This window comes from Nocardioides sp. S-1144 (assembly GCF_005954645.2).
Lineage (GTDB): Bacteria > Actinomycetota > Actinomycetes > Propionibacteriales > Nocardioidaceae > Nocardioides > Nocardioides dongxiaopingii.
In genome coordinates, this window is record NZ_CP040695.2 from 1,937,554 (window position 1) to 2,051,379 (window position 113,826).

Annotated in this window: 109 protein-coding genes and 1 tRNA gene (2 of these 110 cut by a window edge); 66 read left to right on the plus strand and 44 right to left on the minus strand. The window is 73.3% G+C overall.

The window, feature by feature from the left end; genetic code table 11:
• Positions 1 to 395, minus strand: partial view of an alpha-1,4-glucan--maltose-1-phosphate maltosyltransferase gene (locus tag FE634_RS09105; RefSeq protein WP_138875699.1) — the beginning only. The gene continues 1,594 nt to the left of window position 1, outside the view; only the first 395 of its 1,989 coding nucleotides appear in the window; its start codon is at positions 393 to 395; its stop codon lies off the left edge, out of view.
• A gap of 111 nt (positions 396 to 506) precedes the next feature.
• Here FE634_RS09105 and glgP point away from each other — a divergent pair, with 111 nt between their 5' ends.
• The gene (gene glgP / locus FE634_RS09110; protein WP_148240528.1) at positions 507 to 3,107 is read left to right on the plus strand and encodes an alpha-glucan family phosphorylase; all 2,601 of its coding nucleotides are present in this window, start codon (positions 507 to 509) and stop codon (positions 3,105 to 3,107) included.
• 37 nt (positions 3,108 to 3,144) lie between these two features.
• Here glgP and FE634_RS09115 read toward each other — a convergent pair whose 3' ends face one another.
• The 3 genes from FE634_RS09115 to glgX form a co-directional block, all read right to left on the minus strand.
• Positions 3,145 to 3,975 carry a peptidoglycan recognition protein family protein gene (locus FE634_RS09115; protein WP_212721371.1) on the minus strand — a complete coding sequence of 277 codons (831 nt, stop codon included), beginning with the start codon at positions 3,973 to 3,975 and terminating at the stop codon, positions 3,145 to 3,147.
• Positions 3,953 to 4,168 carry a hypothetical protein gene (locus FE634_RS09120; RefSeq protein WP_138875701.1) on the minus strand — a complete coding sequence of 72 codons (216 nt, stop codon included), beginning with the start codon at positions 4,166 to 4,168 and terminating at the stop codon, positions 3,953 to 3,955. The genes FE634_RS09115 and FE634_RS09120 overlap by 23 nt, the downstream gene beginning before the upstream one ends.
• A gap of 85 nt (positions 4,169 to 4,253) precedes the next feature.
• Positions 4,254 to 6,416: a glycogen debranching protein GlgX gene (gene glgX / locus FE634_RS09125; RefSeq protein WP_148240529.1), complete on the minus strand. Its 2,163-nt coding sequence runs from the start codon at positions 6,414 to 6,416 to the stop codon at positions 4,254 to 4,256.
• A 79-nt stretch (positions 6,417 to 6,495) separates the two neighbouring features.
• Between glgX and FE634_RS09130 the strand changes: the two genes are divergently transcribed.
• The 4 genes from FE634_RS09130 (at position 6,496) to FE634_RS09145 (ending at position 9,730) form a co-directional block, all read left to right on the plus strand.
• Positions 6,496 to 7,275 carry an enoyl-CoA hydratase/isomerase family protein gene (locus FE634_RS09130; RefSeq protein ID WP_138875702.1) on the plus strand — a complete coding sequence of 260 codons (780 nt, stop codon included), beginning with the start codon at positions 6,496 to 6,498 and terminating at the stop codon, positions 7,273 to 7,275.
• Between the two features lie 83 nt (positions 7,276 to 7,358).
• Entirely contained in the window at positions 7,359 to 7,778 is a 420-nt protein-coding gene (locus FE634_RS09135) for a hypothetical protein (RefSeq protein ID WP_246060490.1), read from the plus strand.
• 173 nt (positions 7,779 to 7,951) lie between these two features.
• Positions 7,952 to 8,743, plus strand: a complete 792-nt coding sequence (locus FE634_RS09140) for an electron transfer flavoprotein subunit beta/FixA family protein (RefSeq protein WP_246060489.1) — start codon at positions 7,952 to 7,954, stop codon at positions 8,741 to 8,743.
• A gap of 33 nt (positions 8,744 to 8,776) precedes the next feature.
• A complete protein-coding gene (locus FE634_RS09145; RefSeq protein ID WP_137292050.1) occupies positions 8,777 to 9,730 on the plus strand; it encodes an electron transfer flavoprotein subunit alpha/FixB family protein in 954 nt (317 codons plus the stop codon).
• Here FE634_RS09145 and FE634_RS09150 read toward each other — a convergent pair.
• A complete protein-coding gene (locus tag FE634_RS09150; protein ID WP_137292049.1) occupies positions 9,727 to 10,215 on the minus strand; it encodes a hypothetical protein in 489 nt (162 codons plus the stop codon). The genes FE634_RS09145 and FE634_RS09150 overlap by 4 nt on opposite strands.
• Before the next feature lie 108 nt (positions 10,216 to 10,323).
• On the opposite strand from FE634_RS09150, the gene FE634_RS09155 reads away from it, so the two are divergent.
• The 8 genes from FE634_RS09155 (at position 10,324) to FE634_RS09185 (ending at position 14,747) form a co-directional block, all read left to right on the plus strand.
• Positions 10,324 to 11,583, plus strand: a complete 1,260-nt coding sequence (locus tag FE634_RS09155; protein ID WP_138877114.1) for a glutamate-5-semialdehyde dehydrogenase — start codon at positions 10,324 to 10,326, stop codon at positions 11,581 to 11,583.
• Between the two features lie 30 nt (positions 11,584 to 11,613).
• Complete coding sequence (locus FE634_RS09160) at positions 11,614 to 12,234, plus strand: CDP-alcohol phosphatidyltransferase family protein (RefSeq protein ID WP_138875703.1); 621 nt, start codon at positions 11,614 to 11,616, stop codon at positions 12,232 to 12,234.
• A 6-nt stretch (positions 12,235 to 12,240) separates the two neighbouring features.
• Positions 12,241 to 12,705 (plus strand): VTT domain-containing protein, encoded by a 465-nt coding sequence (locus FE634_RS09165; RefSeq protein ID WP_138875704.1) that lies wholly within the window; start codon positions 12,241 to 12,243, stop codon positions 12,703 to 12,705.
• Positions 12,706 to 12,739: 34 nt separating this feature from the next.
• Positions 12,740 to 12,907: a hypothetical protein gene (locus FE634_RS21000; protein WP_167736510.1), complete on the plus strand. Its 168-nt coding sequence runs from the start codon at positions 12,740 to 12,742 to the stop codon at positions 12,905 to 12,907.
• A 41-nt stretch (positions 12,908 to 12,948) separates the two neighbouring features.
• Positions 12,949 to 13,539 (plus strand): nicotinate-nucleotide adenylyltransferase, encoded by a 591-nt coding sequence (gene nadD, locus FE634_RS09170; protein WP_246060511.1) that lies wholly within the window; start codon positions 12,949 to 12,951, stop codon positions 13,537 to 13,539.
• The gene (gene rsfS / locus FE634_RS09175) at positions 13,536 to 13,913 is read left to right on the plus strand and encodes a ribosome silencing factor (protein WP_137292044.1); all 378 of its coding nucleotides are present in this window, start codon (positions 13,536 to 13,538) and stop codon (positions 13,911 to 13,913) included. The genes nadD and rsfS overlap by 4 nt, the downstream gene beginning before the upstream one ends.
• Positions 13,910 to 14,584 (plus strand): histidine phosphatase family protein, encoded by a 675-nt coding sequence (locus FE634_RS09180; RefSeq protein ID WP_170981412.1) that lies wholly within the window; start codon positions 13,910 to 13,912, stop codon positions 14,582 to 14,584. The genes rsfS and FE634_RS09180 overlap by 4 nt, the downstream gene beginning before the upstream one ends.
• 90 nt (positions 14,585 to 14,674) lie before the next feature.
• Positions 14,675 to 14,747: transfer RNA gene (locus FE634_RS09185), tRNA-Ala, on the plus strand.
• A 57-nt stretch (positions 14,748 to 14,804) separates the two neighbouring features.
• On the opposite strand, the gene FE634_RS09190 is transcribed toward FE634_RS09185, so the two are convergent.
• Positions 14,805 to 16,310 (minus strand): flavin-containing monooxygenase, encoded by a 1,506-nt coding sequence (locus FE634_RS09190; protein ID WP_137292042.1) that lies wholly within the window; start codon positions 16,308 to 16,310, stop codon positions 14,805 to 14,807.
• A gap of 70 nt (positions 16,311 to 16,380) precedes the next feature.
• Here FE634_RS09190 and FE634_RS09195 point away from each other — a divergent pair, with 70 nt between their 5' ends.
• From FE634_RS09195 to FE634_RS09210, 4 genes are all read left to right on the plus strand, one after another.
• The gene (locus FE634_RS09195; protein ID WP_138875705.1) at positions 16,381 to 17,373 is read left to right on the plus strand and encodes an AraC family transcriptional regulator ligand-binding domain-containing protein; all 993 of its coding nucleotides are present in this window, start codon (positions 16,381 to 16,383) and stop codon (positions 17,371 to 17,373) included.
• The gene (locus FE634_RS09200) at positions 17,370 to 19,436 is read left to right on the plus strand and encodes a PhoX family protein (RefSeq protein WP_138875706.1); all 2,067 of its coding nucleotides are present in this window, start codon (positions 17,370 to 17,372) and stop codon (positions 19,434 to 19,436) included. The genes FE634_RS09195 and FE634_RS09200 overlap by 4 nt, the downstream gene beginning before the upstream one ends.
• A gap of 125 nt (positions 19,437 to 19,561) precedes the next feature.
• On the plus strand, positions 19,562 to 21,628 hold the full coding sequence (locus FE634_RS09205; RefSeq protein WP_138875707.1) for a PhoX family protein: 2,067 nt from the start codon (positions 19,562 to 19,564) through the stop codon (positions 21,626 to 21,628).
• A 162-nt stretch (positions 21,629 to 21,790) separates the two neighbouring features.
• Positions 21,791 to 23,239 (plus strand): short-chain fatty acid transporter, encoded by a 1,449-nt coding sequence (locus FE634_RS09210; protein WP_138875708.1) that lies wholly within the window; start codon positions 21,791 to 21,793, stop codon positions 23,237 to 23,239.
• A 36-nt stretch (positions 23,240 to 23,275) separates the two neighbouring features.
• On the opposite strand, the gene FE634_RS09215 is transcribed toward FE634_RS09210, so the two are convergent.
• The 4 genes from FE634_RS09215 to FE634_RS09230 are packed head-to-tail and all read right to left on the minus strand — an operon-like array spanning position 23,276 to position 27,548.
• Entirely contained in the window at positions 23,276 to 24,049 is a 774-nt protein-coding gene (locus FE634_RS09215; RefSeq protein WP_137292037.1) for an SDR family NAD(P)-dependent oxidoreductase, read from the minus strand.
• The gene (locus FE634_RS09220) at positions 24,042 to 25,604 is read right to left on the minus strand and encodes an acyl-CoA synthetase (protein WP_138875709.1); all 1,563 of its coding nucleotides are present in this window, start codon (positions 25,602 to 25,604) and stop codon (positions 24,042 to 24,044) included. Before FE634_RS09220 ends, FE634_RS09215 begins: the two co-directional genes overlap by 8 nt.
• A 4-nt stretch (positions 25,605 to 25,608) precedes the next feature.
• Entirely contained in the window at positions 25,609 to 26,751 is a 1,143-nt protein-coding gene (locus tag FE634_RS09225; RefSeq protein WP_262347633.1) for a DUF5938 domain-containing protein, read from the minus strand.
• A gap of 2 nt (positions 26,752 to 26,753) precedes the next feature.
• Positions 26,754 to 27,548: an SDR family NAD(P)-dependent oxidoreductase gene (locus tag FE634_RS09230; protein ID WP_138875711.1), complete on the minus strand. Its 795-nt coding sequence runs from the start codon at positions 27,546 to 27,548 to the stop codon at positions 26,754 to 26,756.
• Between the two features lie 117 nt (positions 27,549 to 27,665).
• Between FE634_RS09230 and FE634_RS09235 the strand changes: the two genes are divergently transcribed.
• Positions 27,666 to 28,289, plus strand: coding sequence for a TetR/AcrR family transcriptional regulator (locus FE634_RS09235; protein WP_137292033.1), 624 nt, complete (start codon positions 27,666 to 27,668; stop codon positions 28,287 to 28,289).
• Between the two features lie 3 nt (positions 28,290 to 28,292).
• Here FE634_RS09235 and FE634_RS09240 read toward each other — a convergent pair whose 3' ends face one another.
• Both FE634_RS09240 and FE634_RS09245 read right to left on the minus strand, forming a co-directional pair.
• Entirely contained in the window at positions 28,293 to 29,045 is a 753-nt protein-coding gene (locus FE634_RS09240; protein ID WP_137292032.1) for a response regulator transcription factor, read from the minus strand.
• Positions 29,042 to 30,334: a sensor histidine kinase gene (locus FE634_RS09245; protein WP_138875713.1), complete on the minus strand. Its 1,293-nt coding sequence runs from the start codon at positions 30,332 to 30,334 to the stop codon at positions 29,042 to 29,044. The genes FE634_RS09240 and FE634_RS09245 overlap by 4 nt, the downstream gene beginning before the upstream one ends.
• A 151-nt stretch (positions 30,335 to 30,485) precedes the next feature.
• On the opposite strand from FE634_RS09245, the gene FE634_RS09250 reads away from it, so the two are divergent.
• Together FE634_RS09250 and FE634_RS09255 are read left to right on the plus strand one after the other, a co-directional pair.
• A complete protein-coding gene (locus FE634_RS09250; RefSeq protein WP_137292030.1) occupies positions 30,486 to 31,139 on the plus strand; it encodes a hypothetical protein in 654 nt (217 codons plus the stop codon).
• Positions 31,140 to 31,172: 33 nt separating this feature from the next.
• A complete protein-coding gene (locus tag FE634_RS09255) occupies positions 31,173 to 31,631 on the plus strand; it encodes a hypothetical protein (RefSeq protein ID WP_148240530.1) in 459 nt (152 codons plus the stop codon).
• A gap of 72 nt (positions 31,632 to 31,703) precedes the next feature.
• Here FE634_RS09255 and FE634_RS09260 read toward each other — a convergent pair whose 3' ends face one another.
• Positions 31,704 to 32,171, minus strand: coding sequence for a VOC family protein (locus FE634_RS09260; protein ID WP_138875715.1), 468 nt, complete (start codon positions 32,169 to 32,171; stop codon positions 31,704 to 31,706).
• Positions 32,172 to 32,184: 13 nt separating this feature from the next.
• Positions 32,185 to 33,447 carry a serine--tRNA ligase gene (gene serS, locus FE634_RS09265; protein WP_148240531.1) on the minus strand — a complete coding sequence of 421 codons (1,263 nt, stop codon included), beginning with the start codon at positions 33,445 to 33,447 and terminating at the stop codon, positions 32,185 to 32,187.
• Positions 33,448 to 33,642: 195 nt separating this feature from the next.
• Between serS and leuS the strand changes: the two genes are divergently transcribed.
• The 5 genes from leuS (at position 33,643) to holA (ending at position 41,645) form a co-directional block, all read left to right on the plus strand.
• Positions 33,643 to 36,162, plus strand: coding sequence for a leucine--tRNA ligase (gene leuS / locus FE634_RS09270; RefSeq protein ID WP_148240532.1), 2,520 nt, complete (start codon positions 33,643 to 33,645; stop codon positions 36,160 to 36,162).
• Between the two features lie 43 nt (positions 36,163 to 36,205).
• Complete coding sequence (locus FE634_RS09275) at positions 36,206 to 37,111, plus strand: DegV family protein (RefSeq protein ID WP_138875716.1); 906 nt, start codon at positions 36,206 to 36,208, stop codon at positions 37,109 to 37,111.
• 109 nt (positions 37,112 to 37,220) lie between these two features.
• The gene (locus FE634_RS09280) at positions 37,221 to 38,273 is read left to right on the plus strand and encodes a ComEA family DNA-binding protein (protein WP_138875717.1); all 1,053 of its coding nucleotides are present in this window, start codon (positions 37,221 to 37,223) and stop codon (positions 38,271 to 38,273) included.
• Between the two features lie 4 nt (positions 38,274 to 38,277).
• Positions 38,278 to 40,626, plus strand: coding sequence for a ComEC/Rec2 family competence protein (locus FE634_RS09285; protein WP_262347634.1), 2,349 nt, complete (start codon positions 38,278 to 38,280; stop codon positions 40,624 to 40,626).
• A 29-nt stretch (positions 40,627 to 40,655) separates the two neighbouring features.
• On the plus strand, positions 40,656 to 41,645 hold the full coding sequence (gene holA / locus FE634_RS09290) for a DNA polymerase III subunit delta (RefSeq protein ID WP_138875718.1): 990 nt from the start codon (positions 40,656 to 40,658) through the stop codon (positions 41,643 to 41,645).
• Positions 41,646 to 41,724: 79 nt separating this feature from the next.
• Here holA and rpsT read toward each other — a convergent pair whose 3' ends face one another.
• The 3 genes from rpsT to FE634_RS09305 all read right to left on the minus strand — a co-directional run bounded on the left by rpsT (position 41,725) and on the right by FE634_RS09305 (position 44,065).
• Positions 41,725 to 41,985, minus strand: coding sequence for a 30S ribosomal protein S20 (gene rpsT / locus FE634_RS09295; protein ID WP_134766194.1), 261 nt, complete (start codon positions 41,983 to 41,985; stop codon positions 41,725 to 41,727).
• Between the two features lie 143 nt (positions 41,986 to 42,128).
• Positions 42,129 to 43,112, minus strand: coding sequence for a phosphotransferase (locus tag FE634_RS09300; protein WP_138875719.1), 984 nt, complete (start codon positions 43,110 to 43,112; stop codon positions 42,129 to 42,131).
• Positions 43,109 to 44,065 carry a phosphotransferase family protein gene (locus FE634_RS09305; protein ID WP_396954635.1) on the minus strand — a complete coding sequence of 319 codons (957 nt, stop codon included), beginning with the start codon at positions 44,063 to 44,065 and terminating at the stop codon, positions 43,109 to 43,111. The genes FE634_RS09300 and FE634_RS09305 overlap by 4 nt, the downstream gene beginning before the upstream one ends.
• 107 nt (positions 44,066 to 44,172) lie before the next feature.
• On the opposite strand from FE634_RS09305, the gene lepA reads away from it, so the two are divergent.
• The 6 genes from lepA to hemW all read left to right on the plus strand — a co-directional run bounded on the left by lepA (position 44,173) and on the right by hemW (position 51,805).
• Positions 44,173 to 46,053 (plus strand): translation elongation factor 4, encoded by a 1,881-nt coding sequence (gene lepA / locus FE634_RS09310; protein WP_137292002.1) that lies wholly within the window; start codon positions 44,173 to 44,175, stop codon positions 46,051 to 46,053.
• Positions 46,054 to 46,056: 3 nt separating this feature from the next.
• Positions 46,057 to 46,944, plus strand: a complete 888-nt coding sequence (locus FE634_RS09315; protein ID WP_138875721.1) for an aminoglycoside phosphotransferase family protein — start codon at positions 46,057 to 46,059, stop codon at positions 46,942 to 46,944.
• 48 nt (positions 46,945 to 46,992) lie between these two features.
• Positions 46,993 to 47,565, plus strand: coding sequence for an MOSC domain-containing protein (locus FE634_RS09320; protein WP_222847695.1), 573 nt, complete (start codon positions 46,993 to 46,995; stop codon positions 47,563 to 47,565).
• Positions 47,566 to 47,698: 133 nt separating this feature from the next.
• Entirely contained in the window at positions 47,699 to 49,519 is a 1,821-nt protein-coding gene (locus tag FE634_RS09325; protein ID WP_138875722.1) for an AMP-dependent synthetase/ligase, read from the plus strand.
• An 84-nt stretch (positions 49,520 to 49,603) separates the two neighbouring features.
• Entirely contained in the window at positions 49,604 to 50,545 is a 942-nt protein-coding gene (locus FE634_RS09330) for a dioxygenase family protein (RefSeq protein ID WP_138875723.1), read from the plus strand.
• Positions 50,546 to 50,578: 33 nt separating this feature from the next.
• Positions 50,579 to 51,805 (plus strand): radical SAM family heme chaperone HemW, encoded by a 1,227-nt coding sequence (hemW, locus tag FE634_RS09335; protein ID WP_148240533.1) that lies wholly within the window; start codon positions 50,579 to 50,581, stop codon positions 51,803 to 51,805.
• Positions 51,806 to 51,828: 23 nt separating this feature from the next.
• Here the strand turns inward: hemW and FE634_RS09340 are convergent, their stop codons facing one another.
• From FE634_RS09340 to FE634_RS09355, 4 genes are read right to left on the minus strand one after another with little or no spacing between them, the layout of a single operon-like run.
• Entirely contained in the window at positions 51,829 to 52,668 is an 840-nt protein-coding gene (locus FE634_RS09340; protein WP_138875725.1) for a DUF3097 domain-containing protein, read from the minus strand.
• A 35-nt stretch (positions 52,669 to 52,703) separates the two neighbouring features.
• Positions 52,704 to 52,928 (minus strand): hypothetical protein, encoded by a 225-nt coding sequence (locus FE634_RS09345; protein WP_138875726.1) that lies wholly within the window; start codon positions 52,926 to 52,928, stop codon positions 52,704 to 52,706.
• A gap of 52 nt (positions 52,929 to 52,980) precedes the next feature.
• Positions 52,981 to 53,859 carry an MBL fold metallo-hydrolase gene (locus FE634_RS09350; protein WP_137291995.1) on the minus strand — a complete coding sequence of 293 codons (879 nt, stop codon included), beginning with the start codon at positions 53,857 to 53,859 and terminating at the stop codon, positions 52,981 to 52,983.
• Positions 53,860 to 53,890: 31 nt separating this feature from the next.
• Positions 53,891 to 54,646 carry a hypothetical protein gene (locus FE634_RS09355; protein ID WP_138875727.1) on the minus strand — a complete coding sequence of 252 codons (756 nt, stop codon included), beginning with the start codon at positions 54,644 to 54,646 and terminating at the stop codon, positions 53,891 to 53,893.
• 148 nt (positions 54,647 to 54,794) lie between these two features.
• Between FE634_RS09355 and hrcA the strand changes: the two genes are divergently transcribed.
• The 3 genes from hrcA to FE634_RS09370 are packed head-to-tail and all read left to right on the plus strand — an operon-like array spanning position 54,795 to position 57,791.
• The gene (gene hrcA, locus FE634_RS09360; RefSeq protein ID WP_138875728.1) at positions 54,795 to 55,805 is read left to right on the plus strand and encodes a heat-inducible transcriptional repressor HrcA; all 1,011 of its coding nucleotides are present in this window, start codon (positions 54,795 to 54,797) and stop codon (positions 55,803 to 55,805) included.
• Positions 55,806 to 55,860: 55 nt separating this feature from the next.
• Positions 55,861 to 57,036 (plus strand): molecular chaperone DnaJ, encoded by a 1,176-nt coding sequence (gene dnaJ / locus FE634_RS09365; RefSeq protein ID WP_137291992.1) that lies wholly within the window; start codon positions 55,861 to 55,863, stop codon positions 57,034 to 57,036.
• An 8-nt stretch (positions 57,037 to 57,044) separates the two neighbouring features.
• The gene (locus tag FE634_RS09370) at positions 57,045 to 57,791 is read left to right on the plus strand and encodes a 16S rRNA (uracil(1498)-N(3))-methyltransferase (RefSeq protein WP_137291991.1); all 747 of its coding nucleotides are present in this window, start codon (positions 57,045 to 57,047) and stop codon (positions 57,789 to 57,791) included.
• A gap of 3 nt (positions 57,792 to 57,794) precedes the next feature.
• Here the strand turns inward: FE634_RS09370 and FE634_RS09375 are convergent, their stop codons facing one another.
• From FE634_RS09375 to FE634_RS09390, 4 genes are read right to left on the minus strand one after another with little or no spacing between them, the layout of a single operon-like run.
• Entirely contained in the window at positions 57,795 to 58,841 is a 1,047-nt protein-coding gene (locus FE634_RS09375) for a winged helix DNA-binding domain-containing protein (protein WP_170981407.1), read from the minus strand.
• A gap of 22 nt (positions 58,842 to 58,863) precedes the next feature.
• Positions 58,864 to 59,820, minus strand: a complete 957-nt coding sequence (locus FE634_RS09380) for a Gmad2 immunoglobulin-like domain-containing protein (RefSeq protein ID WP_187366868.1) — start codon at positions 59,818 to 59,820, stop codon at positions 58,864 to 58,866.
• 38 nt (positions 59,821 to 59,858) lie between these two features.
• On the minus strand, positions 59,859 to 61,532 hold the full coding sequence (locus FE634_RS09385; protein WP_138875732.1) for a Gmad2 immunoglobulin-like domain-containing protein: 1,674 nt from the start codon (positions 61,530 to 61,532) through the stop codon (positions 59,859 to 59,861).
• Entirely contained in the window at positions 61,529 to 62,047 is a 519-nt protein-coding gene (locus tag FE634_RS09390; protein WP_246060486.1) for a SigE family RNA polymerase sigma factor, read from the minus strand. Before FE634_RS09390 ends, FE634_RS09385 begins: the two co-directional genes overlap by 4 nt.
• Positions 62,048 to 62,129: 82 nt before the next feature.
• Between FE634_RS09390 and FE634_RS09395 the strand changes: the two genes are divergently transcribed.
• Positions 62,130 to 62,486, plus strand: a complete 357-nt coding sequence (locus FE634_RS09395; protein WP_137291986.1) for an HIT domain-containing protein — start codon at positions 62,130 to 62,132, stop codon at positions 62,484 to 62,486.
• 16 nt (positions 62,487 to 62,502) lie between these two features.
• Here the strand turns inward: FE634_RS09395 and FE634_RS09400 are convergent, their stop codons facing one another.
• Entirely contained in the window at positions 62,503 to 62,769 is a 267-nt protein-coding gene (locus tag FE634_RS09400; protein WP_137291985.1) for a hypothetical protein, read from the minus strand.
• Between the two features lie 115 nt (positions 62,770 to 62,884).
• Between FE634_RS09400 and FE634_RS09405 the strand changes: the two genes are divergently transcribed.
• Genes FE634_RS09405 through FE634_RS09425 form a run of 5 tightly spaced genes read left to right on the plus strand, consistent with a single transcriptional unit; the run spans position 62,885 to position 67,809 of the window.
• Complete coding sequence (locus FE634_RS09405; protein ID WP_137291984.1) at positions 62,885 to 63,898, plus strand: PhoH family protein; 1,014 nt, start codon at positions 62,885 to 62,887, stop codon at positions 63,896 to 63,898.
• 7 nt (positions 63,899 to 63,905) lie between these two features.
• Positions 63,906 to 64,355, plus strand: coding sequence for an rRNA maturation RNase YbeY (gene ybeY, locus FE634_RS09410; protein ID WP_137291983.1), 450 nt, complete (start codon positions 63,906 to 63,908; stop codon positions 64,353 to 64,355).
• 19 nt (positions 64,356 to 64,374) lie between these two features.
• Positions 64,375 to 65,682, plus strand: coding sequence for a hemolysin family protein (locus tag FE634_RS09415; protein ID WP_137291982.1), 1,308 nt, complete (start codon positions 64,375 to 64,377; stop codon positions 65,680 to 65,682).
• 52 nt (positions 65,683 to 65,734) lie between these two features.
• Positions 65,735 to 67,456: a signal peptide peptidase SppA gene (gene sppA, locus FE634_RS09420; protein ID WP_138875733.1), complete on the plus strand. Its 1,722-nt coding sequence runs from the start codon at positions 65,735 to 65,737 to the stop codon at positions 67,454 to 67,456.
• A gap of 5 nt (positions 67,457 to 67,461) precedes the next feature.
• Positions 67,462 to 67,809, plus strand: a complete 348-nt coding sequence (locus tag FE634_RS09425) for a cytidine/deoxycytidylate deaminase family protein (RefSeq protein WP_138875734.1) — start codon at positions 67,462 to 67,464, stop codon at positions 67,807 to 67,809.
• Positions 67,810 to 67,836: 27 nt separating this feature from the next.
• Here the strand turns inward: FE634_RS09425 and FE634_RS09430 are convergent, their stop codons facing one another.
• Positions 67,837 to 69,420, minus strand: coding sequence for a peroxidase family protein (locus tag FE634_RS09430; RefSeq protein ID WP_138875735.1), 1,584 nt, complete (start codon positions 69,418 to 69,420; stop codon positions 67,837 to 67,839).
• A gap of 130 nt (positions 69,421 to 69,550) precedes the next feature.
• Between FE634_RS09430 and FE634_RS09435 the strand changes: the two genes are divergently transcribed.
• From FE634_RS09435 to era, 4 genes are read left to right on the plus strand one after another with little or no spacing between them, the layout of a single operon-like run.
• Positions 69,551 to 70,918: an FAD-binding oxidoreductase gene (locus tag FE634_RS09435; RefSeq protein ID WP_262347635.1), complete on the plus strand. Its 1,368-nt coding sequence runs from the start codon at positions 69,551 to 69,553 to the stop codon at positions 70,916 to 70,918.
• 4 nt (positions 70,919 to 70,922) lie between these two features.
• Complete coding sequence (locus tag FE634_RS09440) at positions 70,923 to 72,224, plus strand: SAM-dependent methyltransferase (RefSeq protein WP_137291977.1); 1,302 nt, start codon at positions 70,923 to 70,925, stop codon at positions 72,222 to 72,224.
• A 22-nt stretch (positions 72,225 to 72,246) separates the two neighbouring features.
• Complete coding sequence (locus FE634_RS09445) at positions 72,247 to 73,023, plus strand: siderophore-interacting protein (RefSeq protein WP_138875737.1); 777 nt, start codon at positions 72,247 to 72,249, stop codon at positions 73,021 to 73,023.
• A gap of 1 nt (position 73,024) precedes the next feature.
• Complete coding sequence (era, locus tag FE634_RS09450) at positions 73,025 to 73,975, plus strand: GTPase Era (protein WP_148240537.1); 951 nt, start codon at positions 73,025 to 73,027, stop codon at positions 73,973 to 73,975.
• Positions 73,976 to 73,997: 22 nt separating this feature from the next.
• Here era and FE634_RS09455 read toward each other — a convergent pair whose 3' ends face one another.
• The 4 genes from FE634_RS09455 to FE634_RS09470 all read right to left on the minus strand — a co-directional run bounded on the left by FE634_RS09455 (position 73,998) and on the right by FE634_RS09470 (position 77,899).
• On the minus strand, positions 73,998 to 74,864 hold the full coding sequence (locus tag FE634_RS09455) for a septum formation family protein (RefSeq protein WP_262347636.1): 867 nt from the start codon (positions 74,862 to 74,864) through the stop codon (positions 73,998 to 74,000).
• Positions 74,857 to 75,681, minus strand: coding sequence for a septum formation family protein (locus FE634_RS09460; protein WP_137291974.1), 825 nt, complete (start codon positions 75,679 to 75,681; stop codon positions 74,857 to 74,859). Before FE634_RS09460 ends, FE634_RS09455 begins: the two co-directional genes overlap by 8 nt.
• A gap of 25 nt (positions 75,682 to 75,706) precedes the next feature.
• Positions 75,707 to 76,189, minus strand: coding sequence for a flavodoxin family protein (locus FE634_RS09465; RefSeq protein ID WP_138875739.1), 483 nt, complete (start codon positions 76,187 to 76,189; stop codon positions 75,707 to 75,709).
• A gap of 471 nt (positions 76,190 to 76,660) precedes the next feature.
• Positions 76,661 to 77,899 carry an HNH endonuclease signature motif containing protein gene (locus tag FE634_RS09470; RefSeq protein ID WP_148240538.1) on the minus strand — a complete coding sequence of 413 codons (1,239 nt, stop codon included), beginning with the start codon at positions 77,897 to 77,899 and terminating at the stop codon, positions 76,661 to 76,663.
• A gap of 115 nt (positions 77,900 to 78,014) precedes the next feature.
• On the opposite strand from FE634_RS09470, the gene FE634_RS09475 reads away from it, so the two are divergent.
• A complete protein-coding gene (locus FE634_RS09475; RefSeq protein ID WP_138875741.1) occupies positions 78,015 to 78,668 on the plus strand; it encodes an SDR family oxidoreductase in 654 nt (217 codons plus the stop codon).
• 3 nt (positions 78,669 to 78,671) lie between these two features.
• On the opposite strand, the gene FE634_RS09480 is transcribed toward FE634_RS09475, so the two are convergent.
• On the minus strand, positions 78,672 to 79,373 hold the full coding sequence (locus FE634_RS09480) for an MBL fold metallo-hydrolase (protein WP_396954636.1): 702 nt from the start codon (positions 79,371 to 79,373) through the stop codon (positions 78,672 to 78,674).
• Positions 79,367 to 80,044 (minus strand): maleylpyruvate isomerase family mycothiol-dependent enzyme, encoded by a 678-nt coding sequence (locus FE634_RS09485; RefSeq protein WP_187366869.1) that lies wholly within the window; start codon positions 80,042 to 80,044, stop codon positions 79,367 to 79,369. The genes FE634_RS09480 and FE634_RS09485 overlap by 7 nt, the downstream gene beginning before the upstream one ends.
• A 173-nt stretch (positions 80,045 to 80,217) precedes the next feature.
• On the opposite strand from FE634_RS09485, the gene uvrA reads away from it, so the two are divergent.
• From uvrA to FE634_RS09500, 3 genes are all read left to right on the plus strand, one after another.
• Entirely contained in the window at positions 80,218 to 83,229 is a 3,012-nt protein-coding gene (gene uvrA / locus FE634_RS09490) for an excinuclease ABC subunit UvrA (protein WP_138875743.1), read from the plus strand.
• 83 nt (positions 83,230 to 83,312) lie between these two features.
• Positions 83,313 to 83,819 carry a Rieske (2Fe-2S) protein gene (locus FE634_RS09495; protein ID WP_222847696.1) on the plus strand — a complete coding sequence of 169 codons (507 nt, stop codon included), beginning with the start codon at positions 83,313 to 83,315 and terminating at the stop codon, positions 83,817 to 83,819.
• Positions 83,816 to 84,238: a Rieske (2Fe-2S) protein gene (locus FE634_RS09500; RefSeq protein ID WP_137291967.1), complete on the plus strand. Its 423-nt coding sequence runs from the start codon at positions 83,816 to 83,818 to the stop codon at positions 84,236 to 84,238. The genes FE634_RS09495 and FE634_RS09500 overlap by 4 nt, the downstream gene beginning before the upstream one ends.
• Here the strand turns inward: FE634_RS09500 and FE634_RS09505 are convergent.
• Positions 84,158 to 85,534: a pyridine nucleotide-disulfide oxidoreductase gene (locus FE634_RS09505; RefSeq protein ID WP_187366870.1), complete on the minus strand. Its 1,377-nt coding sequence runs from the start codon at positions 85,532 to 85,534 to the stop codon at positions 84,158 to 84,160. The two genes, FE634_RS09500 and FE634_RS09505, sit on opposite strands and share 81 nt — an antisense overlap.
• Positions 85,535 to 85,610: 76 nt before the next feature.
• Between FE634_RS09505 and uvrC the strand changes: the two genes are divergently transcribed.
• The 9 genes from uvrC (at position 85,611) to FE634_RS09550 (ending at position 94,464) form a co-directional block, all read left to right on the plus strand.
• Positions 85,611 to 87,620 carry an excinuclease ABC subunit UvrC gene (gene uvrC, locus FE634_RS09510; RefSeq protein WP_137291966.1) on the plus strand — a complete coding sequence of 670 codons (2,010 nt, stop codon included), beginning with the start codon at positions 85,611 to 85,613 and terminating at the stop codon, positions 87,618 to 87,620.
• Entirely contained in the window at positions 87,617 to 88,516 is a 900-nt protein-coding gene (gene rapZ / locus FE634_RS09515; RefSeq protein WP_137291965.1) for an RNase adapter RapZ, read from the plus strand. The genes uvrC and rapZ overlap by 4 nt, the downstream gene beginning before the upstream one ends.
• Positions 88,513 to 89,523: a gluconeogenesis factor YvcK family protein gene (locus FE634_RS09520; RefSeq protein WP_246060483.1), complete on the plus strand. Its 1,011-nt coding sequence runs from the start codon at positions 88,513 to 88,515 to the stop codon at positions 89,521 to 89,523. The genes rapZ and FE634_RS09520 overlap by 4 nt, the downstream gene beginning before the upstream one ends.
• Positions 89,524 to 89,609: 86 nt before the next feature.
• Positions 89,610 to 90,596 carry a DNA-binding protein WhiA gene (gene whiA / locus FE634_RS09525; RefSeq protein ID WP_137291964.1) on the plus strand — a complete coding sequence of 329 codons (987 nt, stop codon included), beginning with the start codon at positions 89,610 to 89,612 and terminating at the stop codon, positions 90,594 to 90,596.
• A 146-nt stretch (positions 90,597 to 90,742) separates the two neighbouring features.
• Complete coding sequence (gene gap, locus FE634_RS09530; RefSeq protein ID WP_137291963.1) at positions 90,743 to 91,738, plus strand: type I glyceraldehyde-3-phosphate dehydrogenase; 996 nt, start codon at positions 90,743 to 90,745, stop codon at positions 91,736 to 91,738.
• Positions 91,739 to 91,740: 2 nt separating this feature from the next.
• Entirely contained in the window at positions 91,741 to 92,958 is a 1,218-nt protein-coding gene (locus tag FE634_RS09535) for a phosphoglycerate kinase (RefSeq protein WP_138875744.1), read from the plus strand.
• The gene (tpiA, locus tag FE634_RS09540) at positions 92,955 to 93,752 is read left to right on the plus strand and encodes a triose-phosphate isomerase (protein ID WP_148240539.1); all 798 of its coding nucleotides are present in this window, start codon (positions 92,955 to 92,957) and stop codon (positions 93,750 to 93,752) included. The genes FE634_RS09535 and tpiA overlap by 4 nt, the downstream gene beginning before the upstream one ends.
• Positions 93,753 to 93,869: 117 nt before the next feature.
• A complete protein-coding gene (gene secG, locus FE634_RS09545) occupies positions 93,870 to 94,055 on the plus strand; it encodes a preprotein translocase subunit SecG (protein ID WP_134766457.1) in 186 nt (61 codons plus the stop codon).
• Positions 94,056 to 94,104: 49 nt separating this feature from the next.
• Positions 94,105 to 94,464 carry an RNA polymerase-binding protein RbpA gene (locus FE634_RS09550; RefSeq protein WP_134766143.1) on the plus strand — a complete coding sequence of 120 codons (360 nt, stop codon included), beginning with the start codon at positions 94,105 to 94,107 and terminating at the stop codon, positions 94,462 to 94,464.
• 97 nt (positions 94,465 to 94,561) lie between these two features.
• Here FE634_RS09550 and FE634_RS09555 read toward each other — a convergent pair whose 3' ends face one another.
• From FE634_RS09555 to tkt, 7 genes are all read right to left on the minus strand, one after another.
• Positions 94,562 to 95,527 carry a hypothetical protein gene (locus FE634_RS09555; protein WP_138875745.1) on the minus strand — a complete coding sequence of 322 codons (966 nt, stop codon included), beginning with the start codon at positions 95,525 to 95,527 and terminating at the stop codon, positions 94,562 to 94,564.
• A gap of 150 nt (positions 95,528 to 95,677) precedes the next feature.
• Positions 95,678 to 96,433, minus strand: coding sequence for a 6-phosphogluconolactonase (pgl, locus tag FE634_RS09560; RefSeq protein ID WP_138875746.1), 756 nt, complete (start codon positions 96,431 to 96,433; stop codon positions 95,678 to 95,680).
• A complete protein-coding gene (locus FE634_RS09565; protein WP_138875747.1) occupies positions 96,430 to 97,335 on the minus strand; it encodes a glucose-6-phosphate dehydrogenase assembly protein OpcA in 906 nt (301 codons plus the stop codon). The genes pgl and FE634_RS09565 overlap by 4 nt, the downstream gene beginning before the upstream one ends.
• The gene (gene zwf / locus FE634_RS09570) at positions 97,335 to 98,888 is read right to left on the minus strand and encodes a glucose-6-phosphate dehydrogenase (RefSeq protein ID WP_137291957.1); all 1,554 of its coding nucleotides are present in this window, start codon (positions 98,886 to 98,888) and stop codon (positions 97,335 to 97,337) included. Before zwf ends, FE634_RS09565 begins: the two co-directional genes overlap by 1 nt.
• Complete coding sequence (gene pgi, locus FE634_RS09575) at positions 98,885 to 100,552, minus strand: glucose-6-phosphate isomerase (protein WP_148240540.1); 1,668 nt, start codon at positions 100,550 to 100,552, stop codon at positions 98,885 to 98,887. Before pgi ends, zwf begins: the two co-directional genes overlap by 4 nt.
• The gene (tal, locus tag FE634_RS09580) at positions 100,549 to 101,655 is read right to left on the minus strand and encodes a transaldolase (RefSeq protein WP_137291955.1); all 1,107 of its coding nucleotides are present in this window, start codon (positions 101,653 to 101,655) and stop codon (positions 100,549 to 100,551) included. Before tal ends, pgi begins: the two co-directional genes overlap by 4 nt.
• A 42-nt stretch (positions 101,656 to 101,697) precedes the next feature.
• Complete coding sequence (gene tkt / locus FE634_RS09585) at positions 101,698 to 103,728, minus strand: transketolase (protein ID WP_262347665.1); 2,031 nt, start codon at positions 103,726 to 103,728, stop codon at positions 101,698 to 101,700.
• Between the two features lie 196 nt (positions 103,729 to 103,924).
• On the opposite strand from tkt, the gene FE634_RS09590 reads away from it, so the two are divergent.
• A complete protein-coding gene (locus FE634_RS09590) occupies positions 103,925 to 104,875 on the plus strand; it encodes a heme o synthase (protein WP_137291953.1) in 951 nt (316 codons plus the stop codon).
• 94 nt (positions 104,876 to 104,969) lie between these two features.
• Here FE634_RS09590 and FE634_RS09595 read toward each other — a convergent pair whose 3' ends face one another.
• Genes FE634_RS09595 through FE634_RS09605 form a run of 3 tightly spaced genes read right to left on the minus strand, consistent with a single transcriptional unit; the run spans position 104,970 to position 107,655 of the window.
• Complete coding sequence (locus FE634_RS09595) at positions 104,970 to 105,881, minus strand: COX15/CtaA family protein (protein WP_246060482.1); 912 nt, start codon at positions 105,879 to 105,881, stop codon at positions 104,970 to 104,972.
• Entirely contained in the window at positions 105,872 to 106,690 is an 819-nt protein-coding gene (locus FE634_RS09600; RefSeq protein WP_148240541.1) for an ABC transporter permease, read from the minus strand. Before FE634_RS09600 ends, FE634_RS09595 begins: the two co-directional genes overlap by 10 nt.
• Entirely contained in the window at positions 106,687 to 107,655 is a 969-nt protein-coding gene (locus FE634_RS09605) for an ABC transporter ATP-binding protein (protein ID WP_246060481.1), read from the minus strand. Before FE634_RS09605 ends, FE634_RS09600 begins: the two co-directional genes overlap by 4 nt.
• A gap of 130 nt (positions 107,656 to 107,785) precedes the next feature.
• Between FE634_RS09605 and FE634_RS09610 the strand changes: the two genes are divergently transcribed.
• The 8 genes from FE634_RS09610 to FE634_RS09645 form a co-directional block, all read left to right on the plus strand.
• Positions 107,786 to 108,151, plus strand: a complete 366-nt coding sequence (locus FE634_RS09610; RefSeq protein WP_137291951.1) for a hypothetical protein — start codon at positions 107,786 to 107,788, stop codon at positions 108,149 to 108,151.
• On the plus strand, positions 108,144 to 108,542 hold the full coding sequence (locus FE634_RS09615) for a hypothetical protein (protein ID WP_137291950.1): 399 nt from the start codon (positions 108,144 to 108,146) through the stop codon (positions 108,540 to 108,542). Before FE634_RS09610 ends, FE634_RS09615 begins: the two co-directional genes overlap by 8 nt.
• A 99-nt stretch (positions 108,543 to 108,641) precedes the next feature.
• Positions 108,642 to 109,337: a helix-turn-helix transcriptional regulator gene (locus FE634_RS09620; protein ID WP_137291949.1), complete on the plus strand. Its 696-nt coding sequence runs from the start codon at positions 108,642 to 108,644 to the stop codon at positions 109,335 to 109,337.
• Complete coding sequence (gene sufB / locus FE634_RS09625) at positions 109,334 to 110,752, plus strand: Fe-S cluster assembly protein SufB (protein ID WP_137291948.1); 1,419 nt, start codon at positions 109,334 to 109,336, stop codon at positions 110,750 to 110,752. Before FE634_RS09620 ends, sufB begins: the two co-directional genes overlap by 4 nt.
• A 61-nt stretch (positions 110,753 to 110,813) precedes the next feature.
• Positions 110,814 to 112,007, plus strand: a complete 1,194-nt coding sequence (gene sufD, locus FE634_RS09630; RefSeq protein ID WP_246060480.1) for a Fe-S cluster assembly protein SufD — start codon at positions 110,814 to 110,816, stop codon at positions 112,005 to 112,007.
• A complete protein-coding gene (locus tag FE634_RS09635; RefSeq protein ID WP_316043827.1) occupies positions 112,004 to 112,369 on the plus strand; it encodes a non-heme iron oxygenase ferredoxin subunit in 366 nt (121 codons plus the stop codon). The genes sufD and FE634_RS09635 overlap by 4 nt, the downstream gene beginning before the upstream one ends.
• Positions 112,366 to 113,124 carry a Fe-S cluster assembly ATPase SufC gene (gene sufC, locus FE634_RS09640; protein WP_137291946.1) on the plus strand — a complete coding sequence of 253 codons (759 nt, stop codon included), beginning with the start codon at positions 112,366 to 112,368 and terminating at the stop codon, positions 113,122 to 113,124. The genes FE634_RS09635 and sufC overlap by 4 nt, the downstream gene beginning before the upstream one ends.
• A 41-nt stretch (positions 113,125 to 113,165) precedes the next feature.
• Positions 113,166 to 113,826, plus strand: partial view of a cysteine desulfurase gene (locus tag FE634_RS09645; RefSeq protein WP_148240542.1) — the 5' portion only. Its footprint extends 605 nt past the window's final position; the window shows 661 of its 1,266 coding nt (coding positions 1-661); its start codon is at positions 113,166 to 113,168; its stop codon lies beyond the right edge, outside the window.

The window sequence follows — 113,826 nt, forward strand, 5'->3', positions numbered from 1 at the left end:
TTCGGCAGGTCGGCGACGACCCGCTCGAGCAGCAGCCGTGCCTCGGTGAACATCAGCTCCACGTCGATGCCGGCCGGCACCTTGATGCCGGCGGCGTGCTGCCAGGTGGCGATCGGGTCGGCCCACGCCCGCACCTCGAAGGTCCAGGCCCCGGGCTTGTCGGGCGTCACCCAGGCGACGTACCGGTCGACGGGGTCGGGCTGGCGCACCATCGGGACCGGCGCCTGCCGCTTCCCCTTGGGCGAGATGAGCACGACGTCCGCGGCGAGCTTGTCGTGACCCTCGCGGAAGATCGTCGCGGAGACGGGGAACGGCTCGTCGACGGTCGCCTTGGCGGCGAGCCGCCCGAGGTCCACGACGGGGTGCACGTCCATGACTGGGATTCGACCGACCATGCACTCACCCTTGCTGGTCGTCGGTGGTGGTGCAACCTCGTCGTGCGGGTGAAGACACCGGCACGGCCCAGGTACTTGGATCGATCCAAGAATTGTCGGTACCTTTCGTGCGTGCGCGCCATCCGTCGATTCACCGTCCGTCCCGTCCTGCCTCCGGCTCTCGCCCCCCTGGGCGAGCTGGCCGGCAACCTGCGGTGGTCCTGGCACCCCGAGACCCAGGACGTGTTCGCCGAGGTCGACCCGGTCCTGTGGGAGTCCACGGGGCGCGACCCGGTGCGCCTCCTCGGGGCCGTGGGCCGGTCCCGGTTCGACGAGCTCGCCGCCGACGAGGGCTTCCTGGCCCGCCTCGGTGCCGCGCGGGCCGACCTCGAGACCTACCTGACCGCCGACCGCTGGTACCAGCGCCGGATGGCGGCGGGCAGCGAGTCCGCCGCCCCCGGGCCGCGCACGATCGCCTACTTCTCACCCGAGTTCGGCATCACCGCCGTCCTCCCGCAGTACTCCGGCGGCCTCGGCATCCTGGCCGGCGACCACCTCAAGGCCGCCAGCGACCTCGGCGTCCCGATCATCGGCGTCGGCCTGCTCTACCGGCACGGCTACTTCAAGCAGTCGCTCTCGCGCGAGGGCTGGCAGCAGGAGACCTACCCGGTGCTCGACCCCGACGAGCTGCCCATCTCGCTGCTGCGCGAGCCCGACGGCTCCGGCGCGACGATCGCCATCCAGATGCCCGACGGTCCCGACCTCATCGCCCGGATCTGGGTGGCCAGCGTCGGCCGCGTGCCGCTGCTGATGCTCGACACCGACGTCGAGGGCAACCCCGACCACTACGTCGACGTCACCGACCGGCTCTACGGCGGCAACTCCGAGCACCGGCTGCGCCAGGAGCTGCTGCTCGGCGTCGGCGGGGTCCGCGCGCTGCGCGCCCACGCCCGCATCACCGGCAGCCCCGAGCCCGAGGTGTTCCACACCAACGAGGGCCACGCCGGCTTCCTCGGCATCGAGCGGATCCGCGAGCTCACCGTCGCCGCCGACGGGCCCGGCCTCGACTTCGAGACCGCCCTCGAGGTCGGCCGCGCCTCGACGGTCTTCACCACCCACACCCCGGTGCCGGCCGGCATCGACCGCTTCCCGCGCTCGCTGGTCGAGCAGTACCTCAACGTCGACGCCGGCGCTACGCCCGGCGTCCCGACCGAGCGGATCCTCGCCCTCGGCACCGAGGACTACGCCGACGGCGACGCCTCGGTCTTCAACATGGCCGTCATGGGCTTCCGCCTGGCCCAGCGCGCCAACGGCGTCTCCCAGCTCCACGGCGAGGTCAGCCGCGGGATGTTCAACGGCCTGTGGCCGGCCTTCGACGAGGCCGAGGTCCCGATCGGCTCGATCACCAACGGCGTCCACGCGCCGAGCTGGGTGGCGCGTGAGGTCTTCGGCCTGGCGACCTCCCAGGGCGCCGACGGCGGTGCCGACGACGCCGAGAGCTTCTGGGACGCCGTCGACCGCGTCCCCGGCACCGACGTGTGGTCGGTCAAGCGGACCCTGCGCGAGCGGCTCGTCGTCGACGCCCGCAAGCGGCTCGCGAAGTCGTGGGAGAAGCGGGGGGCGGCCAAGGCCGAGCTCAAGTGGATCGAGGACGCGCTCGACCCCGACGTCCTCACGATCGGCTTCGCCCGTCGCGCGGCCTCCTACAAGCGGCTGACCCTGATGATGCGCGAGCCCGAGCGGCTCAAGGCGCTGCTCCTGCACCCCGAGCGGCCCATCCAGCTCGTCATCGCCGGCAAGGCGCACCCCGCCGACGACGGCGGCAAGAAGCTGATCCAGGACATCGTCCGGCTCTCCGACGACCCCGCGATCCGGCACCGCATCGTCTTCCTGCCCAACTACGACATCGCGATGGCGAAGCCGCTCTACCCCGGCTGCGACGTCTGGCTGAACAACCCGCTGCGCCCCTACGAGGCCTGCGGCACCTCCGGCATGAAGGCCGCCCTCAACGGCGGCCTCAACCTCTCGGTGCTCGACGGCTGGTGGGACGAGTGGTACGACGGCGAGAACGGCTGGGCCATCCCCACCGCCGACGGCGTCGAGGACATCGACAAGCGCGACGACCTCGAGGCCGCGGCGCTCTACGACCTGATCGAGAACGAGGTCGCCCCGCGCTTCTACGACCTCGACGCCGACGGCGTCCCGACCCGCTGGGTCGAGATGCTGCGGCACACGCTGAAGTCGCTCGGCCCGAAGGTGCTCGCGACCCGCATGGTGCGCGACTACACCCGCCAGCTCTACGCCCCGGCCGCCGTCAACGCCCGCGCGCTCAACTCCGACTACGCCGGGGCCCGTGAGCTCGCCGCGTGGAAGGCCCGCGTCAAGGGCACCTGGCCCGAGGTCAAGGTCGAGCACGTCGAGAGCAGCGGGGTCGGCGACGCCGCCGAGGTTGGCGGCCACCTGAGCGCCCGCGCCTTCGTCTCGCTCGGCGCCCTGTCGCCCGACGACGTCGAGGTCCAGCTGGTCCACGGCCGCGTGCAGTCCGACGACACCCTCGTCGACACCGCCTTCGTCGCCCTCGAGCTCGCCGAGACCTACGAGGGCGGCCGGCACCGCTTCGACGGCACCCTCGCCCTGGACCGCAGCGGTCCCTTCGGCTACACCGTCCGCGTGGTCCCGAGCAACGGGTTGCTGACGTCGTACGCCGAGCTGGGCGTCGTCGCGACCGCCTGAGGATCCCCGCCCCGCCCCGGCACCCCTCGCGCTCCCGTCAGACCGGGCAGGCCGCGACGGGCAGCTGGGCGGGGCCCTGGATGAAGATGTTGGAGATGTAGCCGGCGACCGGGCTCGAGATCCGCGCCCAGCGGTCGTTGGTGTAGCCCTCGGCGGTGACGGTCTCGCCGACCGCCTCGCAGACCACGTGGACGGTGGTCGGGGCGGCCAGCTGGCCGACCGGCGCGCCCGAGGTGTCGGGGGTCGGGCGCACGTTCACGTTCGAGACCCACGTCTGGAACGGCGTCCCCGCGGGCGGCTCCGGGGGAGTGCCGCCCATGGCGAGCGCCACGTCGGCCCGCATCGCGTCGAGGTCGATGAACGACGGGTCGATCTTGCCGCTGGTGCTGGTCTCGCGGTGGCCGCGGGCGTGCGAGGCGTCGCGACCGAGGTGGGCCAGCACCGCCGCCGTCGCGGCGACCGACGCGTCGTACTGGGCCTGGGTCATCTCCTGGACCTGGCCGCCGCCGCCGTCGCCGGCGTAGTCGATCTCCCACCCGATCATCAGCGTGTTGCCGTCGCCGGACGGGATCGGGCCCGAGCCGCGGCTGGCGCCGGCGTGGTTGGCTCGGTTGCCGCTGATGACGTGGAAGACGCCGTGGTGGTCCACGAGGGCCTGGCACAGGGGGCCGGGCAGGTCGGCGCGGCCGTTGATGCACACGTTCAGCGCGGGCGCGGGGTTGGTGGCGCTGCTCGGCGCCGCGGTGTGGTGCCACAGGACGCCGATCGGGGCGAACCCGGAGCCGGCGCTGCGAGCCATCCAGTCGCCCTCCTCGACGACCTGCACCCCCGCCCCGCGCAGGACGTCAGCGAGCCACGAGATCGCCACGGGTCACCGCCCCGCTCTCGATGAGGTCGGCCAGGCACTCGGCGAGCTCCCCGCCGTCCGCGCCGGCCGCGGGAGGCCGGGCGAGCAGCAGCGGCGCCGCCCCCACGGCGCCGAGGCCGAGCAGGACGTGGCGGCGGTGGGGCCGGGGCCGGACGGGTGGGCTGCCTGCTTCGTGGGACGCCATGCAGGTCATGTCAGCACGGATCGCCCGCGCCGTGACGGGGGGATTCCCTTGACCTCGCCCCGGACGGCGACCCGGCCCGGCCCCACGACCGGCCCTACGGCCCGGCCCGGCCGGTGACCTCGCCCAGGACGACCACGCAGGGACCCGACAGCGCCAGCGTCCCGCCGGCGTGCACCGTCGTGCCGACCGCGACGCCGGGGTCGGTCGAGAGCACGACCTCCCCGGTGTGGGTCCAGCGGTTGCGCGGGAGCTCGAGGTCGACCGGGTCGGCACCGCTGTGGAACCACAGCACGAACGACGAGTCCGACTGCTGCTCGCCGCGGGGGCCGGGGGAGCGCAGGGGGTCGCCGAGGACGAACATGCCGAGCGTCGTCAGGTCCTGGTCGTGCCAGTCGGCGGTGGTCATCTCGCGCCCCCCGGGGTGCAGCCAGACCAGGTCCTTGGGGCCGCCGGCGATCGTGGGACGGCCCTCGAACCAGTGCCGCTGGCGCAGCGCCGGGTGCGAGCGTCGCAGCCGCAGCGCCGCCTTGGTGGTCTCGTAGACGTCGAGCCACGCGTCGTCGGCGCTCCAGTCGATCCACGAGGTCTCGTCGTCCTGGCAGTAGGCGTTGTTGTTGCCGCCCTGGGTGCGACCGCGCTCGTCGCCCGCGGTGAGCATCGGGACGCCGTTGGACAGGCAGAGCGTCGCCATCAGGTTGGCCGCGGTGCGCCGGCGCCGCGCCACGACGTCGGCGTCGTCGGTCTCGCCCTCCACGCCGTGGTTGTGCGAGCGGTTGTTGTCGGTGCCGTCGCGGTTCCGCTCGCCGTTGGCCTCGTTGTGCTTGACGTCGTAGCTCACCAGGTCGCGCACGGTGAACCCGTCGTGGGCGGTGACGAAGTTGACCGAGGCGTACGGCGAGCGGCCGTCGTCGGCGTACAGGTCGGAGGAGCCGGCGAGCCGGGTGGCGACGTCGCGGGTGCCGGTGGACCGGCCGCGCCAGTAGTCGCGGATGGTGTCGCGGTACTGGTCGTTCCACTCCACCCACGGCGGCGGGCACTGGCCGACGACGTAGCCGTCCATCGTGGCGTCCCACGGCTCGGCGATGAGCTTCACCCCGCGCAGCACCGGGTCCTGCCCGACGGCGGTCATGAAGCGCGAGCGCATGTCGATCTGGCGCTCGGTGCGCGAGAGGGCCGAGAGCAGGTCGAAGCGGAAGCCGTCGACGTGCATCTCGTCGGCCCAGTAGCGCAACGAGTCGAGCACCAGCCGCAGCGCGAACGGGTCGTCGGTGTCGACGGTGTTGCCGCAGCCGGTGGCGTCCCAGTAGGCGTCACCGGCGCCCGCGGCCCGCGAGCGGGTGTAGAACGCGTCGTCGTCGAGCCCCCGGAAGGACAGCGTCGGCCCGTCGGAGCCGGCCTCGGCGGTGTGGTTGTAGACGACGTCGAGGTAGACCTCCAGGCCGGCGGCGTGGAAGGCCCGGACCATCTCCTTGAACTCGGTGACCTGCTCGCCACGCTCGCCCGAGGACGCGTAGGCGTTGTGGGGGGCGAGGAAGCCGATGGTGTTGTAGCCCCAGTAGTTGCCGAGCCCGCGCTCGGTCACGCTCGGCTCGGAGAGGAACTGCTGCACCGGCAGCAGCTCGACGGCGGTGACGCCGAGGTCGCGCAGGTAGTCGGTGACGGCGGGGCAGGCGAGACCGGCGTAGGTGCCGCGCAGGTGCTCGGGCACCCGGTCGTGCAGCGCGGTCATGCCCTTGACGTGCAGCTCGTAGATGACGGTGTCGCGCCAGCGCTGGCGCTTCGGGCGCTCGCCGCCCCACGCGAAGTCGTCGGGCGCGACGACCACCGAGCGCGGGACGTGGGGGGCGGAGTCGCGGTCGTCGCGGCGCTCGGGGGCGTCGGCGTCGAAGCCGTAGACCGCCGGGTGCGGGGTGAGCGTGCCGCTGACCGCGCGCGCGTAGGGGTCGAGGAGCAGCTTGGCGGGGTTGAACCGGAGACCGCGGGCGGGGTCCCAGGGCCCGTCGGCGCGGAAGCCGTACCGGGTGCCGGGCGCGACGTCGGGCAGCGCGCCGTGCCACGTGCCGAGGGTGCGCTCGGTGAGCGGGTGCCGGGTCTCGCGGCCGTCGTCGTCGAAGAGGCACACCCAGGCCCTCGTCGCCCGCGGCGCGTGCACCGCGAAGTTCGTCGCCTCGACGCCCCACGTGGCGCCGAGGGGCTCGTGCCGCCCGGGCCACACGTCCGCGCGCTCACCCATGCTGTTCCACACGCCCGGACTCATTCGGCCGATGATAGGGCGCGCAATGATAGGCAGGACGCAGCGGCTCACCGGCCGCGCGAGGGCAGGGGAGAGGAACGACATGGCGGAGTTCGTGCGGCTCGAGGTCAGCGACGGCGTCGGCACCATCCGGCTGGACCGGCCGAAGATGAACGCGATCAGCGTCCAGGTCCAGCACGAGCTGCGGGCCGCGGCCGCCGAGGCGACCGAGCGCGACGACGTCCGGGCCGTGGTCGTGTACGGCGGCGAGCGGGTCTTCGCCGCCGGCAACGACGTCAAGGAGATGGCCGGGCTCTCCCACGCCGAGATGGTCAAGCTCTCCGCGTCGGTCTCCTCGGCCGTGACGGCCGTGGCGCGGATCCCCAAGCCCGTGGTCGCGGCGATCACCGGCTACGCGCTCGGCGGGGGCTGCGAGCTCGCGCTGGCCGCCGACGTCCGGATCGCCGCCGACGACGCCACGCTCGGTCAGCCCGAGGTGCTGCTCGGCATCATCCCCGGCGCCGGCGGCACCCAGCGGCTCGCCCGGCTGGTCGGACCGAGCCGGGCCAAGGACATCATCTTCACCGGCCGGTTCGTCAAGGCCGAGGAGGCGCTCGCGATCGGCCTGGTCGACCGCCTGGTCCCGGCGGCCGAGGTCCACGACGCCGCCCTGGCCTGGGCCGCGCAGTTCTCCTCGGCCGCCGCGCTCGCGCTCCGCGCGGCCAAGGAGAGCATCGACCGGGGGCTGGAGACCGACCTGGAGACCGGCCTCGAGATCGAGCGCCAGCAGTTCGCCGCGCTCTTCGCGACCGAGGACCGCACCCGCGGGATGACCTCGTTCGTCGAGAGCGGGCCGGGCCGGGCCACCTTCGTCGGGCGCTGACGGCGGGTCGTCCGGGGGCGTATCTATCCGCGTCACCGTGTGACAGTCTTCACCCGCGACGAGGCCCGACCCGGAGGACCGACATGACTGACGAGAAGACCACGACCGACGCGCCGCGGCGGGAGTCGGCCGCGCCCGAGGCCGGCGACGACACGACGTCCACCGACCGGGGCCGTAGCCTTCCCGGCATGGACCTGGCGAAGCTGCGGATCGCGCTGGCGCGCGCGCTCTGGGCGGTCTGCGTGCTCTTCGCCCTGATCCTGGCCTCGGCGGTGCTGATGATCGCGCTGGAGGCCAACCCCGCCAACGACCTGGTCCGCTTCGTCGTCGACCGGGCCGACGACGTCGACCTCGGCTTCTTCGACCTCAGCAACCCGATCAAGGACTTCGACACCGCGCTGGCCGAGACCCAGGACACCAAGACCGCGCTCTTCAACTACGGCATCGCCGCGATCGTCTGGCTGGTCGTCGGCCGCATCGTCGACCGGCTCGTGCGCCCCTGAGCGGCTCCGTCGTCGGATGTGGCGCACGTCGCACCCGTGTGCCCTAGGTGCGGGTGGTCCCACCGTGTTGACTCGGCGGTAACCTGCCAACGTCGCATCATCCGGGCCCCCGGCCCGCCGAGTGCATCAGGAGGGGCCCTCCGGGCCACACCACCATGAACATTGTCGTCTGTGTGAAGTACGTGCCCGACGCCACCGCCGACCGGCGGTTCGAGTCGGACAACACCGTGGACCGGGTCGGCGTCGACGGGCTGCTGTCGGAGCTCGACGAGTACGCCGTCGAGCAGGCCCTGCAGCTGAAGGAGAAGCGCGAGGGCGAGGACGTCACCGTCACCGCGCTCTGCGTCGGCCCCGAGAAGGCGCTGGACGCCGTCCGCAAGGCCCTGCAGATGGGCGCCGACCAGGGCGTCCACGTCAGCGACGAGGCGATCGCCGGGTCCGACTACGCCGCGACGTCGCTCGTGCTGGCCAAGGCCGTGGAGAAGATCGGCGCCACGCTCGAGGACGGGAAGGTCGACCTCGTCGTGTGCGGCATGGCCTCCACCGACGCCTCGGGCTCCGTCGTCCCGGCGATGCTCGCCGAGCGGCTCGGTCTCCCGCAGGTCACCTTCGCCTCGGTCATCGAGACCCAGGGCGACCAGGTCCGCATCAAGCGCGACGGCGACACCGCCACCGAGGTGATCGGCGGCACGATGCCGCTGGTGCTCTCGGTGACCGACCAGTCCGGCGAGGCCCGCTACCCCTCGTTCAAGGGGATCATGGCGGCCAAGAAGAAGCCGCTGGAGACCTACAGCCTCGCCGACATCGGCCTCGAGGCCGACCAGGTCGGCCTGTCGGTCGCCTGGAGCGAGGTCACCGACACCACCGAGCGGCCCCCGCGGACCGCCGGCGAGATCGTCAAGGACGAGGACGGCTCGGGCGCCTCGGCGCTCACCGAGTTCCTCGCGTCCAAGAAGTTCATCTGAGCCGGCCCGGGTACAGGAAGAGAGCGAACCAACATGTCTGAGGTCCTGGTGCTCGTCGACCACGTCGACGGAGCCGTCCGCAAGCCCACCCTCGAGCTGCTCGCGCTCGCCAAGAAGCTCGGCGAGCCCGCCGCGGTCTTCATCGGCGGCGCCGACAAGGCCGCCGGTGCCACCGAGAAGCTGAAGGCGTTCGGCGCCGAGAAGGTGTACGTCGTCGACGACACCGAGGTCAAGGGCTACCTCGTGGTGCCCAAGGTCGAGGTGCTCCAGCAGCTCGCCGAGAAGAGCTCGCCGGCGGCGATCCTCCTGGTCTCGGGCTACGAGGGCAAGGAGATCGCCGGGCGCCTGGCGATCCGCCTCGAGTCCGGCATCATCACCGACGCCGTCGACGTCGCCGACGACGGCACCACCACGCAGTCGGTCTTCGCCGGCAACTTCACCGTGCAGGCGAAGGTCACCCGCGGCACCCCGATCATCACGGTCAAGCCCAACTCCGCCACGCCCGACGAGACGGCCGGAGCCGGCACGGTCGAGGAGTTCGTCCCCACGATCTCCGACGCCGCCAAGACGGCCCAGATCGTCGCGTCGCAGCCCCGCAAGGCGACCGGTCGGCCCGAGCTGACCGAGGCCGCCATCGTGGTCTCCGGCGGCCGGGGCACCGGCGGCGACTTCGCCCCGATCGAGGGCCTGGCCGACGCGCTCGGCGCCGCGGTGGGCGCCTCGCGCGCCGCCGTCGACTCCGGCTGGATGCCGCACAGCTTCCAGGTCGGGCAGACCGGCAAGGTCGTCTCGCCGCAGCTCTACGTCGCCAACGGCATCTCCGGTGCGATCCAGCACCGCGCCGGCATGCAGACCTCGAAGACGATCGTCGCGGTCAACAAGGACGACGAGGCCCCGATCTTCGAGCTCGTCGACTTCGGCGTGGTGGGCGACCTGCACCAGGTCCTGCCGGCCGCCACCGAGCAGATCGAGGCCAAGAAGGGCTAGTCGCCCGGATCGGTTCCCGACCGACGCCCCGTCGACCTCGCGGTCGGCGGGGCGTCGTCGCGTCCACCGTCGTCGCGGCCCCCCGGCACGGACCGGCCGTGCCGGAAGGCCAGGACGACGAGCACCAGCAGCGAGGTGCCGATCGCGACCCAGACCGCCACCAGGTCGACGGTGGCGGTGCCGGGGCGCGCGACCCGGTCGCGGGCCAGCAGCGCGCAGACCACGGTGAGGCCGCTGACCAGCGCCAGCCCGTGCGGTCGTCTCGAGCCCCGCACGGCCCCCGCGACGGCGGCGACCAGCAGGGCGGCCGAGGCCAGCCAGAAGAACGTCGCGGCGAGCTGGACCCGGCCGGGGTCGAGCGCGCTGGTCGTGGTCACGTCGTCGGTGAGGCGGTTCTCGAGCACGACGACCAGGCCCGCGACGGGCAGCAGCGCGGTCAGCGCGAGGTGGGCGAGCACGAGGGGGTTCGGCGCGGGTGGGGCCATGGCCTCGATGCTGCCCGGGGAGCGGCCGTCCACACCCGGGGCGCTCCCGGGCTCACTAGGCTGGCGCGGGTGAGCACCCTCCAGAACCTTGGCGACCGGACCGACGTCGTGCCCGCCGGCGACCCGACCGACGTCGTCCGCGCCCTGGCCGAGCGGGCCCGGGAGGCCTCCCACGAGCTCGCGCTGGCGACCCGCGCGACCAAGGACGCCGCCCTGCACGCGATGGCCGAGGCCCTCCTGGCCCGCGGCGACGAGCTCCTGGCCGCCAACGCCGAGGACGTGGCCCGCGCCGAGGCGGCCGGCACGCCCCCGAACGTCGTCGACCGGCTCCGCCTCACCGACGAGCGGCTCGTCGCGATGGCGCAGGGCCTGCGCGACGTGGCCGGGCTGCCCGACCCGGTCGGGGAGGTGGTGCGGGGCAGCACCCTGGCCAACGGGCTCGAGCTGCGTCAGGTGCGGGTGCCGTTCGGGGTGGTCGGGATGATCTACGAGGCACGCCCCAACGTCACCGCCGACGCCGCCGGGATCTGCCTGAAGTCCGGCAACGCCGTCCTCCTGCGCGGCTCCTCGAGCGCGGCCTCCTCCAACGCCGCGATCCTCGCCGTGCTCCGGGACGCCGTCGCGGGCGCGGGCCTGCCGGCCGACGTCGTCCAGCTGGTGCCGGCCGGGAGCCGCGAGACCGTCACCGCGCTGATGCGCGCCCGCGGGCTGGTCGACGTCCTGGTCCCGCGCGGCGGCGCCGGCCTGATCAGGAGCGTCGTGGAGGGCTCGACGGTGCCGGTGATCGAGACCGGCGTCGGCAACTGCCACGTCTACGTCGACGCCGCCGCCGACCTCGACCGCGCGCTGGCGGTCGTGCTCAACTCCAAGACCCACCGCACGAGCGTCTGCAACTCCGCCGAGTCGCTCCTGGTGCACGCCGACCTCGTCGACACCTTCCTGCCCACCGTCGTCGCCGCGCTCCAGGACGCCGGGGTCGTCGTGCACGGCGACGAGACGGTCGCGCGGCTGCCCGGCGTCGAGCCGGCCACCGACGAGGACCACGCCCGCGAGTACCTGTCGATGGACATCTCCGCGGCCGTCGTCGCCGACGTCGACGGCGCCATCGCCCACATCCGGCGCTTCTCCAGCGGCCACACCGAGGCCATCCTCACCCGCGACCAGGACGCCGCCCGGCGCTTCGTCGCGGCGGTCGACTCGGCCGCGGTGCTGGTCAACGCCAGCACCCGGTTCACCGACGGCGGGGAGTTCGGCTTCGGCGCCGAGATCGGGATCAGCACCCAGAAGCTGCACGCACGCGGCCCGATGGGCCTGCCCGAGATGACCTCCACCAAGTACGTCGTCACCGGCGAGGGCCACGTGCGCTGACCCGGACCCCGTCGGGGATAGGGTTCGGGCGTGCCAGACGGGACCCGCTCCACCCACGCCGACGCGGCGGACGAGCGACTCTGGACCGGAGCCACGATCATCACCTTCGTCCGCACGGTCGCGGCCCTCGCGCTGTGCCTGGTCGGGGTGTGGCAGGAGGAGCTGGTCTGGCTCGTCGTCGGGCTGGGCGTCTACTGGGCCGGCGACAGCCTCGACGGCGCCTGGGCGCGGTGGTTCGACTGCGAGACGCGCATCGGCGCGGTCGTCGACATGCTCTGCGACCGGCTCAACTGCGCCGCGTTCTACCTCGGCTTCGCCGCCCTGCAACCCGAGATGCTGCTGCCGGTGGCGGTCTACCTGTTCGAGTTCCTGGTCGTCGACTTCTTCCTGTCGCTGGCCTTCCTCGCCTGGCCGATCCGCAGCCCCAACTACTTCTACGAGGTCGACCGGCGCATCTACACCTGGAACTGGTCGAAGCCGGCCAAGGCGGTGAACTCCTCGCTGTTCGCCGTGCTGCTCCTGGTCACCGGCTGGTGGTGGCTCGGCCTGGTCATCGCGATCGCGCTGCTGGGCCTCAAGTGCGTGTCGCTGCGGTGGCTGCTGCAGCTGGGGCTCCCGGTCCCGCAGCGGCAGCCGCAGGCGACCCGGTAGCGAGCCGTGTTCCTCGCCCTGCTCAGCATGTTCGGGCTCAGCATCGCCTCGGCCCTGCTGCCGTTCCTGCCGATCGAGGCCTTCATCATCGGCGGCGCCGCGGCCAACCCCGGCACGGCGGCCTCGATCGCCCTGGGGGTCGCGGCCGGCGCGGGCGCGACCATCGGCAAGGTGGTCTGGTACGAGGTCGCTCGCCGGGGCATCAGCTCGTCGTGGGCGCAGAAGAAGCTCTCCGCGCCGAAGGTCAAGGCCGGCTACGAGCGGTGGACCGCCCGGATGGAGGGCCGGCCCGTGTACGCCGGCGCGGTGATGTTCGTGGCCGCGTCGGTCGGGCTGCCGCCGCTGCTGGTGATGTCGTTCGTCGCCGGCCTGCTCAAGATGCCGATGTGGGTCTTCCTCCCCACGGTCCTCGTCGGCCGCTCCATCCGCTTCTCGCTGCTCTTCCTCGGCGCCGACTTCGCCTTCCACTGACGGGTTCGAGGGGGCCGGGCGATAGGGTGGGCGCATGACGCTGAGCACCATCGCCGCCCTCGCCACCTCCGTGGCCGCCGAGACCGAGGCGCACGGCGAGCCCGCCGTCCACCCCTACGTGGTGGGCGCGATCGCGCTGGCCATCCTGCTGGGTCTGCTGGGTGCCTTGATGGCCTTCGGCGGGGGACGCGAGCACAGCTGAGCATGTCTGCCCCGGTGCCGGCCCGTCGGCGGGTCGGCGTGATGGGCGGCACGTTCGACCCCATCCACCACGGCCACCTGGTCGCGGCGTCCGAGGCGCAGTCGTGGTTCGACCTCGACGAGGTCGTCTTCGTGCCGACCGGTCGCCCGTGGCAGAAGTCCGACCGCGAGGTCTCCCCGGCCGAGCACCGGTACCTGATGACGGTCGTGGCCACCGCGGCGAACCCGCGCTTCCGGGTCTCGCGGGTCGACATCGACCGCGACGGGCCGACGTACACGATCGACACGCTGCGCGACCTCGGCGAGCAGCACCCCGACGCCGACCTGTTCTTCATCACCGGCGCCGACGCGCTGGCCGACATCTTCAGCTGGCGCGACCACGAGCGCCTCTTCGACCTCGCCCACTTCGTCGGCTGCACCCGCCCGGGCGCCGACCTCGAGGCGAGCACCGTGGCTGCCATCCCGCAGGACCGGGTCACCCTCCTCGAGGTGCCCGCGCTCGCCATCAGCTCCACCGACTGCCGCGACCGGCAGCGCCAGGGCCGACCCGTCTGGTACCTCGTGCCCGACGGGGTCGTCCAGTACATCACCAAGCACGGCCTCTACCCGAGGCCCCAGGGAGACACAGCATGACCGCCACCGACCACGCCCTCGAGCTCGTCGTCGCCGCCGCCCGCGCGGCCAGCGACAAGCTCGCCCAGCAGATCATCGCCTTCGACGTCAGCGAGCAGCTCGCGATCACCGACGCCTTCGTGCTGGCCTCGGCGACCAACGACCGCCAGGTCAAGGCCATCGTCGACGCCGTCGAGGACAAGCTGCGCGAGATCGGCGCCAAGCCGATCCGCCGCGAGGGCGAGCGCGACGGCCGCTGGGTGCTCATCGACTACGGCGAGATCGTCGTCCACGTGCAGCACGAGGAGGAGCGGGAGTTCTACGCCCTCGAGCGGCTGTGGCGCGACTGCCCGGCCATCAAGCTCCCCGACGACGTCACCGCCTCGCAGCGGTGAGCGCCCCGGCCGCAGACCCGGGCACCGACCCCGCCACCAACCAGGTCGGCGGTCGCACGCTGGTGCTGCTGCGGCACGGGCGGACCGCCTGGAACCACGAGGGCCGCGTGCAGGGCCAGCTCGACGTCAGCCTCGACGACCACGGCCGTGACCAGGCCGCCCGCGTCGGCCCCGTCGTGGCCGCCCTGGCGCCGAGCCTGGTGTGGTGCAGCGACCTGGCCCGCACCCGCGAGACCGTCGCCCCGCTGGCCGCGGCCACCGGCCTGCCGGTCACCTACGACAAGCGGCTGCGCGAGTTCTACTTCGGCGAGTACGAGGGCTGGTCACACGCCGAGTTCGAGGCCCGGGACGCCGTCGCGTTCCAGGCCCTGCGGCGCGGCGACTACGACCACGTCCCGGCGGCCGAGCCGACCGCCGCGGTCCGCGAGCGGATGGTCGAGGTGCTCGGCGAGCTGCTGGCCGCCCTCGGGCCCGGCCAGACCGGCGTGGCCGTCAGCCACGGCGCCGCCATCCGGGTCGCCACGGTGGCCCTGCTCGGCTGGCCCGACGCGCTGACCCACACCCTGCGTGGCGTCGACAACTGCGGCCGCGTCGAGCTGGTGGAGACGTCGGAGGGCACCGGTCCGGGCGGGCCGGCGCTGCGTCTCCAGGCCTACAACCGCACGGTCTGACGCGCTTCGGCGGACCCGATTTCGCATCCGCCGGAGGCGTTGGCTAAAGTACTCCGCGTTGCCCGGTCACACGATCGGGCGGCGTCCTTCGGGGGTGTGGCGCAGCTGGTAGCGCACCTGCATGGCATGCAGGGGGTCAGGGGTTCGAGTCCCCTCACCTCCACCGGAGCGAGAGGCCGGTCCTTCGGGACCGGCCTCTCGTCGTCCCGGCCGGTGCCGCTCAGCGACCGGGGCCGACGAGGTCGAGGTCGTCCCAGTCGACGGTGGCGGTGCGCTGCTGGTACTCGGCCACGGTGCCGGGCCAGTTCGTCGTGATCCGGTCGCCGTCGACGTACCAGCTCGCGCAGCCCGTCGCCCAGGGCGTCGCGGCGAGGCGGGTCTGCATCTCGCGGTCGTAGGCGTCGGCGACCTCGGGGCGGACGTCGACGCTCCGGCCGGGTGCGCCCTCGGAGGCGAGCCGGCCGGCGACCTCGGCGACGTAGCCGGCCTGGGCCTCCATCATCGCGATGATGGAGCTGCCGCCGAGGTTGGTGTTGGGGCCGTAGATGCAGAAGAGGCCGGGGAAGCCGGGCACCGTCAGCCCGAGGTGGGCCCGGGCGCCGTCCGCCCAGACCTCGTGGAGGTCGCGGCCCTCGGCGCCGGTGACCTCGATGCCGGCCAGGAACCCGGTGGCGGCGAACCCGGTGCCCCAGATGATCGCGTCGACCTCGTGCAGGACGCCGTCGGCGGTGCGGACGCCGTCCGGCTCGACGCCGACGACGGCGCCGTCGTCCCCGGTGACGACGTCGACGTGCGCGCGGGCCAGCGCGCGGTACCAGTCGTTGGAGAACAGGATCCGCTTGCAGCCGATCTCGTGGTCGGGCACCAGGCGGGCGCGCAGCCCGGCGTCCGGCACCTGGCGGCGCAGGTGCAGCCACCACACCGTCCGCATCGCGCGCAGCAGCGCCGGCGACCAGGCGACCTGGCCACCGAGGGCCGCGTTCAGCCGCTCGGTCAGCCAGAGGACCGCGCGGCGCTCGGCGGTGAGCAGCCGCGGCCAGCGCGCGAAGGCGCGGTGGTGGACGGGTCGGTACTCCCCGTCGGGCTTCGGGACGACGTAGGGCGCCGAGCGCTGGAAGACGGTGAGCGAGCCGACGACGTCGACGATGCCCGGCACGAGCTGGATCGCGCTGGCCCCGGTGCCGATCACCGCGACCCGCCGCCCGCGCAGGTCGACGTCGTGGCGCCACCGCGCCGAGTGGAAGGCCGGCCCGGCAAACGTGTCGAGGCCGGGGACCGCGGGGACGACGGGGTTGGAGAGCTGCCCGACCGCGGAGACGACCAGGTCGGCGTCGTAGGTCGTCCCGTCGGCCGCGGTGACCCGCCACGTGCGCTGCTCGGCGTCGTGGACGCAGGAGCGGACCTCGACCCCGGTGCGGACCAGCGCGAGCAGGCCCTCCCGCTCGGCGGCGGCGCGCAGGTGGGCGAGGATCTCGGGCTGCTCGCAGTAGCGGCGGCTCCAGGCGTCGTTCAGCGCCCACGACCAGGAGTAGAGCGGCGAGGGCACGTCGCACGCCGCGCCGGGGTAGGTGTTGTCGCGCCAGACCCCGCCGACGTCGTCGGCCCGCTCGAGCACGGTGACGTCGGTGATGCCGCGCTGCAGCAGGGCCCGGGCGGCGCCGAGGCCGCCGAGGCCCGCGCCGATCACGACCACGCGGGGCCACGACGTGCTGGTGGTGTCGGTCATGCCGCGACCCTAGGAAGCCGGCGCGGGGTCACGACAGGGGTGCGCCGCGCCCTGGTTGATAATTCCGGACATGCTGCCCGGACCCGCCGCGGACGACTGGACCTTCCCGCGCTCGGTCGTCGGCGCCGCGGTGCTCGTCCGGTACGCCGCCGGCCACGGGGTGGCCCCGACCACCGCCCTGGTCGGCACCGGCCTGGCGCCGGGCGACCTCGACGACGCGACCCGCGAGGTCACCGCCGCGCAGGAGCTGCGGGTGGTGCGCACCCTGCGGCGCGAGCTCGGCGACGTCGGCCGCGAGGTGGGGCGGACCTACCGCGCCTCGACGTTCGGGGCCTTCGGCTACGCGATGCTGGCCAGCCGCACCGTGCTCGACGCGATGACGACGGCGCTGCGCTTCTTCGACCTGAGCTTTGCCTTCGTGATCCCGGGTGCGGCCGTCGTTCCTGGGGGGAGCGGTGACGAGGTCGCCGTCACCCTCGACGCCACCACGCTGCCCGACGACGTCCGGCGCTTCCTGCTCGAGCGCGACGCGACCGCCGTCCACCTCGTGCTCGAGAGCCTGGTGCCGGGCGGGGTCGGGGCCCGGCTGGAGGTGGCCGGTGACCGGGCCGTCGTCCGGTTCGGTGCCGACCAGCTCGCCCGGCCGCTGCCCGAGCGCAGCGCGGAGCGGCTGCTGGCCGCCGAGGCCCTGTGTCGCGACGTCGTCGACCGGCGCCGGGCGCGCACCGGGTTCGCCGCCGACGTCCGGGTGCTGGTCGCGCAGCGGCTGCGCGACGGCGCCCCGATGGCCGACGTCGCCTCGGCGCTCGGGATGACCGAGCGCACCCTGCGCCGCCGGCTGGGCGCCGCCGGCACCGGCTACCGGGAGCTGCTCGACGAGGTCCGGTCCTCGGTCGCCGCGGCCCTGACCGCCCGCCCGGCGACGCTGCCGCTGGTCGACCTCGCGGCCCACCTCGGCTACGGGAGCCCGGCGGCGTACCTGCACGCCCGGGCCCGCTGGTCGCCCGACCCGGTCCGCGGACCCCTGGACACGGCGCCGGATCTTCCTACCATCGAAGGATGACCATCCTCGGGAACCGTCAGCTGCCCCTGCTCCCGCCCGACGCGGTCGGCGCCCACACCCGGGCCTCGCGCGACCCGATGACCTGCCTGTTCAAGTGCGGCAACGCCTGTGACCAGCCCGAGCCCAACCGCTCCGGCAACCCGCACCTGCAGGACGAGATCGCCCGGGTGCTGGGCCGGCGTCGGGTGCTCCAGGGCGCGCTGCTCGGCGGCGCCACGCTGGTGCTGGCCGGTGCGGCGACCGAGGACGCGGCGGCGGCGCCGACGGCCGACCGGGTGCGCCGCGGCAGCCTCGCCCGCACCTGGTTCCGACCGGTGCGCCCCAACCGGCGCGACGCCGTCGTGACGGCGTCGGGGTTCACCAGCTCGGTGGTCATCCGCTGGGGCGACCGCGTGCTGCCGGGCGCCCCGGCCTTCGACGCCCGCCGGCAGACGGTCGCGGCGGCGCGCCGGCAGTTCGGGTTCAACTGCGACTACGTCGGCCTCGTCCCGCTGCGCGAGCGCACCGACGAGGCCCTCCTCGTGGTCAACCACGAGTACACCAACGACGAGCTGATGTTCCCGCCCGGGATCTACACCGACGACGAGAAGCGCGCCCTCAGCATGTACAACCACGGCATGTCCGTGGTCCGGGTGCGGCAGGGGCTGGTGCCCGGCTCCTGGAAGCAGGTCACCCCGCTGCGCCGCGCGCCGGAGAACCGCCGGATCAACGTGGAGACCGAGTTCCGGCTGACCGGCCCGGTCGCCGGCGACCCCCGGGTGCGGACCAGCGCCGACCCGCGCGGCCGCACGATCCTGGGCACGCTGAACAACTGCTCGGGTGGCACGACGCCGTGGGGCACGGTGCTCTCGGGGGAGGAGAACATCAACCAGTACTTCGACGCCGGCGACGGCGTCCCGGAGGAGTACGCCGAGGAGTACGCCCGCTACGGCATCACCGGCGAGGGGAAGGGCTGGAGCTCGGTCGACCCGCGCTTCGACCTGAGCCGGGAGCCGCACGAGCCGCACCGGTTCGGCTGGGTCGTCGAGGTCGACCCGAGCAACCCCTCGTCGGTGCCGCGCAAGCACTCGATGCTCGGCCGGTTCAAGCACGAGGGCGCCAACATCATCATCGCCAGGAACGGTCGGGCCGTGGCCTACCTGGGCGACGACGAGCGCGGCGAGTACCTCTACAAGTTCGTCTCGCGGGACCGGGTCGACCGCCGGCCCACCCGGGCCGCCCGCCGGCACAACCTCGGCCTGCTCGGCAGCGGCACCCTCCACGTCGCCCGGCTTCGTGGCGACGGGCTCGACGACGACCGGTACGACGGCACCGGTCGCTGGATCCCGCTGACCTCGGACCGGCGCTCCTTCGTGGCGGGGATGTCGGTGGCCGACGTCCTGCTCTTCACCCGGCTCGCCGCCGACCGGGTCGGCGCCACCCGGATGGACCGGCCCGAGGACGTCGAGCCCAACCCGGTCAACGGCCGGATCTACGCGGCGCTGACCAACAACTCCGAGCGGGGCACGACGTTCCCGGTCGACGAGGCGAACCCGCGGGGCACCTCGATGGTGCGAGCCGAGCCCGGCGCCCCGCTCACCCCGGCCGCCGGCAACCGCCACGGGTACGTGCTCGAGTTGGTCGAGGACCGGGGCCGCCACACCGGCCTCGCCTTCGGGTGGAACCTGATGCTGGTGTGTGGCGACCCGGCGTCGGCCGAGACCTGGTTCGGCGGCTTCGACAAGCGGCTGGTCAGCCCGATCAGCTGCCCCGACAACGTCGCCTTCGACAGCAGCGGCAACCTGTGGGTCTCCACCGACGGCAACGCGCTCGGCTCCAACGACGGGATCTTCCGCGTGCCGACGTCGGGTCTCGAGCGCGGCCGGGTCGCGCAGTTCCTCACCGTGCCGCCCGGGGCCGAGGCCTGCGGCCCGCTCGTCGCCGACGGCGACCGCTCGCTCTTCTTCGCCGTGCAGCACCCCGGCGAGGTCACCGGCGCGACGTTCGAGGAGCCCGCCAGCACCTGGCCGCACACCGACGACTTCCCCCGCCCGTCGGTGTGCGTGGCCCACCGGGACCGCTGACGGCCCCCGCCCCGGCGCCGGCACCGGGGCAGGGGCGGGGCCGACGCCACCCGGTCGCCGCCGCGCCCCGTGCCGTTCACGTGCGCGTCACGGGCTGCTCGGACGCCGCGCCTAGCGTCGCGCGCATGACCCCCGCTCTCGGCACCCGCTTCCTCCCGATCACCCCCGTCGCGTCGGTCGGCGCCCACACCCGCGCCTCGCGCGACCCGATGACCTGCCTGCTGCGCTGCGGCAGCGCCTGCGACCACCCCGAGCCGAACCGGAGCGAGCACGCCCACGTCCAGGACGAGATCGCCAAGGTCGTGGGACGTCGGGGGGTGCTGCGCAGCGCGCTGCTCGGGGGCACCGTGCTCGCCGCCGGCGGTGCACTCGCCGGCGAGGCCGCGGCCGCCCCGGCGCGCGCGCAGAGCCGCGACCTCACGAGGTCCTGGTTCCGGCCGGTGCGGCCCAACAAGCGCCACGCCGTCGTGACGGCGACCGGCTTCACCAGCTCGGTCGTGGTGCGGTGGGGCGACAAGGTCGTGGCCGGGGCGCCGACGTTCGACGCCTACCGCCAGACGGTCGAGGCGGCCAAGACGCAGTTCGGCTACAACTGCGACTACGTCGGGCTGGTGCCGCTCGCCGGGCGCACCGACGAGGCGCTGCTGGTGGTCAACCACGAGTACACCAACGAGAACCTGATGTTCCCGACCGGCGTCTACACCGCCGACGAGGTCAAGCGCCTGGCGATGTACAACCACGGCATGTCGGTGGTGCGGGTCCGCCAGGGCCGCACCCCGGGGTCGTGGAAGCAGGTCAAGGTGCTCAGCCGCTGCCCCGAGAACCGGCGCCTCCACCTCGACACCCGCTTCCGGCTGACCGGACCGGCCGTCGGCGACCCCCGGCTGCGCACCAAGGCCGACCCGCGCGGCACCACGGTGCGCGGCACCCTCAACAACTGTGCCGGCGGGATGACGCCGTGGGGCACGGTGCTCTCGGGCGAGGAGAACTTCAACCAGTACTTCGACGCCGGCGCCGGCGTGCCCGCCGAGTACGCCGCCGAGTACGCCCGGTACGGCATCACCGGGGCCGGCAAGGGCTGGGGCACCGTCGAGCCCCGCTTCGACCTGAGCCAGGAGCCGCACGAGCCGCACCGCTTCGGCTGGGTCGTCGAGGTCGACCCGAGCAACGCCTCGTCGGTGCCGCGCAAGCACACGATGCTCGGCCGGTTCAAGCACGAGGGCGCCAACATCATCATCGCCAAGAACGGTCGGGCCGTGGCCTACATGGGCGACGACGAGCGTGGCGACTACCTCTACAAGTTCGTCTCGCGGGAGAAGATGGACCCGAGCGGGACCCGCGCGGCGCGACGTCACAACCTCGGGCTGCTGACGGCCGGGACCCTCTACGTCGCCCGGCTCTCCGGCGACGGCAGCGCGGACGGCCAGCACGACGGCACCGGTCGGTGGATCCCGCTGTGCGACGAGAACACCTCCTACGTGCCCGGGATGTCGGTCGCCGACGTCCTGCTGTTCACGCGGCTGGCGTCCGACAAGGTCGGCCCGACGAAGATGGACCGTCCCGAGGACGTCGAGCCGAACCCGGTGAACAAGAAGATCTACGCCGCCCTGACCAACAACTCCAACCGCGGCACCGAGGCGATGCCGGTCGACGAGGCCAACCCGTTGGCGACGTCCATGGTCCGCTCGGCGCTGGGGGAGCCGCTGACGGCGGCGTCCGGCAACCGCAACGGCTACGTGCTGGAGCTGACCGAGGACGGCGACCGGCACACCGGCCGCGCGTTCAGCTGGGACCTGATGCTGGTGTGCGGCGACCCGGCGGCGGCCGAGACCTGGTTCGGCGGCTTCGACAAGAGCAAGGTCAGCCCGATCAGCTGCCCCGACAACCTCAGCTTCGACAGCCGGGGCAACCTGTGGATCTCCACCGACGGCAACGTCCTGGGCTCCAACGACGGCATCTTCCGCGTGCCGACGTCGGGTCCCGAGCGGGGCCGGGTGGTGCAGTTCCTCACCGTGCCCGCCGGTGCGGAGGCCTGCGGGCCGCTGGTCACCGACGGCGACCGGTCCCTCTTCTTCGCCGTCCAGCACCCCGGCGAGATCACCGGGGCGACGTTCGAGGAGCAGGCGAGCACCTGGCCGCACACCGACGACTTCCCCCGCCCGTCGGTGTGCGTGGCCTACCGCGACCGCTGAGCCCGACCCCGCCGAGCCCGCCGACCCGTCAGTGATCACTGACGGGTCGGCGGGCTCGTGGCGCTCCGGCGGCCTCCGGCGGTCACGTCCTGGACAGGGCCCGGACGATCGTTAGCCTGATCGGCGCAGACGCCCTGACCGGTCGAACCTCGGAGGACCCCCATGTCGACGACAGCACCCGCGCCGGGGTCGGCGCCGGACGAGCAGCGCGAACGGGGGCTGGCCCGCTTCGCCCAGCGCACGGCGGGCTGGACCGAGCGGTGGTTCCCCGACGCCTACGTCTTCGCCCTGGCCGGCGTCGTGCTCGTCGCCGTCGCCGCGATGGCCAACGGGTCGAGCCCGCGCACGGTCGCGACCACGTTCGGCGACGGCTTCTGGGACCTCGCGGCGTTCACGCTGCAGATGGCGATGGTCGTGCTCACCGGGTACGTCGTCGCGACGTCCGCCCCGGTCGCGCGGATCATCGAGCGTGCGGCCCGGCTGCCCTCCACGCCCCGCGGCGCGGTCGCGTGGGTGGCCCTGCTGTCGTGCACCGTCTCGTTGCTGAACTGGGGACTCAGCCTGGTCTTCAGCGGCCTGCTCGCCCGGGCCATCGCCCGTCGCGGCGACCTGCGCTGCGACTACCGCGCGCTGGGCGCGGCGGCCTACCTCGGCCTCGGCGCGGTCTGGGCCCTCGGGCTGTCGTCGTCCGCGGCCCAGCTCCAGGCGACGCCGGAGAGCCTGCCGCCCGAGCTGCTCGAGATCACCGGCGTCCTCGACTTCGGCGCCACGATCCTCACCTGGCAGTCGCTGGTGATGGCGGCGGTGCTGATCGCGCTGTCGGTCGCGATCGCCTGGGCCTCGGCCCCGCAGGGCACGGCCGTCAGGACCGCCGAGGACATGGGCGTCGACCTCACCGACGACGCCGGCACCGTGCCGGAGCGCCAGCACCCGGGGGAGTGGCTGGAGTACTCCCCGGTCCTGCCCGCGATCGTCGGCGTGCTGACCCTGGGCTGGCTGGTCGTGCAGTTCGTCGAGCTGCCGGTGCTGACCGTCGTCAGCAACCTCAACGGCTACCTGATGGTCTTCCTGGTGCTCGGCCTGGTGCTGCACGGCACGCCGCGAAAATTCCTCTCGGCGGTCAGCAAGGCGGTGCCCGCCACCGCCGGGGTGCTCGTGCAGTTCCCGCTGTACGCCGCCATGGCCGCCGTGCTCACCCGCGCCGAGGGGCGCGGCGGCGAGACCGTGTCGGGCCACCTCGCCGAGCTCTTCACCGACATCGGCGGTGGCGGCGCCTTCGCGATCGTGATCGCCCTCTACACCGCCCTGCTCGGGCTGCTCGTGCCCTCCGGCGGCGGCAAGTGGCTGGTCGAGGCGCCCTACGTCATGCAGTCGGCGACCGACGTCGAGATGAACCTCGGTTGGACGGTGCAGATCTACAACGCCGCCGAGGCCCTGCCCAACCTGGTCAACCCGTTCTTCATGCTGCCGCTGCTGGCCGTGCTCGGGCTGCGCGCGCGGCACCTGGTCGGGTTCACGTTCCTGCAGTTCCTCTTCCACCTGCCGGTGGTGCTGGTCCTGCTCTGGGCACTCGGGCGGACCTTCAGCTTCGAGCCACCGGTGATGCCCTAGCAGTCAGGCGACGGTCGGGCGGCGGTCGGGCGGCGGTCAGGCGATGGTCAGGCCGCCGTCGACCGCGAGGGTCTGGCCCGTGATGTAGCCGGCGGCGTCGGAGGCGAGGAAGACGACCGTCGCCGCGAGCTCGGCCGGGTCACCCTTGCGGCCGCGGGGGACCCGCGCCAGCTGCGACTCGAGGTAGCCGTCGGGGTACTGGTCGGTCATCTCGGAGAGGAAGAACCCGGGCGCGATCGCGTTGACCCGGATGCCCTTGCGCCCGGTCCACTGCTGCGCCAGGTCGCGGGTCAGCCCGATCAGCCCCGCCTTGGACGACGCGTACGCCGCCTGCGGGAGCCCGGCCGTGGTCAGGCCCAGCACCGAGGAGATGTTGATGATGCTCGAGCCGTCCTGCATCACCCGGCCGCAGGCCTGGGCCATCCAGTAGCAGCCGTTGAGGTTCACGTCGATGACCTGGCGGAACTGCTCGGGCGTCTCCCGGGTCGCCGGGACGGCGGTACCGATGCCGGCGTTGTTGACCAGGACGTCGACGCGGCCGAACTCCTCCATCGCCAGGGCCACGAGGTTCGTGCAGGACTCCGGGTCGGCGACGTCGGTCGCGACGGTGAGGGCACGACGTCCGGTGGCCTCGACCAGCGCGGCGGTCTCGGCGAGCCGGTCGACGCGCCGCGCGCCGAGGGCCACGTCGGCGCCGGCCTCGGCGAGCCCGCGGGCGAAGGCGACGCCGAGGCCGCTGGAGGCGCCGGTGACGACGGCGACCTTGCCGTCGAGTCGGAAGAGGTCGGGGACGGGACGGGTCTCAGTCATGCCCGAAAACTAGCCGCTGCTTGATGTCGGTCTTGAGGACCTTCCCGACCTTCGAGCGCGGCAGGTCGGTCCAGAGCTCCACCTGCTTGGGCGCCTTGACGCCGCCGATCCGGGCCCGGACGAACGCCGTGACCTCGGCCGGGTCGGGCCGCGTCCCGGCCCGCGGTTGCACGACGGCGACCACCCGTTCGCCCCACTTCTCGTCGGGCAGGCCGACCACGGCGCAGTCCTGCACGTCGGGGTGAGCCATCAGCGCCTGCTCGACCTCGGTCGAGTAGACGTTGAACCCGCCGGTGATGACCATGTCCTTGGCCCGGTCGACGATGAAGAGGTAGCCGTCCTCGTCGAGGCGGCCGATGTCGCCGGTGTGGTGCCAACCGTGCGCCGAGGCCTCGGCGGTGGCCACCGGGTCGCGGTGGTAGCCGGCCATCACCAGCGAGCCCCGCACGACGATCTCGCCGGTGTCGCCGGGCGGCAGCAGGGTGCCGTCGTCGGCCATGATGGAGACCGTCACCAGCGGTGCTGGACGCCCCGCTGATGACAGCCGTTCTCGGGCGATGCTCCCGTCGGGGCGGAAGTGCTCGCGGGGCGGGAGCGTCGCGATCATCATCGGTGCCTCGGTCTGGCCGAAGAGCTGCGCCATCACCGGGCCGATGCGGGTCAGGGCCTCCTCGAGACGGGCCGCGGACATCGGCGCGGCGCCGTACCAGAGGCACTGCAGGCTCGAGAGGTCGGTGGCGTCGAGCCGCTCGTGGGCCAGCACCATGTAGACGAGCGTCGGCGGCAGGAACGTGTGGGTGACCCGGTGGCGCTCGACGTGCGCGAGGAAGCCGCCGACGTCGGGGGCACGCATCACCACGACCTCGCCGCCGAGGGCCAGCACCGGGAAGCACAGGACGCCGGCCGCGTGCGTCAGCGGCGCGAGCGCCAGGTAGACCGGGCGCCCCTCGAACGGGTAGCTCATCAGCGTGATGGCCGTCATCGTCTCGAGGTTGCGGTGGGTGAGCAGCACCCCCTTGGGCCGGCCCGTGGTGCCCCCGGTGCCGACGATCATCGCGACGTCGTCGCCCTCCGTCGGGGCCGGGGGAGCCGCCACCCCGACCCCGTCGCCGCGGTCGAGGAAGTCGGTCCAGGACAGCGCCCAGGCGGGAGCGTCGTCGGGGCCGGCGTCGAGGCAGACGAGCGTCGTCAGCGCGGGCAGGTCGCCGCGGACCTCGTCGACCAGGTCGGCGTACGAGGCCTGGAAGACGAGCGTGGTGCACCCGAAGAGCTCGAGCAGCTCGCGGTTCTCCGAGGCCTCGTTGCGGGGGTTGATCGGGCACCAGACCGCGCCGACGCGGCTGATGCCGAACACGGTGGTGAAGGCGACCGGGTCGTTGGCGGAGATGATCGCCACCGCGTCGCCGGGCGCGACCCCCCGGGCCACCAGGCCGCGGGCGACGCGCCGGCTCAGCTCCTGCACCTCGGCGTAGGAGCGGGTGCCGGCGTCGGTGGTCAGGCAGGGGGCGTCGGGTCCCAGCGACGCCCCCTTGTCGAGGTAGTCGGCCAGTCGCACCGGCTCAGCCCTCCACGGTCAGGACCGGGGCGGCGACCAGTCCGAACGCCCGCAGGACGCCGAGCAGCTCGCGGTGGCCGAAGGCCTGGCAGCCGGAGGCGAACCCGACGCGCAGCGGTGGCTGCTGGAGCAGCGAGTAGGCGGCGTAGGCCTGCAGGAGGCCGGTCTGCTTGTAGTTGGAGTTGCCGTGGATCACGCAGTGCGCGCGTCCGAGCGGACCCGAGGCGTGCACCGAGTCGAGCGACTTGTTCAGCCGGGGGTTCTCGCGCGGGGGCATCTGGTTCATGACCTGGGCGGCGGTGGCCGCCAGGGCGGCGTCGCGCTCGTCGTCGTCCATGCCCTGGGTGGCCTCCAGCGCCGCCGCGACGATCTGCGGGACGCCGTGCATCAGCGCCGCGTTGAACACCCCGCCCTGGGCCTTGCAGCTCGCCACGCGCGGGTCGCGCTTGAACCACACCGGGTGCGAGGTGCCGCCCCACGGCAGGGAGAGGGCCAGCTCGTGCTGTCCCGGCACGACGAGCGGCACGAGGCCCTGGCCAGGGTCGAAGGGCACGTACTGGTTCTGCTGGAGGTGGTGCGCGGCCGACGTCGCGGCGTTGAACAAGATCGTCTGCGTCGAGGCGATCGTCGGGCTGCCGCCCCAGAACACCGCGATGTCGAGCGTGTCCAGCCCCGGCGTCTCCAGGCAGAGCTGGGCGGCGATCTCGCCCGTCGTGTACATCTGCGCGATGCCCGGCGCGAGGAGCAGCCCGGCGGCGGCGAAGTCGGCGCCGTACCTCTCGTCGCACGTGATCAGCCAGTCCTGCTCGCCGGTCGTGTCGGTGTAGTGCGCCCCGGTCGCGAGGCACGCCTCGACGACCTCGGGTCCCCACTTGCTGAACGGGCCGACCGTGTTGAGCACCACCGAGGCGCCACGGACGAGCTCGGTGAGCGCCTCGAGGGTGTGCTCGACCTCGACGACCTCGTAGTCGGCGGTCTCGATGCCGGCGACGTGGGACTGCATGGAGTCGGTGAGCCGCTCGGCGCTGCGGCCGGCCGCGACGAACGGGACGCCGTACTCGCGCAGGTACTCGCAGACGAGGCGGCCGGTGTAGCCGGAGGCGCCGTAGACGACGACGGGCCTGGGGCTGCTCGGGGAGTCGGTCACGGTCACATCCCCATCCCGCCGTCGACCGACAGCCCCGTGCCGGTGATGAACCGGGCGGCGTCGGAGGCCAGGAAGACGACGGCGTCGGCCATGTCGGCCACCTCGCCGAGCCGCCCGAGCGGGGTCAGCTCGACGACGGCGCCGACGGCGGCCTCCGGGCTCTCGAAGAGCCCGAGGGTGGCCATGTCGACGGCGAGTCCCTGGCCCATCGCGGTGGGGACCAGACCGGGGTAGACGCAGTTGACCCGCACGCCCCAGCCGAGCTTGCCGGCCTCCATGGCCGCGACGCGGGTGAGCCGGTCGACGGCGGCCTTGGTGGCGGAGTAGATCGGGATGCCGGGGAAGGCGATGGTCGCGGCGACCGAGGAGATGTTGACGATGCTGCCGCCGTGGCCGGCCGCACCGCCCGGACGCATCGTGCGCAGCGCGTGCTTGATGCCCAGGGCGGTTCCGAGCACGTTGACGTCGAGCATGGTGCGGATGTCGGACACCTCGACGTCGGCGGCGAGGCTGCTGACCTCGACGCCGGCGTTGTTGACGACGATGTCGAGTCGCCCGGTGCGCTCGACGGCGGCGGCGACGGCCGCCTCCCAGCCGGCCTCGTCGGTCACGTCGAGGTGGACCGCGCCGTGCCCCTCCCCGAGCGAGGCCGCGACGCTCGCGGCCGCCTCGTCCTGGAGGTCGGCGATGACGACGGTGGCGCCCGCGGCGGCGAGGGCGCGGGCCATGCCCTCACCGAGGCCCTGGGCTCCGCCGGTGACCAGGGCGGTGCGCCCGGTCAGGTCGTGGTGGGTCATGGAGCGTGGCCTCCTGCAGTCGGGTGTGGTGGCCGTCACGTTCCTCCTCGCGCTTGACGACTGTCAAGAGAAATCTTGACAGTCGTCAGGATCGGGGTGGCGTGCGAGGATGGCGTCGTGACGACCACGGCGACCGCCCGTCGCTCCCCGGGCGACAAGCACGACGAGCGTCGCAACCAGCTCGCCGAGTCGGCGCTGCGCACCCTCGGCGAGCTCGGCTACGCCCGGGCGAGCCTGCGCGAGATCGCGACCAACTCCGAGTTCAGCCACGGCGTGGTGCACTACTACTTCCGCGACAAGCTCGAGCTCATCGTCTACTGCGTGCGCTACTACAAGGCGCGGTGCGTGCGCCGCTACGACGCGGTCGTCGCCGACTCCACCAGCGCCGACGAGCTCGTCGAGGCGTTCGCCGCGAAGCTGGTCGAGACGCTGCGCGACGAGGCACCGATGCACCGCCTCTGGTACGACCTGCGCACCCAGAGCATGTTCGAGCCCGGTCTGCGCGAGGCCGTCACCCACATCGACGCCACGCTGCAGGAGATGATCTGGCGGGTCGTCGAGCGCTACTCCGACCTCGCCGCGCGCCCGCCCGCGCTCGCGCCGGCGGCGGCCTACGCCGTCCTCGACGGGCTGTTCCAGCAGGCCCTGCTCGCCCTCACGCGCGACGGCGAGGCCGTGCTCGCCGGGCTGCCGGCCCAGGTGCGCGCGGTGATGCCGGTGCTGCTGGTGCCGCCGGCCTGAGCCTCAGCGCAACCGCCACCAGTCCCGCGAGGCGGCGCCGCCGGAGGTCCCGGTGGCCCCGGGGGGCACGTCGGCCGCCCCCGGCCAGAAGTCGAGCAGGTCGCCCGGGCCCAGCCCGAGTGCCCGCTCGATGTCGGACGGCGTCGTGGCCTGGAGGTAGCGGGAGACCCCGAGGGTCAGCTCGCGCCAGTAGCCGCGCAGCGTCGACTCCGACAGGAAGAGCGTGCGGCTGAGCTCGGCGTAGGTCAGGCCCCGCGCCCGGCCGGCGAGGACCTGACGCTGGCGCTCACCCAGGATGGTGATGCAGTCGCGCCGCACGAGCAGCTCCATCAGGCTGATGATCGCCTGCGGGACGACGATCCGGCCCACCATCGCGTCGAGGAACAGCGCCTGGGCCGACTCCACCGGCTCCGACTTCGACACGATGCCGGTGGCGCCGGCGGCCAGGCAGGCCGCCAGGACGAAGCGCCGCTCCTCCTGGCTGTAGACGCACGCCCGGTAGCCGGCCGCGACGACGGCGCGCACGGCCGCGACCCCCTGGCGGGCCGAGGGCTGGGTCGAGTTCACCAGGTGCAGGTCGAGGATCACCAGGTCGGCGTGCGGCCGCTCCGCGATGAGGGTCTCGACCCGCGAGTAGGAGCCGACGACGTCGAAGGCCGGCATCAGGGCGGGGATCGACTGGCGGATCACCGTGGCGTCGTCGACCACGACGGCGGTCGGCCGGGCGGTCGGTCCGGCGGTCGGTCCGGCGGTCACCGCTGCGCCCCGAGCGTCGTGGCGAGGGGGGCCGGGGGGTGGGGGAGGGAGACGACGCCGCCGGAGAGGGTCACCGTGGTGCCGGCGCCCCGCGCCGACTCCAGCCGGACCTCGACGCCGTGCCGGCCGAGCTCGCCGTGGACGACCTCGCGCAGCCCGACCCCGAGCGCGACGTCGTCGAGGTCGAAGCCGCAGCCGTCGTCGTGGACGGAGAGCACCCACCCGGTCGGCGGGAAGGCGTCGCCCGCGTCGAGGTGCACCACGACCAGCCGGGCACCGGCGTGCACGCGCACGTTGAGCAGCAGGCTGGTCAATGCGTTCTGGACCGCCGCGGCGACGGCCGGGTCGACCAGCACCCCCTGCCCGAGGTCGAGCGCGACCTCGATGACCAGGTCGTCGAACGTGCGGCACGTGCGGCTGACCGCGTCGGCCAGCGCCTGCGGGGCGGAGTCGTCACCGGTGCCACCGAGGTCGGTGCGGGGACCGCCGCGCAGGTAGGCGCGCATCCGCGTGGCCTCGTACTGCGCCTGCTCGAGCAGCCGGTCCCGGGTGACGTCGTCGAGGTCGGGCTCGCCGAGCAGGTGCATCACCGCGGCGCCGTTGTGGATCGCGACCTGGGCCCGCTGCTCCTCCTGCAGCCGGGCCAGCTCGGAGGCTCGGGCGCGCGCGTCGTCGGCGTCCTCGGCGACGCGGCGCAGGTACTGCACGCTGACCCGCCCGACCGCCCCCAGGATGACCACGGTGAACAGGTTGCCGAGCGTCGTGGAGAAGCTCACGGTGTCGAACGCCGAGGCGACGTAGCAGATCTGGGACAGCACGATTGCGGTGAGACCGGCCCACCACAGGCCGCTGCGGCGCATCACGGCGATCGACATCACCACCGACAGGGCGTAGCCCGGCTGGAAGCCCTCCCACGTGCCGATCCGGTGCTCCTCGGTGACCGTCCACGGCCCGAGCAGCAGCAGCGTCGCGGCCAGGGCGATGTCGGCCACCTGCACCCGGTCGGGCAGTGCCCGGCCGCGGAGGAAGGAGGCGACGCTGACGGCGGTCGCGGCGGTGGCGGCGGCGCCCCAGCACACGACGTACACGAACGGCGCGGGGGAGGAGGACACCCCGCCGACCAGCGAGGGCAGGCCCTGCACCAGCATCCCGAGGCGGGTGCCGATCAGCAGCAGGATGACGGCGGTCTCCGCGCCCGCCGCGGTGGTGGGCGGCCGGCCGCCGAGCCACGACCAGGCCCACGGCGCGGGCTGGCCGGGGCCGGTGGGCAGGGCGCGTCGACGGTCCACGAGGCCACATCCTGCCCGATCGCCCGGCCGGTCGGGAGCGCGGATTCCGCGGGAGGTTCTGCGATTTCGTTGGTACCGCGGGCGGGGGGCGCGAGCCAGCCTGGGGACTCCAGCGAGCTCGCCCGCAGCTCGCCCGTGACGAGGAGGACCCTTGAAGATCCGTATGTCCGTGGCCGCGGTGGCGACCGTCGTCGGCCTGGGCGCACTGAGCGCCTGTGGCGACGACGAGACCGACACGCCCACGACCGACTCCAGCAGCGAGGCGGCCGAGGACGCCGAGGGCGCCGAGGGCGACGGCGAGGACGTCGCCCCGGGCGAGGGCGAGGACGCCGTCCCCGAGGAGCCGTCGGAGGCACCCGCCGAGGGCGGCGCGCCGGTGGCCGTCGGCGAGACCATCACCGACGACGTCCTGGGCGACACGATCACCGTGGCTCAGGTGCTGCGCGACTTCCCGGCCCCGGCCGAGTTCTCCGGCATCACCGAGGACGGCGGCGAGCTGGTCCTCGTCGAGGTCGAGGTCAGCGCCGGCGACGAGTTCAGCGGCGGGGTCCAGGGCGGCTTCAAGCTGCTCGCCGACGGCGACACCGCCGGCTCGGCCACGACGATCGCCGACGAGGCGATGACGGCGGCCGGCTACCCGCCGTTCGAGGGCGTCAGCAGCGGCGAGCAGGGCGGCGGCTGGCTCTGCTTCCAGGTGAACTCGCGGGCCGAGACCTACGAGCTCGAGTACACCCGCGCGGCCGCGAACATCATCGGCTCCGACGACAGCATCGAGGAGGAGGTCTGGACCGTCGCGCTGCCCTGACCCACCCCACGAAACCGACGAAGGAGACCCACCTTGAGCGCGAAGCTTCCCAGCCTCCTGCTGACCCTGGTCCTGGCCGGCGCCCTCGGCCTGTCCGGCTGCGGCGACGACTCCGGCGACGACGGCTCCGCCGACACCTCGTCCGACGCCGGGAGCAGCAGCCCGGCCCCGGCGGACGACGACACCACGACCGAGGGCGACACCCCGCCGGCCGAGGAGGAGCCCGACGAGGGCGACGGCGACCACGGCCGGCCGAGCCGCGACGACGTCGTCGCGGGCTACACCGCGATCCTCACCGACCAGTCCGGCGGCTCGCTGCCGGCGGAGATCGTCGAGCAGACCGTGACCTGCTTCGTCGACGAGCTCTACGACACGGCCTCGGCGACGACGCTGCAGGCGATCGCGGACTCCGACCCGGCGGGCATCGACCCGGCCGACGCCGAGCTCTTCGGCCAGGCCGGCGTCACCTGCGCGGAGGCGCCCACGGGCTGAGCCCCGGGCCCGGGGCGGGGGTCACGGCGACGTGGCACCGCCCCGGCCGGGAGCGACGGCGCCGCGCACCGGTCAGGAACCGGCGCGGCGCCGCATCTCGGCGTCGAGGGAGAGCTCGAAGTGCCCCATCGTCTCGGCGGTGGCGGGGTCCTCCATCCGGGCCAGCAGGGTGTCGAAGTCGACGTCCTGCACGTGCTCGTGCACCCACCACAGGTTGCCCCACGGGTCGGTGAACCGGGCGACGTCGTCACCGAACGGCAGCGAGGTGCGTGGCGTGACCGTGGTCGCGCCGGCCGCCTCGGCGCGGGCCAGCACGGCGTCGACGTCCTGGACGTCGACGCGCATCAGCGCCGGCTGCGGGGCCCAGCCCGGCAGGGCGTCCACCACCACGACGGTCGTGCCGCCCACCACCGTCTCGGCGTGCCCGATCAGCCCGTCGGGACCGGGCGCGCGCCCGGTCTCCTGCGCGCCGAGGACGTCGGCGAGGAAGTCGAGCAGCGCGGCGGCGTCGGCCGCCACGACCCAGGGCGCCAGGCTCATCGGACGGCGACCATCAGAGGACCTCGCGGCCCTGCAGGTACGGGCGCAGCACCGGCGGCACGGTGACGGTGCGGTCGGCGTTCTGGTGGTTCTCGAGGAGCGCGACCAGCAGCCGCGGCGTCGCCGCCGCGGTGTTGTTGAGGGTGTGGGCGTGCTTGATGGTGCCGTCGGTGTCGCGGTAGCGCAGGCTCGCGCGGCGCGCCTGCCAGTCGTGCAGCGTGGAGCACGAGTGGGTCTCGCGGTAGCTCTCCAGCGAGGGGAACCAGGTGTTGATGTCGTTCATGCGGAACTTGCCCAGGCCCATGTCGCCGGTGCTGCACTCCACGACCTCGTAGGCCAGGTCGAGGTCGAGGAGCAGCTGCTCGGCGCAGTCGAGCAGCGCCTGGTGCCACTTCTCGGACTCGGCGTCGTCGGCCTCGCACACGACGAACTGCTCGACCTTCTCGAACTGGTGGACCCGGATCAGGCCGCGGACGTCGCGCCCGGCGCTGCCGATCTCCCGCCGGAAGCAGGGCGAGATGCCGGCGTAGAGCAGCGGCAGCTGCGCCTTGTCGAGGATCTCCCCGGCGTGCAGGCCGACCAGCGCGACCTCGCCGGTGCCGGCCAGGAACAGGTCGTCGGCGGGCAGCTCGTAGGTCTCCTCGCGGCCCTTCGGGAACATGCCGGTGCCGACCAGCGCGGCCTCGCGGACCAGCGAGGGCACCGAGATCGGCGTGAAGCTGCGGGTCACGAGCAGGTCGAGGGCGTAGGACAGCACCGCCCGCTCGAGCAGGACGGCGTCGCCGCGCAGCGCGTAGGCGCGCTCCCCGGAGACGTTGCGGGCGCGGGCGAACTCGGCCCACCCGCGCTCCTCGAGCAGCGTGACGTGGTCGAGCGGCTCGAAGTCGAAGCTCGGCGGGGTGCCGACCTTCTTGATGACGACGTTCTCGGCCTCGCCGGCGCCGACCGGCGCCTGGTCCCAGGGGATGCCCGGCACCTGGAGCAGCAGGTCCTGCAGCTCGGCCGCGCGGGCGGCGTGCTCGTCCTTGGTGGCGCCCAGCCGCACGTCGAAGTCGGCCTGCTCGGCGCGCAGCCGCTCGCGGGTGGCCTCGTCGGCCCGGCCGAACTCCTTGGAGCGGCGCTTGCGCTCGCCCATGGCGTTGTCGACCTCGTGGCGCAGCCGGCGCACCTCGGTGTCGAGCGCCACCAGGGCGTCGACGTCGAGGTCGATCCCCTTCACCTCCACCGCGTGCTTGACCAGCTCGGGGTGCTCGCGGATGGTGCGTACGTCCAGCATGGCGAACATGCTAGGGCGCGTCCCCGGGACGCGGGGTAGGTGGTCGAGGCCGGGCCCCGCCACGCGGTAGGATGCACCCGTGAGCACCCACACCCTGCTTCTTGCACAGCCGCGCTGATCACCCACCGATCGCGCGGCCACCCCTCCACGTGAGGGGTTTCTTTATGTCCGAAGCAGCACGAGCAGGAGCAGACGATGAGCGAGCAGGGCACCGACAGCACCGCGACCGGCACCGGCGAGGCGGCCACGTACGACGTCCGGTCGGTCGAGCAGAAGTGGCAGCGGGTCTGGGCCGAGCTCGACCCGTTCCGGGCCGACGACGCGGCGGTCGTCGAGGGGCGCCGCGAGAAGCGCTACGCGCTGACGATGTTCCCCTACCCCAGCGGCGACCTGCACATGGGTCACGCCGAGGTCTTCGCGCTGCACGACGTGCTCGCCCGCTACTGGCGTTTCCGCGGCTACGAGGTGCTGAACCCGATGGGCTGGGACTCCTTCGGCCTGCCCGCCGAGAACGCCGCGATCCGCAACGACACCCACCCCGCGACCTACACCTACGCCAACATCGAGACCCAGCTGTCGTCGATGAAGCACTACGGGCTGTCCTTCGACTGGTCGCGGCGGCTGCACACCTCCGACCCCGAGTACTACCGGTGGACGCAGTGGCTGTTCCTGAAGCTGCGTGAGCAGGGCCTGGCCTACCGCAAGAACAGCCCGGTCAACTGGTGTCCCCAGGACCAGACCGTGCTGGCCAACGAGCAGGTGCTGTCCGACGGCACCTGCGAGCGCTGCGGCGCGGAGGTGACCAAGAAGGAGCTGACGCAGTGGTACTTCCGCACCACGCACTACGCGCAGGAGCTCTACGACGGCCTGGACGCCCTGCAGGACACCTGGATCGGCAAGGTGGCCAACGCCCAGCGCAACTGGATCGGCCGCTCCGAGGGCGCCCACGTCACCTTCGACGTCGAGGGCCACGACCCGGTCACCGTGTTCACGACGCGTCCCGACACGCTGTTCGGGACGACGTTCATGGTCATCGCCGTCGACGCCCGGCTGGCCGAGACCCTGGTCACCGACGAGCACCGCGCCGAGCTGGAGGCCTACCGCGACGAGGTCCGCAAGGCCACCGACATCGACCGGCTGGCCACCGACCGGGCCAAGACCGGCGTGTTCCTGGGCGTGCACGCCACCAACCCGCTGACCGGTGAGCGGATCCCGGTGTGGGCCACCGACTACGTGCTGGCCGACTACGGCACCGGCGCCGTGATGGGCGTGCCCGGCGGCGACCAGCGCGACTGGGAGTTCGCCACCGCCTTCGACCTGCCCATCGTGCGCACCACCGAGCCGCCGGCCGACTTCGAGGGCGAGGCCTACGCGGGGGAGGGCACCGCGATCAACTCGCCCGCGCCGGGCGTCGCGTCGGCGCTCGACCTGAACGGCCTGCCGGTGGCCGAGGCCAAGAGCGCCACGATCGCCCACCTGGAGCAGATCGGCCACGGCGCGGGCACGATCAACTTCCGCCTGCGCGACTGGCTGCTGTCGCGGCAGCGCTACTGGGGTGCGCCCATCCCGATCGTGCACTGCCCGGCGTGCGGCGAGGTCGCCGTCCCCGAGTCCGAGCTGCCGGTCCGGCTGCCCGAGCTGCGCGGCGCCGACCTGAAGCCGCGGGGGACCTCGCCGCTGGGCGCGGCCCGCGAGTGGGTCGAGGTGTCCTGCCCCGCGTGCGGCGGCCCGGCCGAGCGGGACACCGACACGATGGACACCTTCGTCGACTCGTCCTGGTACTTCTTCCGGTTCCTGTCCCCGAACGACGACACCCAGGCCTTCGACCCGGCCCTGGCCGAGGCGTGGGGTCCGGTCGACTTCTACCTGGGCGGCGACGAGCACGCCGTGCTGCACCTGCTGTACGCGCGCTTCTTCACCAAGGCGCTGCGCGACCTGGGGCTGATCACCTGGGACGAGCCGTTCTCGTCCTACCTGTCCCAGGGCAAGGTCATCAACAACGGGCGCAAGATGAGCAAGTCGCTGGGCAACGGCATCGACCTGGGCGCCCAGCTCGAGCAGTTCGGCGTCGACGCGGTGCGCCTGACCCTGGTCTTCGCCAGCCCGCCCGAGGACAACATCGACTGGGCCGACATGAGCCCGACCGGCTCCCTGCGCTTCCTGCAGCGCGCCTGGCGGCTGAGCGGCGACGTCACCTCGGCGCCGGGCACCGACGCCGGCGGTGGCGACGTCGCGCTGCGCCGGGTCACCCACCGCACCGTGGCCGAGGCCGAGACCCTGCTCGAGAGTCACCGCTTCAACGTCGTGGTCGCCCGCACCATGGAGCTGGTCAACGCCACCCGCAAGGCGATCGACTCCGGCCCCGGCGGCGCCGACCCGGCCGTGCGCGAGGCCGCCGAGGTGGTCGCGCGGCTGCTGTCGATGGTCGCGCCCTACGTCGCGGAGGAGATGTGGGACCGGCTGGGCCACGCCCCCTCGGTCGCCCAGGCGGCCTGGCCGAGCGTCGACCCGGCGCTGCTGGTCGCGGAGTCGGTGACGGCCGTCGTCCAGATCCAGGGCAAGGTCCGTGCGCGGCTGGAGGTCGCCCCCGACATCAGCGCCGCCGACCTGGAGGCGCTGGCGCTGGCCGACCCGGCCGTCGTCGCCGCGGTCGACGGGCGCGAGGTGCGCAAGGTGGTCGTGCGGGAGCCGAAGCTGGTCAACCTGGTGGTCTGAGCGGGCTCGTCGTCGGGGCGCGATGTCTCCTAGGATCCCCGGCATGCCCCCGTCCGTCGCCGTCGTCACGGACTCCACCGCGAGCCTGCCGGCGGACCTGGCGGCCCGGCACGGCATCGTCGTGGTGCCGCTGCAGGTCGTCGTCGGGGCCGACGCGTTCGACGAGGGCTCGCCCGAGGCGACACCCGCCCGGGTCGCCGACGCGCTGCGCGAGTTCCGGCCGGTGAGCACCTCGCGGCCGGCCCCGGCGGTCTTCCTCGACGCCTACCGGGCCGCGGCCGCGGCCGGCGCCACCGACGTCGTCTCGGTGCACCTGTCCGGCGAGATGAGCGGCACGTTCGAGTCGGCCCAGCTCGCCGCGCGCGACGCCCGCGCCGAGGGCGTGCGGGTCGTGTGCGTCGACAGCCGGCAGGTCGGCGTCGCGACCGGGTACGCCACCCTCACCGCGGCCGAGGTAGCCGCGGCCGGGGGCTCGGCCGAGGAGGTCGCCGAGGCGGCGCGGCAGCGGGCGGCGGACAGCTCGTCGTACTTCTACGTCGACACCCTCGAGTACCTGCGGCGCGGCGGCCGGATCGGCGCCGCGGCCGCCCTGCTCGGGGGCGCGCTGGCGGTCAAGCCGCTGCTCACCATCGAGGACGGCACCGTCTCCTCGCTGGAGCGGGTGCGCACCTCGAGCCGGGCCCTGGCCCGGCTGGCCGACCTGGCCGTCGCCGCCGCCGGCGACCGGCCCGTCGACGTCTGCGTGGCCCACCTGGCCAGTCCCGAGCGCGCCGCGGCCCTGACCGAGCAGCTGGCGGAGCGGCTCGCCGACCAGCTGCACGGGGGGTCGGAGGGCGACCGGGTCTGGTGCGCGGAGATCGGCGCCGTCCTGGGGGCCCACGTCGGGCCCGGGATGCTCGCGGTGTGCGTGGCGCCGCGGCCCGTGCCGGCGACCCGCCCCGCCCGGTAGCCCTGCCCGGTAGCCACGAACCGTCCACAGGACGGGCCGGCCGGGCGTTCTCCACAGGCGCGCCGCCGGCGGTCGCCGAGGGTCCGACCGGGTGCCTACGGTCCTCGGCATGCGCAGCCGACGTCCGAGCCCCGAGCAGCAGGAGGCGGTCTCGCGCCGGCTCGCGCTGCTCTCCGAGCAGCTGGCGGCCGGCAGGGAGCCCGATCCGGTCGGCCGGGTCGACCCGGCCTCGGGCGGTGAGTGGTGGGACGACCACACCCGGGTGAGTGCGGCCCGGGCTGCGCTGCACGCGGTGCCCGACCCGCCGCCCGCCGACCGGCCGCTCACCCCGGCACCGGCGACCGTCCCACCGCCGCCCGCGCCACCGGCGACGGTGCCGTCCGCGGTCCCGGCGGCGGTGCCGGTGCCGGTCCCCGGGCGGCACGCGGCGCGCCGCCGGGTCCCGCTCGGCCCGGTCGTGCCCGAGACGCTGCGGGGGCGGGTGCGGGTCGGTGCCGGCGCGCTCGCGGTCGTCGCCCTGCTCGTCTCGGTCGGGCTGGCCGTGACCGCCTGGCAGGTGCTGCGAGACGACCCCGGCCCGCCGGTGACGGTCAGCGACCCGCCCGCCGGGCTGGTGCCCGTCGAGGCCCCGGGCGCGCAGCCATCCACCGCGCCCCCGGCCGCCCCGCCAGCGCCGGCCGAGCCGTTGGCCGGTGCCGCCGGCGCGGCCACCGTGACCGTCGACGTGGCCGGGCGGGTCCGGCGTCCCGGCATCGTGGTGCTCGACGCCGGCGCGCGGGTCGTCGACGCGCTCGAGAGGGCCGGCGGGGCCCGTCCCGCGGTCGACCTGAGCTCGCTGAACCTGGCCCGCGTCCTGGTCGACGGCGAGCAGATCCTGGTCGGGGTCGACGGGGGAGCGCCCGTCCCGCCGTCCGGCTCGGCGTCCGGCCCGGCGGGGGCGACCGTCCCGGGCTCCGCCGGGGCGCCGGCCGGTCTGGTCGACCTCAACCTCGCCGACCAGGCCCTCCTGGAGACCCTGCCCGACGTCGGGCCGGTCACGGCCGCCGCGATCATCGCCTGGCGCGAGGAGCACGGTGCCTTCACCGCGGTGACCGAGCTGCTCGAGGTCTCCGGCATCGGCGACGCCACCCTCGCGACCCTCACCCCGTTGGTGACGGTCTGATGTCGTGCCCGACCTCGACGAGGAGGGGCCCGCGGTCGCCGCCCCGGCCGACCTGCGCACGCCGTGCCTGGCCGCGTCGGGCTGGGCCGGTGGCCTCGCCGCGGCCCTGCTGCCGCCGGGTCTCGCCGTGGCCGTCGTCCTGGCCGCGGTGGTCGCCGGGGTGGTGCTGGCCGTGGTGCGGCGCGACCGGGGCGCCGTCGGTGCGGTGCTGGCGTGCGGGATGGTCGCGGTCGCCGTCCTGACCTCGGCGTCGCTGCGCGCGGAGGCGGTGCGCACCAGCCCGGTCACAGCGCTCGCCGAGCAGCGGGCCGCCGTCGAGGTGACCGGGGTGGTGGTCGCCGACCCGCGCCCGGTGGCGGGACCGTTCGGTGACGGGGTCGTCGTCCGGCTCGAGGTGCACACGGTGGTGGGTCGCGGCGTCCGGCACGAGGTCGCCGTCCCGGTGCTGGTGCTGGGCGACGAGCGGTGGGCCGGCGTCGAGCTCGGGTCGGGCGTGGCGACCCGTGGTCTCCTCACGCCGGCCGACGGCGCCGACCTGGCCGCCCTGCTCACGGGCGCCTCCGCCCCGGTCGTGCGGCACCGGCCCGACGTCTGGTGGCGCGGGGCCGGCGCGGTCCGCGCGTCGATCCGCGACGCCGTCGCGCACCGCCCGGCCGACCAGCGGGCGCTGGTCCCGGCGCTCGTCGACGGCGACGACGCCGGCCTGGCGGCCGACCTGGAGGACGACTTCCGCACCACCGGCCTGACCCACCTCACGGCGGTGTCGGGCACCAACCTGACGCTCGTGGTCGGGTTCCTGCTCGTCCTGGCCAGGTGGTGCCACGTGCGCGGCCGCTGGCTGGGCCTGGTGGCGGCGCTCGGGATCGCGGGGTTCGTGCTGCTCGCCCGCACCGAGCCGAGCGTCCTGCGCGCCGCGGCGATGGGCGCCGTCGGCCTGCTGGCGATGGGCGCCAACAGCCGGCGCCGGGCGTTCCGCGGGCTCGGGGTCGCGGTCGTCGTCCTGCTGCTGGTGCAACCGGGGCTGGCGACGTCGGCCGGCTTCGTGCTCTCGGTGCTGGCCACGGCCGGCATCGTGGTGCTGGCGCCCGGCTGGCGCGACGCGCTCGCCCGCTGGCTGCCGCGGTGGCTCGCCGAGGCGGTGGCGGTCCCCGCGGCGGCCCAGGTCGCGTGCACGCCGGTGGTCGCGGGCCTCTCCGCCCAGGTGAGCCTGGTCGCGGTGGTCGCCAACCTGCTGGTCGCGCCGGTCGTCGGGCCGGCCACCGTGCTCGGTCTCGGCGGCGGTCTGGTGGCGCTGGTGAGCGATCCGCTCGGTAGTCTCCTCGGCACCGCGGCCGGGTGGTGCGTGGGGTGGGTCGTGGCGGTGGCCCGCCGCGGGGCCGACCTGCCGCTCGCCGCCGTCGACTGGGGCGCGGACGCCTGGTCGCTGGCCGTGCTCGTCGCCGTCTGCGTCGCCCTGGCGGCGTCGGCGCCCTGGGTGCTGCGCCACCCGGCCCGCGCGCTGCCGGTCGCCGTCGTGCTGGTCGTGGTGGTCGCGGTGCCGCTGCCCTCGCCGGGCTGGCCGGTCGCGGGATGGGTGCTCGCGATGTGCGACGTCGGCCAGGGCGACGCCCTCGTGCTCAACGCGGGCGGCGGCCGCGGCGTCGTCGTCGACGCCGGGCCCGACCCTGCGGCCGTCGACCGCTGCCTCGACCGCCTCGACGTCGAGGAGGTGCCGCTGGTGGTCCTCACCCATTTCCACGCCGACCACGTCGACGGCCTGCCCGGCGTCCTCGACGGCCGGCGGGTCGGCCAGGTCTGGACGACGTCCCTGCTCGACCCGCCCGAGGCGGTCGCAGACGTCGTCCACGCCGCACGCGGGGCGGGGGTGGTCCCGACCCTGCCGCCGCCGGGGCCCGTCACGGTGGGCGACGCCGTCCTCCACGTGCTCTGGCCGCTGCCCGGACCACCCCGGTACGGGCCCGGTGACGGCAGCACGGCCAACGACGAGAGCCTCGTCCTGCTCGCCGAGGTCGGTGGGGTGAGCATCCTGCTGACCGGCGACGTCGAGCCGCCCGGCCAGGCCGCCGTGGCCCGCGAGCTCCCCGGCCTCGACGTCGACGTCCTCAAGCTCCCGCACCACGGCAGCCGCCACCAGGACCTCGACTGGCTGGCGTCGCTGCGGCCCGAGCAGGTGCTGGTCTCGGTCGGCGCCGACAACGACTACGGCCACCCCGCGCCCGACGTCCTTGCGGCGCTGGAGGCCGCCGGCGCGAGCGTCTCGCGCACCGACGAGGACGGCGACGTCCTGGTCGTGACCGGCGACGACGGGGACGACGACGGGGGCGGCACGGTGGGCGTGCGGGCCGGTGGGTGAGCGTCGGCGGCGTGTGCCAGGGTGCAGCCATGCCGGCAGCGAACCTGGACAGCAGCAGCGTGCTCGGCCGCGTCACCCTGGTGACCGGCAAGGAGGAGTTCCTCAACGAGCGCACCGTCCAGACGGTCCGCGACGTCGTCCGGGCCCACGACGGCGAGGCGGAGTTCTCCGAGACCGGCGCCTCCGACCTCACCCTGGCCTCGCTGGGGGAGATGTCGGCGCCGTCGCTGTTCTCGGCGACGCGGTGCGTCGTCGTCCGGGGGCTGGAGAACCTGCCCGAGGAGTCGGTCGCCGGCCTGCTCGAGTACGCCGCGGCGCCGGTCGAGGACGTCGCGGTGGTGCTCGTGCACGGCGGCGGTGCCAAGGGCAGCGGCACCCTCACCAAGCTGCGCAAGCTGCGCGGGGTCACCGAGACCATGTCCGAGGAGCTCAAGGCCTCCGAGTTCCCCGGCTTCGTCGCCGCCGAGGTCCGTCGCCACGGCGCCACCATCGACAACGACGCCGCGCGCGCCCTCGTCGAGGCGGTCGGCCAGGACCTGCGCTCGCTGTCGGCGGCCGCGCACCAGCTGACCAACGACTTCTTCGGCGAGCGGCTGACCGCCGACAAGATCGCGCGCTACTTCGGTGGCCGCGCCGAGGCCAAGTCGTTCGCGGTGGCCGACCACGCGTTCTCCGGGCACCGCGAGCAGGCGCTCGAGGAGCTGCGCTGGGCGATGGACAACGGCACGCCGGCGGTCCTGGTGACCTCCGCCTTCGCCGGCAGCGCCCGGGGCCTGGCCCGCTACAAGGGCGCGATGAGGGGCCTGCGCGAGGCCGACCTGGCCCGGGAGGTCGGCGTCCCGCCGTGGAAGCTGCGCACCCTGCGCTCGCAGGCCCAGGGCTGGTCGGAGTCCGGGCTGTCGCGCGCGATCCGCGCCGTGGCCCAGGCCGACGCCGACATCAAGGGCGCCGCCAGCGACGCCTCGTACGCCCTCGAGCGCCTGGTGCTGACCATCGCCGGCCTCCGCGACGAGCGCTGACCCGTCGCTGATCAGCGACGGGTCAGCGAAAAACACGTCGACCCGTCAGTGATCACTGACGGGTCGATGCAGGTGGGGCTCAGAGCGAGGCGGAGGTCTTCGAGATCGCCGACTTGCGGTTCGCCGCCTGGTTCTTGTGGATGACGCCCTTCGAGGCGGCCTTGTCGAGCGCCTTGTTGGCCTCGCGGCCGAGGGTCAGCGCCTGGTCCTTGTCGCCGGCCGCAGCGGCCTCGCGGAACTTGCGGACGGCGGTCTTCAGGCCGGTCTTGACCGCCTTGTTGCGCTCGTGCCGCTTCTCGTTCTGCTTGTTGCGCTTGATCTGGCTCTTGATGTTCGCCACAGGGTTGCCTTCGCCTCGGATGCTGGTGCTGGACAGGTGGTGCAGGTCTGGGTGCGTGGGCACGTCGGGACGGCCGGCACGCGACGGACCAAGTTACCAGTGGGACGTGCAGGACAGAAATCGTCACCGGGTCCCACGCCGGGTCACGGACCGAGACCCAGCCGGCGCGCCGCGGCCCCGAGCATCCGGGCCGACTCGCGCCGCCGGAAGTCTTGCAGGGTCGGCAGGTTGACGTCGACGGCGGTGTGCGCGCGGTGGGCCAGGTAGGTCCCCATCGCGACCAGCCACGACGTCACGACCTCGTCGCCGACCCGGGCCAGCGCGGGGGAGGTGGCGAGGGAGGCGTCGAACCAGGGGGTGTCGACCCGCTCCAGCCGCGCCAGCAGCGGGTCGAGCCAGTCCGGGCCGATGCCGCAGGCGCCCCAGTCGAGGAAGACCAGCTCCCCGGTGGGCCGCACGAGGAGGTTGTCGTTGCGGATGTCGTAGTGCACGAGGTGGTCGCTCGGCTGCTCCGCGAGGGCCCGGACGCCGGGCAGCAGCTCCTCGCGGCGCTCGACCACCCACGCCGGCACCAGGTCGGGCGGCACCTCCGCGACGTGCTCGAGCCCCGCCCGCCACCCGACGAACGTCGCGCGGAGGTCGGTCAGCCCGGCGCGGTAGAGCGCGTTGCCGGACGCCGGGGGCGGCCGGGGCGGGTCGGGCACCCGCTGGGCCATGACCTCCACGAGCCGGTCGGTGTCGTCGACGAGCCGGCCCATCTCGGCGTCGTCGTCGAGGTCGGGGTGGCGGCCGTCGACGTCCTCGAGCAGCAGCGCCACCCAGCCGTCCTCGTCGTGGGACGCCAGCAGGTCGGCCCACAGCGGGTGCGAGCCCAGCAGCGTCAGGGCGAGCACCTCGCGGCGGAACAGGGTCGGGCTGTCGGGGTTGAGGTCGGCGCCCACCGCCTTGACGAACGCGCGGCTGCCGTCGGCGCAGCGCAGCCGCGTGGCGCACCCGGGGGAGAAGCCACCGACCTGCTCGCGGGTCTCGACGACCGGGGAGCCCAGGGTGTCCTCCACCCAGGCGCGCACCGCCGCCGGCATCTCGGCGTACGTCGCGCGACGACCGACCGCCCGTGGCGCCGTCACTCGCCGGTCTCCCAGCCGCGCCGCTCGCAGAGCCAGTCCCAGAGCACGTCGGCCTGCCAGCGCTGGTGGTCGCGCAGGTGCGGCGACGTCGGGGGCACCGGGTCGTCGGCCGACTTGAGCAGGTAACCGGTGAGCAGGGCCAGCACGACGTCGACCGACTCGGCCGGCACGTCGGCGAAGGTGGGGTGCTCGGCGAGCACGGCCTCGACGTCGAGCCCGTCGCCGCACGGTCCGACGAGCAGCATCAGGGAGTCGAGCCAGGCCGCGCCCAGCACCGGCCAGTTCCAGTCGCACAGCAGCGCGCGGCCGTCGTCGGTGAGCAGGATGTTGTCGTCGCGCACGTCGGTGTGCACCACGGTCGTGCCGCCGACGACCTCGTCGAACCGGGCCGCGAGGGCCGCGGCCTCCTCACCGTGCGGGAGGACGAAGGTGCGCAGCGCGTAGTCCCAGTGCGCCGGCCACCCGGCCAGGTCGGCGGCGACGGTGTCGAGGGCCAGCCCGGCCGGCGGCGGGGTCAGCACCGCGGCGGTGGTGGCGAGCATGTCGAGCGCGAGGTCGAGGTCGCCGCGGGTCCAGGGACGGCGGGGGGCGCGGGCCTCGACGTGCTCGATGCCGAGCACCACCCAGTCGTCGGCGTCGTGGACCCACAGCAGCCGCGGCGCGGGGACGCCGGCCGGCAGCGCCCCCAGCCGGCGTGCCTCCTCGCGGTAGGACTCCGCGAAGAGCCGCTGGGCCCTGGTCGAGGCGGCCTTGACGAAGTGCCGCGACCCGTCCGCGCCCAGGAGCACCGAGGCAAAACCCGGGGTGAAGCCGGCCGTCTGCGAGTGCGAGGACCGCACGGCCGTCCCGATCCGCCACTCGACCGCCGACCGGATCACCGGCGGCAGGTGCGGCCACTCCAGGCGCCGGGCGGTGCGGCCGACGGGGGCAGGGTAGGGCCGCGGCGAGATCACGGGCGCCATCCTCGCCGACGCGGTGCCGTCGGTCCCTGACCGGCGCGCGGTCCACCGGGGGCGACCATTTCGCCCCGCGCGCACCCGTCGGGGACACTGGAGCCCTCATGGCTGCCTCCACCGCTCCGAAACCCGGTCACACCGACCCCGCGATCATCCGGAACTTCTGCATCATCGCCCACATCGACCACGGGAAGTCGACCCTGGCCGACCGGATGCTGCAGCTGACCGGCGTCGTCGACGCGCGCGCCGCCCGGGCGCAGTACCTCGACAGGATGGACATCGAGCGCGAGCGCGGCATCACCATCAAGAGCCAGGCTGTCAGGATGCCGTGGACCGTGCCGGCCGGCAACGACGAGAAGGCCGAGCCGGGCACCTACGTGCTCAACATGATCGACACGCCGGGCCACGTCGACTTCACCTACGAGGTCTCCCGCTCCCTCGAGGCGTGCGAGGCCGCCGTCCTGCTCGTCGACGCCGCGCAGGGGATCGAGGCCCAGACGCTGGCCAACCTGTACCTCGCGATGGGCGCCGACCTCCACATCATCCCGGTGCTCAACAAGATCGACCTGCCCAGCGCGAACCCCGAGAAGTACGCCGCGGAGATCGCGGGCCTGGTCGGCTGCGACCCCGACGACGTGCTCCGGGTCAGCGCCAAGACCGGCATGGGCGTCGCCGAGCTGCTCAACCACATCGTGGCCGAGACCCCGCCCCCGGTCGGCGACGCCGACAAGCCGGCGCGGGCGCTGATCTTCGACTCGGTCTACGACACCTACCGCGGCGTGGTCACCTACGTCCGCGTCGTCGACGGCAAGCTCACCCACCGCGACCGGATCAAGATGATGTCCAACGGCGTCGTCCACGAGATGCTCGAGGTCGGCGTGATCAGCCCCGAGCCGGTCAAGTCCAGCGACCTCGGCGTCGGCGAGGTCGGCTACCTGATCACCGGGGTCAAGGACGTGCGCCAGTCGCGGGTCGGCGACACCGTCACCACCCAGCACCACGGCGCGACCGAGGCGCTGGGCGGCTACAAGCACCCCAACCCGATGGTCTACGCCGGTCTCTACCCGATCGACGGCGACCAGTACGGCGACCTGCGCGAGGCCCTCGAGAAGCTCCAGCTCAACGACGCCGCCCTCGTCTACGAGCCCGAGACCTCCGGTGCCCTCGGGTTCGGGTTCCGCGTCGGGTTCCTCGGGCTGCTGCACATGGAGATCACCCGCGAGCGCCTCGAGCGCGAGTTCGACCTCGACCTCATCTCGACCGCCCCCAACGTGGTCTACGAGGTGATCCTCGAGGACGGCACCTCGATCGAGGTGACCAACCCCAGCGAGTTCCCCGAGATGAAGATCGACGAGGTCCGCGAGCCCGTCGTCAAGGCCACGATCCTCAGCCCGAGCGACTACATCGGCACGATCATGGAGCTGTGCCAGGCCAAGCGCGGCATGCTCGGCGGCATGGACTACCTGTCCGAGGACCGCGTCGAGATGCGCTACACCCTGCCCATGGGCGAGATCGTCTTCGACTTCTTCGACCAGCTGAAGTCGCGCACCAAGGGTTATGCCTCCCTCGACTACGAGCGCTCCGGCGAGCAGGCCGCCGACCTGGTCAAGGTCGACATCCTGCTCCAGGGCGAGCCGGTCGACGCGTTCAGCGCGATCGTGCACAAGGACGCCGCCTACGGCTACGGCGTGATGATGGCCGGCAAGCTCAAGGAGCTCATCCCGCGCCAGCAGTTCGAGGTGCCGATCCAGGCCGCCATCGGCGCCCGGATCATCGCCCGCGAGAACATCCGCGCCATCCGCAAGGACGTGCTGGCCAAGTGCTACGGCGGTGACATCACCCGCAAGCGCAAGCTGCTGGAGAAGCAGAAGGAGGGCAAGAAGCGGATGAAGATGGTCGGCCGCGTCGAGGTCCCCCAGGAGGCGTTCGTCGCCGCGCTCTCCAACGACGGCGCCGGGTCGGCGTCCGAGAAGGGCAAGAAGTAGTCCGTGGACCGAGGCGGTCCCGCCGGGCCGGCCGGCGCGGACGGGCCCGACCGGGCGGCCTGGCTCGACGCGCTGCCGCGGCTGGTCCGCGACCTGCTGGCGGAGTGGCGGTTGACCAGCGACGGCGAGCCGGTGCCCGGGCGCCGCGCCCTGGTGCTCCCGGTGCGCGACGCCGACGACCGCGCCGCCGTGCTGAAGGTGCACCCCCGCGAGGAGGAGTCCGAGCACGAGCACCTCGCGCTGCAGCACTGGCACGGCGACGGCGCGGCGCTGCTGCTGCGCGCCGACCCGCGCCGCGGCGCCCTGCTCCTCGAGCGGCTGCACCCGGTCGACCTGACCGATCACTGGGACCTCGAGGCCTGCGAGGTCGTCGCCGGGCTCTACGCGCGCCTGCACGTGCCGGCCCCGCCCCAGCTGAGGCTCCTCACGACCCACGTCGAGCGCTGGACCGAGGCGCTGGCCGACCTCCCGCGCGACGCCCCGGTGCCGCACCGGATGGTCGAGCAGGCCGTGGCGCTCGGTCGCGGGTTCGTCGCCGACCCGGCCAGCACCGGCACCCTGGTCCACACCGACCTGCACTACGGGACCGTGCTCGCCGCCGACCGCGAGCCGTGGTTGGCGGTCGGCCCGAAGCCGCTCAGCGGCGACCCGCACTACGAGGTCGCGCCGTTGCTCCTCCACCGCTGGGACGAGCTCGACGGCGACGTCCGCGGCGGGGTGCGGCGCCGCTTCCACGCCGCCGTCGACGCCGCCGGCCTCGACGAGGACCGGGCCCGCGACTGGGTCGTGGTCCGCATGCTCGGCGACGTGGTCCGGGCGCTGGCGGCGCACCGGCCGGACGGCGACCGGATCACCCGCTGCGTGAGCATCGCCAAGGCCGTGCAGGACTGACCCCGACGCCTCGGCGCCTCGGGGGCGGTCGGGTGGGAGGATGGGGCGGTGTCGGTCATCGTCTCGGTCCACGTCGGCCGGCCGCAGCCGGTGCGGTGGGTGCGCAGCGGCCGGACGTCGATCGAGAAGGCCACCGTCAGCGGTCCGGTGTCGGTGGGCCCGCTCGGCCTCGAAGGCGACGAGGTGTCCAACCGGCGCCACCACGGCGGGCCGGACAAGGCGCTCTACGCCTTCGCCCGCGAGGACCTCGACCGGTGGGCGGGGACCTTCGGCGCCGACGTCCCCGACGGCACGTTCGGGGAGAACCTCACGACCCGGGGCGTCGACGTCAACGGCGCGGAGATCGGCGAGCGGTGGCGGATCGGGGCGGACGTCGTGGTCGAGGTGACGATGTTCCGCACGCCGTGCCGCACCTTCCAGGTCTGGCTCGGCCGGCAGGGCTACGACAACCGGGCCTGGGCCCGCCGCTTCGCCGAGGACGGCCGCCCCGGCGCGTACCTGCGGGTCGTCTCGCCGGGCCTGCTGCGGGCCGGCGACGCGGTCGAGGTGGTGCACCGTCCGGGCACCGGCGTGACGGTGTCGTCGTGGTTCGGCGAGGTCATGCGGACCCCGCGCGGTTGAGCGGGAAAGCGGCTCCGTGGCCCGGCGCGGCGGTGGCAAACCGTGTCAGCACGCGGGTTGTCTACCCGCTGGTAGGTGAAGTGATCTAGGTTACGTCGCAACCCGTACCCGCCCGGTCGAGCCCAGGAGCAACATGCCCGTCAATCACGACACGTCGTTCGTCGACACCATGCCGCAGAACGTGGCCGTGCAGTTCATCGAGCGGGTGAAGGTCTCACCCGGCTCCGAGGCCTTCCGCTTCCCCCGCGGCGAGTCGTGGGAGTCCGTCACGTGGCAGCAGGCCGGCGACCTCGTCAGCCGCCTCGCCGCCGGCCTGCTCTCCCTCGGGCTCGAGTCCGAGCAGCGGGTCGGGATCGCGTCGGGCACCCGCTACGAGTGGATCCTCGCCGACCTCGCCATCATGTGCGCCGGCGGCGCGACCACCACGGTCTACCCGAGCACCAACGCCGACGACACCGGGTTCATCCTGGGCGACGCCTCGTGCCGCTTCGTCTTCGCCGAGGACGACGTCCAGCTCGCCAAGATCGCCGAGCAGGCCGCGGACCTGCCCGAGCTGGTCAAGATCATCACCTTCGACGGCACCGCCGACGGCGACCGCGTCCTGACGCTCGACGCCCTCGCCGAGCTCGGCGACGCCTACCTCACCGAGCACCCCGGCATCGTCGAGGAGAAGGCGCGGGCGATCCCCGCCGACCAGCTCGCCACCCTCATCTACACCTCCGGCACCACCGGCCGGCCCAAGGGCGTGCGGCTGCTGCACCGCTCCTGGGTCTACGAGGGCGCGGCCATCGAGGCGCAGAAGATCCTCGACGAGTCCGACCTGCAGTTCCTCTGGCTCCCGATGGCCCACTCGTTCGGCAAGGTGCTGCTGTCGGCCCAGCTCGCCTGCGGTTTCGCGACGGCCATCGACGGTCGCGTCGACAAGATCGTCGACAACCTGGCGGTGGTGAAGCCCACCTTCATGGGCGCGGCCCCGCGCATCTTCGAGAAGGCGCACGCCCGCATCGTCACGATGCAGGCCGCCGAGGGCGGTGCGAAGGAGAAGATCTTCAAGAAGGCCTTCGCCGTCGGCCTCGAGGTCGACCGGCGCAGGATCGAGGGCAAGTCCATCCCGGTCGGGATGAAGCTGCAGCACGGGCTGTTCGACAAGCTCGTCTTCAGCAAGGTGCGCGACCGGTTCGGCGGACGGGTGCGCTTCTTCATCTCCGGCTCGGCTGCCCTCAACCCCGAGATCGCCGCGTTCTTCCACGCCGCCGGCGTGAAGATCCTCGAGGGCTACGGGATGACCGAGAACGCCGCCGGCGCCACGGTCAACCACCCCGACCACTACAAGATGGGCACCGTCGGCCCGGCGCTCCCGGGCGCCGAGGTGAAGATCGGCGAGGGCGACGAGGTGCTGCTGCGCGGGCCCCACATCATGGCCGGCTACCACAACAACCCCGACGAGACGGCCCGCACGATCGACGCCGACGGCTGGCTGCACACCGGTGACAAGGGCTCGCTGGACGCCGACGGCTTCCTCACCATCACCGGCCGGATCAAGGACCTCTTCAAGACCTCGGGCGGCAAGTACATCGCCCCGCCGGCGATCGAGGCGAAGTTCAAGGCGCTCTGCCCCTACGCCAGCCAGTTCCTGGTCTTCGGCAGCGAGCGCAACTTCGTGGTCGCGCTGATCACCCTCGACCCCGACGCCATGGCGGTGTGGGCCGAGGAGAACGGGCTGGCCGGCAAGGGCTACACCGAGGTCGTGCGCTCCGAGAAGGCCCACGCGATGGTCAGCGGCTACGTCGAGGAGCTCAACGCCAAGCTCAACCGCTGGGAGACCATCAAGAAGTGGGAGATCCTCGACGAGGACCTCACCATCGAGTCCGGCGAGCTCACCCCGTCGCTCAAGGTCAAGCGGAACGTCGTCGAGGCCAGGCACGAGGACCTGATCGCCGGCTTCTACGCCTGAGTCGTCGTCGGCCCCGGGTGTGTCCACACCCGGGGCCGAGGCGTCCCTCAGCAGACGCACAGGCGTGGCGGTCACCCTCGGGTCATGAGCAGCGAGCCGACCCGCCCCCACCCCGACCACCACTCCGACGGCCACGACTCCGACGGCCACGGGCCGGAGGGTCACGACCTCGGTCTGTCGCACGACCTGGTGAGGATCGCCGAGCACCGGCGCGCGGCGCTGGGCCGTCGCGGCCTGCTGACCGTGCTCGGCGGCATCGGCGCCGTCGCCGTGGTCGGCTGCGCGGCCGACGACCCGCCGGGCCCGACGGCGTCCGCCACCAACCCGTCGGCGAGCCGGGGCGCCGCTGGCGCACCCCCCGCGGCCGGCGGCCAGGGGTCCGCCGTCGACGTCGCCGACGGCGAGATCCCCGAGGAGACCGCCGGCCCCTACCCCGGGGACGGCTCCAACGGCGTGAACGTGCTCACCGAGTCCGGCGTCGTCCGCAGCGACATCACCTCGAGCTTCGGGTCCGCCTCGGGGGTCGCCGCGGGCGTCCCGACGACGGTCCGCCTCAAGGTCTACGACCTCGACGGCGACGACGCGACCGCCCTCGCCGGCGCGGCGATCTACCTGTGGCACTGCGACCGCGACGGTGAGTACTCGATGTACTCGGAGTCGATCGCCGAGGAGAACTACCTGCGCGGCGTCCAGGAGACCGACCGCGACGGCTGGGTCGAGTTCACCACCATCTTCCCGGCCGCCTACTCCGGCCGCTGGCCGCACATGCACTTCGAGGTCTACGAGAGCCTCGCCGCGGCGACGGGTGCCGAGCGCAAGCTGCGCACCTCGCAGCTCGCCATCCCCGAGGCCACGGCCCGCGAGGTCTACGCGAACGCCGAGGGCTACGCGGCCAGCGTGGCCACCCTGGAGCAGACCAGCCTGAGCGACGACATGGTCTTCTCCGACGGCTACTCGCTGCAGATGGCGAAGGTCTCCGGCTCGCTCGCCGACGGCTACGTGCTGACGCTGAACGTGCCCGTCTGACCGGGGGTCGGGCCGCTGCGCGAGGATGGAGCCATGCCCTCCGTCCTGCCCGCCGGTGACCCGGTGCCCGACGACGGCAGCCTGCCCGACTCCGCCCTGTCCGGTCTCGGGGAGCGCAGCTTCTCCTTCTACGTCCACGTGCCGTTCTGCCGGGTGAGGTGCGGCTACTGCGACTTCAACACCTACACCGCCGAGGAGCTGGGTGCGCCCGGGGCCGACGGGCGCGGCGGGACCTCCCGCGGCACCTACGCCGCCTCGGCGGTCGCCGAGGTGCGCCGGGCCCGCCGCGTGCTCGGCGACGTGGACCTGCCGGTGTCGACGATCTTCCTGGGCGGCGGCACGCCGACGCTGCTGAGCCCCGCCGACCTCGGTTCGGTGGTCGCCGCGATCGGCGCCGAGTTCGGGCTCGCCGCGGACGTCGAGGTCACCACCGAGGCCAACCCCGACTCGGTCGGGCCGGAGGACCTCGAGCAGCTGCGCGAGGTCGGGTTCAACCGGGTCTCGTTCGGCATGCAGTCCGCCGTCGACCACGTGCTGCGCGTCCTGGACCGCACCCACGACCCGCTCCGGGTGCCCCACGTCGTCGACTGGGCGCGCGCGGCCGGCTTCGAGCAGGTCAGCCTCGACCTCATCTACGGCACGCCGGGGGAGTCGCTGGAGGACTGGGCGACGTCGCTCGACGTCGCGCTCGCCTGCGAGCCCGACCACGTCTCGGCGTACTCGCTGATCGTCGAGGACGGCACCGCGCTGGCCCGCCGGGTGCGGCGCGGCGAGCTCCCCATGCCCGACGACGACGACCTCGCCGACAAGTACGTGCTCGCCGACGACCGGCTCGCCGCGGGCGGCCTCGGCTGGTACGAGGTCTCCAACTGGGCCCGCGACGAGGCAGCCCGGTGCCGGCACAACCTGGCCTACTGGCGCGGCGGCGACTGGTGGGGCGTCGGGCCCGGCGCGCACTCCCACGTCGGCGGGACCCGCTGGTGGAACGTCCGGCACCCCGTCCCCTACGCCGAGCGGCTCGCCTCCGGGCTGAGCCCCGCGCACGCCCGCGAGGTGCTCGACGACGACACCCGCCGGCTGGAGCGGGTGCTGCTGGAGGTGCGGCTCGCCGAGGGCCTGGCCCTCGACGTGCTGGAGTCGACCGACGGGGTGGGGCCGGTCGTCGAGGCCGGGCTCGCGGTCGTCGACGACGGGCGGCTGCTGCTCACCCGGCCCGGCCGGCTGCTCGCCGACGCCGTCGTCCGCGACCTGCTGGGCTGACCCGCCGGGCTGACTGGCCGGGGTCAGCCGGTGACGAAGTCGATGAGCTCCTCGACGCGGCCGAGCAGCGCCGGCTCGAGGTCGTGGAAGGAGCCGACCCGGCCGAGGATCTGCTTCCAGGCGCGGGCGATGTCGGCCTGGTCGCGGTGCGGCCAGCCGAGGTGCTGGCAGACGCCCTTCTTCCACTCGATGCTGCGCGGGACGTCGGGCCAGCGCTCGAGCCCGACCCGGCCGGGCTTCACCGCGGCCCAGACGTCGACGTAGGGGTGCCCGACGATCAGCACGTGCTTCCCGACCGGCGAGGACGCGACCGCCTGGGCGATCCGGCTCTCCTTGGAGCCGGGCACCAGGTGGTCGACGAGCACGCCGACGCGGCGCTCGGGGCCGGGTCGGAAGTCGCGCAGGTGCTCGGCGAGGTCGTCGACGCCGTCGAGGTACTCCACGACGACGCCCTCGATGCGCAGGTCGTCACCCCACACCTTCTCGACGAGCTCGGCGTCGTGCCGGCCCTCGACGAAGATCCGGCTCGCCCGCGCGACCCGGGCCCGGGCGTCGTGCACCGCGACCGACCCGGACGCCGTGCGCGTGGGCCGGGCGGGCGCGCCGGCTCGGGCCGGGGGCCTGAGGATGACCGGCCGGCCCTCGAGCAGGAAGCCGGGGCCGAGCGGGAAGGTGCGGCGCTTGCCGCGCCGGTCCTCGAGCGTGAGCGTGTCGAGGTCGCGGTCGACCGCGACGATCTCGCCGACGAAGTCGGTCATGACCTCCTCGACGACGAGCCCGGGGTCGGCCGCCGCCTCGGCGGCGCGCCCGCGCTTGGGCGCGCGCCAGTCTCCGGACAGGACGTCGGTGCCGTAGCGATCCACCCGCTCACGCTAGGCGCGGGCACCGACAGCGGCGGTCAGGACGCGCCGTTGGCGCCGTCCTGTGACGTGGGGGACCCGCCCGCGTCGACGTCGGTTTCCTCGGGCTGCTCGGCCGTCTTGCCGCCGGTCAGCAGGTCGTCGACGGTCTCGCCGTCGTCGAGACCGCCGGCCAGCGGGTTGTCGTCACCGGGCACCAGGTCGGCGGGCAGCTGCTCGTCGCTGATGCCCTCGGGTGCGGACTCGTTCTCGGACTCGCTCATGGTGCGAACCTACGACGCCGTCGCGCCGGCGGGACCACCTGGGCGGGCGTGCTCAGATGAGGGGGAGCCGCTTCTGCGCCCGCGGGAGCTGCTCGTAGGCCCGGCGGACGGCGTCCTCGAGGTGGCGCACGGGGAAGGGCCACTCGGCCTGGGCGAGCGCGTCGGCGGCCGGGACGCCACGGCCGGCGAGGTCGCGGATCGTCTCGGCCATCACGCCGATGGCGTTGCGCTGGTCCTCGAGGAACTCGCGGTCGACCACGGCCCCGTGGCCCGGCACGACGACGGTGGCGGCCGTGGTGAGGCCGAGGACGACGTCGAGGGACAGCGGCCACTCGAGCGGGAAGCAGTCGGGCCCGAACCCGGGGGTCGCCTCGCGGTCGGCCGACTCCTCGACCAGGTCGCCGGCCAGGACGACGTCGACGTCGGGGATGCGGGCCACCAGGTCGCCGGCGGTGTGGCCGCGCCCGGGGTGGACCAGCTCGACCTGGCGGTCGCCGAGGTCGACGACCACCGCCGAGGAGAAGGTGTGGTCGGGCACGACGACGTCGCTGGCGACCACCTCGGCCGCGTGCGGGTCGTCGGCGCCGTCGTCGGGGTCGGCGTAGCGCTGCTTGACGCGCTCCACGGCCGCGGCGACGTTCGCGGCCGCCGTCTCGTGCGCGCGGATCGGCACCTCGCCGTAGGCCGCCCGCAGGGTGGCGTTGCCGAGCACGTGGTCGAAGTGCTCGTGGGTGTTGACCACCTCGACCACCTCGACGCCGGGGCCGAGCCCGAGCGCGGCGACGTCGGCGACGACCTGGCGCGCCGCGGAGCCCGAGGCGAGCGTGTCGACGACGAGCAGCCCGCGCTCACCGCGCACGAGCGTCACGTTGACGTCGAACCACGCGTGGCGCGCGACCCAGACCCGGTCGGCGATCTCGGTGAACGGCATGGGGCGAGCGTACGGACGCCCGGCCCCACCCTCAGCAGAGGCCGGCGTGCAGCTCCGTGCGCAGCAGCTCGCCGAGCTCCTCGGTGGTGCTCGCGACCCGGCGGAAGACCAGCCGGTGCACGTGGGAGCCCTCGACGTCGACCCACTGGACGTCGACCCCGGCGGGGGAGAGGCCGGCGAGCGCGACGCCGATGACGTCCGCGAGCCGGGTGCCGGTGGTCGTGCTGACCGCCCGGCGCAGCTCGTCCTGGTGGCAGAGGTTGGCGTGCTCGGTCGAGCGCTGGAGGTAGCCGCCGTTCAGCAGGTGCTCGGCGGAGCGGAAGTGCTCGACCGGGACCCGCTGCCGCCCGTCGCCGGGGGCCGTGGGCTGCGACAGCACGACGAGGTCGACGACGAGGACGAGGGTCTCGCGCTCGTCGCAGCAGCACTCGCAGGTCTCGAGGCCCCGGGTCTCGAGCCGCCCGCCGAGGGTGACGACGGCCTCCCGCTCGGTCGAGCCGGGGCGGCCGACGCCGCTCTCGAGGGTGAGCAGGGCGCGGCGGCCGTCGGCGGCGGCGGCCGCGAGCCGGGTGCCGACCGGGCTGGAGAACGTGGGGACGCCCCCGAGGTCCTGCATGCCGAGCTCGCCGCCGGACTCGCCGAGGTCGCCGAGCACGTCCTCGACGCCGTCGACGACGAGGTTCACCCCGGCGGGGCAGGCCAGGATGCTGCGGGCCGCACGGGCGAGCCGGGCCGGCTCGGACTGCCAGGGGCCGGTGGTGGTGCTGCGGTGGTCGAGCGAGGTCATCGGAACTCCTCCAGACGAATAAGGCAAGCCTAACCTACATCTCCCCGGGGATGACAAGTGCCGTCACGACGAGGCGGTAGGCTTGGCACTCCCGGACGACGAGTGCCAGCACCCGCCGGCGGGTCAGCGGCAGCGGACAGGAGGCGGCATGCAGGAGGAACGACGGCTCGCCGTCCTTCGTGCGATCGTCGAGGACTACGTCTCGACCGAGGAGCCGGTCGGGTCCAAGGCCCTCGTCGAGCGGCACGGCCTCAACGTCTCCCCGGCCACGGTCCGCAACGACATGGCCGCCCTGGAGGACGAGGGCTACCTCACCCAGCCGCACACCAGCGCGGGCCGGGTGCCCACCGACAAGGGCTACCGCCTCTTCGTCGACCGGCTGACCACGGTCAAGCCGATGACCGGTGCGGAGAAGCGCGCCATCTCCAGCTTCCTCGACGGTGCCGTCGACCTCGACGAGATCGTCACCCGCTCGGTGCGGCTGCTCTCGCAGCTGACCCGCCAGGTCGCCGTCGTGCAGTACCCCACGCTCTCGCGCTCGACGGTGCGCCACGTCGAGCTGGTCGCCCTCGCCCCTGACCGGCTGCTGGCGGTGCTGATCCTCAGCAGCGGTCGCGTCGAGCAGCGCCTGGTCGAGCTGGGTTCGCCGATCGCCGACGACGACCTCGCCCGGCTCCGCACCCGCGTGAACCTCAGCGCCACCGGCGAGGTGATCGCCGAGGCCGCCACCGCGCTGCGCGACCTCGCCGAGGCCGAGCCCGGACCCAGCGCGCTGGTCGCCGGCGTCCTGGTCGACGCGATGAGCGACCACCGCTCCGACTCGCGGGTCGCCGTGGGCGGCGCCGCCAACCTCGCCCGCTACGGCGACAGCTTCGACTCCGCGGTCCGTCCGCTCCTCGAGGCGCTGGAGGAGCACGTGGTGCTCCTCAAGCTGATGGGGGAGGCCTCCGCGGCCGGCACCGTCACCGTCCGGATCGGCGCCGAGGGCCCGATCGAGCAGTTCTCCTCCACCAGCGTGGTCACCACGGGCTACGGCCCGCACGACGACGCGCTGGCCACGCTCGGCATCGTCGGCCCGACCCGGATGGACTACCCGGGCACGATGGCAGCGGTGCGTGCGGTCGCCCGCTACGTCTCCCGGATCCTCGACGAGGCCTGAGGCCTCCATCCCACCCCAGCACCACACCCACGACCCCTCGCACGAAGGAACACAGTTGAGCCAGGACCTGTACGACCTCCTCGGGGTGTCGCGCGACGCAGACGCCGACGCCCTCAAGAAGGCCTACCGAAAGCTCGCCCGGCAGCTCCACCCCGACGTCAACCCGGACCCCGAGACCCAGGAGCGGTTCAAGGAGGTCTCGGCGGCCTACGAGGTGCTCTCCGACCCGCAGAAGCGGGCGGCCTACGACCGGGGCGGCGACCCGTTCGGCGGCGGCTTCGGCCAGGGCGCCGGCTTCTCGTTCACCGACATCATGGACGCCTTCTTCGGCGGCCAGGGTGGTCCGGGCGGTCAGGGTGGGGGCGGTCGCGGCCCGCGGTCGCGGATGCGGCGCGGCCAGGACGCCCTGATCCGCATCGAGATCGACCTGGCCGAGGCCGCCTTCGGCGTCTCGCGCGAGCTCAAGGTCGACACCGCCGTCCTGTGCACCGCCTGCCAGGGCGACGGCGCCGCGCCCGGCAGCCACCCCGTGCCGTGCGAGACCTGCCGCGGCCAGGGCGAGGTCGCCCACGTGCAGCGCTCGTTCCTGGGCGAGGTGCGCACGCTGCGCCCGTGCGCCGCCTGCCGCGGCTTCGGCACGATCATCCCGGAGCCGTGCCGCGAGTGCTCCGGCGACGGCCGGGTCCGTTCGCGCCGCACCCTCACGGTCAAGATCCCCGGCGGCGTCGACACCGGCACCCGGGTCCAGCTCGCCGAGCAGGGTGAGATCGGCCCCGGCGGCGGGCCGGCCGGCGACCTGTACGTCGAGATCCAGGTCGCCGCGCACGAGACCTTCACCCGCCACGGCAACGACCTGCACTGCACGGTCACGCTGCCGATGACCGCGGCCGCCCTCGGCACCACCCTCACGCTGCCGACCCTGGAGGCCGACGTCGAGGGGGCCGGGTCCTCGGCAGGCGCCGACCCCGGCGTCGAGACGTCGTTCGACCTCGTCATCGAGCCCGGCACGCAGTCCGGCTCGCAGGAGGTGCTGCGGGGTCGCGGCGTCCCCGGCCTGCGCGGCGGACGCGGCGACCTGGTCGTCTCCGTGGTCGTCGAGACGCCCGGTCGGCTCGACGCCCGCCAGGAGGAGCTGCTGCGCGAGCTCGCCGCCCTGCGCGGCGAGGAGCAGCCGACCGGTCAGGTCAAGGCCCAGCAGAAGTCCGTCTTCGGTCGCCTCTTCGGTCACTGAGCAGCGCCGTGTCGCTCCCCGTCCACCTCGTCCCCTCGCTCGGCAACCCGGCCCCGGCGGCCGGCGACCGGGTCGAGGTCGAGGGCGACGAGGCGCACCACGCCGTCGCGGTGCGGCGGACCCGCGTCGGCGAGCGCCTGGTGCTCACCGACGGCGCCGGCACGTCGGTGACCGGCACGGTGGCCGAGACCGGCAAGCGCCGGCTCGCGGTGGTCGTCGACGCGGTCGACGTCGTGCCGGAGCCGTCACCCGCGATCACCGTCGTGCAGGCCCTGCCGAAGGGCGACCGCGGCGAGCTCGCCGTCGAGGTGCTCACCGAGGTGGGGGTCGCCGAGGTCGTCCCGTGGGCCGCGTCCCGGTCGGTCGCGGTCTGGAAGGGCGAGCGCGCCGAGAAGTCGCTGGCCCGCTGGCGGGCGACGGCACGCGAGGCGGCCAAGCAGGCCCGCCGCTCCTGGCACCCGGTGGTGACCCCGCTGGCGAGCACCGCGGACGTCGTCCGGCTGGTCGCCGGGGCCGACCTCGCGGTGGTCCTGCACGAGGCCTCCACGTCGCCGCTCGCCGCGATCGCGGTGCCGGCGTCCGGGCGGGTCGTGGTGGTCGTGGGCCCCGAGGGTGGCCTGAGCGACGACGAGGTCGCGGCCCTCGTCGCGGCCGGTGCGCACGGCGTCCGGCTCGGTGCGGAGGTGCTGCGGACCTCCACCGCCGGGGTCGTCGCCGTCGGCGCGCTGCTGGCTCGCACCCCGCGCTGGTCCTGACCCTCAGCGGGTCGCGAGCAGCGCCTCGACCCGGGCCGACTCCTCGGCCAGATCGTCCCGCTCGGCGCGGGTCAGGTCGCGCAGCGTCTCGAGGACGACGACGCGGCCCTCCACGACGTGCCACAGGCCGGTCAGCCAGCCGTCGACGAACAGCGTCATCGCCGAGGCGCCGTTGACGCCGGACCAGGCGTCGCGCGCCCCGGGCGCGGTGACCCGGTCGCGCCGGGCGTGCGAGAGCCAGACGTTGTCGTAGGTGCCCAGGAGCCGGACCGGGGCGGGCTCGTCGCCGGCCGCCAGCGGTGCCCCCTCGACGTCGTACAGGGTGCGGCCGTCCTCGTCCTCGTGCACGACGAGGTCGCCCATCGCCGCGACGACCGGCCCGAGCCGGGTCACCGCCGACCACGCCGTCACGTCGGCCGCCGTGGCCGGACCGAACGCCCGGAGGTAGCGGCGGACGACGTCCTCGGGGGCCGGCGCGTCGAGCGGGCGACCGGTCCAGCGGTCGGCGCGGTCGTACACGACGCCGCCGGCACCGCGCCACGTGCCGCGCGGCGGCAGCTGCACCAGCGGCGCGGCCGAGCGCGCGAGCTGGCCGAGTCGGGTGGCGGGGTGGTCCGGGAACCGCTCGGCCAGCGCCGCGCCGATCGCCCTCTGCGGCAGCGGCCCGCCGGCGAGCACCTCGTCGAGGGCGGCCAGGAACGCCGCCCGGTCGACGTCGCGCGCCGTCCCGACGTTCTGGCTGGCCCGGATCTCGCGCTCGTGCACCGTCGCGGTGAAGGCGCGCAGCCCGACGTCCTCGGCAGCGAGCAGGTGGACGGTGCCGCGCATCGTCAGCAGGCGGACCAGGGAGCGGTCCTCGAGGCCGCGGGTGACGTCGTCGGGGTCGAACGACGACAGTCGCGCCGCGAGCGACAGGAACGGCGGCAGCCTCTCCTGGGCCTGGAGCCCGAGGAGGTGGCGGCACTCCTCGACGACGCTGGCGCCGGTGCGCTCGAGCAGGTGCTGGCGCCGCAGCAGCGTGCGGTTCAAGGCCTGCGGCGAGAGCCTCACGTCGTCGACCGGGCCGGGTGCGCTAGCCGACGGTGAAGGTGCGGGTGTCCTCGTAGGGGCCGGGGCCCTCACCGCCGCTGGGGTCGTCGGTCATCGCGTGCAGGACGTACTCGCCGGGGGCCAGCGAGGAGATGTCGACCTCCGCCGACCACGGGTAGAGGTCGTCGAGCCAGCCCTCGGCCGTGGCGAAGTCGCGCAGCACCTCCGAGCCGGAGGCGTCGGTGACGAAGAACGGCACCGTCGCCTCGAACGAGGACGCCACGCCCTCGACGCTGAGGGTGCCGCTCGCCGTCGCACCCTCCTCGGGCGTGGTCAGGCTGACCAGGGCGAGCACCTTCAGCGGCTTGGCCGCCTCGACGCCGTCGCCGGTGGGCTGGCCGAGCAGGTCGACGGGGGCGCCGTCGGCGAGGACGACGCGGACCGGCAGGCGGGACCCGGCGACGCCCTGCAGCGTGTAGACGAGCGACTGGACGGCGAGCCTGGCGTCGGCGGGGGACAGGCTCTTGTCGGGGCTGGTCACCGAGTCCTCGGCGAGGGTGACCACGAGGGCGCCGTCCTCCTGGGCGACCGCCTCGATCCTGACGCCGTTCAGCAGCGTGCCGTAGTCGGGGTCGAGCGCGTCGCCGGCCACGAGCAGCGCGGCGGCCTCCTCGAGCGGGTTGTCGGACCCGACCTCGCGGAACTCGCGGTAGAGCCGCTGCCCGAACGGGGAGTCACCGGTGAAGTAGACCGGTGCCGCGGTCGTGGCGCCGGGCTCGCCCGGCTCGGTCGACGGGGCCCCGGACTCCTCCGGGCTGCTGCTCGGTCCGTCGCCGGGTGCGCTGCTCGGCGCCTCGCTCGGGCTCGGGCTCGGGTCGGAGGCGTCGGTGCCGGTGTCGGACGACGCCGGCTCGGGCTCGTCGTCGCCGCAGCCGGCCAGGAGGCCGAGCGCCAGGGGGGCGGCGAGGGCGAGGGCGGCTCCACGGGTCCTGAGGTTCATGGGTCCATCCTTCCGTCGTCGGGCGGTGGATCGGTGGTTCATCCGACTCTGAGGGTGCGCGTGTCGACGTCGGTGCCCCGGCCCTCGGTGCCGGCGGTCGGGTCGTCGGTGGTGCAACGGAGCGTGTAGTCGCCGGGCTCGACCCGGGCCAGCTCCACCCGTGTCTCCCAGGGCTCGAGGGTGTCGTCGAGCAGGCCGCCGTTGACGGTCGCCCTCGCCCACGCCGCGTCGCCCGCGGCGTCGAGGAGCTGGCAGAAGATCGAGCCCTCCCACGAGCTCCCCACCCCGGAGGCGGTGAACGCGCCGCTGACGACGGCGCCCTCGTCAGGTGCGTGGATCTGCACGTGCGACTGGACCACCAGCTCGTCCTGCGCGGCCGTCGGCGCCACGACCCGCTCACCGCCGGCGTCCACGAGCTCGACGGGCAGGTCGACGCCCTCGGCGGCCTGGAGCGTCGCGACGAGCTGCTGGACGGCGAGGGCGTCGTCGGTCGGGCCGCCCTCGACGACCACCCGGACGACGTCCGCGCCGACCTCGTACGACAGCAGCGAGCCCTCGGGCCACCGGGTGCGGTGGTCGGGGTCGGTCGGCCCGGCCATCAGCGCCTCGAGGGCGGTGGCGCCGGTCGACGTCGACCGGTAGAGCACCTCGGCCGGGGCGTCGGGTCCGTCGGGCCCGGGCCCGACGAAGTAGGCCGCCGTCCCCGCGCCCGCCTCGCCGGTGCCCCCGGAGCCGGCGTCCTCGGCCGCGACGACGATCGTGCGGGTGTCCTGGGTCGGCGCGACGCCCTCGCCGCCGGTGGGGTCGTCGGTCCGGGCGACGAAGGTGTAGGTGCCGGGCTCGAGGTCGGAGACGTCGATCTCGGTCTCCCACGGGTAGAGCCGGTCGTCGGCCCCCTCGGCCGTCGCCGAGTCCTCCGCCACCACGGTCCCGTCGGCGTCGACGAGCTGCCAGGGCACGGTCGCCTCGAAGGAGTTCGCCACGCCCCGGGCGGTGAAGCTGCCGAACACCGTGCGGCCCTCGCGGGGGTCGCTGATGCTCACCAGGGCCAGGGCGTCGGGGTCGGCCTCGACGGTGAACGGCTCGGCGCCGCGCGAGAACGTGATCGACTGGAGCCCGGACGCCGCCGCGACCGTGGCCCGCAGCTGCTGCAGGGCCAGGTCGTCGTCCGGTGCGTCCGGGGACAGCTGCACCCGCACCTGGCCGTCGACGACCCGGGCGCCGGTCACCGAGCCGGCCGGCCACGCGGTGCGGTAGTCGGGGTCGTCGGGCGCGGCCAGGGCCTCGACCGCCACCAGCAGGTCCTGGGCGGGGTCGAACCGGGGCACCTGCTGGAACTCGCGGAACAGCCGGGTCCCCTCGGGCGTGTCGCCCAGGAAGTAGAGGCCCACGGCCCGGGTGCGGCCGGCCGGCGCGGTGTCGGGGGGCGCCGAGGGCGAGGCCGTGGTGGGCTCGGTCGTCGGTGCGGCCACGTCCGGGTCGTCGCCGTCGCCGCGGTCGACGACGACCGCGACGGCCACCACGACCGCGGCCGCGAGCAGCGCCGAGCCGCCGGCCGCCCACCAGCCGCGGCGGGGCGGCGGCGTCGTCCGGGCCCGGATGGCCGCGAGCCGGTCGGTCGGCTCGACGTCGGCGACGGCGTCGCCGACCAGGGCGCGCAGGTCGTCGTCGTGCCGGTCGTGCCGGTGCTGCCAGGGATCGGGGGTCGTCACAGGTCTGCTCCGTCCAGGAGGACGCGGAGCGCGGCGGCTCCGCGGGAGGCGTGGGACTTGACCGCACCGCGGCTGATGCCCAGGGCATCGGCGATGTCGGCCTCGCTGAGGTCGAGGTAGTAGCGCAGCGCGAGCACCTCGCGCTGGCGCCCGGGCAGCGCCCGCAGCGCGTCGAGCACGACCTCGCGGCGGGCGCGGGCCAGTGCGGGCTCGTCGGCCGGGCCGGCCGGGTCCGGCAGCCGCTCGCGAGCGGCGTGCCGGTCGACGACGCCGCGGTGGCGCAGCACCGAGCGGGAGCGGTTGACCACCGCCTGGCGCAGGTAGGACAGCGCCTTGTCGGGGTCGCGCAGGCGTCGCCAGTGGCCGTGCATCGCGACGAACGCGTCCTGGACGACCTCCTCGGCGGTCCCGAGGTCGCGCACGAGCAGCACCGAGAGCCGGACCAGCTGGCGCCAGTGGGCGGCGTAGAGGGACTCGACGGCCCGGTCGGCGTCCCAGTCGCGGGACCCGCTCACGACTGCCTCGTCCTCGGTGCCGACATGGGTGATCACGGTAGTGGGACGCGCACCGGTGCCCCGGGGTTTACCGTGGGTGCCCATGACGTCCGTGACCGCTGTCGATGACTGCCTGTTCTGCAAGATCGTCGCCGGTGACATCCCGGCCGAGGTGCTGCACAGCACCGAGCGCACGGTCGCGTTCCGGGACCTGAGCCCGCAGGCGCCGACCCACGTGCTCGTCGTGCCGCGCGACCACCACGAGAACGCCGCCGCCCTGGCCGCCGCCGACCCGGAGGCCTCGGCCGAGCTGGTGCGGACGGCGGCCGCGGTCGCCGCCGCGGAGGGCCACGACGACTACCGGCTCGTGTTCAACACGGGGTCCGGGGCCGGCCAGACGGTCTTCCACGCCCACCTGCACGTGCTCGCGGGCCGCTCGTTCGGCTGGCCGCCCGGCTGACCCGGACGCCGGTGCCTCACAGGACGGCGAGGACGATCCGGAGCACCGCGAAGAGCACCGGCATCCCGAAGACCACCAGCAGCACCCACGCGGTGATGCGGTGCAGCGGCTTGGTGCCGTCGAGGTTGCCGGCGAAGTCGAGGAGCGCCCCGTCGGGGACGTGGTGGGTCAGCCCCATCCGGCGCGCGTCCTCGGGCAGCATCCCGCCGGGGAACCAGGAGGGCGGCGCCGGCTCGCCGGCGTCGTCGGGCGCGAGGTCCTCGTCGAACTCGTCGCGCTGCATGGTCACACGGTACGACCTCGGGCCCCGGGTTACGCGGTGGAAGGGCCCGTGGCCCGCGGCGTACCATGGACTCCTCACGACATCCCGACCGAAAGGCCGCCCGCCCCGGGCACCCATGACCGACTCCCACAGCACCGGTGACCTCCAGACCCGCCACACCGTGGTGGTCCCCAACAGCATCGACATGGTCACCCTCCTCGGTCCGGGCGACGAGCACCTCGGCATCATCGAGGGCGGTTTCCAGGCCGAGATCCACGTCCGCGGCAACCGGATCACCCTGCGCGGCGAGCCGGGCGAGGTGGCGCTGGCCGAGCGGTTGCTCGACGAGCTCGTCACCATCATCCGCACCGGCCAGGGCATCACGTCCGAGACCGTCGAGCGCGTGATCACGATGCTGCGCACCGAGACCACCGAGCGACCCGCCGACGTGCTCTCGCTCAACATCCTGAGCAACCGCGGCCGCTCGATCCGACCCAAGACGCTGAACCAGAAGCGCTACGTCGACTCCATCGACAAGCACACGATCACCTTCGGCATCGGCCCGGCCGGCACCGGCAAGACCTACCTCGCCATGGCCAAGGCGGTCCAGGCCCTGCAGAACAAGCAGGCCAACCGGATCATCCTGACCCGCCCGGCCGTCGAGGCCGGGGAGAGCCTGGGTTACCTGCCGGGCACGCTCAGCGAGAAGATCGACCCCTACCTGCGCCCGCTCTACGACGCGCTGCACGACATGATCGACCCCGACACCATCCCCAAGCTGCTCGCGGCGGGCACCATCGAGGTCGCGCCGCTGGCCTACATGCGCGGTCGCACCCTCAACGACAGCTTCATCATCCTCGACGAGGCGCAGAACACGACGCCCGAGCAGATGAAGATGTTCCTGACCCGCCTCGGCTTCGGCTCGAAGATCGTCGTCACCGGCGACGTCACCCAGGTCGACCTGCCGGGCAGCACGAAGTCCGGCCTGCGGGTCATCCAGGGGATCCTCGACGACGTCGAGGACATCTCCTTCCAGCGGCTGACCAGCCACGACGTCGTGCGGCACCGGCTCGTGGGCCGCATCGTCGCGGCCTACGACGAGTTCGACGCCCGCGGGGGACTCCAGAACGCCAAGGAGCAGACCAGGTGAGCAGCTCGTGACGATCGAGGTCATCGACGAGTCGGGGCTCGACGTCGACGTGCAGCACCTGGCCCGGCTGAGCCGGTTCGTGATGGACCGGATGCGGGTGCACCCGCTCGCCGAGCTGTGCATCAAGGCCGTCGACGAGGACACCATCGCCCAGCTCAACGAGCAGTGGATGGAGAAGGAGGGCCCGACCGACGTGCTGGCCTTCCCGATGGACGAGCTGCGCCCCGGCCTGGTCGACGAGGAGCCCGAGGAGGGCGTGCTCGGCGACATCATGCTGTGCCCCGCGATCGCCGCGCGGCAGGGCGAGACGGCCGGGCACGGCACCGTCGCCGAGATCGAGCTGCTCACGACGCACGGGATCCTGCACCTGCTCGGCTACGACCACGCCGAGCCCGAGGAGCACCGGGTGATGTTCGCCCTCCAGGACGAGATCCTGGGGGAGTGGCGCACCGCATGACCCGCGTCCCGCCCCGCCGGTGACCTGGTTCCTGGCCGCGGTCCTGGTCGTCCTGGCCGGCGTCTTCACCGCCGTCGACGCCGCGCTGGGGTCGTTCTCCAAGGCCCGCGCCGCCGAGCTCGTCACCGAGGAGCGGGCCGGCGCCAAGCAGCTGGTCCGGCTGCTCGAGGACGCCCCGCGCCACCTCAACACCGCGCTGCTGCTGCGGCTGCTGTGCGAGATCTCCGCGATCGTGCTCGTCACCCTCGACCTCGACGAGGCCCTCGACGGCGAGTGGTGGATCAGCGTGCTCGTCGCCATCGGGGTGATGCTGGTCGTCTCGTTCGTCGTCATCGGCGTCGGACCGCGCACCCTGGGCCGCCAGCACTCCGAGACCGTCGCCCTGCTCTCGGCCGGCACGCTGTCGGCGTTCACCACGGTGCTCGGCCCGCTGCCGCGGCTGCTCATCCTGCTCGGCAACGCCATCACCCCCGGCCGCGGCTTCCGCGAGGGTCCGTTCTCGAGCGAGACCGAGCTGCGCGAGATGGTCGACATCGCCGAGGCGTCGGCGCTGATCGAGGAGGGCGAGCGGCGGATGATCCACTCGGTCTTCGAGCTCGGCGACACCACCGTGCGCGAGGTGATGGTGCCGCGCAACGACGTCGTCTACATCGAGCACTACAAGAACCTGCGCCAGACGATGTCGCTGTTCCTGCGCAGCGGCTTCTCGCGGCTGCCGGTCGTCGGGGAGAACCTCGACGACATCCGGGGCTTCGCCTACCTCAAGGACGTCGTCCGCCGCGACTTCGAGGACCCCGACATCGAGCTGACCCAGCACGTCGAGGAGGCCATGCGGCCGGTGCTGTGGGTGCCGGAGTCCAAGCCGGTCGACGACCTGCTGCGGCAGATGCAGGCCGACCGCCAGCACATCGCCGTCGTCGTCGACGAGTACGGCGGCACCGCCGGCCTGATCACCATCGAGGACCTCCTGGAGGAGATCGTCGGGGAGATCACCGACGAGTTCGACGAGGACGAGGTCGAGGTCGAGCAGCTCGACGAGGTCGACGGGCTCGACGGCGGCTACCGCGTCTCCTCGCGCTACCCCGTCGACGACCTCGACGAGCTCTTCGGCTTCGACGTCGAGGAGGAGGACGTCGACAGCGTCGGCGGCCTGATGGCCAAGCACCTGGGCCGGGTGCCGATCGCCGGCTCCGTGGTGGAGGCGCACGGCCTGCGGTTCGAGGCCGAGGACGTCGCCGGCCGCCGCAACAAGGTCGGCACCGTGCGGATCCGCCCGGTCGCCGTCCCGGCGCCGGAGCCGGCCGGCGACGAGCCGTCCGACGACTGACGCCCCGGGCGGGCCCGCGGCTGCTTGGGAGCGGCCTCCTAGGGTCGGTCGCATGAAGCTGCGCGCCCTGCCCCTGATCGACCGGCTCCCCGGCCTCGGGGGCGACCGCCCGCGGACCGTGCTCGAGCTCGACCTGTCCCACGGCGTCCAGGTCGGACCGCCGGGCAGCCCCCTCGAGGCCCTGCGGCTGCGCCAGGCACCGACGCTGCGGGCGCTCGGCGAGGGGCTGCGGCGTGCGGCGGGCGACGACGACGTCCTCGGCCTGCTCGTGCACGTCGGCACCTGCCCGCTCACCCTCGCCCAGGCCGACGAGGTCGGCGCGCTGGTCGCGGACTTCTCGCAGGACAAGCCGTCGGTGGCGTGGACCGAGACGTTCGGCGAGCTGGGCAGCGGCCTGGCCGGCTACCGGGTCGCGGTCCACGCGCGCGAGATCTGGCTCCAGCCGTCGGGCGCGGTCGGGCTGGTCGGCGTGAGCGCCGGGATCACCCTGCTGCGCGGTGGCCTGGAGAAGCTCGGCGTCGACCCCGAGTTCGGGCAGCGCCACGAGTACAAGTCGGCCGCCGAGCAGCTCGCCGGGCGCGAGGTCAGCGAGGCCAACCGCGAGATGACCCAGCGGCTCGCGGACGCCGTCGTCGACGACACCGTCACGCGGGTGGCGGCCCGCCGCTCGCTCACCGAGGACCAGGTGCGCGCGGCGATGGCGGTCGCACCGCTGAGCGCCGCGGCCGCGCTGGACGCCGGCCTCGTCGACCGGCTCGGCTACGCCGACGAGGTGCGCGCGTGGGCCCGGGAGACCTGGACGCCGGCCTGGGAGCCTCGCTACGTGCACCGCTACGCCGGCGACGGGCCCGGGGGAGCGGGCCAGGCGCTGCGCGCGGTGACGCGGCGGCACCAGCCGAGGGTCGCCGTCGTCGACGTGACCGGCCCGATCGTCCTCGGCCCGGGGACGGCGCGACAGGCCGGGGCCGAGCGGGTCGGCGCGCGGCTGCGCGAGGTCGGTCGCGACGACGACGTCCGCGCCGTGGTCCTGCGCGTCGACAGCCCTGGCGGCTCGTACGTCGCCAGCGACGCGATCCGCCGCGAGGTGCTGCGGCTGCGCGAGTCCGGCCGCCCGGTCGTCGCCGCGATGGGCACGGTCGCGGCGTCCGGGGGCTACTTCGTCGCGATGGGCGCCGACGAGGTCGTCGCCCAGCCCACCACGCTCACCGGCTCGATCGGCGTCCTGGCCGGCAAGATGGTCGTGGAGCGGCTCCTGGACCGCGCCGGCATCGTGCACGAGTCGGTCAGCGCCGGTCCGCGGGCGGCGATGATGACCGCGAGCCGGCCGTTCACCGACGAGGAGCGCGCGGTGCTCGACACCTGGCTCGACGACGTCTACGCCGACTTCACCGCCAAGGCCGCGGCCGACCGGGGGCTCGCCCTCGACGTCCTCGAGCCGCTCGCGCGCGGACGGGTGTGGACCGGCGGCGACGCCGCCGAGCGCGGCCTGGTCGACCACCTCGGCGGCACCCGCCTCGCGCTCGAACGGGTCTGCGCCCTCGTCGGGCTCGACGTCGACGACGTGGCCCTGCGCACGCCGTCCCCGCTGGAGTTCCTGCGCCAGCTGCGGGTGGCGGAGTCGAGCGAGTCGCCGGCCGCGGCGTCGCTCACCACGGCCGCGACCGTCGGCCCCGGCGGCCCGGAGGCGGTGCTGGCCCGGCTGTCCGAGGCGGTGGGCCTGCCGCTCACCCACGGGGTGCTCTCGATGCCGCCCGGGCTGCGTCTCCTAGGCTGAGGGGCATGTCGCAGGAGCCCACGCCGGCCGCCCTCAGCGCCGAGGACACCAAGCTCGTCACCCTGGCGCGGGCCACGCGGGCCCGCACGCAGGCGGCCGAGGGCGCCGCCGTCCGCGACCTCGACGGGCGCACCTACGCCGCCGCCACGGTCGAGCTCGACGCCCTCCGGCTCAGCGCCGTGCAGGGCTGCGTCGCGATGGCCGTGGCCGCCGGGGCGCGCGGGCTGGCCGCCGTCGTCGTCCTCGGCGAGGCCACCGAGCTCACCTCGCCCGACCGGGCCGTCCTCGACGAGTACGCCGGCCGCGACGTCGTGGTCCACCTCGGTGACGCCCGGGGCGCGATCCTCCCCTAGCCGGGGGATCACCGGCGGCCCCGCCGGCTACGGCCCGCCCAGCGGGTTGATGCCGTTCCTGCGGCCGCGGAAGGCGAGGTGGAGCAGGTCGGTCATCTCGAAGAGGTCACCGCGCCCGAGCGTCGGACGGAACGACGGGTCGCGCACGATCGAGCTCCGGCTGCCCTCCATCGCGCGGTGCATCGTCTCGGCCACCAGGCGGGCGCCGACACCGGTCATCCGCCCGCCGTTCACCTCGGCCTCGCGCAGCACGTAGAACCACAGCGGGGTCCGCGCCACGACGGCGTCCTTCTCGGACGCCGTCAGCGACGCCAGCGACGCGCCGCCGGCTCCGTCGAGCAGCTGCCCGCGGGTCAGGGCCGGCACGGGCACCCCGCGGGCGGCGAGGAGCTCGACCATCTGCTGGCCGCTGGCCAGGCGGAGCATCGAGGAGCGGGTCAGGTTGCGGAAGGCGAGGTTGCGGCTGACGTCGTCGAACGGCGTCCCGGCCGGCCCGCCGAACGTGCCGGGCGGCAGGTTCTTGAGCGGGTCGGTCAGCAGGGTGTCGAGCCGCATCGCCCGCGAGACGTTGTCGTTGGGCGCGGCGAGGTCGGGGCGGCCGCCCGCGGGGAAGTCGTACATCCGGCGCCAGTCGGCGACCCAGTTGCTGAGCAGCCGGTCCTCGCCGCCCAGGTCGCCGCCGGTCGCGGAGAACTGGAACATGTAGTCGAGGAACCCGTTCGGACCGGCGAAGCGCCGGTTCCAGTTGTACGACGCCCGCACCATGCTGTGGCCGAGGCGGAAGGCCGCCACCGAGAACTCCACCGGCATCCGCGGCACGTCGGTGGGGGCGGCGTCCGGCTCGACGACCACGCGACCGCCGGTGAAGACGTCGTCGACGACGGCCGGCTCGAGGAGCCGCGGCAGGTAGTCGTGCCGGACCAGCCACTGGTAGTGCAGGGTGACCCGCTTGCGGGCCCGCCGGAACTGCGCCGCCGGCGCGACGCCCGACCCGAGGGTGTCCACCACCCGGTTGTGGAAGCGGATCATCGCGAGGTGGGTCTGGGCGACGATCAGGTTCTCGTCGTTGCGGACGTCGGGAATCAGCGCCGTGCGCCGCTCGCGTCGCGACCCGGTGCCGCGCCGGGGCAGGTCGTGGCCGGCCTTGACGCCGTCCGCGCCGATCTCGATGGTGTCGCCGGTGAGCAGGTGCACGCCGTCGGCCTCGTAGAACGCCGACGACACCGGGTCGGCCGGCCCGGCGCCGTACAGCGAGTCGAGGTCGAGGCGCGGTGAGCGTCCCTGCAGCAGCTCGGCGGGCGTGACGTCCTCGCCGAGGCGCACCAGGGTCTGGTCGAGGGTGAGGTCGTGGTCCACGAACTGGCCGAGGTAGGTGTACCCGGCCGGGACGTCGCCGGCCCCGCCACCCCCGGCGACCATCGCCAGCGCGAGCTTGCGGTTGAGCGCGTCGGGCGACCGGCGCCCGCGCGGGCCGGCCCGGAAGAACCGGAACGGCGGCGCCTCGGCCCGGGCCAGCGCGCGGGTCTGGGCGGTGCGCCGGCCGACGTCGGTCTCGACGAGTCCCTCGCCGTCGATGAAGAACGTCTCGGTGCCGTGCCGGTGTCTGCCCATCCCTCGACGATAGGAACCGCCGGATCGGGGCACATGACCCGAACGCGTCATGTCCGACGCCGTTCCCGCGGCTCGCCGCGGACCCGCAGCCTGCGCGACACACGGGCGGAGTAGTTTTCGAGGAGTGGCAGTGCACAACGTTCCGGACCACTGGGCCCAGCACGAGCGGGCGGTCGCCCGGCTGGCGGCGTCGTACGCCGCGATCCCGGCCGGGGCGCCGGTCCGGCTGGCGAAGCGGACGACGAACCTCTTCCGGGTCCGCAGCGCCACCTCGGCGCCCGGGCTCGACGTCTCCGGCCTCGACGGCGTGATCGAGGTCGACCCGGTCGCCCGCACGGCCGAGGTGCAGGGCATGTGCACCTACGAGGACCTCGTCGACGCGACCCTCCCGCACGGGCTGATCCCGCTCGTCGTCCCCCAGCTGCGCACGATCACCCTCGGTGGCGCGGTCACGGGGCTCGGCATCGAGTCGACCAGCTTCCGCAACGGGCTCCCGCACGAGTCGGTGCTGGAGATGGACGTCTTCACCGGCTCCGGCACCGTCGTCACCACGCGGCCCGGCGACGACCTGTTCGACGCCTTCCCCAACTCCTACGGCTCGCTGGGCTACGCCACCCGGCTGCGGATCGAGCTCGAGGCGGTGCCGGCCTACGTCGCGCTGCGCCACGTCCGCTTCGACGACGCCGACCTGCTGGCCAAGACGATCGCGGAGATCACCGAGACCCACGAGCACGCCGGGGAGCGGGTCGACGGGCTCGACGGCGTCGCCTTCGCCCCCGGCGAGCTGTACCTGACGCTCGCGCGCTGGACCGACGACCCCGGCGGGGCGTCCGCCTCCGACTACGCCGGCCAGCAGGTCTACTTCCGCTCGCTGCAGGAGCGCGAGACCGACCTGCTCACCATGTACGACTACCTGTGGCGCTGGGACACCGACTGGTTCTGGTGCTCGGGGGCGTTCGGCGCGCAGAACCCCCGGATCCGCCGCCTGTGGCCGCGCCGGCTGCGCCGCTCCGACGTGTACATGAGGCTGCTCGGACTCGACCGGCGCTTCGACGTCGCCGACCGGCTCGACCGCCGGGCCGGGCGCCCGCAGCGCGAGCGCGTCGTCCAGGACGTCGAGGTGCCGGTCGGGCGGATCGGGGAGTTCCTCGCCTGGTTCGACGAGGAGATCGGGATGCGTCCGGTGTGGCTGTGCCCGCTGGTGGCGCGGCGCGCCTGGCCGACGTACCCGCTCGCACCGGGGGAGACCTACGTCAACGCCGGCTTCTGGGGCACCGTCCACGTCGGGCCGGACGCCGTCGACGCCCCCCGCAACCGCGCCATCGAGGCCGAGGTGCACCGCCTCGGCGGCCACAAGTCGCTGTACTCCGAGTCGTTCTACGACCGCGAGACCTTCGACGCCCTCTACGACGGCCCGGCCCTCGCCGCGGTCAAGGACCGCCACGACCCCGAGCACCGTCTCACCGACCTCTACGACAAGACCGTCCGCAGGAAGTGATCGCATGAGCAACCGCACCGAGTCCCGCACCACCTCCAAGCCCGACTTCCGGATCGCCGACGTCGTCGCCGACCTCACCCGCGGCGGCATGCCGCTGCGGTTCGAGGCCTACGACGGCAGCGCCGCCGGGCCGGCCGACGCCGAGATCCGCCTCGAGCTGGTCAACCAGCGCGGCCTGCAGTACCTCGTCACCGCCCCCGGCGACCTCGGGCTCGCACGGGCCTACGTGTCCGGCGACCTCGTGGTGCACGGCGGGCACCCGGGCAACCCGTACGAGGTGATGCAGAAGCTCAAGGACCACACCAAGTTCCGGGCGCCGTCGGCCTCGGAGCTGGTCACCATCCTCCGCGGCCTGGGGATCTCGAACCTCAAGCCGCCGCCCCCGCCGCCGCAGGAGCACCTGCCGCGCTGGCGCCGGCTGATGGAGGGGATGCGGCACACGCTGACCCGCGACGCCGAGGCGATCCACCACCACTACGACATCTCCAACGCCTTCTACCGCCACGTGCTCGGGCCCTCGATGGCCTACACCTGCGCGGTCTACCCCGACGCGTCGGCGACGCTGGAGGAGGCGCAGCGGGAGAAGTTCGACCTCGTCGCGCGCAAGCTCGACCTCCAGCCCGGCCAGCGGCTGCTCGACGTCGGCTGCGGGTGGGGTGGCATGGTGCTGCACGCCGCCAAGGAGTACGGCGTCAAGGCGGTCGGGGTCACGCTCAGCCAGCAGCAGGCGTCGTGGGCCAAGGAGGCCATCGACGCCGCCGGGCTCGCCGACCTGGCCGAGGTGCGCCACCTCGACTACCGCGACGTGCTCGAGACCGACTTCGACGCGATCAGCTCGATCGGCATGACCGAGCACATCGGGGTCAGGAACTACCCGTCCTACTTCGGCTTCCTGCGCGACCACCTCAGGCCCGAGGGCCGGTTGCTCAACCACTGCATCACCCGCCACGACAACCGCCCGGCCACGACCGGGGCGTTCATCGACCGCTACGTCTTCCCCGACGGCGAGCTGACCGGCTCGGGCCGGATCATCACCGAGATGCAGGACGCCGGCCTCGAGGTCATGCACTCGGAGAACATCCGGCTGCACTACGCCCTCACCCTGCGCGACTGGAACCGCAACCTGGTCGAGAACTGGGACGCCTGCGTCGAGGAGGTCGGCATCGGGACCGCCCGGGTGTGGGGCCTGTACATGGCCGCCTGTCGCGTCGGGTTCGAGCGCAACGAGGTGCAGCTGCACCAGGTGCTCGGCGTCCGCACCGGCGACGACGGGGCCGACGGCTTCGCCCTCCGGCCGACGTGGTGAGGCAGCGCACTACCCTCTCCAGGTGAGCACCCGGGCAGCGACGTACGAGGCGGAGGTGCTCTCGCGCACCCCGCTGAGCGAGCACCTGGTGCGCCTCGTGCTCGGCGGGCCGGGGCTGGCCGACTTCGCCTCCACCGGCGTGCCCGACGAGTGGGTCGGCCTGGTGGTGCCCGGTCAGTTCCAGAGCCGCTACTACACGGTGCGCTCCTGGGAGCCGGGCGCGCTGGTGCTCGACGTCGTCGTCCACGACGTCGGCCTGGTCACCGAGTGGGCCAAGGGCGACTGCGTCGGCGACGTCGTCACCGTGAGCGCGCCGCGGGGCTCCTTCGCGATGCCCGCCGACGCGGCCTGGCTGATGCTGGTCGGCGACCTGACCGCGCTGCCCGCGATGGCGCGGATCGCGGAGACCACCGCCGTGCCGACCCGCGCCTGGGCCGAGGTGCCCGACGACGTCGCGGCGCTGGCCGGCTACCTGCCCGGGCACCTCGAGGTCGACTGGCTCGAGCAGCCGGGCGACGGGGTGAGCCGGCTCGCCGACGTCGTCACCGACCTGGTCTGGCCCGAGGGCGAGGGCTACTTCTGGATGGCGGGGGAGTCGGCGCAGATGCGCGCGATCCGCAAGCACCTGATGCGCGAGCGGGGGCTGCCCGGCACGGCCTACGACGTCATGGGCTACTGGCGCGAGACCACCGGACGCCAGCCGCGGGCCGTCGACCCGGGCCCGGTCTACCGGGCCGGCAAGCGGGCGGGCAAGTCCGACGAGGAGATCTGGGCCGACTACGACGAGGCGCGAGGCTGACATGACGCAGGACACCGGACACACCCCCGAGCGCGCCCCCGAGCACAAGAGCGGGTTCGCCTCGTTCGTCGGGCGCCCGAACGCGGGCAAGTCGACGCTCACCAACGCGCTGGTCGGCTCGAAGGTCGTCATCACCAGCTCCAAGCCGCAGACCACCCGCACCGTGGTGCGCGGCATCGTGCACCGCGACGACGCCCAGCTGATCCTGGTCGACACCCCCGGCCTGCACCGCCCCCGCACCCTGCTCGGCGAGCGCCTCAACGACCTGGTCAAGACCACGCTGTCGGAGGTCGACGTCGTCGCGGTGTGCTTCCCCGCCAACGAGAAGATCGGCCCCGGCGATCGCTTCATCGTCCACGAGATGGGCAAGGTCAAGCGCACGATCAAGGTCGCGATCGCCACCAAGACCGACCTGGCCACGCCCGAGCAGCTCGGCCGGCACCTGCTCGACATCGCCGAGCTCGGCACCGAGACCGGCACCGAGTGGGCCGAGATCGTCCCGGTGTCGGCGAAGGAGAACCACCAGGTCAAGCTCCTCGAGGACCTCCTCGTCGGCCTGCTGCCCGCGGGCCCGCAGCTCTACCCCGACGGCGACCTCAGCGACGCCCCCGAGGAGATCATCGTGGCCGAGCTGATCCGCGAGGCCGCGCTCGAGGGCGTGCGCGACGAGCTGCCGCACTCCATCGCCGTGGTCGTCGAGGAGATGGGCCTGCGCGAGGACCGCCCCGCCGACAAGCCGCTGCTCGACATCCACGCCAACCTCTACGTCGAGCGCGACTCCCAGAAGGGGATCATGATCGGCCACAAGGGCGCCCGGCTCAAGGACGTCGGCCGTCGTGCCCGGCTCCAGATCGAGGCGCTGCTCGGCACCCCGGTCTACCTCGACCTGCACATCAAGATCGCCAAGGACTGGCAGCGCGACCCGCGCCAGCTGCGCAAGCTCGGCTTCTGACCGGGCCGTCGGCCCGGCGACCTCAGTCGGGCGACCAGCACCGGATGTAGGTCTGGCCCGCCGCCCACTGCTCCGGGTCGGGGCCCTCGAAGGCCCACTCGTAGTCGAGGGAGTCCTCGGCGACCGCGGCTGCGGCGTCCTCGCAGGGTCCCTCGCCGGCCGCGGTGACCGCGGCACGGCCGGGGTAGCCGCCCGCGCCGTCCCCGGGGTCGAGGTCGACGACCTCGAAGGCGCGCCACGAGTGCTCGGCGCTGCACGGCACCCGCTCGAAACCCCGGGCGGCCGGGCTGGCGGTGCCGCACATGCCGTAGCGGTCCCGACCCTCCTGGTCGTCGAGGACGCCGGCGAGGCTGCCCCTGACGTCGGCCAGCCGGTCGCGCCCGGCGAGGGCGACGACGTCGCACCGGTACCAGGACGCACCGCCCTCGGCCTGGTCGAGGCTCGGGGTGAACCACACCGCCCGCAGCATGCTCAGCCGCAGGTCCTCGACGGTGCCGCCGACGACGTTGCCGAGGTCGGCCGGGCACGACGAGGCGACCTGGTCCTGGACCCGCTGGGAGTCGACGGCGAGCAGGTGCCCGTCGACGACGTTGTCGATCCGGCCGACCGCGAAGGTCTCCGAGGTGTGGCTGCCGCGGCACGCGACCGGGCGGGCCCCGGCGGTGGGGGAGACCGCCTGCTCGTAGGTGAGGCGGTAGCAGGAGTCGTCGGCCGGGACCGGCGCCGCGGTGGCGCGCGGCGGTGCCGTCGGCGTCGGCGTGGGGGTGGACGTCGGCGCCGGGTCGGCGGGCTCGTCGTCGGAGGTGCAGCCGCCGAGGACCAGGCCTGCGGCGAGCATCGCGGCGACGGCCGCGGCGCCCCGGGCGCGGGTCGTGCGGCGCTCAGTCACTGGTCCGGGCCCAGCAGACCGAGCGGCGGTTGCCGGCGTTCCACTCGCTCTCGTGGAACCAGGTGTAGGCGAAGTCGTACTCGACCGGGTAGTTGAGGTAGGCCAGCACGGACTTCGAGCAGAAGTCGCGGCTCTGCACCTCCGAGAGCCGGTCGCCGGGGTACGGGTCGGCGGCCTCGCCCAGCTTGATGGTCGTGACGGCGCGCCACTGGTGCTCCTGGCTGCACGGGATCTTCTTCGACCCCGCGAACGCGGGCTCGGCCACGCAGGCCATCCAGGCGTCGTCCGGACGGCCCTGGAGCAGGCCCTCGGCGGTCTCCGGCAGCGGCACCAGGGCGGCGCTCTGCTCGCCGCCGCCGACGACGTCGCAGCGGTACCAGCGGGCGCCCTCGTCCCACGCCTTCTCCGAGGGACGGAACCAGGCCCAGCTGAGGATGGTCCGCATCGCGAGGCTCTCGTCGGCGCCGAGGAAGGCGCTGAGCTTGGTGTTGCAGGTGCGGTAGGCGAACTCGCCCACCTCGGGCGCGTCGTACTCCGACTCGCGCAACTCGTCGGGGAGCTCGCCGACGGCGTAGGTCTGGGCGGTGTGCTTCTGGCTGCAGTCGACGGTGCGGGTGGCGTCGGACGGCGCCGAGATCTCCTCGATCGTCAGCAGCCGGCAGGCCCCGAGCTCCGGCGTCTCCACCGCGTCGACCTGGTCGGGGTCGGCGTCCGGGTCGGCCTGGGTCGGCGTCCCGCAGCCGGCGAGGAGGGCCGCGAGGGTCGCCACGACCACGGTCGCGCCGCTGCGCCACGTCGTCGGTCTGCTCCTGGCCACGAGGGGCGATGCTACCTGCGGGCCCTCAGGCGAGCAGCGCGGCCAAGGTGGCACCCAGCTCGTGGGCACGCTCGCGCTCGGCCTCGCCCACCTCGCCGAGCACCTCCAGGACGTCGGCGGCCCGCCGCCAGGGCAGCGCCTGCACGATCGAGACGACGCTGCGCACCGCCCCGGTCGTGTCGTACCTCCCGTGCACCCAGAGCCCGTACGGCTTCCGCCCGCCGCTGCCCGGCGTCCCCGAGCCGTCGTCGGACAGCGCGCCGCCGGCGTCGAGGAAGATCGTGTCGAGGAAGTGCTTCAGCGCGCCCGACATGTAACCGAAGTTGGCCGTCGTCCCGAGCAGGTAGCCGTCGGCGGCCAGCACGTCGTCCGCGGTGGCCTCCAGGGCGTCCCGGATGACGACCTCGACGCCCTCGATCGCGTCGTCGTGCGCCCCGGCCACGACGGCGTCGGTCAGCGTCCGCACGAGCGGGGTCGGGGAGTGGTGGACGATCAGGAGGCGCGGCACGCTCGCACGATAGCCATGAGGAGATTCGCTGTGGCGGCGGCGGACCGGGGCTGCGTGGCGGGGTGACGGACCGGCCCGTGGCACACCACCGGGTGTTCCGTGGCCGGTGGCCGTCACCGAACTTCTCGTAGCTCCTGCACAGGGGTCTGCTGCGCGGGTTCTCGTCGGACGGCGGCTGGCCCCCGCCGCGGGCGGTCGGACGACGCCCTGCCACCCCGGCGGGACGTCGTTCGCCGGCAGGATCGGCAGGCGAAGTGACCGCGGCGCATTAGGCGTCGCGGACCATCTACGTGGCTTCTCGGTGGCGACCGGTCCGGCCCGCACCAGTCCAGGACCAGGTGTCTGAAGTCTGCCGGGCCCGCGGATCACGCGTGCACGTCGCAGTGCGCTGGTGTCGTCACGGCCTGACCCCTCCCGGCACCGGCCGGGCGCGCCGATGTCCCCGCCGGGGCGGGGTGCGGGGCGGGGTGGTCAGGGTTCGGCAGGCTCGGCTGGTGGCGTGGCTGGTGGTGGGTCGAGGGCGGTGGTGCCGTGGTGGTCGCGTCGGTAGGTGAGGCCCGATGGTGCGGTCCAGTGGTAGGTGCCCGGTGTGGTCATCGTGTACGTCCACGGGCTGTGGGTCTTGGCGCGGTGGTGTCGTCGGCACAGTGGGGCGAGGTTGTCGCTGCTGGTGGTGCCGCCGGTTGAGTACGGGGTGATGTGGTCGAGGTCGCAGCGGGTGGCGGGTCGTCGGCAGTGGGGGAAGACGCAGGTGAGGTCGCGCAGCTCGATGTGGTCGCGCAACCGGTCGGGTGCTTCGTAGGCCTCGACGTGGACGTGCTGCTCGAGGTCGATGACGGGCTTGATGGTGACGTGGGTGGCGGTGGCGCACCAGGTGCGGATGGTCTCGACGGTGACCGGACTCCGGGTCATCTCGCAGCGCCCGACGTCGGGTGAGTCCTGGTGGACGTGGACCACGAGTGGCCGGGTGGGCGGGGTGGTGAGGTCGAGGGGTTGGTCGCCGCGGGCGAGGACGCCGAGGGCGATCGAGCGGCGGACGTCGAGGGGGTCGGTGGATCCGGCGTCGGCGAGGGCGTCGGCTCCTGCCTGCAGTGCTTGTTCGAGGTCGAGGGCGTCGGGCACGGACAGGGCGGCGTCGAGGTGGACGTGGCCCTCGATGCTCGGGCGGTCCAGGTCGATTGCCACGTGCCGGCTGTCGGGTCTGGGCACGACCTGGTCGGGGGCGTGACGGGCGATGGCTTCGTCGACGAGACGGTCGAGCTGGGCGTAGGTGATGGTGGAGACGGCCTGGGCGAGCCGGGCGTCGACGTGGGTGGCGCCGTCGAGGGGGAGTCGCATGGTGGCGTCGGCGATCTTGGCGGCCTTCCACACCGGCAGGCGTCCGGCGAGGACCGCGGCCCAGAGTCGGGGGAGTCGGTGGTGCAGCTCGAGGGCGCGGGCGAGGTACTTCAGCCCGGACTCGGTGGAGGAGCCCAGGGCGGCGGCGAGGTCGTAGGCGGCGAACTCCTCGATGGCCGGGCAGCCGGGGCCGCCGAGGGTGAGGGCGCGTTCGCCGAAGGTCACCACCCCGGGGTCGGCGTCGGTGGTGTGCTGGGTGGCCCAGTCGAGGACCGCGAGGAGCCGGTCGACGTCGGCCTGGCGGGCGGCGTGGTCGCGGGCGCGCACCGCCGCCAGCGCCGGGTCGGTGAGCTGGGCGGTGGGTGCGGCCATGGGTCTATTCTAACGGTCGGCACGGACAATCGAGAGCCTGTTCGAGCACCTGTGGAGAAGGGCGGGCGATCCCACCGGGTTGCCACCGGACGGCAGCAGCACCCACGCTGGGCCCATGACCGGAAGCGTGATCATCACCGGGGCGGGCCCCGGCGTCAGCGGCTCGTTGGCCAGGCTCCTCGCCCGTGAGGGGCACCCGGTGGGGCTCGTCGGCGCCGACGAGCGCGCCGTCGGCGACCTCGCCGCCGACCTCGCCGACGCCGGCGCGCGGGTCGGGAGCCGGCTGGCCGACCTGACCGACGCCGAGGCGACCCACGCCGCCGTCACGGGTCTCGCCGCCGAGCTCGGGCCGGTCGACGTGCTGCACTTCAACCCGAGTGCGTTCCGCGAGAAGGACCCGCTGGAGCTCACCGCGGCCGAGCTGCTCGAGGACGTCGCCCTCGGCGTCGGCGCCCTGCTGACCGTGGTCCGGGCGGCGCGTCCCCACCTCCGCGAGGGCAGCCGGATCACGGTCACCGGCAGCATGGCCGCCGACGAGCCGTGGCACCGCGCGGCGTCCCTCGGTGTGCAGAAGGCCGGCGTGCGCAACCTCGTGCACAGCATCGACGCCACGCTGCGCGACGACGGCATCCGTGCCGTGTCGGTGACCGTGCGGGGCGCGCTGTCGCGCGAGGGCGCGTTCACGCCCGACCGGGTGGCCGCCGCGATCCGTGCGGCGCTGGACCAGCCGGTCGGGGAGTGGCGGACCGAGATCCCCTACAGCGGCTGAGCGTCAGTAGCCGCGCTCGCGCCACTGGGGCAGCGACGGCCGCTCGGCGCCCAGCGTGGAGTCCGACCCGTGGCCCGGGTAGAACCAGGTCGCGTCGGGGAGCGTCCCGAACACCTTCGTCTCCACGTCGCCGATGAGCTGCTGGAACGCCGCCGCGTCGCCGAACGTGCCGCCCACCCCGCCGGGGAAGAGCGTGTCGCCGGTGAAGAGGTGGTGCTGCCCGCCGTCGGCGGTGTCGTCGTAGACGAGCGCGACCGACCCGGGCGTGTGACCGGCGATGGCGATCACCGACAGGGCGCACGCGCCGACGGTCACGGTGTCGCCCTGCCCGACGGGCCGGGTCACGGGGACGCCGGTCTGCTCGGTGATGGCGGCGGCGTCGGGGACGCCGGCCACGACCTCGGCCCCGGTCGCCTCGACGACCGCGGCCAGCGCCCGGTGGTGGTCCCAGTGCTGGTGCGTCGTGACGACGGTGCGCAGGCCGGCGTCGCCGACGAGGGGGAGCAGCGTCCCGGCCGAGTCGGCGGCGTCGACCAACAGCTGCTCGCCGGTCTCCCGGCAGCGCAGGAGGTAGCAGTTGTTGCTCATCTTCTCGTCGACCGCCACCTTGGTGATGGTCAGGTGCGCGAGCTCGCGGACGTCGGCGCCGCCGCCGACCGTCACCTCGCCCGTGTAGTCGTCCGCCCGGTCGTCCATCGTCACCATGCTCCGATCCTCGGCAGCTCGCCGTCCGTGGTCAGTCCGTCGCCGTCGCCGCGACCGGTGAGCCACCAGCCGAGGTCGGCGGCCGTGCCGGACACCCGGGGCGTCGCGTCGTCGTCGCCGCCAGCCTGCCAGGTCTGGTCGAGGTCGGTGGCGACGAGGGTCGCGCCCGCGCGCTGCGCGAGCTGGGAGACCAGCACCTCGGCGAAGGTCGCCGGCCAGTCGGCGCGGGTGTACCCGGCGTCGAGGTCGACGTGGTGGATCTCCACCTCGCGCCACCGCATCGCCATCACGTCGCCGGCCGCGAAGCCCGGCCCGTGGGGCGTGCGCTCGATCTCGGTGTCGAGGGAGTCGGCGGGCAGGTGGCGCAGGGCCTCGCCGAGGACGGTCGTGCTGGCGAGCAGCCGGTCGCGCAGCGCGGACGGCGACGTCGCCGCGAGCGACTCGATGTCGGCGTCGCGGCCCTCCGGGGACCCGTACATCGGGACCGGGCGACCCTCGACGACGCCGCGCAGCGCCCCGGCGAGGGCCTCGGCGTTGAGGGCCAGGTGGGCGACCACGTGCCCGCGGGTCCACCCGGGCAGGAGGGACGGTGCCGGGTAGGCGTCGTCGGGCAGGGAATCAATGGTCCGGACCAGCCGTTGGGTCGAGACGTCGAGCACGTCGTGGGTCACGGGACCCATCCTGGGCCACGCCAGCCCCACGGTCACCCCGTTGAGGGGACGGACTGTCGGTGCCGCCGCCTAGGCTTGGCCGGTCGGCGCGGTGACTTGCCCGATCGACCACCGATGACGAACACTTGTTCGAATCTCTCGACCCCCCCCAAGCCTTCGACCCAGGGACCCCAGTGGCTGACCAGCTCATCATCCGAGGCGCGCGCGAGCACAACCTCAAGGACGTCTCGATCGACCTCCCGCGCGACTCGCTCATCGTCTTCACGGGTCTCTCCGGCTCGGGCAAGTCGTCGCTGGCCTTCGACACCATCTTCGCCGAGGGCCAGCGCCGCTACGTCGAGTCGCTCTCGGCCTACGCCCGCCAGTTCCTCGGCCAGATGGACAAGCCCGACGTCGACTTCATCGAGGGTCTCTCGCCGGCGGTCTCCATCGACCAGAAGTCCACCTCGAAGAACCCGCGCTCCACCGTGGGCACCATCACCGAGGTCTACGACTACCTGCGGCTGCTGTTCGCCCGCGCCGGCCGGCCGCACTGCCCGACGTGCGGGGCGCCGATCGAGCGCCAGACCCCGCAGCAGATCGTCGACCGCGTCCTCGACCTCGAGGACGGCGCCCGCTTCCAGGTGCTCGCACCGGTGGTCCGCGGCCGCAAGGGCGAGTACGTCGAGCTCTTCAAGCAGCTGCAGACCCAGGGCTTCTCGCGCGCCCGGGTCAACGGCGAGACCCACACGCTCGACGAGCCGCCCAAGCTCGACAAGCAGAAGAAGCACACGATCGAGGTCGTCGTCGACCGGCTGGCGGTCAAGGAGTCCTCGAAGCGGCGGCTGACCGACTCGGTCGAGACCGCGCTCAACCTCGCCGGCGGCCTCGTGGTCTTCGACTTCGTCGACCGCGACGCGAAGCACCCCGACCGCGAGCTGAAGTTCAGCGAGAAGATGTCGTGCCCCAACGACCACCCGATCGACACCGACGACCTCGAGCCGCGCTCGTTCTCCTTCAACTCGCCGTTCGGCGCCTGCCCGACCTGCAGCGGCCTCGGCACCCGCATGGAGGTCGACCCCGAGCTCGTCGTCCCCGACCCGACCGCCACGCTCGCCGACGGCGCGATCCAGCCGTGGAGCCAGGCCCACGTCGCCGACTACTTCCTCAAGCTGATGGACGCGCTCGGCCAGGAGGTCGGCTTCGATCTCCACACCCCGTGGTCGGACCTGCCGCCGGCCGGGCGCAAGGCCGTCCTCGACGGTCACAAGGGCAAGGTGCACGTCGTCACCCGCAACCGCTACGGCCGTGAGCGCGCCTACTACGCCCAGTTCGAGGGCGTGCGGTCCTACGTCGAGCGCCGCCACCGCGAGGCCGAGAGCGACACGAGCCGCGAGCGGTTCGAGGGCTACATGCGCGAGGTGCCGTGCCCCGCGTGCAGCGGCAGTCGGCTCAAGGCCGTCTCGATGGCCGTCACCCTGGGCGGCCGCAACATCGCCGAGATCTGCCACCTGCCGATCAACGAGACCAGCGAGTTCCTCGCCGGCCTTGAGCTGTCCGCCCGCGAGCGCCAGATCGGCGAGCGGGTGCTCAAGGAGATCCAGGAGCGGCTGCAGTTCCTCCTCGACGTCGGCCTCGACTACCTCTCCCTCGACCGCCCGTCCGGGTCGCTGTCGGGCGGCGAGGCGCAGCGGATCCGGCTCGCCACGCAGATCGGCGCCGGTTTGGTCGGCGTCCTCTACGTGCTCGACGAGCCGTCGATCGGTCTGCACCAGCGCGACAACCAGCGGCTCATCGAGACCCTGGTGCGGCTCAAGGACCTCGGCAACACCCTCATCGTCGTCGAGCACGACGAGGACACCATCAAGGTCGCCGACTGGGTCGTCGACATCGGGCCCGGCGCCGGCGAGCACGGCGGCCAGGTGGTCCACTCGGGCACCGTCGCCGACCTGCTCACCCACCCCGACTCGATGACCGGCCAGTACCTCTCCGGCCGTCGCGAGATCCCGGTGCCGGCCATCCGGCGCCCGCGCACCGTCGACCGCGAGCTCCGCGTCCACGGCGCCTACGAGAACAACCTGCAGCACGTCGACGTGTCGTTCCCGCTCGGCATGTTCGTCGCCGTCACCGGGGTGTCGGGCTCGGGGAAGTCCACGCTGGTCAACGACATCCTCTACACCTCGCTGGCCAAGACGATCTACCGCGCCCGCACCGTGCCCGGCCGGCACCAGAAGATCACCGGCCTCGAGCACGTCGACAAGGTCATCCACGTCGACCAGTCGCCGATCGGCCGCACGCCGCGGTCCAACCCGGCCACCTACACCGGCGTCTTCGACCACGTCCGCAAGCTGTTCGCCTCGACCCCCGAGGCGAAGATGCGCGGCTACCTGCAGGGCCGGTTCTCCTTCAACGTCAAGGGCGGCCGCTGCGAGGCGTGCGCCGGCGACGGCACGATCAAGATCGAGATGAACTTCCTGCCCGACGTCTACGTCCCGTGCGAGGTCTGCCACGGCGCCCGCTACAACCGGGAGACGCTCGAGGTGCACTACAAGGGCAAGACGATCGCCGAGGTCCTCGACATGCCGATCGAGGAGGCGGTGGAGTTCTTCGCCGCCGTCCCCGCGATCGCGCGGCACATGAAGACCCTGGTCGAGGTCGGCCTCGGCTACGTCCGGCTCGGGCAGCCGGCGACCACGCTGTCGGGCGGCGAGGCGCAGCGCGTCAAGCTCTCCTCCGAGCTGCAGAAGCGCTCCACCGGCCGCACGGTCTACGTGCTCGACGAGCCCACCACCGGCCTGCACTTCGAGGACATCCGCAAGCTGCTCCTCGTCCTGGGCCGCCTGGTCGACGCCGGCAACACGGTGCTGGTGATCGAGCACAACCTCGACGTCATCAAGACCGCCGACTGGCTCGTCGACATGGGTCCCGAGGGCGGGTCCCGCGGCGGCACGGTGGTCGCCGAGGGCACCCCCGAGGACGTCGCCGGCAACCCGGAGAGCTACACCGGCCAGTTCCTGGCGCCGCTGCTCGTGGGCCGCGAGGCCAAGCAGCCCACCCGCCGCAAGCCGGCGGCCTCCGCGCCGCTCGGGCGGGGACCGGTGGTCACCAAGGCCGCGGCCAAGCCCGCCCGGAAGGCGGTGGCCAAGAAAACCGCGGCCCGGAAGAGCGCCACGACGGGGCGGACGGCCAGGACGACGGGCTCCTGAGCCGTTGCTCTCATGCTCCTCTCAGCCCGATCGTTAGTGTTGTCTTCAACTACCGGACGTCCCCTGCCTGAGGAGGCTCCCTCGTGAGCAACCCCGCCTTCACCCGCCGTCGTGCCCTCGCGGGTGCCAGCTCCGTCGGCCTCGCCCTGCCCGTCCTGTCCGCGTGCGGCGACGACGGCGGCTCGTCGTCGGGCACCATGCCGTCCGACGCACCGTCCTCGAGCTCCTCGAGCGCAGCGGCACCGACCACGCCGTCCGCGTCGTCGGACCCGGCCGAGCCGTCGGAGCCGACGACGCCCGAGGGGGCCGCCGGCGTCGTCGGCACCGCCGACGTCCCGGTCGGGGGCGGGGTGATCATCGCCGGCAGCAAGATCGTCGTCACCCAGCCGTCGGCGGGCGACATCAAGGTCTTCAGCAGCATCTGCACCCACCAGGGTTGTCCGGTCACGCAGGTCACCGACGTGATCACGTGCACCTGTCACGGCAGCACGTTCGACCTCTCGACCGGCGACGTGCTCGGCGGCCCGGCGTCCGCGCCGCTGCCCGCCGTCGACTTCACCGTCGACGGCGACCAGGTCGTGCTGTCGTGAGTGCGCCGCTCGCCTCCCGGCGCATCGTCTTCCAGGGCCTCGGCGCCCTGGGCGTGGCCGCCGCCCTCGCCGCGTGCGGCGGCGGTGACGACGGCGGTGGCAGCGGGTCGGCGTCCGAGGCGCCCGAGACGGGCGCCTCGCTGGCGGCGACGTCCGAGGTGCCGGTCGGTGGCGGGATCATCCTCGCCGACCAGAAGCTCGTCATCACCCAGCCCACGGAGGGCACGTTCAAGGCGTTCACCTCCGTCTGCACCCACCAGGGCTCGCCCCTCGACGGCGTGAGCGAGGCGGGCATCACCTGCCCGCTGCACGGCAGCGTCTTCTCGATCGCCGACGGCTCACCCGAGTCCGGCCCCGCCACGCAGCCGCTGGCCGAGGTCCAGGTCCGGGTCGAGGACGGCCAGCTCGTCGCTGCCTGAGGTGCTCGCGTCGGCGCTGCCGGCACAGCACGACGTCCGCCAGGCGGCGTCGCGCGCCGAGGGGCGCCGGTCGAGGCGGGCGTCGAGCAGCACCCGGGCCTCGTCCCAGCGGCCGGAGCGGAGCAGCGCCGCGACCCGCACCTCCTCGACGAGCTCGCGCTGGGCGTCCGAGCCGCCCACCCGCCAGATCGAGCCCTCGAGCGCGGCGAGGGCGGTGGCGCCGGCGGAGTGCTGCCCGGCGTGCAGCAGCGCCAGGGCGCGGGCCAGGGGAGCGACGACCTCGCGGTGCGTCGGGTTCGCGTGGGACGCCGTCCAGCCGGCCAGCGAGGCGAGCCCGGTGCCGTCGCCGAGGGCCAGGAGGGCCACGGCGGCGTGCATGCCGAGGAACGGCGTCACCGGCCGGACCAGGACGTCGGGCCCGACCGCGGTCGCGACGCCGTCGAGCCCGGGGACCGCCCCCGCGCCGGGGGACAGGGCCCACCGCACCAGCAGGGAGCCGGTGTCGACGAGCGAGCGGCAGCCGGTGGCGTGCTCGGGACGCAGCTGGCCCTCGTAGCGGCGGCGCACGGCGTCGAGGTCGCCGAGCGAGAGCTCGTGCAGGGCCGCGTGCCAGGAGAAGTGGGTCAGGCTCTCGATGCGGGCGCCGTCGCCGGTGACCCAGGCGTCCATCCAGGCCAGCCCGGCGCCGTGGTCCCCGGTCTCGTAGTGCACGTGGGCCCGCGCGTGCGCCGAGTGCCCGGCGTCCGGTTGTGCGGCCAGGCTCGCGCAGGACAGGTCGTAGGCCTCGTCGAAGCGCCGCTGCTCCTGGCGGACGAAGGCGAGCAGCCCGGCGTACCACCAGTCGTCGCCGTAGGCCGGCGCCGCGGCCTCGACGATCGCCCAGGCCTGCTCGGGGACCTCGGTCACCCCGGCGAACGCGATCGTCGGGACAGCGGCCGAGAGCAGCAGCGCGTCGACGGGGTACTGCTCCAGGTGCCGGACGATGGAGCGGCCGTCGCCGCGCAGGTGCGCCAGGACGGCGGCGACGTGGCTCTGCTCGCGCGGGGTGCCGCGGTGCGCCCAGCGCTCGGCGTCGCGCACCCGGGCGGCGATGTCGACCTGGATGCAGAGGTCGTGGCCGACGAGCGCGAGCGCGGCGTGGCCGAGCGCGAAGGTCGGGTCGAGGACGATCGAGGCGGCGAACGCCTCGGCGGAACCGGTGCGGAGGCTGAGCACGCCGCCGAGCCCGCGGTCGTAGGCGGCGGCGGCCTCGGGCGCGGTGGTCACGGCCAGGCCGTAGCGGTCACGGGGAAGCATGAAAGCATAGTAAGTGCCAGGACTTAGGGAAGAAACCTGGCGCGCCGGTGTCCGTGGTCGTCCGTAGGGTTGTGCCGTGTCCCCCTCCCGTCCACCCCGCACCGCCAGACCCACCGGCGGACCCCAGTCGTACCGGCCCGAACCGGGGTCGATCCCGACCCAGCCCGGGGTCTACCGGTTCCGCGACGCCAAGGGCCGGGTCGTCTACGTCGGCAAGGCGAAGAACCTGCGCTCCCGGCTCTCGTCGTACTTCCAGGACATCGCCAACCTGCACCAGCGCACCGCCACGATGGTCACCACCGCGGCCAGCGTGGAGTGGACCGTGGTCAACACCGAGGTCGAGGCGCTCCAGCTGGAGTACTCCTGGATCAAGGAGTTCGACCCGCGCTTCAACGTCAAGTACCGCGACGACAAGTCCTACCCCTGGCTGGCGGTCACCGTCGGCGACGAGTTCCCGCGGGTGATGGTCGGGCGCGGCGCCAAGCGCAAGGGCACCCGCTACTTCGGCCCCTACAGCCACGCCTGGGCGATCCGCGAGACCGTCGACATCCTGCTGCGCGTCTTCCCGATGCGCTCGTGCAGCAACGGGGTGTTCAAGCGCTCGGCCCAGATCGGGCGCCCCTGCCTGCTGGGCTACATCGGCAAGTGCTCCGCGCCGTGCGTGGGGCAGGTCAGCGCCGAGGAGCACCGCGAGATCGTCGACGACTTCTGCGACTTCATGGCCGGGCAGACCCGGCCGTTCACCCGCCGCATCGAGAAGGAGATGTACGCCGCCTCCGACGCGATGGACTTCGAGCGGGCCGCGCGGCTGCGCGACGACCTCGGGGCGATGCAGCGCGCGCTGGAGAAGCAGGCCGTCGTCCTCGGTGACGGTGCCGACGCCGACGTCATCGCGCTCGCCGAGGACCCGCTCGAGGTCGCCGTCCAGATCTTCTACGTGCGGGGCGGCCGGATCCGCGGCCAGCGCGGCTGGGTGGCCGACCGGGTCACCGACGGCGACACCGCCGAGCTCGTCGAGGACTTCCTGCTCCAGCTCTACGCCGGTGACGCCGACTCCGTCCCGCGCGAGATCCTCGTGCCCGAGCTGCCCACCGACGTCGTCACCTTCGAGGACCTGCTGTCCGACCTCAAGGGCAGCCGGGTGCAGATCCGGGTGCCGCAGCGCGGGGACAAGAAGACGCTGCAGGAGACGGTCGCCACCAACGCCAAGCAGTCGCTGGCGCTGCACAAGACCAGGCGCGCCAGCGACCTCACCACCCGCAACCGCGCGCTCGAGGAGATCCGCGAGGCCCTCGACCTCGACGAGGCCCCGCTGCGCATCGAGTGCTACGACGTCGCCCACCTGCAGGGCACCGAGGTCGTCGCGTCGATGGTCGTCTTCGAGGACGGCCTGGCCCGCAAGGGCGAGTACCGACGCTTCGTGATCAAGGGCGTCGACAAGCAGAACGACGTCGCCTCGATGCACGAGGTGATCAGCCGGCGCTTCAAGCGGCTGCTCGACGAGCAGGCCCGCTCGGAGACCCGCAGCACCGACCAGGGCCCGATGCTGGTCGATCCCGAGACCGGGCGCCCCCGCAAGTTCGCCTACGCCCCCGGCCTGGTCGTCGTCGACGGCGGCCAGCCGCAGGTCGCCGCCGCCCAGCAGGCCCTGCTCGAGCTCGGCATCAACGACATCCCCGTCTGCGGGCTGGCCAAGCGGCTCGAGGAGGTCTGGCTGCCGGGGGAGGAGGACCCCGTGATCCTCGCCCGCTCCTCCGAGGGGCTCTACCTCCTCCAGCGCATCCGCGACGAGGCCCACCGCTTCGCCAACACCCACCACGCGGGCCGGCGCTCCAAGACGATGGTCGAGAGCATGCTCGACGACGTCCCGGGCCTCGGCGAGGTGCGCCGCAAGACCCTGCTCAAGCACTTCGGCTCGCTGAAGAAGCTGCGCGAGGCCGAGCCCGAGGAGATCGCCCTGGTCCCGGGCATCGGCCCCCGCACGGCGGCCGCCATCAAGGAGGCGGTGGAGCGGGCCTCGGCGACCCGCAAGACTGCGCCCGGCACCATGTCCGTCAACACCGCGACCGGAGAGGTCATCGAATGAGCCTGGAGCCCGTGGCCGACGCCTCGACGCCGCCCAACGACCAGGGCGAGGTCGTCGTCGTCACCGGCATGACCGGGGCCGGCCGCAGCACCGCCGCGAAGGAGCTCGAGGACCTCGGCTACTTCGTCGTCGACAACCTGCCGCCGAGCCTGCTGCCCGACGTCGTCCGCCTCGTCGACCAGACGCAGGGGCGCACGCAGGCCGTCGCGGTCGTCGTCGACGTCCGGTCCGGCTCGTTCTTCGGCACGCTGCGCACCCTGCTGGCCCGCGGCGCCACCGGCCGTCGCACCACGCTGCTCTTCCTCGACGCCGCCGACGACGTCCTGGTGCGCCGCCAGGAGGCCGCCCGCCGTCCGCACCCGCTCCAGGCCTCCGGCCGGCTGCTCGACGGCCTCGTCCGCGAGCGCCGGGTGCTCGCCGACCTGCGCGCCGACGCCGACCTGGTCATCGACACGACCGCGCTCAACGTCCACCAGCTCACCGACCGCGTCGCCGAGGCCTTCGGCACCCCCGAGACGACCGCCCTCAAGGTCACCGTCGTGAGCTTCGGGTTCAAGTACGGGATCCCGGTCGACGCCGACTACCTCGCCGACATGCGGTTCCTGCCCAACCCGTTCTGGGTGCCCGAGCTGCGCAGCCACACCGGCCGCGACTCCGACGTGGCCGACTACGTGAAGGCGCAGCCCGGCGCGACCGAGTTCCTCGACGCCTACCTGCCGGTGCTCACCGGCGTCGCCGAGGGCTACCTCCGCGAGGGCAAGCGGTTCATGCGCGTCGCCATCGGCTGCACCGGCGGCAAGCACCGCAGCGTCGCGATGAGCGAGGAGATCACCCGGCGCCTGGTCGCCGCGGGGCTCGACGCCAAGCCCGTGCACCGCGACCTGGGACGGGAGTGAACCGCCCCGTGGACCGGGCGGCCGGCCGCGCCCACGAGCGCGCCCAGGCGGTGGTCGCCTTCGGCGGGGGCCACGGCCTGCACGCGACGCTCTCGGCGCTGCGGGTGCTGGTCGACGACCTCACCGTCGACGACCTCACCGCGATCGTCACGGTCGCCGACAACGGCGGGTCCTCCGGGCGGCTGCGCGGCGAGTTCAACGTCGTCCCGCCCGGCGACCTGCGGATGGCGCTGGCGGCGCTGTGCGGCAGCGACACCTGGGGCGACACCTGGGCGCGGGTCCTCCAGCACCGCTTCCAGGGCGAGGGCGAGATGCGCGGGCACGTCGTCGGCAACCTCCTCATCGTCGGCCTGTGGGAGCTCCTCGGTGACCCCGTCGACGCCCTCGACTGGGTCGGGCGCCTGCTCGGGGCCAAGGGGCGGGTGCTCCCGATGGCGCTCGCGCCGATGGACATCCGGGCGGAGGTCCGCGGCCTGGTGCCGGGCGACCCGGATGCCCTCACCACGGTCCGGGGGCAGGTCGAGGTGGCCACCACCGAGGGCGTGATCACCTCCGTCGAGCTCGAGCCACCCGACCCGCCGGTCAGCCCGGTCGCGCTGGGCAAGGTCGCCGAGGCCGACTGGTGCTTCCTCGGGCCGGGGTCGTGGTTCTCCTCGGTGATCCCGCACGTGCGCGTGGCCGCGCTGCGCGAGGCGCTGGTCGCGACCGAGGCCCGCCTGGTCGTCGTCCTCAACCTCGAGGAGCAGCAGGGTGAGACCGGCGGGTTCGGGCCGGCCGACCACCTCGCCGTCCTGTTCGAGCACGCGCCGGCGCTGCGCGTCCACACCGTGCTCGCCGACGCCGCCAACCTGTCCGACGACCAGCGCGCCGAGCTCCGCCAGGTCGTCGACGACGCCGGCGCCCGGCTCGTCGTCGACGACGTCGCGGCCGACGACGGCAGCCCCCGGCACGACCCGGCCAAGCTGGCGGCGGCGTTCGCCCGGATCATCGACGGCGAGGCGTCCTGAGGCCCGACGAGGGCAGGCTCACACCACCGGATCAGTGGCGGGCACGGGGTCCGGGGGTTGTTGACGCTCATGGAAGACTCGCCCCCATGGCGATGACGGCTCAGGTGAAGGCGGAGCTCGCCAACACCCAGATCACCAAGACCTGCTGCCGCAAGGCCGAGGTCGCCACGATGCTCCGGTTCGCCGGCGGCCTGCACATCGTCAGCGGCAAGATCGTCGTCGAGGCCGAGCTCGACACCGGGGCGGCCGCGCGCCGGCTGCGCCGCGACATCGACGAGATCTACGGCCACCGCTCCGACGTCGTCATGGTCCAGGGCAACGGCATCCGCAAGGGCAGCCGCTACCTGGTCCGCGTCGTCAAGGACGGCGAGTCGCTGGCCCGCCAGACCGGCCTGCTCGACCAGCGCGGCCGGCCCGTCCGCGGGCTCCCGCCGGCCGTCGTCTCGGGCGGCGCGTGCGACGCCGTCGCCGCCTGGCGCGGGGCGTTCCTCGCCCACGGCTCGCTCACCGAGCCCGGCCGCTCGTCCGCCCTCGAGGTCACCTGCCCCGGCCCCGAGGCCGCCCTCGCGCTCGTCGGCGTGGCCCGGCGGCTCGGCATCCAGGCCAAGGCCCGCGAGGTCCGCGGCGTCGACCGCGTGGTCATCCGCGACGGCGACGCCATCGGGCAGCTGCTCACCCGGCTCGGCGCCCACGAGACCCTGATGGCGTGGGAGGAGCGGCGGATGCGCCGCGAGGTGCGGGCCACCGCCAACCGCCTCGCCAACTTCGACGACGCCAACCTGCGCCGCTCGGCCCGCGCCGCGGTCGCCGCCGGCGCCCGGGTCGACCGGGCGATGGAGATCCTCGGCGACGAGGTCCCCGACCACCTCAAGCTCGCCGGCACGCTGCGGCTCGAGCACAAGCAGGCCTCGCTCGAGGAGCTCGGCCAGCTGCACGAGCCGGTGCTCACCAAGGACGCGATCGCCGGGCGCATCCGCCGGCTGCTGGCCATGGCCGACAAGCGCGCCGAGGAGCTCGGCATCCCCGACACCGAGGCGTCGCTGACGCCCGAGATGCTCGCCGACGACGACTGAGGACCACCGCCCGCCCGGTCGGTCTCCCGGCGATCTGGTCGGGCGTCCAGTTACCCGCACGTAGGTCGGATGCTCGTGGGGCTGGGTGGGTGCCGGACGGTAGGGTCCGAACTGCCCCATCCAGACCATCCCAGGAGCAGATCGCAGTGACCGTTCGCGTAGGAATCAACGGCTTCGGCCGCATCGGCCGCAACTTCTTCCGAGCCGTCGTCGCCTCCGGTGCCGACGTCCAGATCGTTGCCGTCAACGACCTGACCGACAACAACACGCTCGCCACGCTGCTCAAGTACGACTCGATCCTCGGCCGCCTCGACGGCGACGTGACGTCGACCGACACCGACATCACCGCCGCGGGCCAGACCTTCAAGGCCTTCGCCGAGCGCGACCCGAGCGCCCTCCCGTGGGGCGAGGTCGGCGCCGACATCGTCATCGAGTCCACCGGCTTCTTCACCGACGCCGAGCAGGCCAAGGCCCACATCGCCGGCGGCGCCAAGAAGGTCATCATCTCCGCCCCCGCGAAGAACGAGGACGTCACCATCGTGATGGGCGTCAACGACGGCGACTACGACCCCGCGACCCACGCCATCATCTCCAACGCCTCGTGCACCACGAACTGCCTGGCGCCGATGGCCAAGGCCCTCAACGACGAGTTCGGCATCGTCAAGGGTCTGATGACGACCATCCACGCCTACACCGGCGACCAGAACCTGCTCGACGGCCCGCACAAGGACCTGCGCCGGGCGCGGTCGGCCGCGCTCAACATCGTGCCGACGTCCACCGGTGCCGCCAAGGCCATCGCGCTGGTGCTCCCCGAGCTCAAGGGCAAGCTCGACGGCTACGCCCTGCGCGTGCCGGTCCCGACCGGCTCGGCCACCGACCTCACCTTCGAGGCCGGTCGCGAGACCACCGTCGAGGAGGTCAACGCCGTCATGAAGAAGGCCGCCGACGGCGTCTACCTCAAGTACTCGACCGACCCGATCGTCTCCACCGACATCACCACCGACCCGGCGTCGTGCATCTTCGACGCGCCGCTGACCAAGGTCATCGGCAACCAGGTCAAGGTCGTCGGCTGGTACGACAACGAGTGGGGCTACTCCAACCGCCTCGTCGACCTCGTGAACCTCGTCGGCCAGAGCCTCTGACGATGGGGGAGTACGCCGGGCTGGGCGACGTCCAGGGCAAGCGGGTCCTGGTCCGATCGGACCTGAACGTGCCGCTCGACGGCACGAGCATCACCGACGACGGCCGGATCCGCGCCAGCGTCCCGACCATCCGGACCCTGGTCGAGGCCGGGGCCCGCGTGGTCGTGACCGCGCACCTCGGCCGGCCGAAGGGAGCGCCGGAGGACCGATACTCACTGGCCCCCGTCGCCGCCCGGCTCGGCGAGCTCCTCGGCACCGACGTCGCCTTCGCCACCGACACGGTGGGGGAGTCGGCGCGGGCCGCGGTCGCCGACCTGGCCGACGGCCAGGTCGTCGTGCTGGAGAACGTCCGGTTCAACCCGGGCGAGACGAGCAAGGACGCCGCCGAGCGCGGCGCCTTCGCCGACGAGCTCGCCGCCCTGGCCGACGCCTTCGTCTCCGACGGCTTCGGCGTCGTGCACCGCAAGCAGGCCAGCGTCTACGACGTCGCCGAGCGGCTCCCGCACGCGATGGGCGGCCTCGTCGCCACCGAGATCGACGTGCTCCGCCGGCTCACCGTCGACCCCGAGCGGCCCTACGTCGTCGTCCTCGGTGGTTCCAAGGTCTCCGACAAGCTCGGCGTCATCGACAACCTGCTCGGCAAGGCCGACAAGCTGCTCATCGGCGGCGGCATGGTGTTCACCTTCCTCAAGGCCCAGGGCCACGAGGTCGGCAAGAGCCTGCTGGAGGAGGACCAGCTCGACGTCTGCCGCGCCTACCTGGCGCGCGCGGAGGAGTCGGGCGTGCAGATCCTGCTCCCCGGCGACGTCGTCGTCGACACCGCCTTCCCCAGTGGCGACCGCAACCCGGAGCCGCGCGTGGTCCCCGCCGACCAGATCCCGGCCGACGCGCTCGGTCTCGACATCGGCCCCGCCTCGGGCGCCGACTTCGCGGCCGCGCTCGACGACGCGCGGACGGTCTTCTGGAACGGCCCGATGGGCGTCTTCGAGACCCCCGAGTTCTCCGACGGCACCCGTGCCGTCGCCGAGGCGCTGACCGGGGTCACCGCCCGCGGCGGGCTCTCGGTCGTCGGCGGTGGCGACTCCGCCGCCGCCGTGCGCGCCCTCGGCTTCGACGAGGACGCGTTCGGTCACATCTCCACCGGGGGCGGTGCCAGCCTCGAGTACCTCGAGGGCAAGGAGCTCCCCGGCATCACCGTCCTGGAGGACGCACAGTCATGAGCAAGAACACGCGCGTCCCGCTGATGGCGGGCAACTGGAAGATGAACCTCAACCACCAGGAGGCCGTCGTCCTGGTGCAGAAGCTGGCCTGGACGCTGTCGGACAAGCGCCACGACTTCGGCAAGGTCGAGGTCGTCGTCGTCCCGCCGTTCACGGACCTGCGCTCGGTGCAGACGCTCGTCGACGGCGACCGGCTCTCGGTCAAGTACGCCGCCCAGGACGTCTCGACGCACGAGTCGGGCGCCTACACCGGCGAGATCTCGGCGGGCATGCTGGCCAAGCTCGGCTGCTCCTACGTCGTCGTGGGGCACTCCGAGCGCCGCGAGCACCACGCGGAGACCGACGAGGTCGTCAACGCCAAGGCGCACGCCACGCTGAAGGCCGGGATGATCCCGATCGTGTGCGTCGGTGAGGGCCTCGAGGTCCGTCAGGCCGGCGAGCACGTCCCCCACACGATGGCCCAGGTCGAGGGGTCGCTCGCGGGCCTCACCGCCGAGCAGGTCGCCGACCTCGTCATCGCCTACGAGCCCGTCTGGGCCATCGGCACCGGCGAGGTCGCGACCCCGGAGGATGCCCAGGAGGTCTGCCAGGCGATCCGCGCGCAGATCCGCGAGGCCCACGGCGACGCGGCCGCCGACGGCGTCCGCGTGCTGTACGGCGGCTCCGTCAAGGCCGCCAACGTCGCCGGGATCATGGCCAAGGCCGACGTCGACGGTGCGCTCGTCGGGGGCGCCAGCCTCCAGGTCGACGAGTTCGGCGGGATCTGCCGCTTCCACGACATGCCCGCGCTCTGATTCCGAGCGACAACCCGCGGGTGCCGGTCGTCCTCGGACGGCATCCCTGACGTAGGATCAACCCTCGTGAACGCGGAACTCATCCTCACCATTCTCCTGTGCCTCGCCAGCGGTCTGATGATCCTGCTGGTGCTCCTCCACAAGGGGCGTGGTGGCGGTCTGTCGGACATGTTCGGCGGCGGTGTGTCGAGCTCGCTCGGCGGCTCGTCGGTCGCCGAGCGCAACCTCGACCGCTTCACGATCGGCACGGGCATCATCTGGTTCGCCTGCGTCATCGCCCTCGGCCTGCTCAAGGCCTACTGAGCCCCCTGCGGGCCCAGCACACGACGGTTCGAACGAGGAGTCAACAGTCATGGCAGGTGCAGGAAACGCCATTCGCGGCAGCCGCGTGGGTGCCGGTCCGATGGGCGAGGCCGAGCGGGGCGAGGCCGCCCCGCGGCAGGCCGTCACGTACTTCTGCTCGCACGAGCACCGCTCGGTGATCACGTTCTCGGTCGAGGCGACCGTCCCGGACTCCTGGGACTGCCCCAAGTGCGGCCTGCCGGCCTCGCTCGACTCCGACAACCCGCCGCCGGCGCCCAAGATCGAGCCCTACAAGACCCACCTCGCCTACGTGAAGGAGCGCCGCTCCGACCGCGAGGCCGAGGTGATCCTCGACGAGGCGATCCAGCTCCTGCGCACCCGTCGCAAGTCCGGCGAGATCATCTTCTGACCCACCACCCCTGACCCGCCGAGTCGGCGTCAAGGTCAAGTCGAAGAAGGCCGAGTCGGCGTTCGCACTCAACGCGAACGCCGACTCGGCCCCGTTTTCAGGCGACGACGGCGCCCCGTGCGGCCCGGGCTGCGGCGTACCCGGCCCGCAGCGTGCGGTCCGCCGACTGCGCCCGCCCGTGGACGTCGTCCCTGCGGAACACGTCGACCAGCCACCGCTGCGCGCCGAGCTCGTCGCGGCGGGCCCGGTCGTGCGCGACCTGCTCGGCCGTGGAGTGCCACTCCTCGCCGTCGTACTCGGCGCCGTAGCGGAGCTCCTCGCAGGCGAGGTCGATGATCGCGAGCAGGACGCCGTCGACCCAGACCTCGACCTGCAGCTCGGGCAGCGGGAGGCCGGCGTCGATCCACCGCAGCCGCAGGCAGGACTCGCCCGGTGAGGCCGCCCGGCCGTCGACGTACGGCGCGAGCTCGCGCAGCCGGGTGACCCAGCGCATCCCGCGGAAGCGGGGGATCCCGTCGAGGAACTCGTCACGGTCGACGCGGCCCAGCCGGAACATCTGGTCCATGCACGAGAGCGCCGCGTCGCGCGATCGCTGCCGGCCCAGGTCCCACGTGGTCCGCACCGGCGTGGTGACCAGGACGCCGCCCACCACGGTCACGTCGCGGGGACGCAGGTTGCGCTCACCGCTGTCCGCGAGATCGTTCCGGAGTCGCCCGTGACCGGACGGCCGGAACACCGAGATCGGCCGGAGCTGCTGGTGCTCACCGGGCGCAAGGATCATGTCCGCGCCGTGGAGCCAGCCGGCATGGCGGTCGCACACCACGCAGTCCTCGGGGACGACGAGCGCGAGGCTCTCGGCGCGCAGGCGGATCGAGTCGCCCGCCTGGGTGGCCAGGAACGTGCCGCGCACGGGGGAGCGCAGGTGGCCCGCGTCGATCAGCCGGCCCAGGTTGAACCGGCTGACGCCGGCGGCCCTGGCCGTCGCCGCCGTGAACGGACGGTCCAGCGGCAGCGGGAAGCGATCGTCGAGACGGGGCTGGTCGAGCAGCGGTTCGATGCGCATGCGGTCCGAGGTGCCCGGGCCGGCGTGCGGCCAACCCACCCGGTCACCGGCCTGTGGACGACCGCCCGAGAACCCGCCGAGTCGGCGTTCGCGCTGAGCACGAACGCCGACTCGGCGCGTCCCGACTTGAACTCTGCGCCGACTCGGCGGTCAGAGGGCGGAGGCGGCGGCGGTGTCGAGCCACCAGGTGATCTCGGTGGCGGTGCCGGACGCCGGGTCGCGGCCGGTCACGCCGCGGGCGGGGGTCGCGGTGACCGACCCCTCGGGGGCCAGGGCCCGCGCGACGGCGTCGGCCTTGCCGTCGCCGGCGGCGAGGAACCACACGGTGTCGGCCCGGTTGAGGCACTCGAAGGTGAGCGAGATGCGGTCCGGCGGCGGCTTCGGCGAGTCGTGGACGCCGACCGCGACGGCGTCGGTGGTCGCGGCGGCCGGGTGCCCCGGGAACAGCGAGGCCACGTGGCCGTCGGGGCCGATGCCGAGCATGAGGACGTCGAACCCACCGGACCCGTGGGCGCGCACCAGGTCGGCGTACGCCGCGGCGCCCTCCTCGACCGAGGACGCCGTCGCGGTGGAGGCCATCTCGTGCACCTGGGTGGCGCCGACGGCGTCGAGGAACGCCGCGCGCGCCTGGCCGGCGTTGCGGTCGGGGGAGTCGGGGGCGACGAACCGCTCGTCGCCGAACCAGACGACCACGGTGCCCCAGTCGACCCCGGACGCCGGCGACAGCCGCGCGACCTCCCGGTGGATGGCCTCGGCGATGGTGCCGCCGGTCAGCCCGATCTGCGGGACCTGCCCGGCCGCCTGCAGGTCGGCGAGCCGGGTCAGCAGCTCGCCGGCGACGGCGGTCGCCAGGGCCTCGGGCGACGGCTGGACCTCGATGCGCGGGCTCGGGGGGACGACGTTCACGGCGTGCTCCTGCTCAGGCTGGTGATGGTCGCGGCGTAGACGTCGTCCTCGTCGAGGCGGCGCAGCTCCTCGGCGAGCAGCTCGGGCAGCTTGCGCCGCTTGAGCGCGATCGGCCGGTCGGGCCGGTCGGGGGAGGTGAAGGTCGCGAGCCGTCCGTCGGTGCGGGCGATGCGGATCGGACCCTCCTTGGTCTCCATCACGACCTCGGTGATGCCCGGCCCCGACGAGTGGTGCCGGGTGACCTCCACCTTGAGCCGGCTGCGCAGCCACGCGGCGAGCAGGTCGGCGCTCGGGCTGATCCGCTCCGAGGTGACCGTCGCCGACGTCACCTTGAGCGGGTGCTGGTCGAGGGAGGCGGCGAGCAGCGCGCGCCACGCCGTGAGCCGGGTCCAGGCCAGGTCGGTGTTGCCGGCGACGTAGGACGCGCACTGCGTCTGCAGCGCCGTCGTCCGGCCCTGGTGGGCCTCGGCGGCGTCGGTGATCCGGCGCTTGGCGAGCGCGCCGAGCGGGTCGGCGGCGGGGTCGGTCGGCGGGTCGTGCGGCCACCAGATCGCGACCGGGGAGTCGGGCAGCAGCAGCGGCAGGACGACGGAGTCGGCGTGCTTGACCACCTCGCCCTCGAGCCGGATGACGGCGGCCTCGCCGCCCCAGCCCGCGCCGGTGCCGACCTGGGCGTTGACGACGGCCTTGCCGCGCGCCGAGCCGAGGACGACGCCGAGCACCCGCGCCGGGTGCTCGTGGGTCGCCTTGCGGGCGTTGGTCATCGCCGCCTCGGACGACTCCTCGTCGACCACGACGATCAGCGTCATCACCATGCCCATCGCCGGTGACCCGGCGCGGGTGCGGGCGCGCACGAACTCGGCCGCGATCGCCGCCGAACTGGTGTCGGTGAGCTCCATCATCAGGGCCTCCTCCAGACGCGTCCGTCGCGGGCCAGCATCTTGTCGGCCGACGCCGGCCCCCAGGTGCCGGGTGGGTAGTCCTCGGGGCTGCCCTTGTCGGCCCAGCGCTCCAGAATCGGGTCGAGGATCTTCCAGGACAGCTCGACCTCCTCGTGGCGCGGGAAGAGCGGCGGGTCGCCGAGCAGGACGTCGAGGATCAGCCGCTCGTAGGCCTCCGGCGAGGCCTCGGTGAAGGTGCCGCCGTAGGCGAAGTCCATGTTCACGTCGCGGATCTCCATCTGCGTGCCCGGCACCTTGGCGCCGAACCGGACCGTCATGCCCTCGTCGGGCTGCACCCGGATGACCAGCGCGTTCTGGGTGAGGTCCTCCACGGACGTCGCCGTGAACGGCTGGTGCGGCGAGCGCTTGAAGACGACGGCGACCTCGGTCACGCGCCGTCCGAGCCGCTTGCCCGTGCGCAGGTAGAACGGGACGCCGGCCCAGCGCCGGTTCTCCACGTTCAGGGTGATCGCGGCGTAGGTCTCGGTGCGCGAGGTGGCCGCGATGCCGTCCTCGTCCTTGAAGCCGAGCACCTTCGCGCCGCCGGCCCAGCCCGCGGCGTACTGGCCGCGCGCGGTGCCGCGGTCGATGCGCCGGGGCAGCTTGATGCTGGCGAGCAGCTTCTGCTTCTCGATCCGCAGCGCCTCGGCGTCGAACGAGGTCGGCTCCTCCATCGCGACGAGGGCCATCAGCTGCAGCAGGTGGTTCTGGATGACGTCGCGCGCGGCCCCGATGCCGTCGTAGTAGCCGGCCCGGCCGCCGATGCCGACGTCCTCGGCCATCGTGATCTGCACGTGGTCGACGTAGTTGTTGTTCCAGAGCGGCTCGAACATCGTGTTGGCGAAGCGGGTCGCCAGGATGTTCTGCACCGTCTCCTTGCCGAGGTAGTGGTCGATCCGGAAGATCGCGGGCGGCGCGAAGACGGTGTCGAGGGTCGAGTTCAGCTCGCGGGCCGACGTCAGGTCGTGGCCGAACGGCTTCTCGACGACGACGCGCCGCCACGGGCGGTCGCCCGACCTGCCCACGGGCAGCTCGTCGGGTGCCACCGCGAGGCCGTGCTCCTGCAGCTGCTGGGCCACCAGGCCGAACCCGCCGGGCGGGATCGCCAGGTAGAAGGCGTGGTTGCCGCCGGTGCCGCGGACCTGGTCGAGCTCCTCGATGGTGCGTCGCAGCCGGTCGAAGGCGACGTCGTCGTCGAAGGCCCCCGACACGAAGCGGAAGCCCTCGGCGAGCTGGTTCCAGACCTCCTCGCGGAACTCGGTGCGGGCGTGGGCCTTCACCGAGTCGTGCACGATCTGGGCGAAGTCCTGGTCGGCCCAGTCGCGCCGGGCGAACCCGACGAGGCTGAAGCCGGGCGGGAGCAGGCCGCGGTTCGCCAGGTCGTAGATGGCCGGCATGATCTTCTTGCGGGACAGGTCACCGGTGACGCCGAAGAGCACCATGCCGCACGGCCCCGCGATGCGGGGGAGTCGGCGGTCCTGCTCCTGGCGCAGCGGGTTGACGTACGAGCTCATCGGTGGCGGTGCTCCTGGTAGTAGGCGATCAGGGCCCGGGTCGAGGCGTCCTGCTCGGCCAGCGCGTCGGCGTCGCCGGCGATGGCCGGCCCGACCTGCTGGGCGAGCTGCTTGCCGAGCTCGACGCCCCACTGGTCGAAGCTGTCGATGCCCCACACCGCGCCCTGCACGAACGTGAGGTGCTCGTAGAGCGCGATCAGCTGGCCCAGCACGGACGGCGTCAGCTCCGGCGCGATGATCGAGGTGGTCGGGCGGTTGCCCTCGAAGACGCGCGCCGGGACGACGTCCTCGGCGGTGCCCTCGGCGCGGACCTCGTCGGCGGTCTTGCCGAAGGCCAGCGCGCGGGTCTGGGCCAGGAAGTTGGCCAGGAACAGCTCGTGGACGTCGGTGCTCTGCCCGTCGACGGCGTCGACGAGCGGGTAGCTCGGGTTGGCGAAGGCGATGAAGTCGGCCGGGATCAGCCGGGTGCCCTGGTGGATGAGCTGGTAGAAGGCGTGCTGGCCGTTCGTGCCGGGCTCGCCCCAGAAGATCTCACCGGTGTCGGTGGTGACCGGCGAGCCGTCCCAGCGGACGCCCTTGCCGTTCGACTCCATCGTCAGCTGCTGGAGGTAGGCCGGGAACCGGTGCAGCAGCTGGGCGTAGGGCAGCACCGCGTGGCTCTGGGCGCCGTGGAAGTTGACGTACCAGACGTTGAGCAGGCCCATCAGGAGCGGCACGTTGCGCGACGGCTCGGTGTCGCGGAAGTGCTCGTCCATCGTGTGGAAGCCGGCCAGCAGCTCGGCGAAGCGCTCCGGGCCGATGGCCACCGCGAGCGACGTCCCGATGGCGGAGTCGAGGGAGTAGCGCCCGCCGACCCAGTCCCAGAAGCCGAACGCGTTGTCGGGGTCGATGCCGAAGTCGGCCACCTTGTCGAGGGCGGTCGAGACCGCGACGAAGTGGCGGCGGACCGCGTCCGCCTCGTCCTGGCCGGCGAGCCCGTCGAGCAGCCACGCCTTGCACAGCCGCGCGTTCGTGAGCGTCTCCAGCGTGCCGAAGGTCTTGCTCGACACGATGAACAGCGTCGTGGCCGGGTCGAGCCCCTGCAGCGTGGTCGCGGCGTCGGTGGGGTCGATGTTGCTGATGAACCGGCACTCGAGGCCGTCCTGGCGGTAGGGCGCCAGCGCCTCGTAGGTCATCACGGGACCGAGGTCGGAGCCGCCGATGCCGATGTTGACGACCGTGCGGATCCGCTCGCCGGTCACGCCGGTCCAGGAGCCGTCGCGCACCTTCTCGGCGAAGGCGTAGACCCGGGCGAGCACCTCGTGCACGTCGTGGACGACGTCCTGGCCGTCGACCTCGAGGCTGGCCCCGGCGGGGAGCCGGAGCGCGGTGTGCAGGACGGCGCGGTCCTCGGTGACGTTGACGTGCTCACCGGCGTACATCGCGTCGCGCCGCTCGAGCACCTTCGTCTGCGCGGCCAGGTCGAGCAGCGCCGCGACGACGTCGGCGTCGAGGAAGGACTTCGACAGGTCGACGGTCAGGTCACCGGCGGTGTGGGTGAGCCGGTCGACCCGGTCCGGGTCGGCGGCGAACCAGGCCCGCAGGTCCGGGGCGGAGGCCGTGGCCAGCGCCGTCAGGCGGGACCACGCCGGTGTGGAGGTCGGGTCCACCGGCCCACCGGTCACGGGCGGGCCGCCGCCATCTGCTTCTCGACGGTCTCGGTCAGCTCGGTCCAGGACGTCTTGAACTTGTCGACGCCCTCGTGCTCGACGGTGACCAGGACGTCCTCGAAGTCGACGCCGGCGGCAGCGAGCCGGTCGAAGACCTCCTGGGCCTGCGCGGCCCGCCCGGTCACGGTGTCACCGGTGACCTCGCCGTGGTCGCCGAAGGCGTCCATGGTCTTCTCGGGCATCGTGTTCACGGTGTCGGCGACGACGAGCTCGGTGACGTAGAGCGTGTCGGGGTAGGCCTCGGACTTGACGCCGGTCGAGGCCCACAGCGGGCGCTGCTTGACCGCGCCGGCCTCGGCGAGCTGCTTCCACCGGTCGCTGGCCAGCACCTCCTCGTAGGCGGCGTAGGCCAGCCGGGCGTTGGCGAGGGCGGCCTTGCCCTTGAGCGCGGCGGCCTCGTCGGTGCCGATCTCGTCGAGGCGCCGGTCGATCTCGGTGTCGATGCGGCTGACGAAGAAGGAGGCGACCGACTGGATCTCGCCGAGGTCGAGACCGGCGTCGCGGGCCTGCTCGAGGCCGGTCATGTAGGCGTCCATGACCTCCTGGTACCGGGTGGTCCCGAAGATCAGGGTCACGTTGACGCTGATGCCCTGGGCGATCGCCGCGGTGATCGCCGGCAGGCCCTCCTTGGTGGCGGGGATCTTGACCAGGGCGTTGCCGCGGTCGACGGCGGCCCAGAGGGCCTGGGCCGAGGCGATGGTGCCCGCGGTGTCGTTGGCCAGGGTGGGCTCGACCTCGATCGAGACGCGTCCGTCGGAGGCGCTGCCGTCGGCGACCCGCTTGAAGATGTCGCAGGCGTTGCGGACGTCCTCGGTGGTGAGCTCGAAGATCACCCGGTCGACGCTGGCGTCGTCGGCGACGAGCTGGCGCACCTGGGCGTCGTAGCGCTCGCCGTTGGCGATCGCGCCGGCGAAGATCGTCGGGTTCGTGGTCACCCCGACCACCGACTTCTCCTCGATCAGCGCGGCCAGGTTGCCGCTCTCGATGCGCTCGCGCGACAGGTCGTCGAGCCAGATGGACACGCCGGCGTCGGCCAGCGTCTTGAGGCGGTCGTTCATGGGTTTCTCCTGTGATCGGTGGGTGGCTCGCCGGACCGGGTCTCAGCCCTGGACGACCGTGATGCTGTCGCGGGCGGCGTCGGCCACGGCCTGCGCGGTGATGCCGTACTCGGTGTAGATGCGGGCGTAGTCGGCCGAGGCGCCGTACTGGTCGATGGACACGATCCGACCGTGGTCGCCCACGATCTCGCGCCAGCCCTGCTTGACCCCGGCCTCGACCGAGACGCGCGCCTTGACCACGGGCGGGATGACGGTCTCGCGGTAGGACTGGTCCTGCTCCTCGAACCACTCCAGGCACGGCATCGAGACGACCCGGGCCCGCACGCCGTCGGCGGCGAGCAGCTCGCGCGCCTCGACGGCGAGCTGGACCTCGGACCCGGTGCCGATGAGGACGACGTCGGGGACGCCGCCCTCGGCGTCGATGAGGACGTAGCCGCCGCGGGCAACGTCGTCGAGGCCGCTGAAGCCGTCCTCGCCGCGCGGGAAGACCGGCACGTTCTGCCGGGTCAGCGCGAGCGCGGCGGGCCGGTCGGTGCGGCCGAGGATCGCGGCCCAGCAGGCGGCGGTCTCGTTCGCGTCGGCCGGGCGGACGACGTCGAGGCCCGGCATCGCGCGGAGCGCGGCGAGGTGCTCGATCGGCTGGTGGGTCGGGCCGTCCTCGCCGAGGCCGATGGAGTCGTGGGTCCAGACGTAGGTGACCGGCAGCCCGCTCAGCGCGGCGACGCGGACCGCGCCGCGCATGTAGTCGGAGAACGTCAGGAACGTGCCGCCGTAGACGCGGGTGAGGACGTCGGCCGCGATGCCGTTCATGATCGCGCCCATGCCGTGCTCACGGATGCCGAAGTGCAGCACGCGGCCCTGGAACGGGTCGGCCTCCCACTCCTCGACGCCGCGGCTGACCGGCAGGAACGACGGGACGCCCTCGATGGTGGTGTTGTTGGAGCCGGCGAGGTCGGCCGAGCCGCCCCACAGCTCGGGCATGATCGGCGCGATCGCGTTGATGACCTTGCCCGACGCCGACCGGGTCGCGACGCCCTTGGCGTCGGCCTCGAACGTGGGCAGCGCCTCGGCGAACCCGTCGGGCAGCGCGCGCTGCTTGAGGCGGTGCAGCAGCGCGGCGGAGTCGGGGTTCTTCTCGGCCCACGCGGCGTACTTCTCGTCCCACTCCGCACCCCACGCGGCGCCGCGCTCGCGCAGGCCGCGGGTGTGGGTGAGGACCTCCTCGGAGACGACGAAGGACTCGGCGGGGTTCCAGCCGAGGACCTCCTTCGTGGCCGCGACCTCGTCGGGCCCCAGCGCGCTGCCGTGGGCCTTCTCGGTGCCCTGCGCGTTGGGCGCGGGCCAGGCGATGACGGTGTCGACGATGATCAGCGAGGGCTGGTCGAGGACCTCGCCGGCCGCGGTGATCGCCTGGTGCAGCTGCGGGACGTCCTCGCGGTACTCGGTGCCGCCGTTGGTCCAGTCGACCTCCTGGACGTGCCAGCCGTAGGCGCGGTAGCGCGCGGCGACGTCCTCGGTGAAGGCGATGTCGGTGTTGCCCTCGATCGAGATCCGGTTGCGGTCGTAGATGAGGGTCAGGTTGCCGAGCTCCTGCGTGCCGGCGATCGAGCTGGCCTCGCTGCTGACGCCCTCCTCGAGGTCGCCGTCGCTGCACAGCGCGTAGACGTGGTGGTCGAAGAGGCTCTCGCCCGCCGCGGCACCCGGGTCGAGGAGACCGTGGACGCGCCGGCCGGACATCGCCATGCCGACGGCGTTCGCGACGCCCTGGCCGAGCGGCCCGGTGGTGACCTCGACGCCGGCGGTGTGGCCGAGCTCGGGGTGGCCGGGGGTCTTGGAGCCCCAGGTGCGCAGCGCCTTCAGGTCCTCGATCTCGAGGCCGAAGCCGCCGAGGAAGAGCTGCGTGTAGAGGGTGATCGAGGAGTGGCCGCACGACAGGACGAACCGGTCGCGGGCAACCCACGACGGGTCGGCCGGGTCGTGGCGCATCACCTTCTGGAAGAGCAGGTAGGCGACCGGCGCGAGGCTCATCGCGGTACCCGGGTGTCCGTTGCCGACCTTCTGCACGGCGTCCATGGCCAGCACACGTGCGGTGTCGACGGCGCGGTCGTCCAGGTCGGTCCAGTCAAGCTTCGGGGTGGCGCTCACAAGGCTCCTCAGTACAGGTTCACGGGCATTGCCGAGCCTACTCACCCTGCGCGTTAGACTCACACCGCCTGGGCGGGTGTGAGCACCTGCCGCACCACCACGACACGATGTTCCGAGGACCTCTGTGACCTACGTCGGCGAGTCGCGACCCGCGCTTCGGCAGCCCGAGCCCGAGCGGGGTGAGGCGTCGTTCAAGGACGTCGTCGCCGCCTACGTCGGCCTCACCAAGCCGCGAGTCATCGAGCTGCTGCTCCTGACGACCGTCCCGGTCATGTTCTTCGCCGCCCGCGGCGTCCCGGCCCTGGGCCTGGTCGTGGCCACCGTCGTCGGCGGCGCGCTGTCGGCGGGGTCGGCCTCGACGTTCAACTGCGTCTACGACCGCGACATCGACGAGCAGATGCGCCGCACCCGGCGGCGCGCCCTGCCGCGCCACGTCGTCACGCCGCGCGCCGCGCTGGTCTTCGCGACCGTGCAGGCCGTGCTCTCCACGGCGGTGCTGGCCTACTGGGTCAACCCGCTGTCGGCGGTCCTGTCGGTGCTGGCCAACGCGTTCTACGTGCTCGGCTACACGATGCTCCTCAAGCGCCGCACCACCCAGAACATCGTCTGGGGCGGCATCGCGGGCTGCTTCCCGGCCCTCATCGGCTGGACCGCCGTCACCGGCGAGCTGTCCTGGGTGCCGATCGTGCTCTTCGCCGTCGTCTTCTTCTGGACGCCGCCGCACACCTGGGCCCTGGCCCTGCGCTACCGCGAGGACTACGCCAACGTCGACGTCCCGATGCTGCCCGTGGTGCGTCCGGCCGCCGAGGTGGGCCGCCAGATCGTGCTCTACAGCTGGGTCATGGTCGCCACCTCGATGCTGCTGTGGCCCGTGGCCGGCACCGGCCCGGTCTACCCGGTGGCCGCCGCCGTCCTCGGCGCGGTCTTCCTCGTCGAGGCCCACAAGATGTGGCGCCGGGCCCGCGGCACCGAGGACCTCAGCGAGATCCAGCCGATGCGCCTGTTCCACCACTCGAACCTGTACCTGTCGCTGCTGTTCGTCGCCGTCGCCCTCGACCCGCTGCTGACCCGCTGACGCCGAGTCGGCGTCGGCGTTGAGCACGAACGCCGACTCGACCGGGTACCGACCTCACCTCCGCGCCGACCCGCGGGTCCCTGCGGGGGTGGGCTCAGCGGGACGCCGTTGCCTCGACCCGGGTGGCCGGGACGGGTGCCGGTGCGGGACGCAGGACGACCGCGAGGACGGCCCAGGTGGCGGCCGCGGAGATGAGGGCGGCGCCGAGCACGTGGGCGCCTACGAGGATCTCGGGCAGGTCGGTGAAGTACTGGACGAAGCCGATCACGCCCTGGCCCAGCTCGACGCCGAGCAGGACGACGGCGGCGCGGCGGGCCGGGGTGCCGGCGCGGGTCGCGAGGACCAGGCCGACGGTGAGGCCGACGAGCAGGAAGACCGAGTCGGCGTGCAGCTGGCTGATCTGCAGCGGGTCCAGGCCGTTGCGCGGCGTCTCGGCGTCGCCCGCGTGCGGGCCCGCGCCGGTGACGACGGTGCCCAGGTAGAGCACCACCCAGGTCGAGGCGAAGGTGATCCAGGCCAGGGCCTGGGTCCGGCCGCGGGTCCACACGGCGTCCGGGTCGTCGACCCGCCGCAGGAACAGCACGGCGACGCCGACCATCGCCATCGACAGCAGCAGGTGCAGCGACACGATCCACGGGTTGAGGTCGGTGAGGACGGTGACGCCGCCGATCAGCGCCTGGAACGGGACGCCGAGGGCGAGGACCAGCGCGAGGACGCGGAGCTGGCGGCGCCCGGTGCGCCAGGCGGCGACGAGCGTCGCGATCGCGACCGCGGCCAGGACGAAGGTGAGCAGCCGGTTGCCGAACTCGATCGCCGCGTGCAGCTCCAGCTCGCCGTGCGGGCGGAACGACTCGTCGGTGCAGCGCGGCCACGTGGGGCAGCCGAGGCCGGACCCGGTGAGCCGGACGGCACCGCCGGTGACCACGATGGCGATGTTGGCGACCAGGCTGGCCCAGCCGAGCGGGCGGACGAGGCGGGCCATCTTGTCGAGCACGTTCACTCCCACTTGAAGGTCCTCGCGGTCGCTACGGCGCCGACCACGGTCCAGCCGGCCAGGACGAGCAGGTCGCGCCAGGCGACGGCGGCGCCGGCGAGCGCCGAGCGCATCGCCTCGCCGAGGGCCCCCGAGGGCAGCCAGGCGACGACGTCGCCGAAGGAGCCGTAGGCCGACGCGGGCAGCACCACCGCGCCGCCGGCCATCAGGAGCAGGTAGACCAGGTTGGCGGCGGCGAGGGTGGCCTCGGCGCGCAGCGACCCGGCGAGCAGCAGCCCGAGCGAGGCGAACGCCGAGGTGCCGAGCACCACGGTGAGCAACAGGCCCACCACCGAGGCGTCCGGCTCCCACCCGAGGGCGAGGGCCACGGCGCCGATGACGACGACCTGGAGGACCTCGACGACCAGCAGCGCGAGCACCTTCGCGCCCAGCAGCGAGGTCCGCGACAGCGGCGACGTGCCCAGCCGCTTGATGAGGCCGTAGCGGCGCTCGAAGCCGGTGGCGATCGCCAGCGCCGTGAACGACGTCGACATCACCGCGAGGGCCAGGACGCCGGGGGCGAAGGTCTCCACGCCGTACTCGAGGTCGACGCGCTCGGCGCCGCGGACACCGACGAGGAGCACGATGACGGGGATGACCACGGCGAGCAGCAGCTGCTCGCCGTTGCGGAGCATCAGCCGGGCCTCCATCGAGGCCTGGGTCAGCACCTGGCGCAGGACGGGCGCGGCGCCGGGGGCCGGGACGAAGGTGCCCGGCCCGGCCGCAGCCGCGGCGGTCGCGGTGGTGCGGGGCGTGGTCGGAGGCGTGGTCGGGGGAGTCATGTGGTCTCCGGGAGGGCGGTGAGCTCGAGGAAGACGTCCTCCAGCTTGCGCTGGCCGAGGGTCAGCGACTCGGGCAGCACGTCGTTGGCCTCGCACCACCGCGACACCTTCGCGAGCGTGGAGCCGTCGGCCGGGCCGGTGACGAGCAGGCTGACGGCGTCGAGCTGGGTGACCTCGGTGCCGGGGCCGAGCGCGGCGGTCAGCGAGGCGGGGGCACCGGGCGGGAACGGCTGGGTCACGACCAGCCGGATCGTGGCGACCGACCCGCCGCGGGTCAGCTCCAGCGGGGAGCCGGAGGCGACCAGCGTCCCCCGGTCGAGGATGTGGACGCGGTCGGCGAGCCGCTCGGCCTCGTCCATGTAGTGCGTGGTGAGCACGACGGTCACCCCGTCGGTGCGCAGCTCCTCGAGGAGCTCCCAGACGGTGCGCCGCACGGACGGGTCGAGCCCGGCGGTCGGCTCGTCGACGAAGACGAGCTCGGGGCGGCCCACGATCGCCATCGCGAGGCCGAGGCGCTGCTGCTGACCACCGGAGAGCCGGCGGAACGGCGTCCGCCCGCAGTCGGCGAGCCCGAGCCGCTCGACGAGCAGGTCGACCGGCAGCGGGTTCGCGTGCAGCCGCGCGACGTGGCGCAGCATCTCCACCGCGCGGACGCCGCCCCAGGCGCCGCCGCTCTGCAGCATCACGCCGATCCGGGGGAGCAGCGCGTGCCGGTCGCGCACCGGGTCGAGGCCGAGCACCCGCACGGTGCCGTGCTGCGGCGTCCGGTAGCCCTCGCAGGTCTCCAGCGTCGTGGTCTTGCCCGCGCCGTTGGGTCCGAGGACGGCGGTGATGGTGTGGGCCTCGACGCTCAGGCTGAGCCGGTCGACGGCCACCTTGTCGCCGTAGCGCATCACCAGCCCCTCGACCGTCACGGCGCCGTCCGCGAGGCTTGCGGCACCGCCGGCGGACGAGGGTTCGGACACCCACGAAGTGTAGGAGCCACGGGGTTGGCCCTGGACATCGGGACGATCCGTCGTCGTCCGCGGGGAGGCGTCCGCGGGCGGGGTCCGTGCCGCCGCCGGCGGCCGCCACCGACGTCTCTACAGTTGCCGGGTGACCGACTGGCTGACGGCGACGATCCTCGCGCTCGGCGGCGTGGCCGCGGTGGTGGGGATCGTCCTCCTGGTCCGCGACGAGCCCGCCCAGGACCGCACCTTCGTGGTGCTCGCGGTGCTGGAGGTCGCCGTCCTCGTGCAGCTGGTCGTCGGTGCGGTGTCGCTGTCGCAGACCGACCGCGACGTGTCCGGCGTGCTGTTCGTCAGCTACCTCGTCGGCAACCTGCTCGTGCTCCCGATCGGTGCGTTCTGGTCGCTGGCCGAGCGCACCCGCGCCGGCACGGGGGTGCTGATCGTCGCCGTCGTGACGGTGGTCGCCCTCCAGCTGCGCCTCGAGACCATCTGGGACGGCTCCGGTGCGTGAGCTGTCCGCCGGCCCGGGTCGGATCCTGGTCTTCGTCTACGGGGTCTTCGCCGTGGCCGCCACGGGCCGTTCGCTGGTCCAGCTCGGCTCCGACGCCGACCGGGCGCCGTTCGCCTACACGCTCTCGCTCGTGGCGGCGGTGATCTACCTGGTCGCCACGACGTGCCTGCTGCTCGGCGGACGCCGGGCCTGGGCGGTCGCGGTCGGCTCCTGCGTGGTCGAGCTGCTCGGCGTGCTGTCCATCGGCACGCTCTCCTACGTCGACACCGCGCTGTTCCCCGACAAGACGGTCTGGTCGCACTTCGGCCAGGGCTACGGCTTCCTCCCGCTCGTGCTGCCGTTCCTCGGCCTGGCCTGGTTGCACGCCACCCGGCCCGGCGCCCCGCGCTGACCCGCCCGACCCAGCCCGTGTGGCGCCCGTCACCCAGGGTGACCTTGCTAAGGGTGGCCTTGCTTGAACGGTCCGCCCCATTATCGGCACACTGGTGTTGTGGAATTCACCGCCGACCGCTCCGACAGCACCACGCGCCAGCGTGTCGTGCGGTCGATCCTGGTCGACGGTCCCTCCACCACCGCGGCCCTGGCCGAGCGCCTGGACCTCACGCCGGCCGCGGTGCGGCGCCACCTCGACCAGCTCGTCGACGACGGCGCGGTCGAGGCGCGCGACGCCCGCAAGGCCGCCGGCCGTGGCCGCGGCCGCCCGGCCAAGGTGTTCGCCCTGACCGAGACCGGCCGTGACGGCTTCGACCAGAAGTACGACGACCTGGCCGCCGCCGCGCTGCGGTTCCTGGCCGAGACCGGTGGTGACGCCGCCGTCCGGGAATTCGCGCGCCGCCGGGCTGGTTTCGTGGAGGAGCGCTTCGGCGAGGTCGCCGTCGCGCACCCGGACCTCGGTCCCGCCGAGGTCCTGGCCCGGGTGTTCTCCGACGAGGGCTACGCGGCTTCGGTTCGCGAGTCCCCGGTGGGCGAGCAGCTGTGCCAGCAGCACTGCCCGGTGTCCCACGTGGCCCACGAGTTCCCCCAGCTGTGCGAGGAGGAGACCGCGGCCATCAGCCGGGTGCTCGGCCGCCACGTGCAGCGTCTCGCGACGATCGCCCACGGCGACGGCGTGTGCACCACCTGCATCCCCGATCTTCCCGGTTCCACCCCGATCACGATGACGACGAAGGAGAAGGTCACTTCATGACCTCCATCGAAGACCTCAACCCCGAGCTCAAGGGCATCGGCCGCTACGACTTCGGCTGGGCCGACACCGACGTGGCCGGCGCGACCGCGCAGCGCGGCCTCTCCGAGGACGTCGTCCGCAACATCTCCGCGCTCAAGAACGAGCCGCAGTGGATGCTCGACCAGCGCCTGAAGGGCCTCAAGCTCTTCCACCGCAAGCCCATGCCGACCTGGGGCTCCGACCTCGGCGGCATCGACTTCGACAACATCAAGTACTTCGTCCGCTCCAGCGAGAAGCAGGCGGCGACGTGGGACGACCTCCCCGAGGAGATCAAGAACACCTACGACAAGCTCGGCATCCCGGAGGCGGAGAAGCAGCGTCTCGTCTCGGGCGTCGCCGCGCAGTACGAGTCGGAGGTCGTCTACCACTCGATCCGCGAGGACCTCGAGGAGCAGGGCGTGCTCTTCCTCGACACCGACACCGCGCTGCGCGAGCAGCCCGAGCTGTTCCAGGAGTACTTCGGCACCGTCATCCCGGTCGGTGACAACAAGTTCTCCGCGCTCAACACCTCGGTGTGGTCGGGTGGCTCGTTCATCTACGTGCCGAAGGGCGTGCACGTCGACATCCCGCTGCAGGCCTACTTCCGGATCAACACCGAGAACATGGGCCAGTTCGAGCGCACCCTCATCATCGTCGACGAGGACGCCTACGTGCACTACGTCGAGGGCTGCACGGCGCCGATCTACTCCTCCGACTCGCTGCACTCCGCGGTCGTGGAGATCATCGTCAAGAAGGGCGGCCGCTGCCGCTACACGACCATCCAGAACTGGTCGAACAACGTCTACAACCTCGTCACCAAGCGCGCGACCTGCGAGGCCGGCGCGACGATGGAGTGGGTCGACGGCAACATCGGCTCGAAGGTGACGATGAAGTACCCCGCGATCTACCTCATGGGCGAGCACGCCAAGGGCGAGACGCTCTCGATCGCGTTCGCCGGCGAGGGCCAGCACCAGGACGCCGGCGCCAAGATGGTGCACGCCGCGCCCCACACCTCGTCCTCGATCCTGTCGAAGTCGGTGGCGCGCGGCGGTGGCCGGACGTCCTACCGCGGCCTGATCCAGGTCAACGAGGGTGCCCACGGCTCCAAGTCGAACGTGCTGTGCGACGCGCTGCTCGTCGACCAGATCAGCCGCTCCGACACCTACCCCTACGTCGACATCCGCGAGGACGACGTCTCGATGGGCCACGAGGCGAGCGTCTCGAAGGTCTCCGACGACCAGCTCTTCTACCTGATGTCGCGCGGCATGGAGCAGGACGAGGCGATGGCGATGATCGTGCGCGGCTTCGTCGAGCCGATCGCCAAGGAGCTCCCGATGGAGTACGCCCTGGAGCTCAACCGCCTCATCGAGCTGCAGATGGAGGGTGCTGTCGGCTGACGCCGGCACCGCCCACCCCACCGAACCGCACCCGCGACCGTAGAAAGACCTGCCTGTGACCGTGACCGATGCTGCCCGCGAGAGCGTCGAGGCCAGCCTGGAGCAGGGACACCTGTCCTTCTCCCACCTCAACCCGCCGCCCTCCTACGACCTGGCCGACCACCCGCTGCCGACCGGCCGCGAGGAGATCTGGCGCTTCACGCCGATGAAGCGGCTGCGCGGCATGCTCGAGGGCGAGCCGTCCGCGACCCAGCTCACCTGGGACGCCACGCTGCCCGACGGCGTGACGCTGACGCAGGTCTCCGGCGAGGAGGCCCGCGCCGCCGGTGAGCTGGCCCCCAACGACCGGCCCGCGGCCCTGGCGGCCGAGCTCGCTGACCACGCGCTGCTGCTCGACGTGCCGGCCGAGCTCGAGCTCGACGACGAGCACCCGGTCGTGCTGCGGCTGCACGGCGAGTCGGTCGACGACCTGGTCTACGGCCGGCTCGTGGTCCGCGTCGGCCGCCACGCCAAGGCCACCGTCGCCGTCGTGCACACCGGCTCGGCGCGCTACGTCGCGACCACCACGGTGGTCGTCGGCGACGGGGCGCAGGTCAACGTCGTCTCGCTGCAGGACTGGGCCGACGACGCCGTCCACCTCGGGCGCGACGCGATCCGCGTGGGGCGCGACGCCCACGTGCGCCACACGTCGGTCTCCTTCGGCGGCGACGTCGTCCGGATGCACGCCAACGTCGAGTACGACGCCCCCGGCGGCGAGGCCGAGCTGCTCGGCCTGTACTTCGCCGACGCCGGCCAGCACCTCGAGCACCGGCTCTTCGCCGACCACAACCAGCCGCGCACCAAGAGCAACGTGCTCTACAAGGGTGCGCTGCAGGGCGAGAAGGCGCACACGGTCTGGATCGGCAACGTGCTGATCCGCAAGATCGCCGAGGGCATCGAGACCTACGAGGAGAACCGCAACCTGGTGCTCACCGACGGCTGCCACGCCGACTCGGTGCCCAACCTCGAGATCGAGACCGGCGAGATCGAGGGTGCCGGGCACGCCTCGGCGACCGCCCGGTTCGACGACGAGCAGCTGTTCTACCTCCGCACGCGCGGCATCTCCGACAAGGAGGCCAAGCGGCTGGTGCTGCACGGCTTCTTCCAGGACCTGATCCGCAAGATCGGCGTGCCGTCGCTGGAGGCCAAGCTCACCGAGACCGTCGAGGACGAGCTCGCCAAGAACGTCTTCCGCGGCTTCGAGACCGAGCAGTGAGCACCAGCCAGGAGATGAGCTTCCAGCGGGCCTGCGCGCTCGACGACGTCCCGGCCGACCATGCCCTCGCCGTCACCATCGGTGAGTACGACGTCGCGATCGCCCGCGACGGCGAGGAGGTCCTCGCCGTCCAGGACCTGTGCACGCACGCCCACGTCGCCCTCAGCGAGGGCGACGTCGAGCGCGACGGTGGCAGCTGCACGATCGAGTGCTGGCTGCACGGCTCGCGCTTCGACCTCCGCACCGGCCAGCCCTCCGGGCTGCCGGCCACCGAACCCGTCGCGACCTTCCCTGTCGAGGTCCGCGAGGACGGCGTCTACGTCGACACCACCACCACCCTGAACGGAGCCACCCCGCAATGAGCACTCTCGAGATCAAGGACCTGCACGTCTCGGTCACCACCGAGGACGGTCCCAAGGAGATCCTCAAGGGCGTCACGCTCACCATCGGCGACGGTGAGACGCACGCGATCATGGGCCCCAACGGCTCGGGCAAGTCGACCCTCGCCTACTCGGTCGCCGGTCACCCGAAGTACCAGGTCACCGGCGGCAGCGTCCTGCTCGACGGCGTCGACGTCCTCGAGATGTCGGTCGACGAGCGCGCCCGCGCCGGGCTCTTCCTGGCCATGCAGTACCCCGTCGAGGTGCCCGGCGTCTCGGTCACCAACTTCCTGCGCACCGCCAAGACCGCGATCGACGGCGAGGCGCCGAAGCTGCGCACCTGGGTCAAGGACGTCAACAAGTCGCTGGCCGACCTGGACCTCGACCCCTCCTTCGCCCAGCGCTCGGTCAACGAGGGGTTCTCCGGCGGCGAGAAGAAGCGCCACGAGATCGCCCAGCTCGAGCTGCTCGACCCGAAGATCGCGATCCTCGACGAGACCGACTCCGGCCTCGACATCGACGCCCTCAAGGTCGTCTCCGAGGGCGTGAACCGCTACCGCGCCCGCGAGGGCAAGGGCGTCCTGCTGATCACGCACTACACGCGCATCCTGCGCTACATCCAGCCCGACCGCGTGCACGTGTTCGTCGCGGGCCGCGTCGCGGAGTCCGGCGGCCCCGAGCTCGCCGACGAGCTGGAGGCCAACGGCTACGAGCGGTTCCTCACCGCGACGGTCTGACCCACCCACCGGCACCACCCCCCAGGACGGAAGGCACGGCGATGCACGGACTGCTCCCCGAGCTCGAGGTCGTCCGCAAGGACTTCCCGATCCTCGAGCGCACCCTGGCGAACGGGCAGGCCCTGGTCTACCTCGACAGCGCCAACACCTCCCAGAAGCCGCAGTGCGTCATCGACGCGATGGTCGACCACCTCGAGCACCACAACGCCAACATCGCCCGGGCCATGCACCAGCTGGGCGCCGAGGCGACCGAGGCCTTCGAGGGCGGTCGCGACAAGGTCGCTGCCTTCCTCGGCGCACCGAGCCGCGACGAGGTCATCTTCACCAAGAACGCCTCCGAGGCGCTCAACCTGGTGGCCAACACCCTGGCGTGGCGGGGCCGGCACCAGGTCGGCGAGGGCGACGAGGTCGTCATCACCGAGATGGAGCACCACTCCAACATCGTGCCGTGGCAGATGCTCACCGAGCGGACCGGCGCGACGCTGCGCTGGTTCGGCCTCACCGACGACGGCGAGCTCGACCTGTCGAACATCGACGAGCTCCTCACCGAGCGCACCAAGGTCGTCTCGTTCACCTGGGTGTCCAACATGCTCGGCACCATCAACCCGGTCGCCGAGCTCACCCGTCGCGCGCACGAGGTCGGCGCGATCGTGGTCGTCGACGCCTCGCAGGCCGCGCCGCAGCTGTGCATCGACCTGGCCG

Coding starts and splice junctions, on each gene's coding strand:
- FE634_RS09120 (WP_138875701.1), bottom strand. CDS start 4,168: ATGACCTGCATGGCGTCCCACGAAGCAGGCAGCCCACCCGTCCGGCCC.
- glgX (WP_148240529.1), bottom strand. CDS start 6,416: ATGAGTCCGGGCGTGTGGAACAGCATGGGTGAGCGCGCGGACGTGTGG.
- FE634_RS09130 (WP_138875702.1), top strand. CDS start 6,496: ATGGCGGAGTTCGTGCGGCTCGAGGTCAGCGACGGCGTCGGCACCATC.
- FE634_RS09135 (WP_246060490.1), top strand. CDS start 7,359: ATGACTGACGAGAAGACCACGACCGACGCGCCGCGGCGGGAGTCGGCC.
- FE634_RS09145 (WP_137292050.1), top strand. CDS start 8,777: ATGTCTGAGGTCCTGGTGCTCGTCGACCACGTCGACGGAGCCGTCCGC.
- FE634_RS09150 (WP_137292049.1), bottom strand. CDS start 10,215: ATGGCCCCACCCGCGCCGAACCCCCTCGTGCTCGCCCACCTCGCGCTG.
- FE634_RS21000 (WP_167736510.1), top strand. CDS start 12,740: ATGACGCTGAGCACCATCGCCGCCCTCGCCACCTCCGTGGCCGCCGAG.
- nadD (WP_246060511.1), top strand. CDS start 12,949: ATGGGCGGCACGTTCGACCCCATCCACCACGGCCACCTGGTCGCGGCG.
- rsfS (WP_137292044.1), top strand. CDS start 13,536: ATGACCGCCACCGACCACGCCCTCGAGCTCGTCGTCGCCGCCGCCCGC.
- FE634_RS09190 (WP_137292042.1), bottom strand. CDS start 16,310: ATGACCGACACCACCAGCACGTCGTGGCCCCGCGTGGTCGTGATCGGC.
- FE634_RS09195 (WP_138875705.1), top strand. CDS start 16,381: ATGCTGCCCGGACCCGCCGCGGACGACTGGACCTTCCCGCGCTCGGTC.
- FE634_RS09200 (WP_138875706.1), top strand. CDS start 17,370: ATGACCATCCTCGGGAACCGTCAGCTGCCCCTGCTCCCGCCCGACGCG.
- FE634_RS09205 (WP_138875707.1), top strand. CDS start 19,562: ATGACCCCCGCTCTCGGCACCCGCTTCCTCCCGATCACCCCCGTCGCG.
- FE634_RS09210 (WP_138875708.1), top strand. CDS start 21,791: ATGTCGACGACAGCACCCGCGCCGGGGTCGGCGCCGGACGAGCAGCGC.
- FE634_RS09215 (WP_137292037.1), bottom strand. CDS start 24,049: ATGACTGAGACCCGTCCCGTCCCCGACCTCTTCCGACTCGACGGCAAG.
- FE634_RS09230 (WP_138875711.1), bottom strand. CDS start 27,548: ATGACCCACCACGACCTGACCGGGCGCACCGCCCTGGTCACCGGCGGA.
- FE634_RS09260 (WP_138875715.1), bottom strand. CDS start 32,171: ATGAGCCTGGCGCCCTGGGTCGTGGCGGCCGACGCCGCCGCGCTGCTC.
- serS (WP_148240531.1), bottom strand. CDS start 33,447: ATGCTGGACGTACGCACCATCCGCGAGCACCCCGAGCTGGTCAAGCAC.
- leuS (WP_148240532.1), top strand. CDS start 33,643: ATGAGCGAGCAGGGCACCGACAGCACCGCGACCGGCACCGGCGAGGCG.
- FE634_RS09275 (WP_138875716.1), top strand. CDS start 36,206: ATGCCCCCGTCCGTCGCCGTCGTCACGGACTCCACCGCGAGCCTGCCG.
- FE634_RS09280 (WP_138875717.1), top strand. CDS start 37,221: ATGCGCAGCCGACGTCCGAGCCCCGAGCAGCAGGAGGCGGTCTCGCGC.
- holA (WP_138875718.1), top strand. CDS start 40,656: ATGCCGGCAGCGAACCTGGACAGCAGCAGCGTGCTCGGCCGCGTCACC.
- lepA (WP_137292002.1), top strand. CDS start 44,173: ATGGCTGCCTCCACCGCTCCGAAACCCGGTCACACCGACCCCGCGATC.
- FE634_RS09325 (WP_138875722.1), top strand. CDS start 47,699: ATGCCCGTCAATCACGACACGTCGTTCGTCGACACCATGCCGCAGAAC.
- FE634_RS09330 (WP_138875723.1), top strand. CDS start 49,604: ATGAGCAGCGAGCCGACCCGCCCCCACCCCGACCACCACTCCGACGGC.
- hemW (WP_148240533.1), top strand. CDS start 50,579: ATGCCCTCCGTCCTGCCCGCCGGTGACCCGGTGCCCGACGACGGCAGC.
- FE634_RS09345 (WP_138875726.1), bottom strand. CDS start 52,928: ATGAGCGAGTCCGAGAACGAGTCCGCACCCGAGGGCATCAGCGACGAG.
- FE634_RS09350 (WP_137291995.1), bottom strand. CDS start 53,859: ATGCCGTTCACCGAGATCGCCGACCGGGTCTGGGTCGCGCGCCACGCG.
- FE634_RS09355 (WP_138875727.1), bottom strand. CDS start 54,646: ATGACCTCGCTCGACCACCGCAGCACCACCACCGGCCCCTGGCAGTCC.
- hrcA (WP_138875728.1), top strand. CDS start 54,795: ATGCAGGAGGAACGACGGCTCGCCGTCCTTCGTGCGATCGTCGAGGAC.
- FE634_RS09380 (WP_187366868.1), bottom strand. CDS start 59,820: ATGAACCTCAGGACCCGTGGAGCCGCCCTCGCCCTCGCCGCCCCCCTG.
- FE634_RS09395 (WP_137291986.1), top strand. CDS start 62,130: ATGACGTCCGTGACCGCTGTCGATGACTGCCTGTTCTGCAAGATCGTC.
- FE634_RS09400 (WP_137291985.1), bottom strand. CDS start 62,769: ATGCAGCGCGACGAGTTCGACGAGGACCTCGCGCCCGACGACGCCGGC.
- FE634_RS09405 (WP_137291984.1), top strand. CDS start 62,885: ATGACCGACTCCCACAGCACCGGTGACCTCCAGACCCGCCACACCGTG.
- sppA (WP_138875733.1), top strand. CDS start 65,735: ATGAAGCTGCGCGCCCTGCCCCTGATCGACCGGCTCCCCGGCCTCGGG.
- FE634_RS09425 (WP_138875734.1), top strand. CDS start 67,462: ATGTCGCAGGAGCCCACGCCGGCCGCCCTCAGCGCCGAGGACACCAAG.
- FE634_RS09430 (WP_138875735.1), bottom strand. CDS start 69,420: ATGGGCAGACACCGGCACGGCACCGAGACGTTCTTCATCGACGGCGAG.
- FE634_RS09440 (WP_137291977.1), top strand. CDS start 70,923: ATGAGCAACCGCACCGAGTCCCGCACCACCTCCAAGCCCGACTTCCGG.
- era (WP_148240537.1), top strand. CDS start 73,025: ATGACGCAGGACACCGGACACACCCCCGAGCGCGCCCCCGAGCACAAG.
- FE634_RS09470 (WP_148240538.1), bottom strand. CDS start 77,899: ATGGCCGCACCCACCGCCCAGCTCACCGACCCGGCGCTGGCGGCGGTG.
- FE634_RS09475 (WP_138875741.1), top strand. CDS start 78,015: ATGACCGGAAGCGTGATCATCACCGGGGCGGGCCCCGGCGTCAGCGGC.
- FE634_RS09480 (WP_396954636.1), bottom strand. CDS start 79,373: ATGGTGACGATGGACGACCGGGCGGACGACTACACGGGCGAGGTGACG.
- FE634_RS09505 (WP_187366870.1), bottom strand. CDS start 85,534: ATGCTTCCCCGTGACCGCTACGGCCTGGCCGTGACCACCGCGCCCGAG.
- rapZ (WP_137291965.1), top strand. CDS start 87,617: ATGAGCCTGGAGCCCGTGGCCGACGCCTCGACGCCGCCCAACGACCAG.
- whiA (WP_137291964.1), top strand. CDS start 89,610: ATGGCGATGACGGCTCAGGTGAAGGCGGAGCTCGCCAACACCCAGATC.
- FE634_RS09535 (WP_138875744.1), top strand. CDS start 91,741: ATGGGGGAGTACGCCGGGCTGGGCGACGTCCAGGGCAAGCGGGTCCTG.
- tpiA (WP_148240539.1), top strand. CDS start 92,955: ATGAGCAAGAACACGCGCGTCCCGCTGATGGCGGGCAACTGGAAGATG.
- secG (WP_134766457.1), top strand. CDS start 93,870: ATGATCCTGCTGGTGCTCCTCCACAAGGGGCGTGGTGGCGGTCTGTCG.
- FE634_RS09550 (WP_134766143.1), top strand. CDS start 94,105: ATGGCAGGTGCAGGAAACGCCATTCGCGGCAGCCGCGTGGGTGCCGGT.
- FE634_RS09555 (WP_138875745.1), bottom strand. CDS start 95,527: ATGCGCATCGAACCGCTGCTCGACCAGCCCCGTCTCGACGATCGCTTC.
- FE634_RS09565 (WP_138875747.1), bottom strand. CDS start 97,335: ATGATGGAGCTCACCGACACCAGTTCGGCGGCGATCGCGGCCGAGTTC.
- zwf (WP_137291957.1), bottom strand. CDS start 98,888: ATGAGCTCGTACGTCAACCCGCTGCGCCAGGAGCAGGACCGCCGACTC.
- tal (WP_137291955.1), bottom strand. CDS start 101,655: ATGAACGACCGCCTCAAGACGCTGGCCGACGCCGGCGTGTCCATCTGG.
- tkt (WP_262347665.1), bottom strand. CDS start 103,728: ATGGACGCCGTGCAGAAGGTCGGCAACGGACACCCGGGTACCGCGATG.
- FE634_RS09600 (WP_148240541.1), bottom strand. CDS start 106,690: ATGACTCCCCCGACCACGCCTCCGACCACGCCCCGCACCACCGCGACC.
- sufB (WP_137291948.1), top strand. CDS start 109,334: ATGACCTCCATCGAAGACCTCAACCCCGAGCTCAAGGGCATCGGCCGC.
- sufC (WP_137291946.1), top strand. CDS start 112,366: ATGAGCACTCTCGAGATCAAGGACCTGCACGTCTCGGTCACCACCGAG.